At 54.7% G+C, this 108,393-nt stretch carries 98 protein-coding genes and 1 tRNA gene (1 of these 99 only partly in view); 77 read left to right on the top strand and 22 right to left on the bottom strand.

Annotation, left to right across the window (positions count from 1 at the left end):
• The coding region (locus TW80_RS18245; protein WP_204218459.1) for a hypothetical protein at positions 1-193 on the bottom strand (193 nt) is incomplete at its 3' end.
• A 148-nt stretch (positions 194-341) separates the two neighbouring features.
• Between TW80_RS18245 and TW80_RS01070 the strand changes: the two genes are divergently transcribed.
• The 4 genes from TW80_RS01070 (at position 342) to TW80_RS01055 (ending at position 7,126) form a co-directional block, all read left to right on the top strand.
• Positions 342-2,171, top strand: coding sequence for a sensor histidine kinase (locus TW80_RS01070; RefSeq protein WP_162197142.1), 1,830 nt, complete (start codon positions 342-344; stop codon positions 2,169-2,171).
• Positions 2,168-3,499, top strand: coding sequence for a sigma-54-dependent transcriptional regulator (locus TW80_RS01065; protein ID WP_045995497.1), 1,332 nt, complete (start codon positions 2,168-2,170; stop codon positions 3,497-3,499). Before TW80_RS01070 ends, TW80_RS01065 begins: the two co-directional genes overlap by 4 nt.
• 220 nt (positions 3,500-3,719) lie before the next feature.
• Entirely contained in the window at positions 3,720-4,697 is a 978-nt protein-coding gene (locus tag TW80_RS01060) for a TAXI family TRAP transporter solute-binding subunit (protein WP_045995496.1), read from the top strand.
• 107 nt (positions 4,698-4,804) lie between these two features.
• A complete protein-coding gene (locus TW80_RS01055; RefSeq protein ID WP_045995495.1) occupies positions 4,805-7,126 on the top strand; it encodes a TRAP transporter permease in 2,322 nt (773 codons plus the stop codon).
• Positions 7,127-7,456: 330 nt separating this feature from the next.
• On the opposite strand, the gene TW80_RS01050 is transcribed toward TW80_RS01055, so the two are convergent.
• From TW80_RS01050 to TW80_RS01040, 3 genes are all read right to left on the bottom strand, one after another.
• Positions 7,457-8,221, bottom strand: a complete 765-nt coding sequence (locus tag TW80_RS01050) for an ATP-binding cassette domain-containing protein (RefSeq protein ID WP_045995494.1) — start codon at positions 8,219-8,221, stop codon at positions 7,457-7,459.
• The gene (locus tag TW80_RS01045) at positions 8,221-9,288 is read right to left on the bottom strand and encodes an ABC transporter permease (protein WP_045995493.1); all 1,068 of its coding nucleotides are present in this window, start codon (positions 9,286-9,288) and stop codon (positions 8,221-8,223) included. Before TW80_RS01045 ends, TW80_RS01050 begins: the two co-directional genes overlap by 1 nt.
• Positions 9,289-9,373: 85 nt before the next feature.
• Complete coding sequence (locus tag TW80_RS01040) at positions 9,374-10,393, bottom strand: sugar ABC transporter substrate-binding protein (protein WP_045995492.1); 1,020 nt, start codon at positions 10,391-10,393, stop codon at positions 9,374-9,376.
• Positions 10,394-10,573: 180 nt separating this feature from the next.
• Between TW80_RS01040 and TW80_RS01035 the strand changes: the two genes are divergently transcribed.
• Positions 10,574-11,773 carry an ROK family transcriptional regulator gene (locus tag TW80_RS01035; protein WP_045995491.1) on the top strand — a complete coding sequence of 400 codons (1,200 nt, stop codon included), beginning with the start codon at positions 10,574-10,576 and terminating at the stop codon, positions 11,771-11,773.
• A 3-nt stretch (positions 11,774-11,776) separates the two neighbouring features.
• Here the strand turns inward: TW80_RS01035 and TW80_RS01030 are convergent, their stop codons facing one another.
• On the bottom strand, positions 11,777-12,679 hold the full coding sequence (locus TW80_RS01030; RefSeq protein WP_045995490.1) for a LysR family transcriptional regulator: 903 nt from the start codon (positions 12,677-12,679) through the stop codon (positions 11,777-11,779).
• Between the two features lie 120 nt (positions 12,680-12,799).
• Between TW80_RS01030 and TW80_RS01025 the strand changes: the two genes are divergently transcribed.
• The 11 genes from TW80_RS01025 (at position 12,800) to TW80_RS00975 (ending at position 25,407) form a co-directional block, all read left to right on the top strand.
• Complete coding sequence (locus TW80_RS01025; RefSeq protein WP_084625691.1) at positions 12,800-13,975, top strand: cytochrome P450; 1,176 nt, start codon at positions 12,800-12,802, stop codon at positions 13,973-13,975.
• Between the two features lie 28 nt (positions 13,976-14,003).
• The gene (locus tag TW80_RS01020; protein ID WP_045995489.1) at positions 14,004-14,327 is read left to right on the top strand and encodes a 2Fe-2S iron-sulfur cluster-binding protein; all 324 of its coding nucleotides are present in this window, start codon (positions 14,004-14,006) and stop codon (positions 14,325-14,327) included.
• Between the two features lies 1 nt (position 14,328).
• Positions 14,329-15,519: an NAD(P)/FAD-dependent oxidoreductase gene (locus tag TW80_RS01015; RefSeq protein ID WP_045995488.1), complete on the top strand. Its 1,191-nt coding sequence runs from the start codon at positions 14,329-14,331 to the stop codon at positions 15,517-15,519.
• Between the two features lie 55 nt (positions 15,520-15,574).
• Positions 15,575-16,618 carry a TRAP transporter substrate-binding protein gene (locus tag TW80_RS01010; protein WP_052700854.1) on the top strand — a complete coding sequence of 348 codons (1,044 nt, stop codon included), beginning with the start codon at positions 15,575-15,577 and terminating at the stop codon, positions 16,616-16,618.
• A gap of 624 nt (positions 16,619-17,242) precedes the next feature.
• On the top strand, positions 17,243-18,511 hold the full coding sequence (locus TW80_RS01005; RefSeq protein WP_045995486.1) for a capsular polysaccharide export protein, LipB/KpsS family: 1,269 nt from the start codon (positions 17,243-17,245) through the stop codon (positions 18,509-18,511).
• Complete coding sequence (locus TW80_RS01000; RefSeq protein ID WP_045995485.1) at positions 18,511-19,632, top strand: polysaccharide biosynthesis/export family protein; 1,122 nt, start codon at positions 18,511-18,513, stop codon at positions 19,630-19,632. Before TW80_RS01005 ends, TW80_RS01000 begins: the two co-directional genes overlap by 1 nt.
• Positions 19,633-20,631, top strand: a complete 999-nt coding sequence (locus tag TW80_RS00995; RefSeq protein ID WP_052700853.1) for a KpsF/GutQ family sugar-phosphate isomerase — start codon at positions 19,633-19,635, stop codon at positions 20,629-20,631.
• Between the two features lie 225 nt (positions 20,632-20,856).
• The gene (locus tag TW80_RS00990) at positions 20,857-22,782 is read left to right on the top strand and encodes a capsular polysaccharide biosynthesis protein (protein ID WP_045995531.1); all 1,926 of its coding nucleotides are present in this window, start codon (positions 20,857-20,859) and stop codon (positions 22,780-22,782) included.
• Positions 22,779-23,978, top strand: a complete 1,200-nt coding sequence (locus TW80_RS00985; protein ID WP_052700851.1) for a hypothetical protein — start codon at positions 22,779-22,781, stop codon at positions 23,976-23,978. Before TW80_RS00990 ends, TW80_RS00985 begins: the two co-directional genes overlap by 4 nt.
• 5 nt (positions 23,979-23,983) lie before the next feature.
• Entirely contained in the window at positions 23,984-24,757 is a 774-nt protein-coding gene (locus TW80_RS00980) for an ABC transporter permease (protein ID WP_045995484.1), read from the top strand.
• 2 nt (positions 24,758-24,759) lie between these two features.
• Complete coding sequence (locus TW80_RS00975) at positions 24,760-25,407, top strand: ABC transporter ATP-binding protein (protein WP_045995483.1); 648 nt, start codon at positions 24,760-24,762, stop codon at positions 25,405-25,407.
• Here the strand turns inward: TW80_RS00975 and TW80_RS00970 are convergent.
• The 4 genes from TW80_RS00970 to TW80_RS00955 are packed head-to-tail and all read right to left on the bottom strand — an operon-like array spanning position 25,404 to position 28,850.
• Complete coding sequence (locus TW80_RS00970; RefSeq protein WP_045995482.1) at positions 25,404-26,471, bottom strand: 4-oxalomesaconate tautomerase; 1,068 nt, start codon at positions 26,469-26,471, stop codon at positions 25,404-25,406. The genes TW80_RS00975 and TW80_RS00970 overlap by 4 nt on opposite strands.
• Positions 26,464-27,135 (bottom strand): 4-carboxy-4-hydroxy-2-oxoadipate aldolase/oxaloacetate decarboxylase, encoded by a 672-nt coding sequence (locus TW80_RS00965; RefSeq protein ID WP_045995481.1) that lies wholly within the window; start codon positions 27,133-27,135, stop codon positions 26,464-26,466. Before TW80_RS00965 ends, TW80_RS00970 begins: the two co-directional genes overlap by 8 nt.
• 9 nt (positions 27,136-27,144) lie before the next feature.
• Positions 27,145-28,104: a VOC family protein gene (locus TW80_RS00960; RefSeq protein WP_045995480.1), complete on the bottom strand. Its 960-nt coding sequence runs from the start codon at positions 28,102-28,104 to the stop codon at positions 27,145-27,147.
• Between the two features lie 11 nt (positions 28,105-28,115).
• Positions 28,116-28,850, bottom strand: coding sequence for a PIG-L deacetylase family protein (locus TW80_RS00955; RefSeq protein WP_045995529.1), 735 nt, complete (start codon positions 28,848-28,850; stop codon positions 28,116-28,118).
• Positions 28,851-29,008: 158 nt separating this feature from the next.
• Here TW80_RS00955 and TW80_RS00950 point away from each other — a divergent pair, with 158 nt between their 5' ends.
• The 6 genes from TW80_RS00950 to hglS all read left to right on the top strand — a co-directional run bounded on the left by TW80_RS00950 (position 29,009) and on the right by hglS (position 35,450).
• On the top strand, positions 29,009-29,896 hold the full coding sequence (locus TW80_RS00950) for an NAD(P)-dependent oxidoreductase (protein ID WP_204218458.1): 888 nt from the start codon (positions 29,009-29,011) through the stop codon (positions 29,894-29,896).
• Positions 29,893-31,077, top strand: a complete 1,185-nt coding sequence (locus TW80_RS00945) for a LysR family transcriptional regulator (RefSeq protein WP_045995479.1) — start codon at positions 29,893-29,895, stop codon at positions 31,075-31,077. Before TW80_RS00950 ends, TW80_RS00945 begins: the two co-directional genes overlap by 4 nt.
• A gap of 114 nt (positions 31,078-31,191) precedes the next feature.
• Positions 31,192-32,163: a TRAP transporter substrate-binding protein gene (locus tag TW80_RS00940; protein ID WP_045995478.1), complete on the top strand. Its 972-nt coding sequence runs from the start codon at positions 31,192-31,194 to the stop codon at positions 32,161-32,163.
• Positions 32,164-32,166: 3 nt separating this feature from the next.
• Entirely contained in the window at positions 32,167-32,676 is a 510-nt protein-coding gene (locus TW80_RS00935; protein WP_045995477.1) for a TRAP transporter small permease, read from the top strand.
• Positions 32,669-33,973 carry a TRAP transporter large permease gene (locus TW80_RS00930; RefSeq protein ID WP_045995476.1) on the top strand — a complete coding sequence of 435 codons (1,305 nt, stop codon included), beginning with the start codon at positions 32,669-32,671 and terminating at the stop codon, positions 33,971-33,973. The genes TW80_RS00935 and TW80_RS00930 overlap by 8 nt, the downstream gene beginning before the upstream one ends.
• A gap of 85 nt (positions 33,974-34,058) precedes the next feature.
• On the top strand, positions 34,059-35,450 hold the full coding sequence (hglS, locus tag TW80_RS00925) for a 2-oxoadipate dioxygenase/decarboxylase HglS (protein WP_045995527.1): 1,392 nt from the start codon (positions 34,059-34,061) through the stop codon (positions 35,448-35,450).
• 1 nt (position 35,451) lies between these two features.
• Here the strand turns inward: hglS and TW80_RS00920 are convergent, their stop codons facing one another.
• The 3 genes from TW80_RS00920 to TW80_RS00910 all read right to left on the bottom strand — a co-directional run bounded on the left by TW80_RS00920 (position 35,452) and on the right by TW80_RS00910 (position 39,552).
• Positions 35,452-37,896 (bottom strand): beta-glucosidase, encoded by a 2,445-nt coding sequence (locus TW80_RS00920; RefSeq protein WP_045995475.1) that lies wholly within the window; start codon positions 37,894-37,896, stop codon positions 35,452-35,454.
• 70 nt (positions 37,897-37,966) lie between these two features.
• Complete coding sequence (locus TW80_RS00915; RefSeq protein ID WP_045995474.1) at positions 37,967-38,863, bottom strand: sugar kinase; 897 nt, start codon at positions 38,861-38,863, stop codon at positions 37,967-37,969.
• On the bottom strand, positions 38,860-39,552 hold the full coding sequence (locus TW80_RS00910; protein WP_045995473.1) for a GntR family transcriptional regulator: 693 nt from the start codon (positions 39,550-39,552) through the stop codon (positions 38,860-38,862). The genes TW80_RS00915 and TW80_RS00910 overlap by 4 nt, the downstream gene beginning before the upstream one ends.
• An 81-nt stretch (positions 39,553-39,633) precedes the next feature.
• On the opposite strand from TW80_RS00910, the gene uxaC reads away from it, so the two are divergent.
• From uxaC to uxuA, 10 genes are all read left to right on the top strand, one after another.
• Positions 39,634-41,040 carry a glucuronate isomerase gene (gene uxaC, locus TW80_RS00905; protein WP_045995472.1) on the top strand — a complete coding sequence of 469 codons (1,407 nt, stop codon included), beginning with the start codon at positions 39,634-39,636 and terminating at the stop codon, positions 41,038-41,040.
• A gap of 28 nt (positions 41,041-41,068) precedes the next feature.
• Positions 41,069-42,049, top strand: coding sequence for a TRAP transporter substrate-binding protein (locus tag TW80_RS00900; RefSeq protein WP_084625690.1), 981 nt, complete (start codon positions 41,069-41,071; stop codon positions 42,047-42,049).
• A 68-nt stretch (positions 42,050-42,117) separates the two neighbouring features.
• Positions 42,118-42,630, top strand: a complete 513-nt coding sequence (locus tag TW80_RS00895; RefSeq protein ID WP_084625695.1) for a TRAP transporter small permease — start codon at positions 42,118-42,120, stop codon at positions 42,628-42,630.
• 1 nt (position 42,631) lies between these two features.
• Positions 42,632-43,912 carry a TRAP transporter large permease gene (locus TW80_RS00890; RefSeq protein WP_045995470.1) on the top strand — a complete coding sequence of 427 codons (1,281 nt, stop codon included), beginning with the start codon at positions 42,632-42,634 and terminating at the stop codon, positions 43,910-43,912.
• Positions 43,913-43,968: 56 nt separating this feature from the next.
• Positions 43,969-45,285, top strand: coding sequence for a pectate lyase family protein (locus TW80_RS00885; RefSeq protein WP_052700850.1), 1,317 nt, complete (start codon positions 43,969-43,971; stop codon positions 45,283-45,285).
• 24 nt (positions 45,286-45,309) lie between these two features.
• A complete protein-coding gene (locus TW80_RS00880) occupies positions 45,310-45,621 on the top strand; it encodes a cupin domain-containing protein (protein WP_045995469.1) in 312 nt (103 codons plus the stop codon).
• 12 nt (positions 45,622-45,633) lie between these two features.
• On the top strand, positions 45,634-46,458 hold the full coding sequence (gene kduI, locus TW80_RS00875; protein ID WP_045995468.1) for a 5-dehydro-4-deoxy-D-glucuronate isomerase: 825 nt from the start codon (positions 45,634-45,636) through the stop codon (positions 46,456-46,458).
• A complete protein-coding gene (gene kduD, locus TW80_RS00870) occupies positions 46,455-47,183 on the top strand; it encodes a 2-dehydro-3-deoxy-D-gluconate 5-dehydrogenase KduD (RefSeq protein WP_045995467.1) in 729 nt (242 codons plus the stop codon). Before kduI ends, kduD begins: the two co-directional genes overlap by 4 nt.
• Positions 47,161-48,612: a mannitol dehydrogenase family protein gene (locus tag TW80_RS00865; protein ID WP_045995466.1), complete on the top strand. Its 1,452-nt coding sequence runs from the start codon at positions 47,161-47,163 to the stop codon at positions 48,610-48,612. Before kduD ends, TW80_RS00865 begins: the two co-directional genes overlap by 23 nt.
• A complete protein-coding gene (gene uxuA, locus TW80_RS00860; RefSeq protein ID WP_045995465.1) occupies positions 48,612-49,787 on the top strand; it encodes a mannonate dehydratase in 1,176 nt (391 codons plus the stop codon). Before TW80_RS00865 ends, uxuA begins: the two co-directional genes overlap by 1 nt.
• Here uxuA and TW80_RS00855 read toward each other — a convergent pair.
• Entirely contained in the window at positions 49,784-50,653 is an 870-nt protein-coding gene (locus TW80_RS00855) for a helix-turn-helix domain-containing protein (RefSeq protein WP_045995464.1), read from the bottom strand. The two genes, uxuA and TW80_RS00855, sit on opposite strands and share 4 nt — an antisense overlap.
• Before the next feature lie 158 nt (positions 50,654-50,811).
• Between TW80_RS00855 and TW80_RS00850 the strand changes: the two genes are divergently transcribed.
• The 8 genes from TW80_RS00850 to TW80_RS00815 all read left to right on the top strand — a co-directional run bounded on the left by TW80_RS00850 (position 50,812) and on the right by TW80_RS00815 (position 60,417).
• A complete protein-coding gene (locus TW80_RS00850; RefSeq protein WP_045995463.1) occupies positions 50,812-52,209 on the top strand; it encodes a family 4 glycosyl hydrolase in 1,398 nt (465 codons plus the stop codon).
• A complete protein-coding gene (locus TW80_RS00845) occupies positions 52,210-53,094 on the top strand; it encodes a carbohydrate ABC transporter permease (protein WP_045995462.1) in 885 nt (294 codons plus the stop codon).
• A 4-nt stretch (positions 53,095-53,098) separates the two neighbouring features.
• Positions 53,099-53,992 (top strand): carbohydrate ABC transporter permease, encoded by an 894-nt coding sequence (locus TW80_RS00840; RefSeq protein ID WP_045995461.1) that lies wholly within the window; start codon positions 53,099-53,101, stop codon positions 53,990-53,992.
• On the top strand, positions 53,992-55,110 hold the full coding sequence (locus TW80_RS00835; protein WP_045995460.1) for an ABC transporter ATP-binding protein: 1,119 nt from the start codon (positions 53,992-53,994) through the stop codon (positions 55,108-55,110). Before TW80_RS00840 ends, TW80_RS00835 begins: the two co-directional genes overlap by 1 nt.
• A 20-nt stretch (positions 55,111-55,130) precedes the next feature.
• A complete protein-coding gene (locus tag TW80_RS00830) occupies positions 55,131-56,396 on the top strand; it encodes an ABC transporter substrate-binding protein (protein WP_045995459.1) in 1,266 nt (421 codons plus the stop codon).
• 61 nt (positions 56,397-56,457) lie between these two features.
• Positions 56,458-57,957, top strand: coding sequence for a polygalacturonase PglA (pglA, locus tag TW80_RS00825; protein ID WP_045995524.1), 1,500 nt, complete (start codon positions 56,458-56,460; stop codon positions 57,955-57,957).
• A 2-nt stretch (positions 57,958-57,959) separates the two neighbouring features.
• The gene (locus TW80_RS00820) at positions 57,960-59,048 is read left to right on the top strand and encodes a glycoside hydrolase family 88/105 protein (RefSeq protein ID WP_045995458.1); all 1,089 of its coding nucleotides are present in this window, start codon (positions 57,960-57,962) and stop codon (positions 59,046-59,048) included.
• Complete coding sequence (locus tag TW80_RS00815; RefSeq protein WP_052700849.1) at positions 59,038-60,417, top strand: pectinesterase family protein; 1,380 nt, start codon at positions 59,038-59,040, stop codon at positions 60,415-60,417. The genes TW80_RS00820 and TW80_RS00815 overlap by 11 nt, the downstream gene beginning before the upstream one ends.
• Here the strand turns inward: TW80_RS00815 and TW80_RS00810 are convergent.
• Positions 60,405-61,364 carry a LysR family transcriptional regulator gene (locus TW80_RS00810; protein ID WP_045995457.1) on the bottom strand — a complete coding sequence of 320 codons (960 nt, stop codon included), beginning with the start codon at positions 61,362-61,364 and terminating at the stop codon, positions 60,405-60,407. The genes TW80_RS00815 and TW80_RS00810 overlap by 13 nt on opposite strands.
• A gap of 191 nt (positions 61,365-61,555) precedes the next feature.
• On the opposite strand from TW80_RS00810, the gene chvE reads away from it, so the two are divergent.
• From chvE to TW80_RS00775, 7 genes are all read left to right on the top strand, one after another.
• Positions 61,556-62,617 (top strand): multiple monosaccharide ABC transporter substrate-binding protein, encoded by a 1,062-nt coding sequence (gene chvE, locus TW80_RS00805; RefSeq protein ID WP_045995456.1) that lies wholly within the window; start codon positions 61,556-61,558, stop codon positions 62,615-62,617.
• A gap of 109 nt (positions 62,618-62,726) precedes the next feature.
• Positions 62,727-64,259 (top strand): multiple monosaccharide ABC transporter ATP-binding protein, encoded by a 1,533-nt coding sequence (gene mmsA / locus TW80_RS00800; RefSeq protein ID WP_045995455.1) that lies wholly within the window; start codon positions 62,727-62,729, stop codon positions 64,257-64,259.
• Positions 64,256-65,464, top strand: coding sequence for a multiple monosaccharide ABC transporter permease (gene mmsB / locus TW80_RS00795; RefSeq protein ID WP_045995454.1), 1,209 nt, complete (start codon positions 64,256-64,258; stop codon positions 65,462-65,464). The genes mmsA and mmsB overlap by 4 nt, the downstream gene beginning before the upstream one ends.
• Positions 65,465-65,468: 4 nt before the next feature.
• The gene (araD1, locus tag TW80_RS00790) at positions 65,469-66,452 is read left to right on the top strand and encodes an AraD1 family protein (RefSeq protein ID WP_045995453.1); all 984 of its coding nucleotides are present in this window, start codon (positions 65,469-65,471) and stop codon (positions 66,450-66,452) included.
• A gap of 9 nt (positions 66,453-66,461) precedes the next feature.
• Complete coding sequence (araD, locus tag TW80_RS00785) at positions 66,462-68,204, top strand: L-arabinonate dehydratase (protein WP_045995452.1); 1,743 nt, start codon at positions 66,462-66,464, stop codon at positions 68,202-68,204.
• The gene (locus tag TW80_RS00780) at positions 68,191-69,117 is read left to right on the top strand and encodes a Gfo/Idh/MocA family protein (RefSeq protein ID WP_045995451.1); all 927 of its coding nucleotides are present in this window, start codon (positions 68,191-68,193) and stop codon (positions 69,115-69,117) included. The genes araD and TW80_RS00780 overlap by 14 nt, the downstream gene beginning before the upstream one ends.
• A gap of 15 nt (positions 69,118-69,132) precedes the next feature.
• Positions 69,133-70,647, top strand: a complete 1,515-nt coding sequence (locus TW80_RS00775) for an aldehyde dehydrogenase (NADP(+)) (RefSeq protein ID WP_045995450.1) — start codon at positions 69,133-69,135, stop codon at positions 70,645-70,647.
• Positions 70,648-70,725: 78 nt separating this feature from the next.
• Here TW80_RS00775 and TW80_RS00770 read toward each other — a convergent pair.
• Positions 70,726-70,812, bottom strand: a tRNA-Leu gene (locus TW80_RS00770).
• Between the two features lie 164 nt (positions 70,813-70,976).
• Between TW80_RS00770 and TW80_RS00765 the strand changes: the two genes are divergently transcribed.
• On the top strand, positions 70,977-71,957 hold the full coding sequence (locus TW80_RS00765) for a complex I NDUFA9 subunit family protein (protein WP_045995449.1): 981 nt from the start codon (positions 70,977-70,979) through the stop codon (positions 71,955-71,957).
• Here TW80_RS00765 and TW80_RS00760 read toward each other — a convergent pair.
• A complete protein-coding gene (locus TW80_RS00760) occupies positions 71,954-72,757 on the bottom strand; it encodes an undecaprenyl-diphosphate phosphatase (RefSeq protein WP_045995448.1) in 804 nt (267 codons plus the stop codon). The genes TW80_RS00765 and TW80_RS00760 overlap by 4 nt on opposite strands.
• A 218-nt stretch (positions 72,758-72,975) precedes the next feature.
• Between TW80_RS00760 and TW80_RS00755 the strand changes: the two genes are divergently transcribed.
• The 7 genes from TW80_RS00755 (at position 72,976) to queG (ending at position 82,980) form a co-directional block, all read left to right on the top strand.
• Complete coding sequence (locus TW80_RS00755; RefSeq protein WP_045995447.1) at positions 72,976-74,403, top strand: NAD(P)-dependent oxidoreductase; 1,428 nt, start codon at positions 72,976-72,978, stop codon at positions 74,401-74,403.
• A gap of 42 nt (positions 74,404-74,445) precedes the next feature.
• Positions 74,446-75,117 (top strand): hypothetical protein, encoded by a 672-nt coding sequence (locus tag TW80_RS00750; RefSeq protein WP_045995446.1) that lies wholly within the window; start codon positions 74,446-74,448, stop codon positions 75,115-75,117.
• Complete coding sequence (locus tag TW80_RS00745) at positions 75,114-75,824, top strand: hypothetical protein (protein WP_052700848.1); 711 nt, start codon at positions 75,114-75,116, stop codon at positions 75,822-75,824. The genes TW80_RS00750 and TW80_RS00745 overlap by 4 nt, the downstream gene beginning before the upstream one ends.
• A complete protein-coding gene (gltB, locus tag TW80_RS00740; RefSeq protein ID WP_045995444.1) occupies positions 75,811-80,343 on the top strand; it encodes a glutamate synthase large subunit in 4,533 nt (1,510 codons plus the stop codon). Before TW80_RS00745 ends, gltB begins: the two co-directional genes overlap by 14 nt.
• An 80-nt stretch (positions 80,344-80,423) precedes the next feature.
• Positions 80,424-81,176 (top strand): monofunctional biosynthetic peptidoglycan transglycosylase, encoded by a 753-nt coding sequence (gene mtgA, locus TW80_RS00735; RefSeq protein ID WP_045995522.1) that lies wholly within the window; start codon positions 80,424-80,426, stop codon positions 81,174-81,176.
• A gap of 64 nt (positions 81,177-81,240) precedes the next feature.
• Positions 81,241-81,906: an FtsZ-binding protein FzlA gene (fzlA, locus tag TW80_RS00730; protein WP_045995443.1), complete on the top strand. Its 666-nt coding sequence runs from the start codon at positions 81,241-81,243 to the stop codon at positions 81,904-81,906.
• Positions 81,907-81,933: 27 nt separating this feature from the next.
• Positions 81,934-82,980, top strand: coding sequence for a tRNA epoxyqueuosine(34) reductase QueG (gene queG / locus TW80_RS00725; protein ID WP_045995442.1), 1,047 nt, complete (start codon positions 81,934-81,936; stop codon positions 82,978-82,980).
• On the opposite strand, the gene TW80_RS00720 is transcribed toward queG, so the two are convergent.
• Positions 82,948-83,973 (bottom strand): fatty acid desaturase, encoded by a 1,026-nt coding sequence (locus TW80_RS00720; RefSeq protein WP_045995441.1) that lies wholly within the window; start codon positions 83,971-83,973, stop codon positions 82,948-82,950. The genes queG and TW80_RS00720 overlap by 33 nt on opposite strands.
• A gap of 113 nt (positions 83,974-84,086) precedes the next feature.
• Here TW80_RS00720 and TW80_RS00715 point away from each other — a divergent pair, with 113 nt between their 5' ends.
• Entirely contained in the window at positions 84,087-85,007 is a 921-nt protein-coding gene (locus TW80_RS00715; protein ID WP_045995521.1) for a DMT family transporter, read from the top strand.
• 3 nt (positions 85,008-85,010) lie between these two features.
• Here the strand turns inward: TW80_RS00715 and TW80_RS00710 are convergent, their stop codons facing one another.
• Positions 85,011-85,610, bottom strand: coding sequence for a hypothetical protein (locus TW80_RS00710; RefSeq protein ID WP_045995440.1), 600 nt, complete (start codon positions 85,608-85,610; stop codon positions 85,011-85,013).
• A gap of 184 nt (positions 85,611-85,794) precedes the next feature.
• Between TW80_RS00710 and TW80_RS17950 the strand changes: the two genes are divergently transcribed.
• The gene (locus tag TW80_RS17950; RefSeq protein WP_157033177.1) at positions 85,795-85,971 is read left to right on the top strand and encodes a hypothetical protein; all 177 of its coding nucleotides are present in this window, start codon (positions 85,795-85,797) and stop codon (positions 85,969-85,971) included.
• Positions 85,972-85,984: 13 nt separating this feature from the next.
• Here the strand turns inward: TW80_RS17950 and TW80_RS00705 are convergent, their stop codons facing one another.
• Positions 85,985-86,854, bottom strand: coding sequence for a branched-chain amino acid aminotransferase (locus TW80_RS00705; protein WP_045995520.1), 870 nt, complete (start codon positions 86,852-86,854; stop codon positions 85,985-85,987).
• Between the two features lie 147 nt (positions 86,855-87,001).
• On the opposite strand from TW80_RS00705, the gene TW80_RS00700 reads away from it, so the two are divergent.
• The 6 genes from TW80_RS00700 to dxs all read left to right on the top strand — a co-directional run bounded on the left by TW80_RS00700 (position 87,002) and on the right by dxs (position 92,226).
• Positions 87,002-87,508, top strand: a complete 507-nt coding sequence (locus TW80_RS00700; RefSeq protein ID WP_045995439.1) for a MarR family winged helix-turn-helix transcriptional regulator — start codon at positions 87,002-87,004, stop codon at positions 87,506-87,508.
• Complete coding sequence (locus TW80_RS00695) at positions 87,505-88,206, top strand: response regulator (protein ID WP_045995438.1); 702 nt, start codon at positions 87,505-87,507, stop codon at positions 88,204-88,206. The genes TW80_RS00700 and TW80_RS00695 overlap by 4 nt, the downstream gene beginning before the upstream one ends.
• An 82-nt stretch (positions 88,207-88,288) precedes the next feature.
• On the top strand, positions 88,289-89,212 hold the full coding sequence (locus TW80_RS00690; protein ID WP_045995437.1) for a histone deacetylase family protein: 924 nt from the start codon (positions 88,289-88,291) through the stop codon (positions 89,210-89,212).
• A complete protein-coding gene (locus tag TW80_RS00685; protein WP_045995436.1) occupies positions 89,209-89,445 on the top strand; it encodes an exodeoxyribonuclease VII small subunit in 237 nt (78 codons plus the stop codon). Before TW80_RS00690 ends, TW80_RS00685 begins: the two co-directional genes overlap by 4 nt.
• Complete coding sequence (locus TW80_RS00680; protein ID WP_045995435.1) at positions 89,438-90,301, top strand: polyprenyl synthetase family protein; 864 nt, start codon at positions 89,438-89,440, stop codon at positions 90,299-90,301. The genes TW80_RS00685 and TW80_RS00680 overlap by 8 nt, the downstream gene beginning before the upstream one ends.
• 11 nt (positions 90,302-90,312) lie before the next feature.
• Positions 90,313-92,226 (top strand): 1-deoxy-D-xylulose-5-phosphate synthase, encoded by a 1,914-nt coding sequence (dxs, locus tag TW80_RS00675; protein ID WP_045995434.1) that lies wholly within the window; start codon positions 90,313-90,315, stop codon positions 92,224-92,226.
• Here dxs and TW80_RS00670 read toward each other — a convergent pair.
• On the bottom strand, positions 92,223-93,008 hold the full coding sequence (locus tag TW80_RS00670; protein WP_045995519.1) for an ion transporter: 786 nt from the start codon (positions 93,006-93,008) through the stop codon (positions 92,223-92,225). The genes dxs and TW80_RS00670 overlap by 4 nt on opposite strands.
• 159 nt (positions 93,009-93,167) lie before the next feature.
• On the opposite strand from TW80_RS00670, the gene TW80_RS00665 reads away from it, so the two are divergent.
• Positions 93,168-93,854, top strand: coding sequence for a hypothetical protein (locus tag TW80_RS00665; protein ID WP_045995433.1), 687 nt, complete (start codon positions 93,168-93,170; stop codon positions 93,852-93,854).
• On the opposite strand, the gene TW80_RS00660 is transcribed toward TW80_RS00665, so the two are convergent.
• The gene (locus tag TW80_RS00660; protein WP_045995432.1) at positions 93,787-94,647 is read right to left on the bottom strand and encodes an SDR family oxidoreductase; all 861 of its coding nucleotides are present in this window, start codon (positions 94,645-94,647) and stop codon (positions 93,787-93,789) included. The genes TW80_RS00665 and TW80_RS00660 overlap by 68 nt on opposite strands.
• Before the next feature lie 325 nt (positions 94,648-94,972).
• Here TW80_RS00660 and TW80_RS00655 point away from each other — a divergent pair, with 325 nt between their 5' ends.
• Both TW80_RS00655 and preA read left to right on the top strand, forming a co-directional pair.
• Positions 94,973-96,307, top strand: coding sequence for an NAD(P)-dependent oxidoreductase (locus TW80_RS00655; protein WP_045995431.1), 1,335 nt, complete (start codon positions 94,973-94,975; stop codon positions 96,305-96,307).
• Between the two features lies 1 nt (position 96,308).
• Complete coding sequence (gene preA / locus TW80_RS00650) at positions 96,309-97,613, top strand: NAD-dependent dihydropyrimidine dehydrogenase subunit PreA (protein ID WP_045995430.1); 1,305 nt, start codon at positions 96,309-96,311, stop codon at positions 97,611-97,613.
• Positions 97,614-97,656: 43 nt separating this feature from the next.
• On the opposite strand, the gene TW80_RS00645 is transcribed toward preA, so the two are convergent.
• Entirely contained in the window at positions 97,657-98,271 is a 615-nt protein-coding gene (locus TW80_RS00645; RefSeq protein ID WP_045995429.1) for a TetR family transcriptional regulator C-terminal domain-containing protein, read from the bottom strand.
• Positions 98,272-98,442: 171 nt separating this feature from the next.
• Here TW80_RS00645 and TW80_RS00640 point away from each other — a divergent pair, with 171 nt between their 5' ends.
• From TW80_RS00640 to panC, 11 genes are all read left to right on the top strand, one after another.
• On the top strand, positions 98,443-99,693 hold the full coding sequence (locus TW80_RS00640) for a Zn-dependent hydrolase (protein WP_045995428.1): 1,251 nt from the start codon (positions 98,443-98,445) through the stop codon (positions 99,691-99,693).
• A gap of 56 nt (positions 99,694-99,749) precedes the next feature.
• A complete protein-coding gene (gene hydA / locus TW80_RS00635) occupies positions 99,750-101,204 on the top strand; it encodes a dihydropyrimidinase (protein ID WP_045995427.1) in 1,455 nt (484 codons plus the stop codon).
• Positions 101,205-101,207: 3 nt separating this feature from the next.
• Positions 101,208-101,678 carry a hypothetical protein gene (locus tag TW80_RS00630; RefSeq protein ID WP_045995426.1) on the top strand — a complete coding sequence of 157 codons (471 nt, stop codon included), beginning with the start codon at positions 101,208-101,210 and terminating at the stop codon, positions 101,676-101,678.
• Positions 101,679-101,706: 28 nt separating this feature from the next.
• Entirely contained in the window at positions 101,707-102,489 is a 783-nt protein-coding gene (locus TW80_RS00625; protein WP_045995518.1) for an ABC transporter ATP-binding protein, read from the top strand.
• Positions 102,490-102,534: 45 nt separating this feature from the next.
• The gene (locus TW80_RS00620) at positions 102,535-103,455 is read left to right on the top strand and encodes an ABC transporter permease (protein ID WP_045995425.1); all 921 of its coding nucleotides are present in this window, start codon (positions 102,535-102,537) and stop codon (positions 103,453-103,455) included.
• The gene (locus tag TW80_RS00615) at positions 103,452-104,303 is read left to right on the top strand and encodes an ABC transporter permease (RefSeq protein ID WP_045995424.1); all 852 of its coding nucleotides are present in this window, start codon (positions 103,452-103,454) and stop codon (positions 104,301-104,303) included. The genes TW80_RS00620 and TW80_RS00615 overlap by 4 nt, the downstream gene beginning before the upstream one ends.
• Positions 104,304-104,348: 45 nt before the next feature.
• Positions 104,349-105,332: an ABC transporter substrate-binding protein gene (locus TW80_RS00610; RefSeq protein WP_045995423.1), complete on the top strand. Its 984-nt coding sequence runs from the start codon at positions 104,349-104,351 to the stop codon at positions 105,330-105,332.
• A gap of 147 nt (positions 105,333-105,479) precedes the next feature.
• The gene (locus TW80_RS00605; RefSeq protein WP_045995422.1) at positions 105,480-105,935 is read left to right on the top strand and encodes a tellurite resistance TerB family protein; all 456 of its coding nucleotides are present in this window, start codon (positions 105,480-105,482) and stop codon (positions 105,933-105,935) included.
• The gene (locus TW80_RS00600; RefSeq protein ID WP_045995421.1) at positions 105,935-106,894 is read left to right on the top strand and encodes a DUF4261 domain-containing protein; all 960 of its coding nucleotides are present in this window, start codon (positions 105,935-105,937) and stop codon (positions 106,892-106,894) included. The genes TW80_RS00605 and TW80_RS00600 overlap by 1 nt, the downstream gene beginning before the upstream one ends.
• Positions 106,895-106,987: 93 nt before the next feature.
• Positions 106,988-107,815: a 3-methyl-2-oxobutanoate hydroxymethyltransferase gene (gene panB, locus TW80_RS00595; RefSeq protein WP_045995420.1), complete on the top strand. Its 828-nt coding sequence runs from the start codon at positions 106,988-106,990 to the stop codon at positions 107,813-107,815.
• A protein-coding gene (panC, locus tag TW80_RS00590; RefSeq protein WP_045995419.1) for a pantoate--beta-alanine ligase crosses the window boundary here: on the top strand, positions 107,812-108,393 show its 5' portion. It continues 264 nt past the right edge of the window; only the first 582 of its 846 coding nucleotides appear in the window; the start codon lies at positions 107,812-107,814; its stop codon lies beyond the right edge, outside the window. Before panB ends, panC begins: the two co-directional genes overlap by 4 nt.

Genomic DNA, 108,393 nt, shown 5'->3' with positions numbered 1-108,393 from the left:
GCAATGGCTTGAGATTTGCCGTGGGCAGGATGGTATGGAATTTTCCATGAATGCCAACTCTTCTTGTTTTACGCCAGTCTGCCAAAACAAATAAACCGTAACCGAGATTGAATCGGGGGTCACCTCTCCAAATTGCGGTATCTGTCTCGCGCTGGTTCGACAAATTTCCCGCATGTTTTTGGGGCGCTGACATTGTACGCTTTGCGCTGCAGGTGGTGGAGCCGGTGAAGCCAAGGTTTGGGGTGCTGGCGATTCCAATTCATTAGCTCCATTTATGTTGACGTGCTGTTGCGGTATCTCATCTGCGTACGCCTGAATGATCCCGCAATGGAGAATAAAACTTGAAAGGATTTTGGAAACCAATCCTCATTATATGTATGGTCGCGAGTCTTGCGTTTTATCAGGCTTACCAGTGGGCTGCTCACTACTACATGGGACGTGCTCAGAATGAGGCTAAGGCTACTCTTGGATTGGTTGTCGAAGCTGTGGATCAAGCGATCGGTCGTTTTCAACCGATCCCAACATTGATTGCCAGTGATCCCGCGTTTCAACAGCTACTGGGCAAGAATGGTCCCGATGGGAATACACCTTATTTGAACGAGAAACTTAGGCAGATTGCTCTATCTATCGGGGCCTCTGAAGTTTACTTGATGGGGTTAACCGGACAGACGATTGCAACCAGTAACTATCGCGACGAAGATAGCTTCTTGGGGCGTAATTTTTCTTTTCGGCCATATTTTTCTGAGGCGATCTCTGGCGAAACATCAATGTTCCACGCATTGGGGACAACATCCGGGGAGCGCGGCTTCTTCTTTTCCGCGCCAGTGCTGGATGGGGTCGAGATCGTTGGCGTGGTTACGGTGAAACTGCCGGCTGACACGATCGAGCGGGAGTGGCATGATCTAGGGCGTGACATTATCATGGCGGATGAAAACGGAATTATCTTTATGAGTAGCCGTGCCGATTTTCGACTGCGTTCACTTGCTCCTTTGTCGCCTGATGTCCGGCAGAATATCATCGCGACAAGGCAGTTCCCGGTGAATGAACTGGCGCCGCTGAATGTTGCGACGGATGCGATTGGTCAAGAGGCGGTACAGCTTAAGCTCGCTTTGAATGGCGTGCCTTATGCGTACCTCGCGAACAGTCGACCACTGTCATTGGCCGGATGGCATGGCATCGTTTTGACACCTGTGGAGACAGTGCAACAGCAGGTTATACGTACATTGTTGCTTGCAGGGTTTGCCGCTGTCGCAGCCATCTTGGCGATCCTCGTTTTTTGGCAACGCCGTACCAACGCGCTGCAACTCATGCAATTTGAACGACAGCAACGCGAAATGTTAGAGGCCAAGGTTCAAGAGCGCACTGTCGATCTCAACGCCGCGAATGCGAACCTGCAACAAGAAGTGACCGAGAGGCGCGCCACAGAGGATCTGTTGCGTAAGAGCCAAAAGGAACTCGTGCAAGCTGGCAAACTAGCGGCGTTGGGGCAAATGTCGGCTGCCATTTCGCATGAGATCAATCAGCCCCTCGGCGCAATTAAGAGCTACGCCGCGAATGCTTCGGAATTTATGGCGCGAAACCAGTTGGATGAAGCGCGGGAAAACGTCGATATCATTGGTCAAATGACAGACCGGATTACTGATATTTCTCATCATTTGCGCAATTTTGCGCGGCAGCCTGGTGACAAGTTGCGCGTGATCGACGTTGCAGAGGTGATTGACGAAACATTGGGGATTGTTGGTCCGCAGCTCCGATCTTGCCATGCTGAGGTGCGGTTTGATCGACCCAATGCGCCGATATTGGCTCTGGGTGGTAAATTGCGTTTGCAACAAGTGTTGGTGAATATGGTCACAAACGCGCTGGAAGCCATGTCACAAGACCCGAAACCGCTGATCGAGCTAGGGATCGAAGAACGAGAAGCCGAAGTGGACATTCACATGCGCGACTATGGGCATGGAGTTGCGGACGAAATTCTCGAGCTGGTATTCGATGCGTTCTATACAACAAAGTCTTCGGGGAGCGGAATGGGACTTGGCATGTCGATCTCTCAGAACATTATTAACGATTTTGGCGGCGCCCTGAAGGTTGCCAACCATCCGGTGCGTGGGGCAATTTTTACGGTGACACTCAGAAAGCCTGGCTTCGCACACCCCAATGAGGCGCTCACATGATGCAACATCACGTTCTATTTGCAGATGACGAAGAACATTTGCGCAAAGCGACAACACAGTCGCTGGCCTTTGCGGATATCGAAGTTACCAGCTTTGATCGGGCGGCCCCTTTGTTGAAACAGTTGGATGCAGATTTTGACGGTGTCGTGCTGACAGATATCAGGATGCCAGAAATGGACGGTATCGAGCTGCTTCGACGGGTGATGCTGATCGATCCAGATATCCCCGTCATAATGGCAACGGGCCATGGGGATGTCGATGTTGCCGTGAATTGCATCAAATCAGGTGCGTATGACTTTATCGAAAAACCGTGGTCGCCTGAGCGATTGGTTGCAAGCGTTAATCGCGCTGCAGAAAAGCGGCGTCTGTGTCTCGAGAACCGGAGGCTCTTGGGGCAGGTCAAACAAAGCAAAGTGGTTACAAAGACGCTTTATGGGCGCAGTGCGCCGATGCAGCGTTTGCATCAGGCCCTGACTGCCGTAACGCAAACCGATGTGGATGTGCTAATTACCGGGGATACTGGCACTGGCAAAGAAGTCGCTGCTCGGCTGCTCCATCGTGAAAGCGCCCGCAGCGCCGGGCCATTTGTTCACATCAATTGCGCGGCGCTGCCCGACGCGTTGATCGAAAGCGAATTGTTCGGTCATGAAATTGGTGCGTTTCCGGGCGCTGTCCGTGCGCGTGTTGGCAAACTGGAACATGCCCGTCGGGGTACACTCTGTCTTGATGAAATAGATCTGTTGCCGCTTCCGCTGCAGGCGAAGTTGCTTGACGTGCTCCACAACCGCACACTCACGCGGCTGGGGTCGAATGAGCAATTCAATCTAGATATCCGGGTGGTCGCGCTCGCTAAATCCGATCTGGAAACTGCGGTGGCCGAAGGCAGGTTCCGCGCTGACCTACTGTATCGGCTTAATGTGGCGACGCTCCAGATGCCGCGTCTGAACGACCGACGCGAAGATATTCCAGGCTTGTTCTTGCTGCTTGCAGCTGAGGTTGCCGATAAAAATGGACTGACACTGCCCGAGATTCCGGTTGATCACCTTAACGCGCTGGCCGCACGCGATTGGCCGGGCAACGTGCGTGAGCTCCGCAACGAGGCAGAGCGTTTTGTGTTGGGGTTGTCGTCCGCATTGGGTGCGGCAGGCGCTACGGCTGACACATTATCCCAACGTATGGCCGCCCATGAAAAGGCCCTTATCGCGGCCGCGATTTCGGCCAATGGAGGGCGCCTAAAAGAGACCTACGAATCCCTAGGGCTGTCACGGAGGTCGCTTTATGAGAAAATGCAGCGGTATGATCTCGTGCGCGAAGACTATACCGACTAATCAGGCCACCTGCTGAGATGGGCGGATATCCGCACAGCATTTTCCTGCGGAGTCACCAAAGATGCGCATCGGGTGAAGTTTTTTCGACGTGGTCCTACTTTTTCTAGGCAAGAAGCCTTTCGACTTTTGTATTCTTCTTCAAACGTCTCGCTGCCTTTGAGGAAAGGCACCTTTTCAACTTGAAACGCACAGCAAGACGCTGCGCGTGTGGGAGGACATCATGAAGACCATTTCTATTGCTGCCTTGGTCGCGGCATCCATTGCTGCACCTGTTATGGCCCAAGATCGCGACGGTTGGCCAGAGAGCTTTACCGTTGGCACCGCGTCTCAAGGCGGTACTTACTTTGCGTATGGTTCTGGCTGGGCGAACCTTGTTGCAGACGAACTGGGTATTCCAGGTGGCGGCGAAGTCACCGGCGGCCCAATGCAAAACATGGCTTTGGTGCACACTGGCGAAGTTCAGTTCGGCATGACCACAATGGGTCCGGCTGCTGAGTCTCTGCAGGGTACCAACCCAATTGCACCTGGTCTTCAGATGACCAACACATGCGCCATGTTCCCAATGTACCAAACGCCATTCGCTGTCACCACGCTGACATCGTCCGGCATTGCGTCGATCTCTGACATCCCTGCTGGTGCAAAGATCGGATTTGGCCCTGCTGGTTCAACCTCTGACACTTACTTCCCACGTATGATGGAAGAGTTGGGCGTAGAATTCGAACGCCGCAACGGTGGCTGGAATGACTTGGGCACACAGCTTCAAGATGGCCTGTTGGACGTGATCGCATTTGCTGCAGGCGTTCCAACCCCTGCCGTTAGCCAACTCGAAGTTCAGACAGAAGTGAACTTCATCACTTTCACAGAAGAAGAGCAGGCGACAATTCTGGAAGCTTTCCCAGTCGCGCCGTTCACCATCGCTGCTGACACCTACGAAACCATGACCGAGGATGCTCAGTCCGTTTCTATGTGGAACTTTGCTATCGCAAACTGCGACCTGCCTGCTAGCTTCGTTTACGAAGTTGTCGACGTGATCATGTCCGACAATGAGCGCATGCAGGGCATCCACCGTGCAGCCCGTTCTACATTGCCTGAAAACTGGGACAAGAACGGTACATTGCAGTGGCACCCAGGCGCTGCGCAGTGGTTCACTGAGAACGCTGGCGCAGAAATCGCTGCCGACATGGTGTTCGGCGGATAAACCGCTCCAACATCGTTGAACATATTGCGCGCTCCGTCTCGTTACGGAGCGCGCTTTATATACCCCTATAGCTGCCGAAGTCGGCATCCTGACATGTGAGAACCATCATGACAGACAGAGCATCTGAAGACCTAGAAATTGACGAACCAATCCTCGCTGAAGGCGTTGACGAGGAGCCGGTTGAAAGCAATCGACGCCTATTCGAAGGTCGGATGGCCTGGTTCATGGCCACCATTGCGTTGGTCTATGCTGGGTTTCACATGGTGGCGCTGAACGGGGTATCGATTTCCGAATGGACCGGCGTTGAAATTCCGCTGTTGCCAAACTTCCCGCTTGAGACGTGGAATTTCCGTATTATTCACATTGCGGGTGCCTTGGCGCTTGGGTTTGTGTTGTTCGCTCCGCGTTCGTTCAAGGACGAGGGTTCAGAACGAAATACCAAGGCCCTGACCATGGCGTCAGCCTTGTTGGCTTTGCCCGCGCTGTATGCAGGCTACACCGCTCTGTCATTTTCATCCCTTATTGGGTCTGGAACGCTACCTGAAATGGGCGGGTTGACGACTTGGGCATCATTCCCAGGCACGGATCTCTATCAGAGCGAGGTCTATCACTTTGGCCTGCCACTGCTTGTTGCGACATTCGGTGCGCTGGTCGTGGGCTGGTTCGAGGACCGGGGACGTTCAAAGGTGGCCGTGTCTGACATGGTCATGGCGGTCTGCGGTCTTATTGCGGCAATCTACCTCGTTTCGATTTACGGTACTGCTGCGCGCAACTCTGTCGGGACGTCATTCGTGCCAATCGGTATCGCCTTTGCGGCGACGGCTGGTGCCGCATTGATCCTAGAACTAACGCGCCGTGTTGCAGGTCTTGCGCTTGTGGTGATCACTGGCGTGTTCTTGCTGTACACATTTACTGCACACCTGCTGCCGGGAATTCTGGCCGTGCAGAACGCATACACGTGGCAGCGTTTCTTTGGTCATGTTTACTCGGATGCGGGTATCCTTGGGCCAACCACGGCAGTGTCGTCGACCTACATCATCCTGTTCATTATTTTTGCGGCCTTCTTGCAGGCTTCGAAAGTCGGTGACTACTTTGTCAACTTTGCGTTTGCTGCGGCCGGTCGTGCGCGCGGTGGACCTGCAAAGGTGGCAATTTTTGCCTCTGGCTTGATGGGCATGATTAACGGCACCTCAGCCGGGAACGTGGTGGCAACAGGTTCGCTTACCATCCCATTGATGAAGCGCGTAGGCTATGACCGCAAGACTTCTGGCGCGGTCGAGGCTGCTGCCTCGACAGGTGGTCAGATCATGCCGCCGATCATGGGGGCTGGTGCCTTTATTATGGCCGAGATCACGGGCATTCCGTATCAGGATATCGCAATCGCTGCGATCATTCCTGCGATCCTTTACTTCGCCTCGATCTACTTCATGGTCGACTTTGAGGCAGCGAAGCTCGGGATGCGCGGCATGCGCGAGGATGAGTTGCCGAAGCTCGCCAAGATGGCGCGACAGGTCTATCTGTTCGTACCCATTTTGATCCTGATTGCGACACTGTTTATGGGCTATTCTGTTATCCGCGCGGGTACTTTGGCGACCATCGCGGCGGCTGTTGTGTCCTGGATCCCAGTGCTGTTGTGCAGAGTTTCACCCAATTTGGTCGCGAATGAGAACGTGGCCGGTATGGGGCCGCGTGATATCCTCAAGGCGTTTGAATTGGCTGGTGTCATGTCCATTCAGATTATCGCTGTATGTGCATGTGCAGGTATTATTGTGGGTGTCATCTCGCTTACTGGTGTGGGTGCGCGGTTCTCTAGCGTATTGCTTGATCTTGCGGCGGCGTCTCAGCTCTTGGCATTGTTCTTTGCGATGTGCATCGCGATCCTGCTTGGAATGGGTATGCCGACAACAGCAGCCTATGCTGTTGCCGCATCTGTCGTCGCACCAGGTCTGGTACAATTGGGCATTCCACAACTGACAGCGCACTTCTTTGTGTTCTACTTTGCAGTGGTGTCTGCAATTACGCCTCCTGTTGCACTGGCAAGTTATGCCGCTGCGGGTATTTCGGGGGCCAACCCAATGGAGACCTCAGTCGCGTCCTTTAAGGTCGGTATTGCAGCCTTCATCGTGCCATTCATGTTCTTCTATAACTCGTCCATCCTCATGGAAGGTACAGTGTTGGAAGTGGCACGTGCTGGTATCACATCTGTCTTTGGTGTGTTCCTGCTCTCTTCTGGTGTGCAAGGTTGGTTCATCGGCTCTCGGGCTGTGTGGTATCTACGTGTGGCGCTGATCGCTGCGGCCCTGTGCATGATTTCAGGCGGGTGGGTGACCGATATCATTGGTCTGGCCATTACCGGTGTGACGGTGATGATCCAACGTGTCGTACGCCCAACTGGCAACCCAGCAGTTCCGGTGAAAGGCGCGGACTGATCTGGTTCAGTATACTACCCTTGGAGCGGCCTTGTGCCGCTCCAAGTTTTTTCACATGACTATGTTCATGTAGCCACGCCAGATGGACGCGGTTTATTTGCCAAAGCGCGTGACAATGCGGGCTTATGTCGATTTCATCGAGATTATGATTTGGAAAATTCGCTGTGCGCGCTGATTTCAACAGTGTGCCAATCGTAAATCAACAATTCGATATGTGCGAATGGCCAACGATTACAGTGGTTCGCGTAATCAGATTCGATCAGAAACAGAAAAACGAGTTTGAAAACATGACCACGGCGCGCCCAGTCAGGAGCACGCCGTGGTTTTTGCTTATTGGGTGGGCGGTTCTTTTGCGCCAGTCATGAAGGCTACAGCGTCTGACATTGTGTAGTCTTTGGGGTCGATCACACAGAGCCGTTTGCCCAGTCGGTGGACGTGAATTCGGTCTGCGACTTCAAACACGTGGGGCATGTTGTGGCTGATCAGGATGATCGGGATGCCGCGTGCACGCACGTCGAGGATTAGCTCTAGCACCCGTCGCGACTCCTTTACGCCGAGCGCGGCTGTAGGCTCATCCAGGATGATGACTTTTGAACCAAAGGCAGCCGCGCGTGCGACAGCGACCCCTTGGCGTTGGCCGCCAGATAGTGTCTCAACCGCTTGATTGATGTTTTGGATCGTCATTAGGCCAAGCTCAGAGAGCTTGTCACGCGCGATCTGTTCCATCCGGGGGCGATCAAGTTGGCGCAGCCACTTGCCGCGAAAGCCGGGTTTGCGCAATTCGCGTCCCATGAACATATTGTCGGCGATAGACAGGGCAGGGGACATCGCAAGGGTCTGATAGACGGTTTCGATCCCCTCTTTCCGGGCGTCATTTGGCGAGGAGAATTGGACTTTGCGCCCTTCTAGTTCGACTTCGCCTTCATCAGGGGTCACAGCCCCAGAAATTGCCTTGATCAGGGATGATTTACCCGCGCCGTTGTCACCAATGACCGCGAGGATCTCGCCGGGATACAGGTCAAAATCACAATGGTCGAGCGCGGTTACTTTGCCGTAACGCTTTACTAGCCCGCGCGCTTTGAGAATGGGTTCCATTACGCTGATACCTTTCTGATCCATTGGTCGACGGCAACCGCCGCGATGATGAGCACACCAATCAATAGGTAGGTCCATTGGGCGTCTGCTCCGGCTAGGCGTAGGCCGAGCGTAAAGACACCGACGATCAATGCACCAAATAGCGTCCCCAGGATTGATCCACGTCCGCCAAACAGAGAGATGCCCCCGATCACCACCGCAGTAATGGATTCGATGTTTGCCAGTTGACCAGAAGTCGGAGAAACCGAACCGATCCGGCCAATCAATGCCCATCCGGCAAACGCGCAAATCAGGCCTGACAGCATATAGACCGAAATGATGGTCCGCTTGACGTTCACACCAGATAGCTGCGCCGCATCTGGGTCATCCCCGACAGCATAAACGTGCCGCCCCCATGCTGTGTGTTTCAGCACATAGGCCAGCAACAGCATCAAGAGCACCATAAAGATGACTCCGACGGTCAGAACAGCGCCACCGACTTGGAACTTGGTTGCAAAGAACTGCAAGAGCGGGGCGTTGGTTTCGATGTCTTGGGCGCGGATGGTTTCATTCGCCGAATAGAGAAAGTTGCTCGCCAATACGATTTGCCACATTCCTAATGTGACAATGAACGGTGGCAGCTTCATCACCGCTACCAGCCAGCCATTTACGTAGCCGCAGATGACGCCGGTCAATAGGCCAATCATCACGGCGACTTCGACCGGGATCCCGTAACGGAATGTGAATTGTCCCATGACCACCGATGACAATACCATGATCGCACCAACAGACAGGTCGATCCCGGCTGTCAGAATAACAAGGCTTTGGGCTGCCGCTACGATGCCGACAATCTGAACTTGCTGAAGGATGAGCGTCAGCGCAAATGGTGAAAAGAACTTGGACCCTAGCAGCAGGCCAAAACCTATTACCGATGCAAGTAGTACGAACAGCGGTACCAGTGCTGGGTTTACGTGCAACACATGTTGAATGGTCGCAAGAAACCCTTTTCGTGTATCAGTGAATTCCGCGACGGTCTCAGCGCTTTTGGCTTTGGCCGCGGCCTCAAAATTGTCAGCATTACCCGACATGATGATGTCCCCCTTTTTTGATATTTAGCATAGATAAGCGAGGGCAAGCAGATGCTCACCCTCGCAAATTTAGCTCAGCGTTGGTTTAGCCCCAGCACAGGTCCGTACCTTCGGCGACCGAGATGCTTTCGACGCCATCAGCCGGCTGATCCGTGACCAGAGCAACCCCTGTGTCAAAGAAGTTCTTGCCCGGAGTATTTTCGGGTAGGGAACCATCGGCCGCATATGCCGCGATCGCTTCGATGCCTTTGGATGCCATCAACAGCGGGTATTGCTGCGATGTTGCGCCGATGACACCGTCAGCGACGTTCTGAACGCCTGGGCAGCCGCCATCGACCGACACGATCAATACGTCGTTTTCGCGGCCAAAGGATTTCAGCGCCTCATAGGCACCTGCGGCTGCGGGTTCGTTGATTGTGTAGACGACGTTGATCATTGGATCGACAGCAAGCAAGTTTTCCATCGCCTTGCGGCCGCCTTCTTCGTTGCCGGCGGTCACATCATTGCCAACGATCCGTGGATCTGTCTCGTCGCCCCATTTGTTCGGGTCGCCCAGATCAATACCGAAACCTTGCAAGAAACCTTGGTCGCGCAGAACGCCAACGGTTGGCTGGCTTACGGCAAGATCAAGCATCGCGATTTTGGCATTTGCGGCATCGTCACCCAGCGTAGCTGCTGCCCATTGGCCAACCAGTTCACCCGCGAGGAAGTTGTCAGTCGCAAAGGTCGCGTCAGCCGCGTCGATGGGGTCAAGCGGCGTATCCAGCGCGATAACCAGCAGGCCAGCATCGCGTGCTTGGGTCACAGCACCCACGATCGAAGACGTATCAGACGCCGTGATCAAAATACCTGACGCACCATCCGCGATGCATGTTTCAATCGCAGCAACCTGAGTTTCGTGGTCGCCATCCACTTTGCCTGCGTAGGAACGTAGCGTAATGCCAGCAGCCTCTGCGGCAGCTTCAGCACCTTCGCGCATTTTGACAAAGAATGGGTTTGTGTCGGTCTTGGTGATAAGGCAAGCAGATGTGCCGTGACCTTCGGCGAATGCGCCAGTTGCAGATGTGATCGCAGCAAGCGCCGTGCCAATAAGAAGTTTTTTCATCATTTCCTCCCAGAAACGCAATTTTTACAGGTGTACCCTCTCCTCCTCGCTTCGAGCGCGTCGAAGTGAATGCCCATAAACAACGCTATTCTGATCTGGCTGTCAATTAATTAGTTAACTTTATTTATTAAAAGAATTCATGTATTCCTTCCTGCGGGAGAGACGACTATGAAGACTGGGATGGAGCATAAAGTCATTAAATCGTTCAGTGCGGGCCTGAGTCAAAAGGGTGTACGCAACCACAATGAACGGCTTTTGCTTTCATTGCTTCAGCGTCATGGCGACCTACCCGGTAGCGATCTGGCGCGGTTGTCTTCACTTTCGCCTCCGACGGTTTCAGCCATCCTAAAGCGGCTGGAAAATGATGGCTTGCTTGTACGCGGAGAACCGACACGCGGAAAGGTCGGAAAGCCCTCTGTTCCCATGCGGTTATCACCTGACGGGGTTTTGTCCTATGGGCTCAAAATTGGACGTCGGTCTGCTGATCTATTGCTGATGGATTTTACCGGCAAAGTACGCGCGCAACGCCATATAAGCTATGCGTTCCCAACGCCAGAAGAGGTGTTCGGGTTTCTGTCGCAGAGTATGGAGCAAATCTCGGCGTCGCTCGCGCCAGAGATCGTCAAGCGTATCTGCGGCATCGGCGTTGCTGCTCCGTTTGAAATGTGGAACTGGGATGACCCGGTCGGAGAGACACCCCCATCGTTTTTGTCATGGAAAGACATCAACATTCCGCTGCAAATCTCGCGATTTAGCGATCTACCCGTATTATTGGTCAATGATGCGACTGCGGCCTGTCAGGCAGAGCATGTTTATGGACGCGGCAAGGATTTCACCGATTACGCCTATTTCTTTGTTGGCGCTTTTATCGGGGGCGGGATTGTCTTGAACCATTCTGTGGTTGCTGGCCGTCAGGGCAATGCAGGGGCTCTTGGGTCGCTGCGTAGCATTGGCCCTCATGGCGAGAGCAAACAGCTTGTTGATATGGCGTCGATCCATTTGCTTGAAACACGACTTGAAGAGGTCGAGCTGGACCCCGCTATGATTTGGCAGAACCCGCAGGACTGGTCCAAAATCATGCGCTATGTCGAACCTTGGCTGGGGCAAACCGCACAGGAACTGGCAAAGGCGAGCCTATCAACATGTGCCGTTATCGACTTTGAAGCCATTTTGATCGACGGGTCATTCCCCGAAGAAATCCGCGAAGAATTAGTTGAGCGTGTCCGCCGCTACATTGCGACACAAGATACGCGCGGGCTCATCCCACCTGCGATTGAGGCGGGATCAATTGGCGGGAATGCCCGCGCCTTGGGCGCTGCCAGCGGGCCGATTTTCTCGCAGTTTTTGCTGAATACCAACGCAGGTGTTTCGGTTCTGTAGTGGTCAGAGCATCTTGCACTGCTGCGCGATCAAATCCCGGACCCATTTGTGCATCGGTGAATTTCGAGTCCGTTTGGTCCAAACAAGCTGAATATCAATCGGTGACCCAACCGGGCAGGGCGTAACATGTAGGCGATTCCCGATTTCGCGTGACAGACGTTCGGGAACGGTTGCCACCAGATTTGTTCCGGCAATCAGGCTTTGAATACCCGCCGGGCTTGGCACTTTGATCGCGATAGACAGCCTGTGCCCTTCGTCCTCGAGAACCTGCATGTAACGCGATTTCCATTTACCGCCATAGGTGATGTAGATGTGATCCAAGGGCAGGTATTCCCATAGCGTAAGTGACTTATGTGCCATCGGATGTGCCGGATCCATCATGCAAACGTATTGATCATCATAAAGCTTACGCCCGTAGAAAGCTGCGCCCAGCTTTTGAAACGGTCCGATGAGCAAATCGGCTTCCATTCGAAGCAGTCTGTCATGGCCCAAATAGGATGAATCTACGATCTCGACCTTTAGATTGGGGGCTTGTTCGCGCAGGGCATGCACCACATGAGGGATGATCAGGACGCGCTCGTAGTAATTGCATGCGATTGTGATCGACCCGGCGCTAAGCTTGGGGTCAAAATCTTGCTCTGCGGTCAGTTCCGTAAACCGTTGCAGTAAATCAATCGCTTCTGTGACTGCTTCTTCGCAGCGCGGGGTCGCGATCAGGCTGCGCGCTTCGCGGGCGAACAGCGGATCGTTGAAAACCTGACGCAGTTTCTCGATCGTGTAGCTGACAACTGATTGATTAATATCCAGATCTTCGGCTGCACGTGTAAATGAATTGTTTCGGTAGACGCTGACTAAAATCTCAAGCGCGCGAAAATCAGTCGTGAAAGGATCAACTGGTTTGGTCATTGCATCTACTTTTTAGATTTCACTGATCTAGTCCATCGTATTGATTGATAGCGGTTCACAGGCTTGCATGTCAAAACCGCACCTAGGGAGGGGACGCGGTACGCAATAGGGGGGGACAGCGTGCTGGATTTGCCAATCAATGAGACGGTGACATTGGCCGATCTCACCAAAGATCCTTATCCAATTTATAAACAGATGCGTGCCGAAACCCCTGTGGTTCGTGTTGCCCAGACCAATCGGATTTTTGTCACAACGGCCGAGCACACAAAGTGGATCAAAGAAAACCCAGAGGTGTTCAGCTCTGATGATCCGATGACCCCGATGAAGCCCGCATTTCAGGCCCATACGCTGATGCGCAAAGACGGGGCAGAGCATCGTGCCGAACGCATGGCAATGCAGCCATCGTTTTCGCCCAAGGTCATCCGCTCCGACTGGGCCGCGCTCTATGAGGAAATCGCCGAACGATACGTATCCCAACTGCCACGGGGCGAAACTGTTGATCTGTTCTCGACGCTCTGCGGGCCGGTTGCTGCACGTATCCTTGCGCACATGCTGGGCCTAGAAGAAGCCACAGACGATGAAATGCAACGTTGGTCCCAGCGCTTGATCGATGGGGCGGGAAATTTTGGCCGGGACCCGAAACTGTTTGCAGCATCTGACGAAGCCAATGCGGAAATGAACGCATTGTTCGAAAGGATCATTCCCCGCCACAAGGCGGAGCCGAATAATTCGGCCTTTTCGGTGATGCTACGCGCCGCCAAGCCGATTCCGCTGAGCCAGATGTACGCCAATATCAAAATCGCAATTGGGGGCGGAATTAACGAACCGCGCGATGCCTTGGCCACGATTATTTACGGTTTGCTCACAAATCCTGACCAGCTTGAGCATGTTAAGAAAGAACAAGCATGGATGGATGCCTTTGAGGAAGGAATCCGTTGGGTTGCCCCTATTCAGGTTTCTGGGCGCCGGACGACCCAAGATGTGCAGATCGGGGATGTTTGGGTATCAAAGGGCGAAACGGTCATGACGATTCAGGCCTCTGCCAACCGGGACGAGGCAATATTTGACGATGGCGAACGCTTTGACGTGTTTCGCGATAAGCATCCGCATCAGTCGTTCGGCAGTGGTCCACATCATTGTGCGGGTGCCCAAATCGCACGCCGTACATTGGGCAATATCATGTTGCCGATGTTGTTTGATCGCTTTCCAAACATGCAGCTTCCTGATCCCGAGCAAGTTATCTGGAGCGGGTTCGGATTTCGCGGTCCACTTAATCTGCCGGTCTATCTCGACTAGTTGCGGCACAATAATGAAAGGGCAGAACATGGTGTCTATCACATTCATCCAACCCGACGGCGCGGCACAAACCGTGCAGGCAACCGAAGGTGACAGCGTCATGCAGACCGCGCTGAACAATAATATCGCGGGCATTTTTGCTGAATGCGGCGGGGCCATGATGTGCGCAACCTGCCACTGCTACGTCGAAGACGACTGGTCCGCGCAAACCGGCCCCAAAAGCGATGGCGAGGACGATATGCTTGAATGTGCCGAAACCGAAGTGACGGATGCGTCTCGGCTTACTTGCCAGATCAAAGTGACCCCCGATTTAGACGGGCTCGTCATCCGGTTGCCTGCGGAACTGTCCTAAGATGAAACGCGTTGTGATCGTTGGCGCTGGGCAGGGCGGCTTTCAAGCGGCAGCGAGCCTACGTCAAGAAGGGTTCTCTGGCGATATTACTCTGATCGGGGATGAGCCGGAAATCCCTTATCAGCGCCCACCGCTATCCAAAGCCTATCTCAAATCCGCAGAGACGCCGTCGCTATCCTTGCGGCCTTCACAGTTTTACCAAGACAATGCCATTGCGTTGCGGCTTGGCAGTTGGGTGCGCGCGATAGATCGTGCCAATGCCCGTGTTGAGATCAACGGAGAACATATCGCCTACGACCACCTGATCCTAGCTACGGGTTCGCGCAATCTTCGCCCGCCGATTCCTGGCGTCCAAAACACTATTGGTCTGCGCAATCTGGCCGACGCAAAGGCGCTCAAGGTACGTATGCGTCCCGGCATGCGCATTGGGATCATCGGAGGTGGCTTTATCGGCCTAGAATTCGCCGCTGTCGCCCGCGCGATGGGGTGTGAAGTGACCGTCGCCGAGGCTGCGCCACGTCTGATGGCGCGCGCTGTTTCTACACAGATGTCGGCGCTTTTTGCGCAAAAGCATCGTGATCTTGGTGTCGAAATCCTGTTGGGTGATGGCGCCGTTGAGATTGATAAAACTGGGTTCACACTCTCTTCTGGTCAGAGGGTAGAATGTGATCTTATCCTGCTTGCGGCTGGCGTGGTTCCAAATACAGAATTGGCCAGCTTGGTCGGCCTTGATGTGGATAACGGCATATGTGTCGATGAACATCTGTTAACAGCCGACCCCACGATATCAGCGCTGGGCGATTGCGCTTCTTTTCCTGATCCCCTGACGGGCCGGTTGATCCGTCTCGAAAGCGTACAGGCCGCAACAGATCATGCGCGTTTGATTGCAAAACGTATTACGCAAGGTCATGCAGACCCCTACCGCGCTGTCCCGTGGTTCTGGTCGGATCAGGCCGACTGGAAACTGCAAATTGCAGGATTGGCAGATCCGTCCGATGCCGCTGTGCAAGTGAATGATAGCTGTATCATTCGGTTGCAGGGTCACCGTGTGACCGCCGTCGAAACCATCAACAATGCCAAGGCGCATATGAAGGCGCGTAAACTTATGTCGTCGGGCGAGATGCTCTGGCTGGCAGATTTTTCCGTTGGTCACGCAGAGGTGCAGGGCCAATATGATAAGCAAAATGCATGACTAACATGCTTTAGACCGGCTGGAGGAGAGCCGGACAAAACCCAGGGAGGAACCTATGAAACACAAACTAAATCGAAGAGCCGTGCTGGCTGGCGCGGGGGCTGCGCTTGCGACGCCCGCGCTTTTGTCACGTGTACATGCAGCAGAAGTCACGTTGCGCCTGCATTCCATGCTACCTGCGCCAGCACCTATGAACGCGCAGTTCTTTGTACCGTGGGCCGATGAAATCCGCGAGGCATCTGCCGGCGCAATCGATATTCAATTGTTCCCATCGATGCAGTTGGGCGGCAAGCCCCCGCAGCTACCTGATCAGGTGCGTCAGGGCATATGTGATATCACCTGGACCTTGCCGGTTTATACTCCGGACAGGTTCCCAATTGCCGAAACCCTAGCGCTGCCATTTATGGTGACAAACGCCGAAAAGACCTCTGTCGTAATGCACACCTTGATGGAGGAGTTTGGCCAAGAGGACTACGCAGGTATCAAGACGCTGGCCTTCCATACCCATGACGGTGGCAAACTTCATACACGCGATGGTTTGATCCAGTCTGCTGATGATCTTCAGGGATTGAAGCTGCGTGCGCCCAATCAGGCCACGGGTAAGATGCTTGAGATGCTTGGCGCTGAAACTGTTTTCTTCCCAGTGACCGAAATGGTCGTTGGGCTTTCGAATGGGGTGATTGACGGTTGCTGCCTACCTTATGAGATCGTCCCAGCATTCAAGCTGCAAGAACTTACCGGGTTTACTTCAGCGCCAGCGCCTGCTGCGCGCGGGCTTTATGCGAACACATTTGCAATGCTGATGAATCAGGCTGCCTATGAGAATCTTTCCGATGATCTGCGTGGTGTGATTGACGCGCATTCGGGCGCGGCGCTGTCCCAGCGGATCGGGCGCCAGTTCGACGAATTTGAAGCCCGCGGAAAGGCGGCTGTAGAAGCCCAAGGCAACACGATCGGCGAAATCGACGCCGCCGAAATCGCGCGCTGGCGCGAAATTGCAGAGCCTGTCCACGCAGAGTGGATCGAAAAGCTCAACGGCATGGGGCACGACGGCGCGGCGGTTCTTGCGCGCGCAAACGAACTGCTAGACGCAGGCTAAGCAAGTGCTGACCGGGACCGCGTGAGGTTCCGGTCAGCATGCGAATGTGAATGGCAGAGGCCAAGATCACATTCAAATTCTCTTATGTCAGATTTCTACTAATTTAAGAATTCCCATGTTTTTATTGGGTTATTCGAAGAGTCTTCGCCGCTCGTATGATGTTCATCGACACTGGCTACGGAACACCTCGTGGCTCCTTTTGCCTCCAGTTTCTGTTGCGAAATCGTGTCGTTTCACCTTGCTGCTCAGGATTGTGCTACTTTCTGTAGCAATACGTGTATTTTTCGTGCACAAGCATGGTTGAGAAACCAAGCATTTGGTGAAAATATAACAGGATGCATTTATGTGATGCATTTTTTAAACGTATGTGGGAGTAGGTGGAGAAAATTCACCTTACCGGTAAACGGTCTGACAGGATAAATGTGAAACTACTTTGGCGTGTACATATCGCTAAGTTCAAATTTGAATATGTGTGGAATAGCTTATCCGTGAATAGAACTGCCATCAAAGCGACGTGCCCCCAGCGCAATGAAAGCGACTGTAATGGGTACCAAGCCATGCAGCGTCAAATGTGTTGCATAAGTGATGATTCAGCGGTTCCTACCGTGGTGAGGTGAGGTCTGCATGTTTCATTATGTCCAGACCCCAGAGATTTCTCGTGCCCCAAGCGCTCTTTTGCTGCAGGGGCCAGTAGGCCCGTTCTTTCACGAACTCCAGTTAGGGCTGCAAAGCCGTGGTGTCGCTGTTCGCCGTGTTTTGTTTAACGCTGGTGATCGTGCGTTTGCCGACGCCAAGAACTGTCTGCACTTCGCCGGATCTCTTGATGAATGGGGCCTTTGGCTTCATCGTGAATTAGAGCGTGACCGCCCAGATTTTATTGTGCTGTTTGGGGCGATGCGCCCAATCCACCGGATCGCTAAAGAAATTGCAGTGACGCACCATGTGCGGGTGGTTTGTCTTGAAGAGGGATATTTGCGTTCCGGCTATATCACCTGTGAGGATGGGGGAAACAATAGTGCATCTCCTCTGTGCACATGGGCGCCGGACGAAAACTGTGAACGGCCTGTTCCTGAAGCCGCCAAGATCAATGCCTCACAATTTCCGCTGAGATTGCTTTCGACAATCTACTATTTGCAGCGCGATTTCCGCTCTGAGCCTGACGAAGAACTGCTGTTCCATCGTAGACGCGAGGGTGTCGTTCAGCTTAGCTGGTCGTGGGCGAAACATTTGGTAACACGCGCCTTTGCGCGCTATGAAGCCTTTACAAAGATCAAACGGCTGAAGACCTCGCTCAGTGGAAAATACATCCTTGTGCCACTTCAAACGCCGGGCGATAGTCAGTTGAGATTTGCGGCCCGTGGTTGGTCGAACGAGAAGCTGATCAAACGAACCTTGCGGGCACTCAAAGAAAGCGGCAGCGACGAGCTTGCCGTATTCAAGATGCATCCACTTGATCGCAAAGTTGCGCGAACACGAGCCTATGTTCTGCGGACGGCAGAAAAGCTGGGGATGCTTGATCGCGTGATGATTATCAACGCAGGGGCCATTGGTGAAATCACGCATCATGCTGCCGGGGTCGTTTTGATTAACTCCACGTCCGCCTTCTCTGCGCTTCATCACCGTGTGCCAATTTTGGTTCTCGGTGACGCGATATACAGGCATGATGACCTCGTCACTATTGGCGATACGACGTCTGATATCCGTCAATTCATGGCTCAGCGTAGGGTGAAATGCAAAGATACCATTGAAATGTTTATCCGCGCTGTAAGAGTTCAGGCATTGTTGCCCGGGGACTTTTATAATGCCAAAGGGCGCAAAGTTGCTGTAGATGAGATATCGGATAAGCTTGTCAAAAGCCTATCGATTGAGAAGATAGAGACAGGAACTTTTTGATGCCGTTGCTTTTCGTCGCCTTATCTGGCGTCCGCCGAATGGCTCTTTGCGCCGTAGCAGTCATTTTGTCGGCCTGCGCTGCGCTGCCGGCTTTCGGTCCTTCGTCGGACGATATTGTTGCAGCTGCGCGCCACGAAGTCGATGCAGGTGAAACGGTAACACCCTTTCGATTGGTGAATGTGTCCACGACAACATTGCCGACTTTCCGTCATCGTGGTGGGGGATTTCCGAACCAGTTTCGCGCCCAAGGGTACCTGACTGACCATGAACGCATTTCGGTTTCAGATGTGTTGGAGCTACGGATCTGGGAGACTGCAAATGACGGGCTTTTTGCAGCCTCGGGGCAGCGCGAAACCGTTTTGTCATTCCAAGTGTCCAACGCAGGTACGATCGAGGTTCCTTACGCTGGGCGCATTCATGTGGCCGGGTTGACCACCGCTGGTGTGCGTCGTGTATTGCTCGAAAAATACCAAGGTCAGGCGATTGATCCCGAAATCAATGTGCGCATAGCAGAAACATCTGCACGTACGGTGACGATATTGGGTGATCTGCGGTCCTCTGGTCGCGCGGATATTCCTGCGAACGGGATCAAGCTCTTAGCTTTACTTGCGCAGATGGGTGGGGTGGCGCATCCAACTTGGGAGACCGAAATCACAGTTTCCCGTGGCGCCCACTCTGGGCGCATTTGGATGGATTTACTTTCGGGTCACTCTGCAAACAACATCGTCATCCTGCCTGGTGATACCGTACAAGTGACGCATCGCCCGCGGCGTTACGCGGTTTACGGCGCGGTTGCACGCACTGGGAATACCAATCTGAACATTGATCACCCGTCGTTGTCTGATTTGCTGGCAGAGGTTGGTGGACTGAATGACATGCAAGCGGAACCGCATTCGGTGTTTGTGTTCCGGCGCGCACAGATTGCTGGCGAATTACCCGTTGCCTATCGGGTTGATTTTGCGCGTGCGGACGCATTTTTGCTGGCCGATCAGTTCAAGCTGGATGACAGTGATATTGTCTATGTCGCAACGGCTGACGCAAGCGAGTTCCGCAAGTTTATTTCGACTCTGCTGTCTCCCGTTGTCAACAGCGCAAATAGTGTTCAAGGGTTGGGGCTTTAGATGGCTGATCCGGTTCAAATTGTGCGTGACCTGTCTGATGCTGATTTAGCTCTGAATACAGTGGTGCAAAAATCGCTCCGGACAGAAGCGCGCGCCCTTTTGGCGCTGGCCGATAACCCGCCCGAGAGCATGCATGCCGCTGTTGAAATGATCTATTCCGCAACCGGACCAGTTGTGGTCGCCGGCGTGGGCAAGAGCGGTCATATCGGGCGCAAAATCGCATCTACATTTCGGTCGCTGGGGCGGCAATCTGTGTTCCTGCACGCAGCAGAGGCAAGTCATGGCGATCTAGGGATCATTCATGACGACAGCGTTGTGCTTGTCCTTTCAAATTCAGGTGAGACTACTGAATTGGGCGACATGCTCACATATTGTCGTGAATATAAAATCCCGGTTATTGGGATTACGGCGACGAATGATAGCACCCTTGGTAAAGCCAGTGATATTGTGATCGCGCACGGTCGCGTCGAAGAGGCTTGTGTTAACGGCCTTGCTCCAACAACATCGACAACAATTGCGCTGGCGATTGGCGACGCGATCGCAGTTGGGGTGAGCCATCTTTCAAAGACGCAGCCGCAAGATTTTCGGCGTTACCACCCCGGCGGCAAGCTGGGTGCACGACTGTTGACCGTGGGCGACCTTATGCATCACGGCGACGCTCTGCCTATCGTTGATCCCGATCTGCCGATGCAAGAAGTGGTCATCACCATGTCTGAGAAGGGATTTGGGGCCGCGATCGTTTGCAATGCTGATGGTACGATTAAAGGCCTGATTACTGACGGTGATATGCGTCGAAATGTATCGCGGCTTTGGGCATCCTGCGCCCGAGACATTATTGCGGGCAAGCCAAAAACAATGACTGCTGATGAGCCAGCCTCTTCTGCGCTGCAATTCATGAGCAGTAAGTCGATCACGGCTGTTGTGATTGTCGATGAGGCAGACCGTCTATGTGGTCTCTTGCATATTCATGACTGCCTACGCGCAGGCGTAGAGGAATAAGGCCGCTATCGCCAGTTCGGCGTTTGGTACGAAAAGCTGGTAGATGATGAAGCATTTCTTAGTCGATACGAGGCATGGTTCGGTATGATCAAAGTACCACGCTTTGTGTTTGGGCCAGTACGGTGCATCAAAAAGGCAGGCCAGTGGGTTCGCCTGGTGACAATGCGCATTTGCGTTCGGAACAATAACGTATTGTCGGCGTCATTAGATCTATGTGACAATCCTATGGTCCGACATATCTTAGGGGAACGTCCGGGCTATTCGATTGGAATTCTCGGATCCAACGCCGACAAATTCGTCGGATGGGGTCGGAAATGGTCTGGGCGGCGCGCTGTTGAGATTGCACAGTCACATGGGGCTAAATTCCTTCTGCTCGAAGATGGATTTCTTCGATCAGTCGGACGGCAGGACCGGTCACTATCGGTTGTTATCGACGATATGGGGGTGCACTATGATGCCTCTAAACTTTCGCGGTTAGAGCAACTCATTTCATCTGACATCACCCCAGTTCAAGCGGATCGTGCACGTAAAATCATGCAGCTTTGGCGTGAAGGGCGAGTCTCAAAATACAATGCTGCCCCAGAACTTTCGCGTGAACTGCCTAAAAAATACGTGCTGGTGATTGATCAGGTTCGCGGCGATATGTCGATCAATTATGGCGCCGCAAGTGCGGAGAGCTTCGAGCGAATGCTCGCCCGTGCGCAAGAGGACAATCCGAATTCTGATATCGTGGTAAAGCTGCATCCCGACGTTTATACCAATGCCGCCAAGAGCCATTTTGATCCGGTCAAGTTGGGTAAAATGGAACGCGTGCACGTGGTCGCCGAGAATTGCCATCCCATCTCATTGATCGAAGGGGCGCAATCCATCTATGCGGTAACTTCTCAGGTTGGGTTTGAGGCGTTGATCTGGGGCAAGCCAGTTCACGTGTTTGGTATGCCATTCTACGCCGGCTGGGGGTTGACGCAGGATGATCAGATCGCGCCAGATCGACGCGGCCGGGCGAGCCTTGAACAACTGGTTCACGCAGCTTTGGTAGCATATCCAGAATATGTCGATCCATCGTCTAAAGCATCATGGGAGCCCGAGCAGGCCATTGCACATGTGGCAGAGCAAAGGCGTTTGCGTCTTGGGTTGCCGGAGGAAATCACGGCTGTTGGTTTCTCAATTTGGAAGCGCGGCTTTATTCCCAAGTTTCTGGCTGGCTCAGATGTGAGTTTCGCGAAACATGCAAAGCCTAATGCAAATGTCGCGATCTGGGGGCGAACAGATGCACCGGATTCGGCCGCATCGGTTCTGCGGATTGAGGATGGTTTTCTGCGCTCGGCTGGGCTTGGTGCGGATTTGATTCCACCTATGTCGCTCGTCGTTGATCGGTGTGGAATCTACTACGATGCGACAGGCCCATCTGATCTGGAAAACATGCTCAACCTTATTCAGTTGAACACGGATCAGCAGGCGCGGGCGGGTCGATTGCGCGAGCTGATCGTTGAATCCGGGATTAGCAAATACAATACGGGCGATCAAAATTGGCGACGTCCCGACACGACAAAGCCCGTTATCTTGGTCGTTGGACAGGTTGAATCTGACGCTTCACTGGCCTTTGGTTCGCCAAAGGTAAAGACGGACATCGCATTACTACAGCAAACGCGCGCGCAAGAGCCTGACGCTTACATCGTCTATAAACCGCATCCAGATGTTTTGGCCGGACTGCGCGATCTGGGACGTAATATTGATGAGGCGTCGGCCTATTGCGATGAAATCCTACGCGACAATGTCGCGCCCGATCATTTGCTAGGGCAGATTGACGCCCTGCACACGATGACATCGCTCATGGGGTTTGAGGCGCTGTTGCGTGAAATTCCAGTAACTTGTCACGGTATTCCATTTTACGCGGGTTGGGGCCTGACGACTGACATGCTGCTGTGCGATCGTCGCAAACGAAAGCTATCACTCCAAGAGCTGATTTACGGTGCCCTGATTGCGTACCCCCGGTATTTTGATTTTGATGCGAACTGCTTTGTCGGTCCCGAACGTGCGTTGGAAATACTGGCAAAACAGCGTGAAAATCAGTCGGATGCGAACTGGTATCGCAAGTTGCGTAGATTGCTTATAGTATCGGTGCTTAAGTTAAGAGGCGCGAAGAAATGACTGATGCAACGCCGGCGGAAACACCTCAAAAGGTTGTTTCTCTGGGCCGTACGGAAAAACAAATGTCCCAATCAGCACGTTTGCAACGGAAACGACGCAATAAGCTGTGGGCGTCTTTCGTAATGTTGGTTTTGATCCCAATCGGTTTGGTGACCTATTATTACACAGCGGTTGCGACCGACAGATATGCAGCGCGGGCCGGTTTTTCTATTCGGGGTATCGAAGTAAACGGTGGTCTGGACGGGTTGGGCGCGCTCACCGGCTTGGCCAGTTCAGGTTCCACGACAGCCGATACATATGTTGTACTTGATTACCTCGAAAGCCGTCGCTTGCTCGAAGATGTCGACGCGCGCTTGAACCTGCGCGAGGTCTTTTCTGATCCGGACATTGATTTCCTCAGTCGCCTTCCTGCGGACGCTCCGATCGAGGACTTCGTCGAATTTTGGAACCGCCGCATTCATACCCAATCTGACCCGACCTCTGGGATTATTGAGTTCGAAGTACAATCAGTAAGCCCAGAACATGCGCAACAAATCGGCGCGGCAGTATTGGAACTGACCCAAGCGCTCGTAAATGAGCTTTCGGCATCTGCGCGCCAAGACGCGCTTAGCTTTGCGCGCGAAGAAGTGGCCTTGCAAGAAACACGTCTGCGCGAGTCATTGGAGCGGATCAGGGAATTCCGCAATTCTGAAAAATCTGTTGACCCCACAGCGAGTGCGGCTCTGGAAATTCAGCTTTTGTCAGAGTTGGAGTCGCGGTTGATCGACATCAATGCGCGTATTGCTGCGCAGCGTGAATCCCTGGATGAAAATGCGCCGAGCCTTGTGGCATTGCGGCGCCAGGCCGAGGCATTGTCAGAACAGATTGACGCGCGGCGTCTCGAAATCGGTGGTGCCCTCATCGACGAGACAGGCGCATCAGGTGTGAGCGAACAGCTCGCGGCATTTGAAACGCTAGATGTCGAACGGCGGCTTGCGGAACAATCCTATGCGTCGGCGTTGAATTCACTTGAGCAGGCACGCCGCGATGCGGATCGGCAGCAACGCTATCTTGCTGTCCACGTAAGGCCACAAACACCGGAAAAATCCGAATACCCTAGACGAGAACGCAACATCTTCCTCGCGAGCTTTATGCTGTTCGCGATTTGGGGCATTGGCACGCTGCTGACCTATTCAGTGAGGGATCACCTGACGTGAGGCAGATGAACACAGCCGAACTGCTGACTCTGCAGCTTCGGGTCATTCTTAGCCTTGTTTTGCGCGAAACCCGCGCGACCTTTGGGACGTCATCATTTGGCTATGCCTGGGCGGTCATTACCCCGACTGCCAGCGTTGCAGTCTTGGTGATTTTGTTTTCACTGATTGGGCGTCACGCGCCGTTCGGGTCAAGTTTGGCGCTCTTCTTTGCGACGGGGATTCTGACGCTTCAGTTTTTTACTGAAATCTCCGGAAAATTGATGACGGTCTTTGATGCAAACAGGGCTCTACTGACCTATCCGATTATCAAAGATGTCGACACCATTCTGGCGCGCACATTGCTTATCTCGGCGACATATTTTGTGATCATGCTGATTTTTTATTCGTGTTTGATCTTGGTCGGGATGGCAGAGCTGCCCGTGCATCCCGAGCATTTAGTCATGGTGTTCTGTGCAACGGCGTATTTAGGTTTGGGATATGGCACCGTGAACGCCGTGATTGCGTCGTTATGGGATACATGGATGCAAATTGAAAAGGTTCTGACGCGGCCCTTGTTCTTTATCTCGGGCATTTTCTATGTGCCGAGCCAACTGCCCCAAACGGCCCAGACGGTCCTGCAGTGGAACCCAGTGTTACATTTGGTCGAATGGTTCCGGTATGGTTTCTATTCTAACTACAACTCAAGCATCTTGAATGTGTACTATCCTTTGATCGTTGCCACTATCTTGTTTCTGTTTGGCCTCGCTGGCGAACGGCTTTTCCGTCGGTCGAGGTTCTAATCATGCTGGCATTTGATCGGGTCTCAAAAGTTTATAAGCTCAAGGGCGTAAAAAAGGTTATCTTGGACGAGATGACTTTTCAGTTTCCAGAAAACCGGAATGTCGCGATTATGGGCAAGAATGGCGCGGGTAAATCCACGATGATGCGCCTAATGGCTGGGTCCGAGCCGCCAACCACGGGTCATGTCTATCGCAGTTTGCGCGTGTCTTGGCCGCTAGGGTTCGCGGGTGGCTTTAACGGCAGCATGACAGGTATCGAAAACATCAGGTTTGTTTCGCGGATCTATGGTCAGGATACTGAGCGGGTGATCGACTATGTGAAAGATTTCGCTGAGTTGGGGCCATCTATTCGGTTGCCGATCAAAACCTATTCAAATGGTATGAAGGCGCGCCTTGCGTTTGGCCTGAGCATGGCGATCAATTTCAACGTCTATCTCATCGACGAAATCACAGCCGTGGGCGACCAAACATTTCGCAAGAAAAGTAACGCGGTTTTTCAGGAAAAGTTGAAGAGCAGTCAGATTATTATGGTGTCGCACTCACAGAATACGATCCGCGAATACTGCGATTGCGGATTGCTTTTGGATAAGGGGCGCGTGACATTTTACGATGACGTGGGCGACCTGCTGAAGGCTTACAAATCGCTTTAGCGGGGCGCCGGGTCTGCGGCAAAAACCGTTCCTTCAAATAGCTTGCGTGCGGTGCGTAGTGTGCCAGCACTGATGATGTCACCAGCGTCGTTGGTTTGGATCAGCACTTCTGCAGCACCTGTTGGGTGTTCAATGACAAAGCTGTCCCCTTTGGGGGGTTGCGCAACCTCGGCGGCAGGTGATCCGGGTAATGTGCAGGCGGTTCCGACACTAACAGCCGCAAACACGCCGATGGTTGCGTGGCAGCGATGCGGGATAAAGCTGCGCGTCATAATGGTTCCGCCGCTTTGCGGTGCCGCGACCAAAACCATCTTGGGCACTGATTTTTGCGCGACATCACCAAGGTTCATCAGCGGGCCACATTTGAGGCGAACGCCCTCGACCCGCGCTTTGAGCTCCGCGTTCGCGTCAAGTTCTTCTCGGGTTTCGTAGCCGGTGATCCCAAAATCAGTCGCGCGCATGACAACGCTTGGCATTCCATTATCGATCAAGGTGCAGGCCACCCCGTCGATTTCATCCACAGCATTCCCAGTGGGAAGCAAATCGCCACACATTGTGCCCGCCAGACTGTCGAACATCAAAGGGACGGGTGCGTGCGTGCCTGGCACCCCGTCGATGCGTGCATCACCAGAATAGTTTACGCGCGCGTTTGGCGTTTGCACCCGTGCTGTCGCGAGCTCACCAGTGTTGAGCATGTGAATACGCACCAATGTTTCGCCGTCATTGGCTGCCACCAACCCGCGTTCAATCGCTGCGGGGCCAACGGCGGCCAGGATATTGCCGCAGGCTTGGGCGTCGGTGACAACCGCCTGATCCACAAAGACTTGCAAGAACAGATAGTCGACATCGGCATCCGCCCGTGAGGGGGGCGAAATGACCGCGACCTTTGAGGTGAGCGGGTCAGCGCCACCAATTCCGTCGATTTGTTGCGGATTGGGTGACCCCATGATCCGCAGCAATAATGCATCGCGCTCGGCTGGGTCTGCGGGCAAGTCTGAAGCGAGAATGACCGCCCCTTTTGAGGTGCCGCCCCGCATCATGAGGCATGGGATGCCATCAGACATATTTCAGCCCCTTCTTTGCTAGGCGGGGACGCATGTCATAAATATCTAAGCCTAGCTCGCCTGCGGCCAAACGCACGCGCTTGGCCTCTTCGGCGTTGAGCCGTTTTTGGGCGTTCACCAGTACCGTTTCAGCCTCTGCCTCTTTCACGACAACAACGCCGTCGTCATCAGCAACGATAACGTCGCCTGCTTCGATTGCTTGGCCAGCGCAGACAATGGGGACGTTAACAGAGCCAAGCGTTTCCTTGACCGTACCTTGGGCGCTGACGGCTTTGGACCATACGGGAAATCCCATTTGCGTCAGGTCGCGCACATCACGCACGCCCGCATCAATGATCAGCCCTTTGCAGCCACGTGCCATTGCAGAGGTCGCCAGCAAATCGCCAAAATACCCGTTGTCGCATGGCGATGTCGGCGCGAGGACAAGGATATCACCGTCCTGCAATTGCTCAATCGCGACATGAAGCATCCAGTTATCGCCGGGCGCTGCACTAATTGTTACGGCAGAGCCTGCAATCTGCGCGCCGCCGTAGATCGGGTTCATATAGGAGGCAAGGCACCCTTTGCGGCCCTGTGCCTCGTGAACGGTTGCGACGCCTGCTTCACCCAGTTTCTTGATGGTTTCAGGGTCAGCGCGTTTCACGTTTTGAACAACTACAGACATGGGGTTTCCTTATTTCTTAACCGGCGGCGTGCCGTGGGTGTGGAAGCTTTCGATGGTTTTCAGTCCCCAAGCCTGACCTTTCATGCGGTCGGCTTGCGTCCATTTGATTGGCTTCCAATCGGGTGCCATGATCAGGCGTGCGCCCGCATTCGCCAATTCCACGCGGTTCCCCGCAGGTTCCCAGACGTACAGAAAGAACGTCCCTTGAATGGCGTGTTTGTGCGGACCGGTTTCGATGTGAACACCGTTTTGCAAAAAGATGTCAGCCGCACGCAGGATGTCCTCGCGTTGGTCCGTGGCATAGGTCACGTGGTGTAGTCGCGCGTTACCGCCACCTTGTTCTTCGGTGCAAGCCAGATCGTAGGTCTTGTTGTTGACCGTAAACCAACAGCCGCCGATCCGCCCGTTATCAAGCTCAATATACTCCGTGACGCGCGAACCCAGACAGGTTTCCATGAACCGCTTGAATTCAGTCACATCACTGGAAAGCAGGTTTAGGTGGTCAATTCGGCGCGGTGCGGCGCCTTCGAATGCGGAGGCAGTGTTTTTCAGTGCAGCAACATCATCGCCTTGGGCTTCGAACCAAACTGTGTCGTAGTAAATTTCGAATACATGGCCAAAGGGGTCTTCGAAACGGAAGGCGCGCCCGTGGCTAAGATCGCCATCGTTCCAGCCGTGGACCTTGTAACCGCTTTCCTCAATCACCTTAACGCGTTGCTCTAACGCTTCGGGTGATGCAGCCCGATAGCCGATATGCCCAACGCCAGTGGTGTCCGCCTTGGTCAGTTTGAGCGTGCAGAATTCATAATCATCCCATGCCCGAAGATATGCCGATGTTTCGTCCTGCCCAGAGAGCTTGAGGCCATAAACGCGTGTGAAGAAATCAAGGCTCTCTTCGAATTTGTCGGTCAGCATTTCGACGTGACCCAAGTGGGCCAAATCGAATGATGGGTTTGTTGCGTTTGTCATGCTGACCGACCTTACAGCTCGTCTACGGTGCGTGGGAAAATCGATTGGAACCCTTCGGCGTATTGGCAATCGCGCCCGCCAGCTTGGCCGCCAGAGTTGCGTTTGAAGTGGTTGGCACGTTGCTGGGCGACACGGGTGTAATAGTCCCACAGGTGGACCTGGCCCTGATTGCATTCCATCGCCTTGCGTTTCTTGTCCCAGACCGACGTGATGTCGAGGAAGGTATCTGGCTTCCAACCCATTTGTTCGGTTTGATGAGGTTCAAACAAGTATAGCTGCGGCGCACCAAGAACCTTTTCACCGGGGTTGTGGCCCCATGCTTGCGCGATCATGCGGCACTCTAACGCGATTTGCGTCATATACATGTGGTCGGTGTTGTAGGGGTCGTATTGGCTGTGGCTCATCATGAATGACGGCTGCACCTTGCGGATAAGATCGACGAGTTTGAACTTGTCGTCCTTATCAAGCTCAAGCGGATAGTCCCCAAGATCAAAGCATTCCAAGTGGTGCACCCCAAGCGCCTCTGCCGCAGCTTCTGCTTCGCCACGACGGATGTCTTTGACCTCTTGGAGTGATTTGCCTTCTTTCCACAAGCGGGCGCTCTCGCCGCGTTCACCGAATGACAAGCAGGCAACTGTCACTTCGTACCCCAATTCAGCATGAAGCGCGATTGCCCCGCCGCAACGCCAGACAAAGTCAGCGGCATGTGCGGAAATTACGAGTGCGGTTTTTTTATCTGCGGTCATGAGGTGCTCCGAAAAATCGTGGTTGGTTGTGTGTCCCACATCCATACCCGCGCCAACAATTTTGAAGAGCGTGCAATTGCATAAGTTTGTGCTATAGCTAGTGGCGATGGATCGCTAAATTTGGCAGTGTTTTGACGTCGCAAGCGAAGGGGGTTTTTGTGTCGAAACCTAAGAAAACATCACGGCAGATCGCCTTTGTCGGATTTGGCGAGGCTGCGCAGGCTTTTGTTTCGGGTTGGGGGGATAATAAGCCAGACATGGTGTCGGCGTTTGATATCAAGTCAAATGACCACATTAACCGGGATGATCTGCTGAACAGTTACACGCGCCACGGCGTCGCTGGGCAAGACGATATCATCGCGGCGCTAAGAGGCGCTGATGCAGTGTTTAGCCTAGTCACGGCTGATCAGGCAGAGGTCGCAGCACGCGCCGCGGTTTCGGCCATTGGCAATGGGACGCTGTGGTTGGATTGCAATTCATGTTCGCCCGAAACCAAACGCCGCGCGGCGCAGCATATAACCAAGGCAGGCGGGCGATATGTCGATGTCGCGGTGATGGCGCCAGTACACCCCAAGCAACATAAGGTGCCGCTGTTGTTGTCTGGGGCTTGCGCTCAGGATGCGGCGCATTTGCTTGCAGGTCTTGAAATGAATGGCACAGTTGTCGGCGATCAGATTGGTGATGCTTCGGCGATCAAGATGCTCAGATCAATTATGATCAAAGGGATGGAAGCTCTGTCGGCGGAATGTCTTTTGGCCGCGCGTAAGGCGGGCGTTGAGGTGCAAGTGATTGCGTCATTGAACGCGTCTAATCCACAGATCAACTGGGAAGCCCAAGGCGCATATAATCTAGAGCGCATGTTATCCCACGGAACACGCCGCGCCGCTGAAATGCGCGAGGTTTGTGCAACGCTTTCGGAACTGGGATTAGACAACAGCCTTAGTGCGGCGACAGCGCAGTGGCAGGATCGCATTGCCGGATTGACGCGGGCGACATCGGATCAATCGCTCAATGAGCGGTTGGATCGGGTTTTAGATAACCTATGATTTCCCGCAACCTCAGGCATTTTCGGGTGTTCTTGGCCGTTGGGACTTCGCGTTCACCAACAATTGCAGCAGCGCGATGCAATGTTTCGCAGCCTGCGGTTACACAGTCATTGGCCAAATTAGAACGCGAAGCAGGGGGTGCTCTGTTCGATCGTACGCGACACGGCTTTTTCCTGACTGAGCGGGGCGAATTATTTGAAAAACGCCTGCGCCGCGCAATGGAACGGTTGGATGCTAGCTTGGCCGAAGTGTCTGCACGTTTGACTTTGACTGCCACGGTCGCGCAATTGCAGGCGCTGATCGCGGTTGTAGCAGCGCAGAACTTTACCTTAGCGGCACGCAATCTCGGGTTGGCGCAACCAACGGTGCATCGCGCGATCACGCAGATCGAACAAGAGGCTGGCCGTTCGCTGTTTGAGCGTAGCACATTTGGATTGGTCCCGACCCGCCCATGCCGCGAACTTGCAAAAGCCGCGCAGCTTGCGTTTTCCGAATTTGATCAGGTCGAAGCGGATCTGGGTGAATTCGACGGACGCGAGGTTGGCACGATTGTCGTTGGGTCGCTTCCGCTTTCAAGGTCAGTCGTCCTGCCTCAGGCGCTTGCCCGGTTCCGGTCGCAGCGCCCTTTGCAGCGGGTGACTGTGCTGGATGGCACGTATGATGATTTGTTGGGCGGTGTTCGTAGTGGCGAAATTGATTTCATGATTGGCGCGCTGCGTGATCCGTTACCCATCAACGACGTTGCGCAAGAGCAGCTATTTCACGACAGTATGGCAATTGTTGCTCGCCCGGGACATCCGTTGGAGAGTAGTGCGGATCTAACGCCAGAGATACTCGGGCAGCAGCAATGGGCCGTACCGCGCGAGGGTACACCAGCACGTAGGCAATTCGATGCGTTCTTTGCCGCCGCCCAAGTTCCGCCGCCCGCCAGTATTCTGGATTGTGGGTCCATCTTGTTGATGCGCGAAATTTTGCAGCGGACTGATATGCTTGGGTGTATTTCGCAAAAGCAAGCAGAAGCAGAAACTTTACGTGGTTTGCTCGTCGCGCTTGACGTGCAAACGCGCTGGGCAGAGCGCCCGATTGGCCTGACTTATCGGGCGGGTTGGGTCCCGACCAAGGCGCAGGCGTTACTGTTGGATCTCGTGCGTCAGACGGCTGCTGATCCTGATGGCCTATAGCGGCTACTTATTCTGATGTGCTGGCTTTGAATTGGCGTGTGGCACAGGGGCGCTGACATAACTTGCCCATGTGCATGGGAGGGTCCCGTGCGGTTGAGCCTTCGGGAGGAAAATATGCGCCTAACCACCAAGATCGCGAGTGCAGCCATTGCGCTATGGGCAACCAACGCCGTTGCAGAAGAACTAAGCTTTGCGAATTTCATGCCTCCGGGGCATCCCTATGTTGCAGGTGCCTTTCAGCCATTTGCGGATATGGTCGGCGAGAAAACCAACGGTGATGTGACCGTGCGCCTGTACTCTGGTGGAGAATTGGGCCCAGGCCCGGTTGAGCAATATAATCGCGCAGTCGATGGTGTCGCGGATTTTGCAATCGGGCTGCCGGGTTATACCGCATCGAATTTCCCGCTGACTCTGACGGCAGAACTGCCCGGCGTGATCAATACCGAAACAGGTACTGCTGATCTTTGGGACAATATTGATCTGTTCAAGGATGAATATCGCCGTGTGCAGCTTGTCTCGCTTTGGTCTAGCGCGCCTAATGTGCTGTACACGCGGGACGTTGCTGTACACAGCCCACAGGACGTTGCTGGAATGAACATTCGCGTACCATCGCGCAATGCCGGATTGCAGGTCGAGGCATGGGGCGCAAACCCTGTCTCGATGCCTGTGACTGAAATCTACAACGCGATGCAGACCGGGGTAATCGACGGTGCGATGATCGACACAACGGCGACCCGCGCGTTCCGGCTGGGCGAAGTTGCGAATTATCTGACGCTTGGGTTCGAGGCGACAAATTCACCGTTTTTTATCGTGATGAACCGCGATACCTTCCGCGGCTTGTCTGATGACCAACAATCCGCCGTCGTTGAGGCGGGCAAAGAGGCGTCCGTCATGGCCAACGCAACACAGTTATCGGTCGCCGAGGGCGGGATCACCGCGTTCGAAGAAATGGGTGGTCAAGTGATCCGTCTAAGCCCGGAAGAAACCCAAGCCTTTGACCTGTTGTCTGCACCAATCGTCGCGCAAGCTGTTGCCGAAACAGGCGGAAACGCGGCCGCAATCGTCGAAGCTCTCTCGGCGGAATAAGCTGTGACTGCTTGGTATAGATCAATCTGGGCGACACGGATCGCCCAGATTCCGGGGTTGCTCGCTGTTGGGGCGGGGCTGTGCCTTGTTGCGATGGTCGTGGTGGTAAACGCAGGTGTGATCCTGCGGTATGTGTTTGGCGCGCCATTGCTAGGCGTCAATGAAATCGTTCAGCTTGTAGCAGTTGCGCTTGTCATGATGGCGCTGCCTTATGCGACACAATCTGGTGCTCATGTCCGTGTGGATTTGTTTGATAAGCCGCTGGGCAAGTGGGGGCGTTTCTTTGGTGATCTCCTGTCGCGGGTTCTGGCGATTGTGACGCTCTATGTCCTTTGCGGTCAGGCATGGAAGAAAGCCGCTGAGGCCATCGAATTCGGCGATACTACAAATATGCTCGCGATACACTTGTGGCCCGTCTACGGGGCGATTTGGGCGGGCATGGCATTATGCGCGGTCGTTTTCGCAATTCAAATTGTCGCACTGATTTTTGGATGGAAGACCGGAAATGACTGACCTTATGATTGGTATTTTGGGGATAGTTGCCCTGTTCGGGTTGATGATCCTGCGCACGCCTGTCGCCTTTGCGATGTTGTTTACCGGTTTCTTCGGTGTTTGGATTTTGGACGGTCTGCGCCGTGCCACGGCCATTATGTTCACCGAGACATATTCATCCATCAGCAACTACAATCTGATCGTTGTGCCGATGTTTGTGCTGCTTGGAAATATCGCCTCTGAATCCGGCTTTAGTCGCGCGCTTTATGATGCAGCGCACGCTTGGGTGGGGCGATTTCGCGGTGGGCTTGCGTCGGCTTCGGTTATTGGCTGCGCTGCGTTCTCTGCCGTTTCTGGATCTTCGGTTGCGACTGCCGTCACCATCGGTCGTGTTGCCCTGCCTGAGATGAAACGTCTGGGCTACGGGCCTGGTCTATCCACCGGGTCGATTGCTGCTGGCGGCACGCTTGGCTTCTTGATCCCTCCGTCAACAGGGTTTGTCATCTATGCCATTTTGACTGAGGAATCTATCGGACGTCTGTTTATGGCAGGCATTCTGCCGGGGGTGCTCATGAGCGGGTTGTTCATTCTCGCCATTTGGGTTGTGACGCTGCGCAACCCTGCGGCGGGACCAGTTGGCGAAGCCAAGCCCCTGTCTGAACGTATCCGCCTGTTTGGTCGTGCGGCCCCGTTGGTTGGGGTAATCACTGTATCCATTGGCGGGATCTATCTGGGGGTCTTTACCCCGGTTGAGGCATCAGGGATCGGCGCCGGATTGGTTATCGCTATTGCATTACTTTCAGGCAGCCTATCGCGGGCTGGATTTGTGAATGCGCTGGGCGATACGGTTAAGACATCAGCAATGCTCTATATGATCGTTGTGGGCGCAAATGTGCTGAACCCATTCTTGGCGATCACGGATATTCCATTGGCCCTCAGCCATATGCTGACCTCGTTTGGGTTGGGACCATATGGCACGCTGGTACTTATCCTGCTGAGCTATGTCGTCTTGGGGATGTTCTTGGATGGGCTGGCCATGCTGGTTGTGACCATTCCGATATATTATCCGATCATCATGGGGCTGGGTTTTGACCCGATTTGGTTTGGTGTCATCGCAGTTATCGTGATTGAAATGGGTATGATCACGCCACCCGTTGGGCTGAATGTCTTTGTTGTGCGCAGCGTTGCTGAGGATATTCCGCTTCATACTATCTTTAAGGGTGTGATCCCATTTCTGTTGGCCATGCTTGCATCGCTGATCCTGATAATCCTGTTTCCGCAGATTGCATTGGCAATCCCGAACTCGATGTTTGGATAGGGCTATTCAGCATTCCTAAAGCATGATTTACCAATAACCGTAGCCAACCTTTGGCTGCGGTTTTTTCGATGCAAGGATGAATGTGATGGCCGCCAGATTTGCAAACCCCGATGCGATCCGCGCTGATTTCTCAGCGGCGATGTCTGCCATGTATCGCAGCGAAGTTCCCGCCTATGGTGATTTGCTAGAGATCGTTGAGCAGACCAACGCGGAAACGCTTGGTGGGGCGCAAGCGGCTGTTTTGAACTTGACCCCGGACGAGGATACCACCCGCATATCCCAAGAACGCCACGGTGCGATCCGGCTGGGCACAGCCCAAGAGCTGGCGATGATGGCCCGCGTGTTTGCGGTGATGGGCATGTACCCTGTTGGCTATTATGATCTGTCTGCGGCGGCGGTTCCCGTGCATTCAACCGCCTTTCGACCAGTCTCGCGTACTGCACTTGCCGCGAACCCGTTTCGGGTTTTTACGTCTCTGTTACGGCTCGAATTGATTGCAGATGAGGCCCTGCGCGCGCAGGCTGCTGCGATTTTGGATGGGCGCCAGATCTTTACCCCGAATGCAATCGCCCTGACCCAAAAAGCCGAATCCGCAGGCGGATTGTCAGAGCAAGACGCGCAGGCCTTTGTTGCCGAAGTGCTCGAGACATTTCGCTGGCATGCTGATGCTTGCGTGGACATCCAGACATTTGAGCAGTTGAACGATACGCATCGACTGATTGCGGATGTGGTGTCGTTCAAGGGGCCGCACATCAACCATCTGACGCCGCGCACGCTTGATATCGATGCTGCGCAGGCCGGGATGATTGCGCGCGGCCTACCAGCCAAAGCCGTCGTCGAAGGGCCGCCGCGCCGTGAGTGTCCGATTTTGTTGCGTCAGACATCGTTCAAGGCGTTAGAGGAAAAGGTCAACTTTCCATCCAAAGATGGCACTGAAACGATTGGCAGTCATACCGCACGTTTCGGAGAAATCGAGCAGCGCGGTGTCGCGCTCACCCCTAAGGGACGGGCGCTATATGATCAGACGCTCGCAGCAGTGCGGGCAGAAATTCTGCCAGCAAGTGACGGGACAAATGCCGATGCCTATATGGCAGCGCTCGATCAGGCGTTTCAGGTGTTTCCTGATAGCTGGCGCGCGCTTTATGATGAGGGGCTTGCACATTTTAAGTTTTCAATCGCCCAAATGCCTTCTGGCAAGGTGGACGATATGTCTGTTTCCGCACTTTTGGATGCGGGCGTACTGGGTCTAAGTCCGATCATCTACGAAGATTTTCTGCCCGTCAGTGCAGCGGGTATTTTCCAATCGAACCTTGGAGATGCAGCCGCACAGGATCGCCATGCTGCATCGAGCAAATCTGCCTTTGAAGCGGCGCTAGGTGCCGAGACCGCTGATGAATTCGCGCTATACGCCCAAATCGAACAGGAATCTTTGGCGACCTGCCTTGATCAAATACGCAAGGCGGGCCAGTCCGCTTAGCCTATTTCGCGTAGGTTGTGGCCTGCATCGTGATTTTCGTGGTGCAGGCAATATCGGTCGCCGAAAACCCGAGGTGTATCTCAAATTCACCCTCTTCGACACGCCAGACACCTGTATCGACATCAAAGAACGCAAAGTCACGTCCGCTAAGGTCAAGCGTGAAATCACGGGTTTCGCCGGGCGCCAGCGCGATTTTGGCAAATGTTTTCAGCTCTTTGATTGGCCGGGGGACGCTCGCGGATGTATCGCCAATATATAGCTGTACCACAGTCGTACCTTGGCGTTTGCCGGTATTGGTCAGGCGGGCATTGACCCTTGTCCCATCGCCATTGTGTTCCGCATGACAATCGGACAGCGCGAAGCTGGTGTAACCAAGCCCATGACCAAAGGGGAACATAGGGGTGATGCCGTGGCGATCATAATGGCGATAGCCGATGAACACGCCTTCTTCGTAGCGGGTTTTTCCATCTAGGCCGGGATAGATTTCGGGGTCTTGTGACCAAGTTGGGTTGTCCTGCCATTTGACCGGAAAGGTCTGCGGCAGACGCCCACCAGGCTCCGTATCGCCAAACAAGACGTCGCAGATCGCATTTCCCGCCTCTTGACCGGGATACCACGCCTGTAGAACGGCCTTTGCTTCATTGATCCATGGCATTTCCACGGGGCCGCCCGTTTGCAGAACGACGACAGTATTCGGGTTTGCAGCCAAAACGGCGGCGATCAGCGCATCCTGTGCACCGGGCAGCATGATATCTTGGAGGTCGGAGCCTTCTGTATCCCATTCGCCTGAGCGCCCAGCAAAGATGATCGCGGTATCGGCTGCCTTGGCGGCGTTGACGGCCTGTTCAATCGCCTCAACGCCTAATGGCACACCGATGCCTGCCCGAAATGCCGACAGGTCCAGCATGGCGCTTTTGCGTGCGGCAAATTCGACGGTTACGGCGTAGGTCTCGCCAGCGGTGAGTGCGTAATCTGCCGTGATTTCATCGCACCCTTCCTCAAAGAACGTACGGCCACGGGTCCAGTTGTCGGCGGCATTTACAACCAGCGTGCCATCGACATAAAGCTTGCTAGGTCCAGTGGCATGCAGGCCAAAACGATGCATTCCCGTGGTTGTCGCTGTATATTTCCAGCTGATGCGTGCGGAAAACCCTGTTGGGTTAACTTTGCCTTCGCCGATTGGCGGCATCCAAAAGGTCTGCGTCTGGCCCAAGGTTTCGGTCGCAACCGGGTCGCCCGCGCAGGTCGCATTGTCAAAATATGCGACGTCAACATCGCCGATGAACAGTGGTTCCCAACGATGGTTCTGGCAGCCCGGCGCGTGTACAATGTTCTCAGCACCAAAGCGGTCTTGTAGCGCTTGTAGCGGTGAAACGCGGTAGTGCGCATTGATATACGATGACCCGCCGCCCATGATCTGCGCCTCAGCGGCGTTGGGCCCGATGACGGCGATCTTGCCGCTGGGCGTGGACAAGGGCAGCAGATTTTCGTTCTTGAGCAGCACAGCCGCTTCGGCACCGGCGCGCCGGATCAAGGCGCGTGTTTCGGGCAAATCTACAGAGCGTTCATTGTAGGGTGTTTTGTCCGTCAATGCGCCAGTACGATCCATCAGGTGCAGCATATTCAGGGCGCGCGTGCGCACGGTGTCTGGTGCGACTTTTCCTTCTTGAACCGCTGCAACCAATTTGTCTCCGCGATCACGGGTCGGGCCGGGCATCTCAAGGTCGAGCCCTGCGTTAACGGTTTCGGCGGTTGAATGCGAACCAAACCAATCGGACATCACGATCCCATCGTACCCCCAATCGTCGCGTAGGACATCGGACAAGAGCCATTCATTCTCTGATGTGTATTGCGTGTTCAGCCGGTTATAGGACGACATCATCGCCCAAGTGTTCGCGTCTTTGACGGCGGCCTCGAATGGGCGCAGATAGACTTCGCGCAGGCTGCGTTCATCAATTTCCGAATTCATCGTCGTGCGCTGTATTTCGGATTCATTGCCGGCATAGTGTTTTGGGGTGGCGGCGATCCCGTTATCTTGCAGGCCGCGAATATAAGGCACGGTCAGTTTTGCGGTAAGTTCGGGGTCTTCGGCGAAGCATTCAAAGTTACGCCCATTGGTGACCGACCGATGAATGTTGATCGTTGGCGCAAGCAGGACATGTGCACATTTCGATTTCGTTTCTTGGGCTAATGCCGCGCCAACCTCGTAGGCGAGGTCAGGGTTCCACGTGGCGCCCATTGCGATCCCAACAGGAAAGGCCGCCGCCGTCACGCCGCCGAACCAATCGCCGCCTCCACGCGCACCATTTGGGCCATCTGTAACGCGTATCTTACCCACATCAAGCCGTGCAATTGCATTGACAGACCACAGATCTTCGCCCGCCAAAAGCGAAACCTGTTCCTCTAGCGTCATCTGATCAACAAGCGTTTCGAGATGGTCGGTCATTGTGTGTTTCCTCCGCGAATTTCGTCATTGGTAACGGAAGGAAAGCAGCCAAAGCAACAGTTTGACACGATTAGCTGAGATCGACCAACGCGCCCTTATGCGACACCACTTGATACGACAACGCACAACCTGCGCCGATGGCTTTGGCTAGGTCCTTATCACGCAGATACACGGCCAAGAATGCTGCATTGAATGAATCCCCAGCCGCTGTTGTGTCAACCGGGCTCGGGTTAATCTGCGGGGTCACCGTGACGGGGGTGTTCGTGCCAATTTGTGCCAAGACATCGGCGGGTCCGTCTTTGACCACGACACAACTGACACCGGCGTCTTGGTAGCGTTTCAATGTTGCGGCCTTACCTGCGTCACCAAAAATGTCGGCCTCGTCTTCAAATGATGGCAGCGCGATGTCGGATACTGCGGCAGCCTTCATGATCCAATCGCGCATTTCATGATTGTTCGCCCAAAGCCGGGGGCGCAAATTGGGATCAAAGGCGATGATCACACCCCGTTCGCGTGCTGAGGTCAGCCGATCAAGCAAAGCGCTGCGATCTTCGGGTTCGACGATGGCCATGGTGATGCCGGAAAAATATGCGACATCACCGGCGCGCAGCGTGTCAATCGGCGTGTGATGTTGCCCCAGTTTGCGCGCCGCTGATACGCTGCGCCAATAGCTGAAACTGCGCTCTCCGTCCTTAAGCGAGATCATATATAGTCCAACCGTGCGATCTGTGACGGTTAGGAACTCTGGCCTAATCCCGGCGGTAGAGATGAATTCAGTCATCTGCTGCGACATCGCATCGGTGCCAACACCTGTCAGATACGAGATTTCCCAATCCGTTGGCAGTGCTTTGCGCAGATACCACGCGGTGTTAAGCGTATCGCCAGCAAATCCCATCGCATAGCCGCCCTGTGCCTGAGGGGCCATTTCGACCATGCATTCGCCGATCGCGAGAATACGGTTCGTCATTTTTGGTGGCTTTCCATCAACTCTGGATGTGATGAGCGCACCTGTTCCAAGATGCCCAGAATACGCGCCAAATGTGTGCGAAGCTGTGCCTCTCCTGCGTCGGCGTCGCGGTCGCGGATGCATTTCATAATCGCGCGGTGATCGTCCAGTGCGCTCTGCGCGCCAAAGGCCAGTGATAGATAGCGCACCCGATCAAGGTGGACCTTTTGTTCGTGGATTAGGTTCCACGCTTTGGGATGTCCGGCAATATCGCAGATGGCTTCGTGGAATTGGTCGTCGAGCGCATGAAAGCCAAGCCGATCACCTTTTTCGATGGCCTCTTCTTGCTGGGCAAGTAGGTCATCCAATCGGGCCACGTCAGCATCATCAATTTTGGCAATCGCTGTGCGCAGGCATTCGACCTCTAGGGCGGTACGGATAAACCGTGCGTCCAAGAGCGCCTGTTCTGAGATGTATGTGATGGTGGTCGCGCGTTGCGGGCGGATCAACATAAAGCCTAGTTCAGACAGTCGATAAAACGCGTCGCGTACAGGCTGTCGCGACACCCCAAGATTACGCGCGACCTCTGCCTCGGACACCTTGCTGCCGGGGGCGAGTTCAAGGGTAATGATCGCTGAATAAAGCGCCTGAAAAACCTGATCGGTGGCTGTCGTGGTTTGCATTTGGCCAAGAGAGGCTAGCGCGGGCATGGCAATTTCCAGTTTGACGTATCTACCAGACTAACATATTAGATGACTAGAGGTATCGCAAGTCCTTTGGGGGGAAATTCGATGAAATTAACTGATCCTGACCGACTTTTTCCGGTCGAATCAGGGGTGCGAAAAATCGCCCGTGCGCTTTATGACAGCGTTGCGGATTTACCCATTATCAGCCCGCACGGGCACTGCGACCCGAGCTGGTTTGCAAAGAACGAACGCTTTCCTGACCCTGCCCAGCTTTTTGTTGTTCCGGATCACTATGTGTTTCGGATGTTGGTATCGCAGGGCGTGAGCATGGCTGACCTTGGCGTGCCACGTATTGATGGTGGCACGGTCGAAACGGATCCCCGCAAAATCTGGAAACGCTTTGCCGAGAACTATTATTTGCTGCGCGGGACGCCGTCTGCGATGTGGTTGGATCATTCGTTTGAACATGTGTTCGGGATTGATGAGCGCCTATCAGCAGACACCGCTGACGCCTATTACGATCACATCGACAGCAAATTGGCGCAGGATGACTTCCGCCCGCGTGCCCTATTCGATCGGTTCAAGATCGAAGCGCTCGCCACCACGGAAAGCGCGTTGGATGATCTGAAGTGGCATCAACAAATCGCTGACAGCGGTTGGGGTGGTCGTGTGATCACCACATACCGTCCCGACAATGTCGTCGATCCAGAGTTCGAAGGCTTTGCTGATAATGTTGCCCAGCTGGGCGCGCTGACAGGCGAAGATACCGCGACATGGGAAGGATACCTAGCCGCCCATCGTAAGCGGCGCGCGTTCTTTAAGGAAAGCGGTGCCACCGCGAGCGACCATGGTCACGCAACAGCGCGTACCGAAAATATGTCAGCCGCGGATGCAGCGGCGCTATTCGCTAAGGCGCTGGCAGGGACGTGCTCGGCCGCAGAGGCCGATGCATTCCGTGGGCAAATGCTGACCGAGATGGCCAAGATGAGCCTAGATGACGGGCTGGTTTTACAAATCCATCCGGGGTCGTTCCGTAACCATTCGGCTGGGGTATTTGCTGGTTTTGGTCGTGACAAGGGTTTCGATATCCCAAGTCAGACGGATTACGTCCGGGCGCTAAAGCCGTTGCTGGATGCAGTGGGCATGGAGCCGTCACTGACGGTGATCGTGTTTACCTTGGATGAAACCAGCTACAGCCGTGAATTGGCGCCATTGGCAGGGGCATACCCTGCGCTGCGTCTGGGGCCGCCTTGGTGGTTCTTTGACAGCTACGAAGGGATCAAACGATTCCGTGAACAAACAACAGAAACATGCGGGTTCTACAACACGGTCGGCTTTAATGACGACACCCGCGCGTTCTGTTCAATCCCAGCCCGGCACGATGTCGCTCGGCGCTCGGATTGCGCATATCTGGCCAATCTTGTCGCGACAGGGCGGCTTGGAATGGCGGATGCACATGAGGTCGCGCATGACCTCACCTATCGGCTTGCTAAGCAAGCTTATCGACTCTGAAACGGGTCATTTTCTGGGAGGAGAAACAATGACATTTACGAAAACTATTGGTGCTGCTTTGCTGGCCAGCGTTGCAATGGCCTCTGCTGCGACAGCATGCGAGGTCACCCTGCGTTCATCAGATACGCACCCTGATGGCTATCCAACGGTTGCTGCCGTGAACCACATGGGTGACCTGCTCGAGGAGCGCACAGACGGTCGCCTGTGTATCGAAGTATTCCACTCTGCGCAGTTGGGTCAGGAGAAAGACACCATCGAACAAACGCAGTTCGGCGTGATCGACATGAACCGCGTATCGCTCGGGCCATTCAATAACATCATCGAAGAAACACAGATTCCTTCGCTGCCATATATCTTCCGTTCGGTTGAACATATGCACAAAGTGATGGACGGACCTGTCGGTCAGCAAATCTTGGACGCGTTTAGCGACCATGACCTTGTTGGTCTTGCCTTTTACGACGGTGGTTCGCGCAGTTTCTACAACTCGCAAAAGCCGATCAACTCGATCGAGGATCTCGCGGGCCTCAAGTTCCGTGTCATGCAGTCTGACATGTTCGTAGATATGGTTTCTGCGCTGGGTGCGAATGCGACACCAATGCCATACGGCGAGGTCTACTCTTCGATCCAAACTGGCGTCATTGATGGTGCGGAAAACAACTGGCCATCTTACGACAGCTCTGGCCACTTTGAAGTCGCGCAGTACTACACGCTTGATCAGCACTTGATCGTCCCAGAGGTTCTGGTGATGGCGAAATCCAGCTTTGATAAGCTGTCGGCCGAAGATCAGGAAATCGTTCGCCAAGCTGCGCGCGATTCCGTTCCTGTGATGCGTGAACTGTGGGAAGCTCGCGAAGCTGAATCCGAGGCGCGCGTGCGTGCTGCGGGTGTCGAGATCGTAACCGACATCGACAAGACACCATTCATCGAAGCGATGGTTCCTGTTTACGAGAAATACGTAACCTCACCTGTTCTTCAGCAGATGGTCGCTGACATTCAGGCCACTGAATAAGACAAATACAGGCTCGCGGCATTTGTCGCGGGCTTACTACGTTTGGGGGAATGCCTGTGCAGGGCTTGATGTTGAAAATCGCTGTGATCACCGGCTTTATCGGTCGCGCAGCGCTATGGGCTGCGGGAACTGGGCTCGTTGTGATGACAGTTCTGATCGCGGCGCAGGTCTTTTGGCGCTATGTTTTGAATGACAGTATCGCGTGGACCGAACCTGCCTCTGTGATGATCATGGGGTGGTTCATTTTTCTTGGGGCGGCTGTCGGCATTCGCGAAGGCTATCACCTGTCGTTCGATGTGCTGCTTTATGTGATCCCGCATAAAGGCAAGATGTTCCTCTATTCAATTTCCGATCTTGTCGTTGCTGGTTTCGGCCTTGGCATGATCTGGTTTGGTTGGCAGCTCGCGGAAAAGACCGCAGGAAATACGCTGCCTTCGTTGGGCATTTCGGGTGCCTATGACTTTATTCCTATCGTTGCTGGTGGCGTACTTGTTGTGCTGTTCTCGGTCGAGCGCATAGCGCGCCGTGCCGCAGGTCTGCCGACCGCTCGCTTTGGCGACGATAATAGCGAGGCGACCTAGGATGGAGCTTTACGTACTATTTGGAACTTTCACGTTCCTGCTTCTGATTGGGACGCCAGTTGCCTTTTGCCTAGGTGTGTCCAGCTTTGCGACGATTGCCTATTTAGGGCTGCCGCCTGTGGTCGTGTTCCAGCGGTTGAATTCCGGGGTGTCGGTCTTTGCGCTGATGGCGATCCCGTTCTTTATCTACGCAGGCGACCTGATGGTGCGCGGTGATATCGCGCGGCGGCTGGTGGCTCTCGCGGGTGCCTTTGTGGGGCATTTGCGCGGTGGCCTTGGTCAGGTGAATATTCTCGCCTCTGTCATGTTTGGTGGCGTTTCAGGGTCGGCTGCGGCTGATGCATCTGCCGTGGGGGGCTTGATGGTTCCCCAAATGAAAGAACGCGGCTATGGCGTGGACTATGCGGTAAACATTACTGTCGTCAGCTCGATCATTGCGCTGATGTTGCCGCCTTCGCACAACATGATCATCTACTCGATCTCGGCTGGCGGGCGCATTTCGATTGCTGATCTCTTTACCGCAGGGATTATTCCCGGTTTCATGCTGGCCTTGTCGTTGATGGCCGCCGCATGGTTTGTCGCGAAAAAACGCGGATACCCGACCGAAAAATTCCCCGGCCTTGCCATGATGGGAACCTTGTTTGTTTCGGCTGCACCCGGCCTGATCTTGGTTGCGATCATCTTTGGCGGGGTCCGATCCGGTATCTTTACGGCGTCTGAATCGTCCAACATCGCCGTGGTCTATGCGCTGATAATCACATTCTTTGTGTATCGCAGCCTGAGTTGGCATGATTTCGTTGAAGCAACATTCGCGGCAGTTCGGACAACTGCGATGGTGCTATTGGTCATCGGATGTGCCGCGTCCTTTGGCTGGCTCTTGGCCTATCTCAAGGTGCCTGCGTCGATGGTCAGCTTCCTGCAAGGCGTATCTGACAACCCTATCGTCATCTTGCTGCTATTGAACGTCGTTTTGCTGATGTTGGGGACATTCATGGATATGTCGCCGCTGATCGTCATCACCACGCCGATCTTTTTGCCGGTGGCGACAGCCTTTGGCGTTGATCCGGTCCACTTTGGTGTGATCCTGATCATGAACCTTGGGATTGGTCTATGTACCCCGCCTGTCGGTGCGGTGCTCTTTGTCGGCTGTGCAGTCGGGCGCATTCCGATTTTTGATGCCGTCAAATCCATCTGGCCATTCTACGGTGCCGCCTTTGGGACGCTGATGCTCGTCACTTATGTCCCAGCGCTGTCACTTTGGCTGCCGTCCTTGTTCCACTGATCACCAGTTGCCTGTGTTTCGATCCATTCGATTGACCCTAAAAACCGGAGACGACAATGAAGACGATGAAATATCTCGCTGCCGCCTACCTTTTGGCTGGTTCTGTTGCACAGGCACAAACGGTGACTGCCGATCAGTTGGCAATTGCACAGCAGGGCCCCGCGCTGGGCTGGGCCACTGTTGAAGGCGAAACAACCGGCGGGGCAAACGCCGCGCCAGAGCAGGTATTTGTCGTTTCAACGCGGGCGGAATTGGTTGCAGCCTTAGGCGGTGACAATGCGAGCAACGCAAGCAATGACACGCCTGCAATCATCTTTGTTGCGGGCACAATTGACCTAACGGCGGATGATGCAGGTAATCCCCAAGATGCCAGCGCATTCGCCGATCCGGACTATGACTTAGACGCATACATCGCGGCCTATGATCCTCAGACCTATGGTTTCGAGGCAGAGCCTGAAGGCCCTCTCGAAGATGCGCGCGAAAGATCAGAGCAGAACCAAAAGGCCCACACAATGATCCGGGTCGGTTCAAACAAGACGATCATCGGCATGGATGGCGCGCGGATTATCAATGGGACATTGCTGGTCAAACGCGTAGAGAACGTGATTATTCGCAATATCATCTTTGAAGACTCCTACGATTTCTTCCCGCAATGGGACGGCACGGACGGTAGCCAAGGCAACTGGAACGCGGAATACGACCTGATCTCGATCGAAGAAGCGACACACATCTGGATCGACAATTGCAGTTTTTCAGATGGCGCGCGGCCCGACGATCATTTGCCGCCTGTCTTTGGTCGCGTAAAGCAGCATCATGATGGGCTGATCGATATCAAGAAACTGGCCAATTACATCACGGTCACTGACAACCGGTTCTTTGATCATGACAAGGTTCATGTCATCGGTTCGTCAGACAGCCGGACAGAAAATATCGGGCATTTGCGGGTCACCTTTGCTGGAAACTGGTACGATAACGTACGCCAACGCACACCGCGTGTCCGCTTTGGCGAGGTGCATGTTTTCAACAACCTGTTCACGCCGCGTGCCGACGGCCCCTATAGTTTCTCCTATGCATTCGGCGCCGGAAAAGAGTCGCGTATTCTGTCAGAAGCGAACGCATTTGAAATCTCTGCAGATATCGATGCGGGTCGCATTTTTAGACACTACAAAGGCGAAATCGCCCAAGATTCCGGGTCTGTCGTGAATGGTGAGGCCCTGGATTTGCTGGCGCTATACAATGCAGCGAACCCTGAGAAACCTTTGGCAGATCAGGTCGATTGGACCCCGCCTTATTCTTATGAGCTGGCAGACCCTGCAACCATCGCCGACGGCATTCGTGCACGTGCTGGCGCAGGTGCGTTGTCTGAGCTCTAACCCTTTGGCAATCGAGAAAACACAATGCTGAAATCATACCCAATTGCACATCCAGATGCGGGCGTCACACGTCAGGTTTTGTCTGAAAATGAATCCCTGATGGTGGTTTCCTTTACCTTCGAAAAGGACGCCAAGGGAGCACTGCATAATCACCCGCATGTGCAATCGACCTATGTCGAAAGCGGCCGTTTTCGGTTCAGCCTTTCGGGCAAAGAATTTGAGGTCGGACCGGGCGATAGCTTTGTCATTCCGTCAAATGCCGAACACGGCTGTGTCTGCCTCGCGCCGGGGCGTTTGATCGACACGTTTACACCGCGCCGCGATGATTTTTTATAAAAGGAACCTCCCATGCTGAAAACTGAAACTCGCTATGCGATTGATCCGGCAACGTCCAAAACGCTGGATACCGAAGGGCTTCGCAGCCATTTCCATGTTGGTGATCTGTTTGCGGATGACGAAATCCGTCTGGTCTATAGCCACTATGACCGCCTGATACTTGGGTCCGCCGTGCCAGCAAAGGGTCCGCTGACGCTGGAACACGCTGCTGAAACGGGTACTAAAACGTTCCTCGAACGTCGTGAGATGGCCGTTCTCAATATTGGTGAACCCGGTGATGTCGCTGTAGATGGTACAACCTACACCCTAGCCAAAGGCGAGGTATTGTACGTCGGCATGGGCGGTGGCGCGGTGACATTTTCCGGTGCAGGACGGTTCTACATCCTGTCCGCCCCAGCGCACCAAAGCTATCCAACTACCCACATTAAGGAATCCGACGCACGCCGCGTTGAGATGGGCACACGCGACCAGGCCAACGAGCGTGTAATTATCCAAGTGCTCCACCCCGAGGTCTGCAAGAGCTGTCAGTTGCTCATGGGGTACACGCAGTTCAAGCCGGGTTCGTTGTGGAACACGATGCCTGCACACGTGCATGATCGCCGCATGGAGGCCTATCTGTATTTCGATGTCGATGCTGACCAGCGCGTGTTCCATTTCATGGGTGAGCCATCCGAGACGCGCCATATGGTTATCGCCAACGAAGAGGCGATCATTTCGCCACCTTGGTCGATCCACTGTGGGGCAGGTACGGGGTCCTATACGTTCTGCTGGGCAATGGCCGGTGATAACGTAGATTTCACCGATATGGACTTTATCGCGATGGAGGATTTGCGGTGAACCCGTTCGATCTGACAGGAAAGCGCGCGCTGGTGACTGGTGCGAACACAGGCATTGGTCAGGCAATTGCTGTCGCACTTGGCAATGCCGGGGCGCAGGTTGTCTGCGCCGGGCGTTCTGGCATGGATGAAACGCTTGCGCTGGTGCCAAATGGCACCGCGCTCAAGCTTGATTTCGCAGATCCGATGGCTGCACGTGACGTGTTTGCAGAGCAGCAGATCGACATTCTGGTGAATAACGCGGGCATTATTCGCCGCGACGATTGTGTTGATTTTACTGAGTCCGACTGGGACGACGTGATGGACGTGAACCTCAAGGCAGTGTTCTTTACCTGCCAAGCCTTTGCCAAAGCAGCTTTGGCGCGCGGAACTGGTGGCAAGATCGTGAATATCGCTTCGCTGTTGTCGTTTCAGGGGGGCATTCGCGTTCCATCCTATACGGCATCCAAACATGGCGTTGCGGGCCTGACCAAGCTGATGGCGAATGAATGGGCGGCTAAGGGTATCAACGTGAATGCGCTGGCCCCCGGCTATATTTCGACTAACAATACCACGGCTTTGCGTGCGGACGAAGAACGGAACAAAGCGATCCTAGATCGCATTCCCGCTGGTCGGTGGGGTGATGCCTCTGATATGGGTGGCGCTGCTGTTTTCCTTGCTTCTTCGGCTGCTGACTATGTGCATGGTGCAGTATTGAATGTCGATGGAGGTTGGCTTGCCCGCTGAACCAAATTTACAACGCTCTGATGCCCCGCGCCCCAAGGTTGGGATTGTCCACCTCGGGCCGGGCGCATTTTTTCGTGCCTTTAATGCCCCCTTTACGGCCGAGGCGATTGCCAAGTCCGGTGGCGATTGGGGGATTTTGACCGTCAGTCTACGCAGCACGGACATTCGCGATAAACTAAAACCCCAAGGTTGCGCATATACAGCGGCAAAGCTGGCCCCAGAGGGCGCAGAATACACCATCGTTGAGGTTATCGATGATGTCTTGGTCGCACCCGAAAACCCCCAAGCTGTGCTTGAAGCGATGGCTGATCCAGGGGTCAAGATTGTCTCGACCACGATTACAGAGAAAGGCTACTGCCATAATCCGGCAACGGGCGATCTGTTGCTAGACCATCCCGATATTGCGCATGATTTGAAAAACTCGGATAGCCCGCGTTCGGCGATTGGGTTTGTCGTACACGCGTTGAACCGCCGTCGCCTTGCAGGGCATGCGCCCTTTACCTTTATGCCATGTGATAACCTGCCGAATAACGGCCCACTGACACGTGGCGTTGTGATGGGGTTTGCGCGCGCGCTTGATCCTGAATTGGCTGCATGGATTGAACAATTTGGGCGGTTCCCGGCAACCATGGTTGACCGGATTACACCTGCGACAACTCCGACAGATATCGCCGCTCTGGCGACTGCGCAGGGTTACATCGACAATGCTTGCGTGATGCATGAACCATTTCGGCAATGGGTGATCCAAGACGACTTTGTTGGCGATGAACGACCCGATTGGGGTGGTGTCGGTGCCCAATTGGTGCGCGACGTAGAAGCCTTTGAACTGATGAAATTGCGCTGTCTGAATGGGACGCACTCTACGCTGGCGTATCTCGGGTATTTGGCGGGGTACGAGACCATCGCAGATACGGTTGCCGACCCCGCGTTTGCAAATCTTATCAACGCGCTGTGGAAAAATGAAATCACGCCGACAGTTCCGCAGCCCGAAGGCGAAGATTTGATGGCGTATTGTGCCGCGCTGCTAGAGCGTTACCACAACCCCGCCATTCGGCACCGGACATGGCAGATTGCCATGGATGGTTCGCAAAAACTGCCTCAGCGTTTGTTGGGTACAGTTGCCGACAACCTCGCTGCCGGGCGTGATATTCCGGGGCTCGCGTTGGCCGTCGCCGGTTGGATGCGTTACATTGGTGGCATTGATGAAAAGGGTGCAGCGATTGATGTCAAAGATCCGCTCGCCGATCGTTTGCGCGCAGCCTACGACAGCAGTGATGACCCGGAACAGAAAATTGCTGCTTTGTTGGCGATTGACGATGTGTTTGCCCCTGATCTCGCTGCAAATGCGGTGTTCCGTAATGCGGTGACGCAGGCGTTTTTGCGGTTGGTCCACGATGGCGCTGCCGCAACAGTTCAGGGGTTTCGCTGATGCAGGAAAGCTGGCGCTGGTACGGACCATACGACAAGATCACCTTGCCCGAAATCGCCCAGACCGGGGCCACGGGCATTGTAAATGCGCTACACGAGGTGCCCTATGGCGAGGTGTGGCAATCTGAGGCGATCAATGCCCGCGCTGATCAAATTCGCGCAGCGGGATTTGATTGGGTGGTGGTCGAAAGCCTGCCGATTCACGAACGGATCAAACGTGGCGAGGGCGACCTGAGCCAGCTATTCGCGAATTATCGTCAGTCGATGGCCAATTTGGCTGCCGCAGGTGTAAAGGTCATCTGCTACAACTTCATGCCGCTTCTGGATTGGACGCGCACAGATCTCGCCGCGCCTGTTGCACGTGGGGGTACATGCCTCCGGTTTGAGGCATATCGCATGGCTGCCTTTGAAATTCACATGCTGGGGCGTGAAGCAGCCAAAGATGACTATCCGCAAGATGTCCAAGACCGGGCAAAGGCGTGGTTCGATCAGTCGATCACCGCTGACCGAGATGCTTTGCTTCATGCGATCATGTCTGGGCTGCCGGGTGCCTACGATCGCTATGATGTGGATGGATTGCGTGATGCGTTGAAGCTGTACGAAGGGCTAGATCGCGCGGCTTTGCGCGGTAACTACAAGCGCTTTCTTGATGAGGTAATTCCCACGGCCGAGGAATTGGGCATGCGGATGTGTGTGCATCCTGATGATCCGCCGCGTGATATCCTGGGCTTGCCTCGGATCGTATCCAGTGCCGCCGATATTGACTGGATCATGGATGCGAACGACAGCGATGCCAACGGATTGACGTTGTGTTCGGGGTCGTTGGGTGCAAATCCGGTAAATGACGTGCCTGCAATTGCAGCTGCCCACGCCGACCGGATCCACTTTGCGCATCTGCGCAATGTCCGCAAAGATCCCGATGGCGCATTCGAAGAAGCTGCGCATTTGGACGGTGATACCGATATGGTTGCTTTGACCAAGGTTCTACTGACCGAGGAAAAACGCCGTTTGGAGGCTGGTCGCGCTGATCACAATATTCCGTTCCGACCGGATCACGGGCATGAACTGCTGACCGATATCGGCGGCGGTACGTTTCCGGGGTATCCAATGATCGGGCGGCTGCGTGGTCTTGCCGAATTGCGCGGCGTGATTGCAGCGCTTTCACACACGGCCTAGGCGTTTTCGTCCAGCTCAATAGGTGCCGAGCCCGCCCAACGATAACGTGATGGGCTCGCGCCGATGTATTGTTTGAACATGCGGCTAAAGAAGTAGGGATCAGAATACCCTAACTCTGCCGCAACTTCTTTGACCGAAAGCCCGACCCCCAGCCGGTTGACCGCAAATTCCATCCGTTTGAGTTCGCGGTATTTTTGCGGGGTCAGCCCGATCCTGTCGCGAAAGGCGCGCCGAAAATAATCGGGGTTATAAGGCACAGCTTCTAACGCTTCGTTCAGGGCACCAGCACCAACTGGATCAGCGGCAAGTCGCGACGCGGTGAGCATGATTTGCAGCGAAAGCTGATCTTGGTCATGAGGCGCACGTGCGGCTGTACGCCATCCAATTAGCGCGTCATCCAGATAGGCCAGCAGTAGCACCATAAACTGGTGGTGCGCGGCCAATGTTGTTGCCGTCCCCTGTGGCGTATTGCGAAAATGCCGCACAAGCGGTTCAAGCATGTCCCAATTGCTAAGTTGAACGCAACGGCGCAGATCCATCTGTCCCACCACATCACCGCGTCCAAATAGCTCAAGTGAAAAATGCTGGGCAACACCAGTCAGCGTTTCGCCGGAACCTGCATATCGTCCTTGAAATCTCTGATAGGCGGGGATGAGCATTGCCATCCCAGGTTCGAGAACTGTTTCCTCGCCGTTAAGATCGTAATGCGCGCGCCCGGTGAGGCAAATAATAAGGTCGTGGTCCGGGTTGACCTTGTTAATTTTCCAGCTTGGAGTGTGGTGCATGCGGATGGTGGTGCGCGCCAGTTTGAGCGAAAACGCCTGCACGGGCATGGCGGATAATAGGGAATGTTCGTTTTTATCCATCTTTTTGTTGCAAACTGTTCATTCAGAGATTTCGACTGCCAGACTAACATAGCAGCAAGATGGTAATTCGTCTGCATAATTCGCTTGAATTTGCAGTAGGGGAGGAGCCTTATCCGTTGCCGCGGGCTATCGCGGACGATGGGTAAGGGATATTGCGCATGAATAATTCCGAACACGGGGTTCCCGTGTGTATTGCCTATATTGGCGGGGGGTCTTTGAATTGGGCGCCCAAGTTGATGGCAGATCTGGCACAAGACACACGCCTACGCGCCGAGGTGCGCCTTTACGATATCAACGCCGAAGCTGCCGCGCGCAACGCCAAGATGGGCGAACGATTTGCTGCCGTTTCAGAGGGAACGCCAACGAAATATGTGGTTGCCGGTTCGCTGCAAGAGGCGCTGACCGGGGCCGATATTGTAGTTGTGTCGATCTTGCCGGGGCAGTTTTCGGATATGGCGCAGGATATCGAGATTCCCGCCAGCTATGGTATCAGTCAGGCCGTTGGCGATACCGTTGGGCCGGGTGGATTTGTGCGTGCTTTGCGTGCGATTCCGATGCTTACCGAAATCGGGCGCGCGATCGAGGCATTCACGCCACATGCGTTTGTCTGCAATTTGACCAACCCGATGAGCGTTCTGACTGGCGCGCTTTATCGTGCGTTCCCAGAGATCAAATGCTGGGGCGAATGTCACGAGGTGACCAAGCTGCGCAAACAGGTTGCGTGGATTGCAAATCAACGCGAGGGCCGCACCCGTTGGAGCCACCGCGACGTTCAAGTAAACGTGTTGGGGATCAATCACTTTACATTTGTTGATCAGATTGCGCTGAACGGCGACGATATGTTGCCCGCCTATCAGGACTTTGCAAAGCGTCATATCAATTCCGGTTGGGTCGAAACCGAACCCCACCCAGACGACGAACACGAATGGTATTTTGGCGACCGCAGCCGGGTCAAATTTGATCTGATGCGCCGGTATGGCATACCCGCCGCTGCAGGTGATCGCCACCTTGCCGAATTTGTTCCACATAATGTGTATTTGGCCGATCCCGCAGGGTGGAGCTTTGGGTTGACCCCGGTGGATTATCGTGTCCGCTACCAAGAGCAAAAGCGCGAGAATGCCGCTGATCTGGTTAGTGGCAAAAAGCCTCCGCAACCCGCCCGATCTGACGAGGCATTGGTTGATCAAATCGCTGCCGTGATGGGGCTGGGCACGTATATTTCCAATGTGAACCTGCCAAACAAGGGGCAGATGATCGGTCTGCCAGAAAATGCGATTGTTGAAACCAATGCGGTCTTTTCCGGGATGGGGATTACCCCGATGGTCGCGGGTAAACTGCCAGAGGAACTGCACAAAATTGTAGCAGATCACGTTGGTCGGCAGACCGCGTTGCTCGATGCGGTGACTTCGTCAGATTTTGACGTGTTGTTTGATCTATTCCGTAGCGATCCTTTGGTCGCCCCACTGGACGACAGCCGTGCACGCGCGCTTTATCGGGACATGGTCACTGCAACCGCAGCGCACCTACCGAAAGAACTAGTTGAGGAGGCCGCGTAAATGGGTGGTGACAGTAAATATCTGGGGCTTTGGTATGTTGCGCCCTATGTCATCGGACTTCTGCTATTTACAGCATTTCCTTTTGTGGCGTCGTTTTACCTGAGTTTTACGGACTACGATTTGTTGTCCAAGCCGGAATGGACGGGCCTCGATAACTATAAAAAATTGTTCACGCGTGACCGGACTTTTGACAAGTCGCTCAAGGTCACTTTGACCTATGTGTTTATGACTGTGCCGTTAAAGCTGGCCTTTGCCTTGTTCATTGCGGTGATCCTGAACTATCGGCTACGCGCGATTGGGCTGTTTCGGACTGCGTTTTACGTGCCGTCGATTTTGGGTGGATCTATCGCGATTGCGGTTCTGTGGCGCTATATCTTTGCGGATACGGGCCTGGTGAACATGATGCTTGAGGGCTTGGGTTTTGAAGCCGTCAACTGGTTCGGTGACCCGGAAAACGCATTGTTCACTATCAGTCTGTTGCGCTGTTGGCAGTTCGGCTCTGCGATGGTGATTTTCCTCGCTGCGCTGCAGTCCGTCGATAAATCCCTGTACGAGGCCGCGTCGATTGATGGCGCGAACAAATGGCAGTTGTTCCGCTACATTACGCTGCCGCTGATCACACCTGTTATCTTTTTCAACCTGATTATGCAGACGGTGCAGGCGTTCCAAGAATTCAATGGCCCCTACATCATCACCGAAGGCGGCCCGCTGAAATCGACCTATCTGTTGCCGCTTTATATTTATGACAAGGCCTTCAAGAGCTTTGACATGGGCTACGCCAGCGCGATTGCTTGGGTGCTTTTCGTAATCATCATGGTCCTGACGTCGATCGCCTTCTGGTCATCAAAGAAATGGGTCTACTACGCCGGCGACAAGAGGAGCTAAGCGCATGACAGCTATTCCACAAATCAGCGCAGATACCCTTGCGAATATGGAAAAACAGCGCCGCCGGGCACGTGTATCATCGACCTTTCGTTATAGCCTGTTGATCATTGTCGGATTGATCATGGTTTACCCATTGGTCTGGATGTTTGGTGCATCATTCAAAACCAACGCCGAGATTTTCTCGAGCCCATCGTTTTGGCCCAAGGAACCGACCGTGCAGGGCTATATCGATGGTTGGCAAACCTCGACGCCCTATACGTTTGCGAAATTCTTTGGGAACTCGATGCTGATCATCATTCCCAAGATGATCGGCACAGCGATTTCATGCACCCTGGTGGCCTATGGTTTTGCGCGGTTCGACTTTCCGTTCAAAAAGATCATCTTTTCGACTGTGATCGCGACACTATTGCTGCCCAACGTGGTCACACGCATTCCGCAATATCTGCTTTTTCGCGACATCGGTTGGTTGGACAGCTTTCTGCCGCTTTGGGTGCCATCGGCGCTGGCGGGTGATGCGTTCTTTGTCTTTATGCTGATCCAGTTCCTGCGTGCGATCCCGCGCGACATGGAAGAAGCCGCCCGCGTTGACGGTGCAAATACACTGCAAACCTTGATTTATATCGTTGTGCCGATGCTGATGCCGGCGTTGATTTCGGTGTGTTTGTTCCAGTTCATGTGGACGATGAACGATTTTCTTGGGCCGTTGATTTACCTGTCATCGGTTGAAAACTATCCGATCAGCCTTGCGCTGAAACTGTCCATCGACACGACCGAGGCGTTTGCTTGGAACCAGATTTTGGCGATGTCCTGTCTGGCGCTCGCGCCGTCACTGTTCGTGTTCTTCATGGCACAAAAATACTTCATCGAAGGCATCTCGACCGGGGGGGTCAAAGGCTAATGGCTGAACTGCAACTAAAATCCGTCGAAAAAATGTATGGCAATGGGTTCAAGGCCGTCCACGGCATTGATCTTGATGTGAAAGACGGTGAATTTATGGTGCTGGTCGGGCCATCGGGCTGTGCCAAATCCACGACGCTACGCATGATTGCCGGGCTAGAGACCATCTCGGGCGGAGAGATCCGGATCGGCGATAAGATCATCAACGACCTGACACCCGGCAAACGCGGTATCGCGATGGTGTTCCAGAACTACGCGCTCTACCCACATATGAAGGTCCGCAAGAACCTGTCATTCGGGCTAAAGCTAAAACGCAAGCCAAAGGACGAGATCGAGGAATCGACCGGTGAGGTATCGGGTATTCTTGAGATTGACGAACTCTTGGATCGTTTGCCCAAGCAATTGTCAGGCGGACAGGCTCAACGTGTCGCCGTGGGGCGTGCCCTGATCAAAAGCCCAGAGGTGTTTTTGTTCGATGAACCGCTGTCGAACCTTGATGCAAAACTACGTGCGTCAATGCGCGTTCGCATCACGGATCTGCATAAACGGCTGCGCGAAGAGGGTCGCCCCGCGACCGTGATCTACGTGACCCACGATCAGGTTGAAGCCATGACAATGGGCGACCGGATTTGTGTGATGAAAGACGGTCATATCATGCAGGTCGCAGATCCTGTGACGCTATATGAAAAGCCAGCGAATGCCTTTGTTGCAGGGTTTATTGGCATGCCCGAAATGAACCTCGCTGATGCAGAACTATCATTGGATGGCGGGGCGAAACTGACGCTCGCGGGGCAGACGATCACGGCACCTGCTGATCTAGCAGCGCGTTTGAACGCCGCGCCCGGCCCGGTGACAATGGGTATCCGTCCGCAGCACATGACGCTGACCCCTGACGGAGAGGAAAACGCCTTTTCCGGGACAATCCACAACATCGAATTCATGGGGCACGAGGTCAATGTGCACGTCACTGTCGGCGAAGCATCCTTTATCGCGGTCGTTCCAACGTCGCAATTTGACCTGAAATTACAACGTGGTGACCGTGTGGGCCTGCGCCCGACCGGCACCCAAATGCATATTTTCGATAAGGCCAGTGGGGAGAACGTGTCGCTGGCTCAATAACGTCAAAGGGAGGAAACCAAATGACGCATATGAAGACACTTCTGGGGGTTGCGCTAACCTCGACCATCTTGGCCGGGTCCGCTGGCGCAGAGGAGCTCCGCATGAGCTGGTGGGGTGGCGATAGCCGTCACGCGGCAACGCAAGCCGCGCTAGAGGTTTGCGGCACCAAGCACGGCCACACGATTAGCCCAGAATTCACAGGTTGGTCCGGGCACTTTGAGAAGGTGGTCACCCAAGTTGCTGGCGGCACCGAAGCAGACATCATGCAAATCAACTGGCCTTGGCTGCCAATCTTGTCGGCTGACGGCACGGGCTTTGCCGATATGAACGCTTATGCTGACACCATCGACCTGAGCAGCTGGGATGCCGCGCAGATCGAAGCGGGCACAATGAACGGTGCGCTGAACGGCCTATCGGTTTCGACGACGGGGCGCCTCTTTGTCTTTAACCCTGGCACCTATGCTCAGGCGGGTCTTGAGGTTCCGACGACATGGGATGAACTGATGGCTGCAGGCCCTGTTTTCCGCGATCAACTGGGCGAAGATTTCTATCCGTTCGAGGCCGCAGGTCTGGACGCGTCGTTGATCATCACGCTTTACGGTACGCAAAAGACAGGCAAGCCACTCATCGATCCGGCCACCAACGAAATCATGTGGACCAAAGAAGAACTGGTTGATGCTATCGAGATGTATCAAGCAATGGTCGACAACCACGTGATCGAAAGCTGGCGTGACCGCGCCGCGGCGGGCAACGTTGCGCTGCACGAAAACCCGCGTTGGTCGCGCGGCGAAATCGCGGGCACTTACCAGTGGGATTCAACCTATTTCAAAATCTCTGATCCTTTGGATGAAGGCCAAGAGATCGTCTACACAGGCATCCTCTCCCAGGATGGCCAGCAGACCGAGGGCATCTATCGCAAATCGTCGATGGTGTTCTCGATCTCGGCTAATTCGGAGCATCAACAGGCGGCTGCCGAGGTGTTGAATTGCCTGCTAAACGAGCCCGAAGGCGTGGCCGCAATGGCAACGGCGCGCGGTGTTCCTAGCTCTAGCGCGGCCAAAGCCCTGCTGAGCGATGCAGGTGCGATTAAGCCGGAACAGACTGCGGCACAGCAGCTTGTTTTGGACGCCGAAGGCCCAGCGATCCACCCATTCATGGAGCACCCAGATGTGCGTTCAGCGATGACCGATAACCTAGAGCTATTTGCCTACGGTGAAATCGACGCGGAAACAGCGGCTGACGACATGCTTTACGGGATCGAAGAAGCGCTCGCTGACATCAAATAAATAACCGATTGATGGCGCCGCGACGATGCGGCGCCATCCCACAAACCAAATTGGCAAACCCATGTCTGCAATAGAAATCATTGCCGTGACCTCGCGCACGGCTACGGTACTGCTCGCGCCAAACGTGGCGCTCTATCACCTGCAAGAACCGATCGCGTGGTCCTTGGCCAAGGCTGGCAATGACCCGGTCCAAACAGGTGCGGCCAATACAGTACCGGTGGTTTTGGATGGGTTAGAGCCTGATACGAATTACGAGCTCCGAACTGGCAAAGGTGTCGCGACATTCCAAACAGCCCCCTGTAGCGGGCTGGTGGATATTACCGATCACGGAGCGGATGTTGGATTGGCCGATAATGCAGAAGCATTTGCCAATGCCATCTCGGCCGTGCCCATCGGTGGGACGCTCTATGTGCCGCCGGGGCGGTATGTCTCAAGGCCAATATTTTTGCGCAGCGATATGACGCTTTACCTCGCTCACGGAGCAGAAATCGCAGCACCCGGTGATCGTGCAGGTTGGCCAATTCTGCCCGCGTGGAATGACCAAGGTGTAAACGTCGGAACATGGGAAGGCCTCCCCGAAGATAGCTTTGCCGCGCCCGTGACCGCCATCGGTTGTCAGAATCTGACAATTACCGGACTGGGCCGGATTGATGGTGGCGGTGATCGTGGCGACTGGTGGGATTGGCCCAAAGAAACCCGCGATGGGGCCCGCCGCCCGCGCACGCTGTTCTTGGCCCATTGCCAGAACGTAACCTTAAGCGGGATTACCGTTGCAAATTCTCCGTCGTGGACGGTGCATCCGTTCCACTGTCAGAAACTGACGGCTGCAGCGATGTTTATCCAAAACCCGCCCGACAGCCCGAATACAGATGGATTCAACCCCGAAAGCTGTGTGGACACACAGGTCGTTGGTTTACGCATCACGGTTGGCGACGACTGTATCGCAGTCAAATCGGGTAAACGCCGTCAGGGCGAAAACAATCACCTCGCGCCGACGACTGGCCTCAATATCCGCAATTGCTTGATGGAGCGTGGGCACGGTGCCGTGGTGCTGGGTTCAGAGATGAGCGGAGACATCACAGATGTCGCGATCAGCCGTTGCAGCTTTATCGGGACGGACCGCGGTGTCCGGATCAAGACCCGTCGTGGTCGCGGGGGTAAGGTCGCGCGGATCGCGCTTGATATGGTGCATATGGAAGGCGTGGCAACGCCGCTTGCGGTCAATGCGTTCTATTTCTGTGATCCAGATGGGCGCAGTGAGGCCGTCCAATCGCGTGAACCAGCGCCCGTGGACGAAACGACCCCATTGATCACTGATATTTCGCTCAAGAACGTAATGGCCAAGGGCGTGCAGCATGCTGCTGCTGCTCTCTTGGGGCTGCCCGAGGCACCCATTTCTGGGATCTCTATTGATGGCTTCTGGGTGTCATACGATCCTGACGCAACGCCGGGCGTACCCCTGATGGCCAGCCACGTCAGCCCCGAACGCCATGCCGGAATTATCACCGAATTTGCCAGGTTGGACGGCGACCTGACGCTTCTTTCGCAAGAGGATATGTAGCCATGCTCACCGAATATTTCGACGCATACGCCAGAGACCACCAATATTATAAAGGTGGGTCTTGGTGCTACGAAGACGGGCTGGTCTATCGCGGCCTCGAGGCAATGCATCAGGCAACCGGCGAGGACCGCTGGCTCGCGCATCTTCAGCGATTGGTCGATGGTCAGTTGACGGATGCGTCCCTGCCCGTTGGGTATGATCCGTCTGAATACAACATTGATCATATCCTATCTGGGCGGGCGCTGTTGTATCTACATGCCCAGACAGGTGATCCTAAATATATGACAGCGGCTGACTATCTGGCGCTGCAATTGCAACATCACCCGCGCACCAAATCTGGCGTTTACTGGCACAAGTTACGCTATCCTTGGCAGATCTGGTTGGACGGTCTTTATATGGGGCCGACGTTTCAGGTCGGCTATGGCAAGGCGCGCGGCGATCAGGCTTTGGTCGCGGATTCATTGACCCAAGTCGCAACGGCCTTGCAGCATACGCGTGTTCCGGGAACTGGGCTGTTTGCCCATGCCTTTGACGAGGCACGCATGCAGCCTTGGGCGGACAAGGAAACTGGGCATTCGCCAGCGTTCTGGTCGCGCGCGATCGGCTGGGTAGCGATGGCACTGGTTGATTTAGCCGAAATGGTTACCGAGGCCGAATTTGCCCCGCTTCGCCAAGATACAATCGCATTGCTTGAGAATATCTATGCTCTGCGGCAGCCCGATGGGTTGTGGTTGCAGGTTATCGACCGCCCCGATCTTGCCGGAAACTATCAAGAATCCTCGGCATCTGCGATGTTCGTTTATGCGTTGGTCAAGGCATCGCGTCTGGGAATCGTGCCACCGATCTATGACGGGCTGATTGATACTTTGCTGGATCAAACCGTGCGCCGTCGTGCCGACGGCCAGCTCGAGATGTATGATATGTGTTGGGTTGCAGGCCTTGGCCCGTTTGAAGGGCGCTATCGTGACGGCACGGCCGAATATTACGTGAGCGAACGGGTTTGTACCGACGACCCAAAAGGTGTTTCGCCCCTGATCACAACCTTTGCTCTGTCACTCGAGGCGAATAAGGCCAAAGCCGTTGGTTCATAAATACAGACCCCAGCTTACCCCAGTGCAAGCCGCTGATTATGCGCCGGAAATTGTCTTGGGCAAGACCGGCCGCGCAGGGAACGAACGTGATGACCCGTGGCACCCATGGGATGACGCGTTTATGGCAGGGCATCAAATGGTAACGCCCAAGTATATCGCGACGCCAGATGTCGGGCTTGCCGAGGTGATCAACCGCGCCGTTACTGAATGCGCAGGGGCCGAGCGGATATATATCGGTCTTGAACCCGGCGTATACGAGGGGCCGGTTTACGTTCCATCACTGAGATGGAATGGGCAATCGGTGCCATTTACCCTGTTTGGCGTACACCCTGACCCAGCCAAAACTGTGATATGTGCAGATATCGACGCAGAAATGCCGGGGGACGAATACCATCAGCGGTTTTCAGAGCGATTTCGGGATCATCACGTATCGATCCGCGCAATCTTTGATCGGATCGCGGGTAAGGATAAAATCACGACGGCGAATGCCTCGGTTCTGCGGATCGAAAACGACGATTGCCAGCTGCGGCATTTGACTTTGAAAAATACCTACAACGCAGATCGGCTGCCTGCCGATGACGAGACAGGAAAAACGCGCGCGGCATTTCAGCAAAGCACCGGGCAGCATCAGGCCGTAGCGCTGCTGGTGGCAGGCGCAGACCGTGTGCATTGCGAAAACTTGAACCTCGAAAGCTATCAGGACACGCTTTATCTGAAATCACCTGCGCCGTTTACAACGGTGCGTTCGTATTTTCGGGGCTGCAAGATTGCAGGGGATGTGGATTTTATCTTTGGACAGACGACCGCATATTTCACGGCCTGTACAATAGTCTCGCGCGGGTCACGGGCGTTACATTCCTGGGTCGCGGCGCCCAGCACGAATATTCGGACGCCATTTGGGTTCGTTTTTGATCACTGCACTTTTGCCCATGATAACAGCGACAACGCACACGCTGGTCGCTTTAGTCTGGGGCGTCAGTGGTTCGAGGCCGTGCGCGCCACGCCCTACGGCACCCCAACGGTTCCGGGCTACCAGTGCATTATCGCAGAGCAATCGGAATACACCCCGCCAACCGGAACGATTAGCCGTGCCACGTTAGAGGCCGTTGGAAAATGTGTGATTTTGCGATCAGGTATTGGCCGGCATATCAATCCTGCTGCCCCGTGGGACGATTGGAATGGGGGACAGTTTGATCGTGACGGAAACTATGAACCGGGTCCGTGGAATGCGCGGTTTCGGCCTGTTCAATTGACATGCGCCGATTTGTTCAGGCACCTTGATGGCTGGTTGGCCGAGCAAGACGTTGACCTATCCGATATCCCGCCAGAAACTGTGTTGCTCGCAGAGTTCGAAAACTACGATATCTGATCGAGACGAATTTCGAGTTGCTGTAAAACCCGGCGCACGGCGGGACTTGGGTCAGAGCCGCGCCGTTGAACAAGTGAATAGGCCCGCACTGTCATATCGTTTGCGACGTTCAAAACCTTTAGGTTCGCGCCCAGTTGCTTGGGGTTGATAAACAGTTCAGCCACCGAGCGGGCAATGGGCGCAATCGCATTGGTGTCGCTGACCAATCCTAGCGTCAGCAAGAGCGAAGAGGTGCTGAGCACGCGGGCGGGCGGCTTGTGCCCGTGCTCTAGCAGATAGTGTTCTGTGGCGGAACGCATCAACCCATTGGGTGCCTGCATGACCCAATCATAAGCAAGGCAATCCTCGAGCGAGAGATCAGCTTTGCGTAACAGCGGGTGATCATTCCTGACAACCAGCGCGACGGGTTCTGGGCCAATTGGGCGCATGGTCACACTGCGCGGGTCCGTATTTCCCAACAGCCGCCCGATATAGAAATCGAGATCATGGCTCAGCAAGGCCTCGGATAGTTTGTCAGACGTGTCCACCAGAACATCGAATTCAATGTCGGGGTAGGTCACACGTAGTTCGCGGACGATTGGCAAAATAATCTCAAGCCCCGGCCCCGTCACAGTGCCGATCCGCACCACCCCACGTGCACCGCTATTGATCAGCGCGATTTCATCATAGGCATTGTCGAGCTCTTGCAATGTTGTGCGCGCATGCGCGGCAAGCAGAACCCCAGCTTCGGTCAGTGTGACCCCGCGCGGGTGGCGTTCATAGAGCTTGCAATCCGCTGTTTTTTCCAGCTCTGACAGCAACCGCGATGCGGCGGGTTGTGTCATGCCAAGCTGCTGTGCCGCCGTCGAAATTTGTCCCGTGTCAGCGATACCCACGATTAGCCGTAGTTGCGAAAACCGCAATCCGCGCTGGATTAGCCGCGCTGTTTTGCCTGCTGTATTCGTCATCGGGTGGGCCTATTCATACCATATTTGATATATCCAGTGGCTGATTCCTGATTTGATTGCAATGACAAAGATTGCGACTGTGCCGCCCGTGCCGTTTGCGTTGGGGATGGAGAATTGACTCTGCACACGGGCACATACGCAGATCGCATCGAGCGTGATTGACCTGCTGCGATGCGCTAGGGAGGAAAGAAATGACTGGTTTTAAGACTATTCTCGCGACCACCGCGTTGGTTGCGTTTGGATCGAGCGCGATTGCGCAGGACGCGGGATTTGTTGGAATTGCGATGCCAACGAAATCTTCGGCACGCTGGATTGCTGATGGCGAAAACATGGTGCAGCAGTTCGAGGCCGCAGGCTATGAAGTTGATCTGCAATACGCAGAAGATGACATTCCCAACCAGCTTGCGCAGATCGAAAACATGATCACCAAAGGTGTGGATGTTTTGGTAATCGCTGCGATTGATGGCACGACACTGTCGAATGCGCTGGCAAATGCCGCGGCATCAGACATCGAAGTTGTGGCCTATGACCGCTTGATCCGAGACAGTGGCGATGTCAGCTACTATGCGACATTCGATAACTTTAAGGTGGGCGTCCAGCAGGCGACGACTGTTGTTGACGGCCTGAACGCGCGGTTCCCAAATGAAAAGCCGTGGAATGTCGAGCTATTTGGTGGCAGCCCAGACGATAACAACGCCTATTTCTTTTATGATGGCGCGATGTCTGTACTGCAGCCGCTGATCGATTCAGGTGATATCGTGATCCAGTCTGGCCAGATGGGTATGGATACTGTTGGTACTTTGCGCTGGGACGGATCTGTGGCGCAGGCGCGCATGGATAACCTTTTGTCTGCAAACTACACCGATGCAAAAGTCCACGGGGTGCTATCACCTTATGACGGTCTGTCGATCGGGATTCTGTCTTCGCTCAAGGGCGTTGGATATGGTTCCGGCGATATGTTGATGCCAATTGTATCTGGCCAAGACGCCGAGGTGCCATCGGTCAAATCCATGATCGCGGGCGAGCAATACTCAACCATCTTTAAAGATACGCGCGAACTTGCCCGTGTCACCGTGGGTATGGTCGAGGCGCTGCTGAACGATGGTGAGCCGGAAATCAACGACACCACGACATACGATAACGGCGTCAAAGTTGTTCCATCGTACCTGCTAGAGCCGGTCGCTGTGACTGTCGAAAACTGGGAATCCGTACTGATCGACGGCGGTTACTACACCGCAGATCAGATCGAGTAACCGTGTCTCCCTGGTGGCGGGTACCCTGCCTGCCGCCAACTTGGTTCCCGCTTGTTCCCAAATCTTTCGGCGGGAACCACCTCTTTCAGCTCATACGAGAGCAATTTGAATGTCTACAATCTTAGAAATGCGCGCCATCACCAAGGAATTTCCCGGTGTCAAAGCGCTCGATCAGGTGAGCCTCTCTGTGGCCGAAGGCGAAATTCACGCCCTAGTTGGTGAAAACGGAGCGGGTAAATCGACCCTCATGAAGGTGCTTTCGGGTGTTTACCCGCATGGCAGCTACACAGGCGATATTGTCTATGATGGCGAAGTCAAAAGCTTTGGCAGTATCCGCGATAGCGAAAGCGACGGCATCATCATCATCCACCAAGAACTGGCGCTGGTTCCGCTCTTGTCTGTGGCCGAGAATATCTTTTTGGGAAATGAGCGCGCGCAACGTGGCGTGATTGATTGGCGCCAAACCCGCGAAGGTGCCGCCGAAGTTCTAGAGCGCGTTGGTTTACACGAACACCCCGACACAATTGTCGACAACTTGGGTCTTGGTAAGCAGCAATTGGTCGAAATTGCCAAAGCGCTGTCGAAAAACGTGCGTCTTTTGATTTTGGATGAACCGACGTCGTCGCTTAATGAAACCGACAGTGAAAAGCTGCTGGACCTGCTGCTCGAGTTCAAAGCGCGGGGCATTACCTCGATCCTGATTTCGCACAAACTGAACGAAATTTCGCGCGTCGCCGATACGATTACAGTGATCCGTGACGGCACTGCCGTGTCGCGGTTGGATTGCAGTGCGGGCATAAGCGAAGACGATATTATCCGCGATATGGTTGGGCGTTCGCTTGATGATCGCTATCCGCCACGCATCCCACATGCGCGTGATGAGATCGCGATGGAGGTCAAGAACTGGTGCGTGACCCATCCGCTTCACGCAGAGCGCGAGGTGGTCAAAGATGTCTCGTTCAACGTGAAAAAGGGCGAGGTTCTGGGCATTGCGGGCCTTATGGGGGCAGGCCGGACAGAGCTGGCGATGTCACTGTTTGGCGGCAGTTACGGCGCAAATATCCGGGGTGAGGTGCTGATGAATGGCACACCTGTGCAGATGCCCAACGTGCGCAGCGCGATCAACGCCGGGCTTGCCTACGCGACAGAAGATCGCAAGACCTACGGCCTTGTTTTAGATGATACGATCCGGCGCAACGTGCCGCTTGCTGATCTCGAAGGTGTGGCCAATGGGATCGTCGTCAACAGCGCCAAAGAAGCGGCAGTTGGCAACCAATATCGCGACCGATTAAACATTAAATCCAGTTCGATTGAACAAGAGACGGTGAACCTATCAGGCGGCAATCAGCAAAAAGTCGTCCTGTCGAAATGGCTGTTTTCGGATCCTGATGTGCTGATCCTAGATGAACCAACACGTGGTATTGATGTTGGCGCGAAATTCGAAATCTACACCGTGATCCGCGAGTTGGCCGCATCTGGCAAAGCGATCATCGTGATCTCTTCTGAGTTGCCCGAACTTCTGGGCATTACCGACCGACTTTATGTCATGAACGAAGGCCGTTTTGTGGGCGAAATGCCGACCGAGGACGCTTCGCAAGAAAAAATCATGGCCACTATCATTAAATCAGGGGACCAGGCATGACCCAGGCAACCACAAACTCTGTTCACGATCAGCCCAATATCGAGGTCAAATCCAGCTGGTCATTCTTGCGTAGTCACATGCGGGAATACGGCATTCTGTTCGCACTGGTTGCGATTATGATCTTCTTTCAGATTACGACAGACGGCATTCTGCTCAAGCCGGTAAACCTAACCAACCTGATCCTGCAAAATTCCTACATCATTATCATGGCCGTCGGGATGCTGCTGGTCATTGTTGCCGGGCATATTGATTTGTCGGTTGGCTCCGTAATGGGATTCATCGGTGCGTTGGCCGCTGTGATGATAGTGAATTGGGATATTCCCTATCCGATTGCGGCGATCCTATGCTTGATCGCTGGCGGCCTGATTGGAATGGCGCAAGGGTTCTGGATCGCCTATTTGCGGATTCCGTCTTTCATCGTGACTTTGGCTGGGATGCTGGTGTTCAAGGGGCTGACCCTGTGGTTGCTGGCAGGCCAATCCGTTGGCCCGTTCCCCAAGCAGTTTCAACTGATCGCGTCGGGCTTTATCCCCGATTTATTTGGGGGCGAAGATCTAAATCTTTTCTCACTCTTTATCGGTGTGCTTGTGGCGCTGATCATTGTTGGGCTCGCCGTGCGTAGCCGGATGGAGGCCGCCAAAACCGGAAGCATCGAAGAACCATTTCTGTTCTTTGCAGCCAAGAACGCGCTGATCTTTATTGCGCTAATCTACATGAGCTGGCTGATGGCCGATTTCCGAGGCTTGCCGAATGTTTTCATTGTGATGGCATTGCTGATTGCTGTGTATTCGTTCGTCACCTCACGCACGACGATGGGGCGCCGGATCTATGCCATCGGCGGCAATGAAAAGGCGGCGATGCTGTCGGGTATCAACAGCAAAAAGCTGACCTTTTTCACCTTTGCGAACATGGGTGTCTTGGCCGCGCTTGCGGGGCTGGTGTTTGCCGCGCGGTTGAACACGGCAACCCCCAAGGCGGGCTTGGGCTTTGAGCTAGACGTGATTGCGGCTGTGTTTATTGGCGGCGCGTCAATGGCTGGCGGCGTTGGTACGGTCGTGGGTGCTGTGATCGGTGCCTTTATCATGGGTGTTATGAACAACGGAATGTCGATCCTTGGGATCGGGATTGACTGGCAGCAAGTGATCAAGGGGCTTGTTCTGCTGGCTGCCGTTGTTTTTGACGTGATGAACAAAAAGAAAGGCTAAGCGGATGCTCATTTCACAATACCGCAAACCTGATGGTCAAATTCAGGTGGTCGCACGCGACGGAACCGAAGCCTTTGAGGTGAAATCAAACCAATCGCTCTATGAAATGGCAATGGACTGCGTGGCAAATGGCACCACCCTACATGCGCATATCGCGCAGGTCGGATTGGGCGCGGCGGTTGACCTAGACGCGCTTTACGCTGAGGGACATTTGCTGCCGCCGCTTACCCATCCTGATCCCGCGCATTTGCATCTGACGGGTACGGGGCTCACGCACCTTGGGTCCGCCTCAACCCGTGCGTCAATGCATGCGAAAGCCGACGAAGAAACGGATTCCATGAAGATGTTTCGTTTGGGCGTCGAAAGCGGCAAACCAGATGCGGGACAGGTGGGTGTGCAACCTGAATGGTTCTACAAAGGCACAGGTGCCGCCTTGGTCGCGCCGGGCGCGCCATTGGTGTCCCCCTCGTTTGCTTTGGATGGCGGCGAAGAACCTGAACTTGCTGGGCTCTATATCATTGGTGCTGACGGCACGCCGTTTCGGTTGGGCTTTGCTCTTGCCAATGAATTTTCGGACCACGTGACCGAGCGCCAAAACTATTTGTATCTCGCGCATTCGAAATTGCGACCCTGTTCCGTGGGGCCAGAACTGCTGGTGGGGGATCTGCCCAATAGTGTCGAAGGCGTCAGCAAAATCATCCGGGGTGATCAGGTGATATTCGAAAAGCCCTTCCTGTCCGGAGAAGAGAACATGTCGCACACGATTGCCAATCTGGAACACCATCATTTCAAATACGATGTGTTTTGCCAGCCGGGTGATGTCCATGTGCATATGTTCGGCACAGCGACCCTCTCTTTCGCTGATGGCGTAGTGCCACAAGACGGTGATGTATTTGAAATCGGCGCACCCGCTTTTGGCCTGCCATTGCGTAACCCTATGTCCACCGCCCCTGCCGTCGCTGGTGCTGTGGCAGTTCGCAAACTCTAGGAGCCGCAAATGACCTTTACCCCGGCAAAATGGCCCCGCAAGCTTCGGTCCCAAGAATGGTATGGCGGCACGTCACGCGATAACATTTATCATCGGGGCTGGCTGAAAAATCAGGGCTATCCGCATGATCTGTTCGACGGTCGCCCGGTGATCGGCATTCTGAACACGTGGTCAGAGCTGACCCCATGCAACGGCCATTTGCGTGAACTGGCCGAAAAGGTCAAAGCGGGCGTCTGGGAGGCAGGCGGTTTCCCGGTCGAAGTCCCCGTTTTTAGCGCCTCAGAAAACACGTTTCGCCCCACTGCGATGATGTACCGCAACCTTGCCGCGATGGCGGTCGAGGAAGTCATGCGCGCCCAGCCCATTGATGGTGCCGTGCTTTTGGTTGGGTGCGACAAGACAACGCCAAGCCTGATGATGGGTGCGGCGAGCACTGATATTCCGTCAATCGTTGTCACTGGCGGGCCTATGCTGAATGGTTGGTTCAGGGGTGAACGCGTTGGGTCAGGCACCGCGCTCTGGCAGATGTCAGAGGACATCAAAGCTGGCAAAATGACCAAGGAAGATTTCCTCGAAGCTGAACAAGCCATGAGCCGGTCTTCGGGGACTTGCAATACGATGGGCACGGCCTCGACCATGGCATCAATGGCCGAGGCGCTGGGCATGGCGCTGTCAGGTAATGCCGCGATTCCCGGCGTGGATAGTCGGCGCAAGGTGATGGCGCAGATGACAGGTCGCCGGATCGTACAGATGGTCAAAGATGACCTAAAACCGTCCGATATCATGACCAAACAAGCATTTGAAAACGCCATCCGCACCAACGGTGCGATTGGGGGCTCAACCAACGCTGTGATTCATTTGCTTGCAATGGCCGGACGCGTGGGCGTTGACCTGACACTCGATGATTGGGATCGCTGCGGACGTGATGTGCCGACGATTGTGAACCTGATGCCATCCGGCAAATACTTGATGGAAGAATTCTTTTACGCAGGGGGCCTGCCTGTTGTGCTTAAGCGACTGGGTGAGGCTGGATTGCTGCATAAAGATGCGCTGACGGTTTCGGGTGGTGGTATCTGGGACGAGGTCAAAGACGCGACCAATTGGAACGAAGACGTGATCTTGCCGGTCGAAAAGGCGCTTGCCGCCTCGGGCGGGATCGCGGTGTTGCGTGGTAATCTTGCGCCCAAAGGTGCTGTGCTCAAGCCATCAGCCGCCAGCCCACATCTGATGAAACACCGTGGTCGCGCGGTCGTGTTTGAGGACATCGACGACTACAAGGCCAAGATCAACGATGACGCGCTCGACATTGATGAGAGCTGCGTCATGGTTCTAAAGAACTGCGGCCCCAAAGGCTATCCGGGCATGTCAGAGGTCGGCAACATGGGGCTTCCGCCCAAGGTGCTCAAGAAGGGCATCACCGACATGGTCCGTATTTCCGATGCGCGTATGTCGGGCACCGCCTATGGCACCGTTGTTCTCCACACTGCGCCCGAGGCCGCGGCGGGTGGTCCTTTGGCCGTCGTGCAAAACGGCGATATGATTGAACTAGATGTCGCCGCCCGACGCATTCACCTTGATATCAGCGAAGACGAGCTTGCCACCCGGCTGGCTGCTTGGTCCGCGCCGAAAAACGCGGTGGTCGGCGGGTATTCACGGTTGTATCTGGATCACGTCGAAGGCGCGGACACAGGTGCGGACTTTGACGTTCTCAAAGGACAACGTGGAAACGAGGTACCCCGTGACAGCCACTAAGATTGCAATTCTCGGCGTTGGCAAAATTGCCCGCGATCAACATATTCCAGCGATTGCTGGCAACGACACGATGGAGCTTGCGGCGACCGTCAGCCGCTCTGGCGGTGTCGATGGCGTTGAGAATTTCACCGATATTGCGGGGCTGCTGGCCGCGCGTGCCGATATTTCCGCACTGTCGCTATGTATGCCGCCTCAGCCGCGTTATGAAATTGCGGTCAAGTCGATCATCGCGGGCAAGCATACGATGCTGGAAAAGCCCCCCGGCGCCACCGTCAGCGAAGTCCGCAAGCTAGAGCACTTGGCAAAGGCCAAAGGCGTCACCTTGTTTGCGACTTGGCATTCGCGCTACGCGGCGGCGGTCCCTGCAGCGCGTGGTTGGCTGTCTGATCGGCAAATTACCCATGTTCAAATCGACTGGAAAGAAGACGTGCGCCGCTGGCATCCGGGTCAAGAATGGATATGGCAAGCCGGTGGTCTGGGTGTGTTCGATCCCGGCATTAATGCCCTGTCGATTATGACCGAAATCTTGCCGAACCCCGTCCACCTGACAGATGCTGTTTTGAAGTTCCCCGAAAATCGCGAGACGCCGATTGCCGCTGATCTGCACTTTGCAGGGCCAGCAGGCATGACGGTTGCCGCCGATTTCGACTGGCTACAAGAGGGTCCACAGACGTGGAACATCACGGTCGAGACAACGGATGGCCAGCTAAAACTGACTGACGGCGGCGCAAAGATGACGATCAACGGCCAGCCCCAACAGGTCCCCGAAGCAGGCGAATACCCCGGTCTCTATCACCGTTTTGCCGAGCTGATTGAGACGGGCCAATCCGATGTTGATGTCAGCCCGCTATTACATGTGGCGGACGCATTTATGCTGGGGCGGCGCGAAACTGTGGCGCCTTTTCACGAATAACCCAAAGGAAATGAGATGACCGAAGCTCTAACCGGACAACATTTGATCAATGGCCAATGGGTAGATGGCGGTGCGCCGTTTCAATCTGACCCGGCAAGCGGCGACCCGATGACCGTACAATGCGGTGGCGCGGCCGAGGTGGATGCCGCCGTGCAGTCCGCCGAAATCGCATTTGCGACCTATGGTTGGACCAGCCGCGAAGACCGCGCCGTCTTTCTTGAGGCAATCGCCGAAGAAATAGACGCGCGCGGGGCGCAGCTCACGGCGGTTGGGCATGCTGAAACGGGCTTGCCCGAGGCCCGGCTTGATGGTGAGCGTGGTCGTACATGTGGACAGTTGCGGCTGTTCGCAGCCCATATTCGCGAGGGGACGTATTTGGATCGCCGGCACGATGGGGCATTGCCAGATCGTGCCCCTTTGCCGCGCCCCGATTTGAAATTGGTGCAGCGCCCTGTGGGTCCGGTCGGCATATTTGGCGCGTCTAACTTTCCGCTCGCTTTTTCAACGGCGGGCGGGGATACGGCCGCAGCATTGGCTGCGGGTTGCCCAGTCGTGTTCAAGGGGCATCCGGGGCACCCTGGTACGGGCGAACTCGTTGCGCGGGCGATTGATGCAGCAATCAAACGAACGGGTATGCCAGCAGGCACCTTTGGGTTTGTACATTCAAACACCAACGCGGCAGGCGAAGCTTTGGTGCGCCACCCGCTGATCTGTGCCGTTGGGTTCACCGGGTCGTATGGCGGTGGCAAAGCCTTGTTCGATATCGCAATGTCACGCCCCGAACCGATCCCGTTTTTCGGAGAACTCGGGGCGATCAATCCGGTGTTCGTGCTGGACAATGCGCTGGTGGCACGTGGCGATGACACCGCCAAAGGGTGGGCTGCATCGCTCACCATGGGCGTTGGGCAGTTTTGTACCAATCCCGGTATCGTTGTTCTCACTGACGGAGACGCAGCAGAGAGTTTTGCCAAAACAGCTGTGACCGCATTGGATCAGGTCGCGCCGCAAGTCATGCTAACCCAAGGGACAGCTGCCGCGTATGATCGCGGCACAGAGGCGCTTGCTAACAGCGTTGCGACGACGATCAAGCCAGCTGAGGTCGCAGACAACCGATGTGGTGCGCCCGCCGTATACCGTGTGTCTGGTGACGATTGGCTCGCGCACCCCGAGTTGGCGCACGAGGTTTTCGGACCCTCTGGGATTTTGATCTTCGCAAAAGATGCAGAGCAACGACTGGCAATTGCACGTGGTCTGGCAGGCCAGCTAACTGCGACTCTTCAGATGGATGATGCTGATCTAGACGCGGCGCAGCAGTTGGTTCCGATTCTCGAGCGTAAAGCAGGGCGAATTCTGGCAAACGCCTTTCCAACGGGTGTCGAAGTTGCCGATGCGATGGTCCACGGCGGCCCATTCCCTGCATCAACGAATTTCGGTGCAACCAGCGTCGGCACAATGGCGATCCGCCGCTTTGTTCGACCAGTTTGCTATCAGGACATTCCGTCAGCGCTGCTACCTGACGATCTGCAATAGGGCACTTACGAGTAAAACAGCGCTGCGATGGGAAACTATCGCGGCGTTTTTGCGTTCGTCATTTTGGCGAATTCGACTTGGTGCCCAGGAGAGGACTCGAACCTCCACGTCCATACAGACACCAGCACCTGAAGCTGGCGCGTCTACCAATTCCGCCACCTGGGCAGGTGTCGTGAGGGGCGATTTAAGGTGGACGCGCGGGACTGTCAACGCGATTCGAACGGAAAAATGAGATAGTTCAAAATATGCGCTGCGAATTGCTTTAAATGCAGCTTGTCTGACCATGGGTGGCCGGGTAAACCGTGACAAACGAGCAAAGAGGCCTTGCCATGTCTAAGCTAGTCACAATTTTCGGTGGATCGGGTTTTGTTGGGCGCTACATCGCCCGGCGCATGGCCCAAGAGGGATGGCGGGTCCGCGTGGCTGTGCGTTCGGTCAACGAGGCGATGTTTGTACGCCCTTACGGTGTTGTCGGGCAGGTCGAACCAGTTTTTTGCAATATTCGCGATGATGCGAGCGTCGCTTCGGTCACTGAAGGGGCGGACGCGGTTGTGAACTGTGTTGGTTTGCTGGACGAAGTTGGTAAGAACACATTTGATGCGGTGCATGCCGAGGGCGCGGGTCGGATTGCGCGTATTGCGCGCGAACTTAATGTCGCGCGGATGGTGCATATCTCGGCTATCGGTGCAGATGAAAACGCGCCTAGCGAATACGGTCGCACCAAGGCCGAAGGCGAAGCCGCGGTCATTGCGCATTTCCCAGATGCTGTGATCTTGCGCCCGTCGATCATCTTTGGGCCAGAGGATACTTTCTTTAACCGCTTTGCGGGTATGTCGCGGTTTGGCCCGGTCTTGCCTATTGTCGGTGCAAAGACATTGTTCCAGCCTGTCTATGTTGACGATGTTGCTGCTGCGGCGGCAAAGGCTGTCGTCGGCGGTGTGGATGCTGGCGTTTACGAGCTCGGTGGCCCTGATGTACTGAGCTTCCGCGCGTTGATGCAAAAGATGCTGGGCGTGGTGCGTCGCCGTCGTCTGGTTGTGAACTTGCCGTTTTGGATTGCGCGGATCATGGCGTGGGGGTTCGGAATTGGCCGCACGCTGAGCTTTGGTCTGGTAAAAGGTCCAGTGACTAAGGACCAAGTGGCCAGCTTGACGGTCGATAATGTCGTTGCGGAAGGCGCTCTTGGTTTGGATGCCTTTGGTATTCGCCCGATCTCGCTCGATGCGGTGCTACCGGATTATCTGTGGCGGTTCCGCCCATCTGGCCAGTATGACGCGATCAAAGAATCTGCAAAAAACCTAAAAGCCTAAGTGTACGCGATCCAGAGCAGGATCGCGCCAAGCCCGAGGCGGTACAGCACATAGGGTGTGTAGCTGACCGCCTTGAGTAGTTTCATCATTAGTGACAACGCGCCAAGTGCGGCGACAAAGGACATGGCGATCACGATTGCCACGTCACGCATCGCCCCATCCGGCGCTGTTCCGATAAGGTCGAGACTGAGTAGGCTGGCCGATGCAATGATGGTCGGGATCGACATCAGCATCGAAAGCCGCGCGGCGTCACTGCGGGTATAGCCCAACATGCGACCGGCGGTGATCGTAATACCAGAGCGCGAAGTCCCCGGAATGAGAGCGACAGCTTGCCATGCGCCCATTTTAAATGCGTCTGCGATTGTCCAGTCTGCGGCAGTTTTCGCTGTCGGGCCTTTTTGGTCGGCCCAGTACAGCACGATCCCGAAAATGATCATGGCCCAGCCGATGACTGCGATCCCGCGCATTTGATCAGACAGGCCAGTCAGTTTTAGAATGAGCCCGACAAGAACCACGGGTATCGTTGCGACCACTAATCCAAAGGCCAGTTTCGCGCCTGTGGTGTCGATTTTACCCTTGGCCAACCGTCCCACACCGCCAATCGCGAGGCGAACATCTGACCAGAAAAACAGAACGACAGCGGCAAGGGTGCCAACATGCGCTGCAACGTCGATCAGTTGCCCTTGGTCATCCAGCCCGGACAATGACGGCAGCAAAATGAGGTGCCCGGACGAAGAAACAGGCAAAAATTCTGTGATGCCTTGAATAAGTGCCACAAGAAGGAGGTTAAATGTTGTCATCTAAACGTGCCTGCGATTCGCTTTTGTTCAACCTACCCAGATGTGATTTGGGTGGTAGTGCTTTAATGGGTCCGTTTCGGTCCTAAATTTTATCCCGCGAGCGGCGTGAGAGCCTTGCTTGGCGAAAAATAAATCAATATAGGTCAGTCGTGCTGACTTTTCATTTCGGAGCGTCCGATTTAAAAGGCAGTTCGCTCTGTAAAACGGGAGGACGGCGTATGGCTGGCCAAAAGATGCTAAAATTCACTGCGCTAGAACGCGAGATGCCGGAAAAGCGTCCGCCGAATCTGCGTAAGCAGGATTTTGGAGAAATCTACGCCGAGTTCGCAACTGCAAAAGCAGCCGAGCAAGCAAGCCGCTGTTCGCAATGTGGTGTGCCTTATTGTCAGGCCCACTGCCCGCTTCACAACAATATTCCCGACTGGCTGCGTCTGACTGCAGAGGGTCGTCTGGAAGAAGCCTACGAAATCTCGCAGGCGACAAATACATTCCCAGAAATTTGCGGTCGTATCTGTCCGCAGGATCGTCTGTGCGAAGGTAACTGTGTAATCGAGCAATCCGGTCACGGCACAGTGACAATTGGTTCTGTTGAGAAATACGTAACCGACACCGCGTTTGACGAAGGCTGGGTTAAACCGATCCGCCCAACAGTCGAGCGTTCAGAGAGCGTTGGCATCATCGGTGCAGGTCCTGGTGGTCTGGCTGCTGCAGATATGCTGCGTCGTCAGGGCGTTCAGGTGACCGTTTATGATCGTTACGATCGTGGTGGTGGTCTTCTGACATACGGCATTCCGGGCTTTAAGCTGGAAAAAGACGTCGTAATGAAGCGTATGGACCAGCTCGAAGATGGCGGTGTTGAGTTCGTATTGAACTGTAAAGTTGGCGAAGATCTGTCCTTTGACGCGATCCGCGGTAAGCATGATGCTGTATTGATTGCCACTGGCGTTTACAAAACACGTGAACTGCCAGAATCGGGTGCAGATGGCATCGTTCAGGCGCTGGATTTCTTGACTGTTAGCAACCGCAAGAGCTTTGGCGATGATGTGCCAGAATTCGAAAGCGGTGAGTTGAACGCCGCAGGCAAGCGCGTCGTCGTCATCGGTGGTGGTGATACTGCAATGGACTGCGTCCGTACCTCGATCCGTCAAGGTGCCGAGAGCGTGAAGTGCCTATATCGCCGTGACCGTGCAAATATGCCGGGTTCTCAGCGCGAAGTGCAAAACGCCGAGGAAGAAGGCGTTGAATTTGTCTGGCTTGCCGCGCCAAACGGTTTTGAGGGCGATCCTGTCACAGGTGTGAAGGTGCAAAAAATGCGCCTCGGGGCGCCTGACGCAACGGGCCGTCAGTCCCCCGAAGTGATCGAAGGTGCGGACTATGTTGAGCCAGCTGATCTTGTGATCAAGGCGCTTGGTTTCTCGCCAGAGGACCTGCCAAAGCTCTGGGGCGTTGATGGCCTCGAAGTGACCCGTTGGGGCACGATCAAAGCTGAGTTTGGTACAGGTGCAACGAATCTGGATGGCGTGTTTGCAGCAGGTGACATCGTGCGCGGTGCTTCGCTTGTTGTGTGGGCGATCCGCGATGGTCGTGACACAGCCGCTGCAATTCTGGACTATCTGAACGAGGCCGCAGCCGTCGCAGCCGAATAAACCATACCGCCACATCACCGCACTGACCTGAAAGGTTACGAAATGATGAAGCCACTATTGACCATTGCCGCAGTTGCGCTGGCGAGCCCAGTCGCCGCCCAGCAAAGCTTTGCCGCACCAGAAGGTTGCGAAGCAAAACTGACAGTGCAGCAAAAAGGCTGCGTGATGGTCAATGTGTGGACCTGCGAGGCTGATGCTGATGGCGATCAATGGATCGCACTGATCGGGCAAACAGGCGTCTTTAGCATTCAGCGTGTGGATGATGAATTTCAATGGATGGAAACTTATTCCGTACTAGGAAACGAGGCGCTGTCAGTACCCGCCGATGACCCGGCATCTTTGACCGAACTCTTTGCCAATCAGGTCGATACTTGGGATTTCGTGATCGAAACCGAAGAAGGCATAGAGCGTAATGTTGGTTTCGACATGCTAACCGGTGAAACGGTCGTGATTGACGGCGAAACCCTGTTCGAGACCGAATTCGAAGGACAGACGCTGGACGGTGATGGCAACGTTCTGGATAACAGCAACGGCCGCCAGTACGTGAGCCAAGATCACCGGTTGTTCTTTTTCGGGAAATCTTGGTCAGAGGATGCACCGGATCAAATCACGGATATGTCTCCGGTCGAATTCATTTATCCGGGCGAGCCGGGCTTTTTCGCCGCGCAACCTGTTTATGAATGCAACCAGATCGAAACGAGCTACCAGCCATGAGACTGGTTCTTGCCCTTTTGATTTCTGCCAGCCCTCTTGCTGCGCAGGAAAGCCGGCCAGTGTTCGGGTTGCCAGCGGGATGTACGGCCTATGTGACCGTGCAAAGCACGAGCTGTGAGGTTAGCCATTATTTTACCTGCCAAGGTGATCCCGAAGGTCATCAGCGTCGCGTATCACTGGACGAGCAGGGCGTGGTCTATGCGGGTGAAATCGACTTTGAAACGCAGTGGATCGCCAGCTTTCACGCGCTAACCGGGCATAGTGAAACGCTCGTGCCGAACCCGACCGAGCCAGCATCACTGTCTGATCTCATCGCGCATGGCGTCGACGATTATGATTTTAGCACCATGTCTGATCAGTTCGGCGAAACCCGTTTTAGCGGACAGGACACACTGACCGGGCGCGAAGTCACTATTGACGGCGTCACACTGCTTGAGACGACCTACGACATCACCGCCAGCACGCCTGATGGGACCGTCATTTGGTCCGCAAAAGGCAACGAATTTATCAACCCAGATTGGCGCGTCTTTTTGGCGGGAACTGGTGTTGTAACTTCATCCGAAGGGCAAGAGTCGCGCGACGACCGCCCTGTCGAATTCATCTTTCCGGGGGAACCGGGATTCCTAAGCGCCCAGCCGAAACATGGCTGTGGGCTTGCGATCTCATCCGCACCACTATCTGAGGAGAATACCTATGACCAAATATGATCAAGCCTGGGTGGCGGCTGAGGAAGCTAAGCGCAAATGGATGGCCGAAAACGCGCTGTATGCCGAAGAGGACGAACATTCGTCCTGTGGTGTTGGTCTTGTTGTTGCAATCGACGGGACACCTTCGCGTGGTGTCGTTGAAAACGGGATTGATGCGCTCAAGGCGATTTGGCACCGCGGTGCAGTTGATGCCGACGGCAAAACAGGTGACGGTGCAGGTATTCACGTGCAAATCCCTGTCCCATTCTTCCAAGATCAGATCCGCCGTACAGGTCACGAGCCAGAAGACGGTGAATTGATCGCGGTTGGTCAGGTGTTCCTGCCACGCACAGATTTCGGCGCCCAAGAGCGTTGCCGCACGATTGTTGAATCCGAGGTTCTGCGCCTTGGTCACTATATCTATGGATGGCGCCACGTTCCGGTGAACACCGAATGTCTGGGTGATAAGGCAAACGCGACACGTCCTGAGATCGAACAAATTCTGATCCGCTGCGAAAAAGATATCGATGACGAGCAGTTCGAGCGTGAACTCTACATCATTCGTCGCCGTATCGAAAAAGCAGCCGCTGCCGCGCAGATCAACGGCGTTTACATCTGTTCGCTGTCATGCCGTTCGATCATCTACAAGGGTATGATGCTGGCCGAGCAGGTTGCAGAATTTTACCCAGACCTGCTGGACGAGCGTTTTGAATCGGCCTTCGCGATCTACCACCAGCGTTATTCCACAAACACTTTCCCGCAGTGGTCGCTGGCACAGCCATTCCGCATGTTGGCCCACAATGGCGAGATCAACACCCTCAAGGGTAACGTCAACTGGATGAAGTCCCACGAAATCCGGATGGCATCGAGCGCATTTGGCGAAAAAGCCGAAGACATTAAGCCGATCATCCCATCGGGTTCGTCGGATTCGGCTGCGTTAGACTCTGTTTTCGAGGTGCTCGTGCGTGCGGGCCGCAACGCACCGATGGCAAAAACAATGCTGGTCCCCGAAGCATGGGCACAGCAAGCATCCGACATGCCGCAGGCGTGGCAGGACATGTATAGCTATTGCAACGCCGTGATGGAGCCATGGGATGGCCCAGCAGCACTGGCAATGACAGATGGCCGCTGGGTCTGCGGTGGTCTCGACCGGAATGGTCTGCGCCCCCTACGCTATGTTGTGACTGGCGAAGGCCTGCTGATCGCAGGTTCCGAGGTCGGTATGGTTCCCGTCGATGAAGCGACCGTAGTAGAAAAAGGCGCGCTTGGTCCGGGGCAAATCATTGCAGTGGACATGCAAGAAGGCAAACTGTTCCACGATACCGAAATCAAGAACGTACTTGCTGGTGCGCAGCCATTTGGCGAGTGGATCGAAAAGGTTGTCGATCTGACGGAATTGATGGGCGACGTGCCTGAAAAACCACTCTACGAAGGTGCGGACCTGCGTCAGCGTCAGGTGGCTGCTGGGTATTCAATCGAAGACCTAGAGCAAGTGCTTGCGCCAATGGCCGAGGACGGTAAAGAAATGATCGCGTCCATGGGCGACGACACGCCCTCTGCGGTCTTGTCGACGAACTATCGTCCGCTATCGCACTTCTTCCGTCAGAACTTTAGCCAGGTGACCAACCCACCAATCGACAGTTTGCGCGAAACACGTGTGATGTCTCTTAAGACGCGCTTTGGTAACCTAAAGAACGTGCTGGACGAGAACTCATCGCAGACGGAGATTCTGGTTCTGGACAGCCCATTTGTCGCGAACGCAGAGTTCGACGAAATGGTCCGTCACTTTGGCGACAACGTCGCGTTTATCGACTGTACGTTCGAGGCGGGCCGTGGTTCGTTGTCCAAAGGGCTACAGCGTATCCGTGATGAGGCCGAAGATGCTGTGCGTTCCGGCGCGGGCCATCTGGTGCTGACAGATCAGCATCAGTCGGCAGACCGTATTCCGATGCCAATGATCTTGGCGACGTCAGCAGTGCATTCTGGCCTGACTTCCAAAGGGTTGCGGACCTTCTGTTCGATCAATGTGCGTTCTGCTGAATGTATCGATCCGCATTACTTTGCCGTGTTGATTGGCTGTGGCGCAACCACTGTGAACGCCTATCTGGCGCAAGATTCCATTGCGAACCGTGTCGAGCGGGGGCTGTTGGAAACTTCTTTGACCGAAGCAGTGCAGCGATACCGCAAAGCTGTCGACGCTGGTCTGCTCAAGATCATGGCAAAGATGGGGATTTCGGTTCTGGCGTCTTATCGCGGTGGTCTCAATTTTGAGGCCGTCGGACTGTCCCGTGCGATGGTTGCCGAGTTCTTCCCAGGTATGCAAAGCCGGATTTCCGGTATCGGGATCAGCGGTATTCAGACCAAGCTAGAGGAAGTGCACGCACGTGGCTGGAAAAAGCCCGAAGACGTGCTGCCGATTGGTGGTTTCTACAAGGCGCGTCGTTCCGGCGAGAAACACGCTTGGGAAGCGCAGACAATGCACATGATGCAGGCTGCCTGTAACAACGCATCCTATCCGATGTGGCAGCAGTACAGCAAATCTATGCAGGCAAACCCACCAATTCACCTGCGTGACCTGCTGGCGATGAAGCCATTGGGCAAGCCGGTACCGATTGAAGAGGTCGAAAGCATCACGGCCATCCGCAAGCGTTTCGTCACGCCGGGGATGTCATTGGGTGCGCTTAGCCCGGAATCGCACCGGACGCTTTCGATTGCGATGAACCGTATTGGCGCGAAATCCGACTCTGGTGAAGGTGGCGAGAGCCCGGATGATTTCACACCAGAACCAAATGGCGACAACGCATCTGCGAAAATTAAACAGGTCGCATCAGGTCGTTTCGGTGTAACCGCAGAATATCTGCTGCACTGTGAAGAGCTGGAAATCAAAGTTGCCCAAGGTGCAAAGCCTGGCGAAGGCGGCCAGTTGCCCGGCATGAAGGTTACTGACCTGATTGCAAAGCTACGCCACTCGACCAAGGGTGTGACTCTGATTTCACCGCCACCGCACCACGATATCTACTCGATCGAGGACCTCGCGCAGCTGATCTACGATCTTAAGCAGATCAACCCGATCTGTAAGGTCACGGTGAAACTCGTTGCGGCCTCTGGTGTTGGTACGATTGCCGCTGGTGTTGCCAAAGCGAAAGCAGACATCATTCTGATCTCTGGTCATAACGGTGGTACGGGTGCTTCTCCGGGAACGTCGATCAAATACGCTGGTCTGCCATGGGAAATGGGCCTGACCGAGGCGCATCAGGTTCTCGCGATGAACAACCTGCGTGATCGCGTCACGCTGCGGACCGATGGTGGTTTGCGCACAGGCCGCGATATCGTGATGGCCGCGATGATGGGTGCCGAGGAATACGGCATCGGCACCGCTGCGCTGATCGCGATGGGCTGTATCATGGTACGTCAGTGTCAGTCGAACACCTGCCCCGTTGGTGTCTGTACACAGGACGAAGCGCTGCGCGCCAAGTTCACCGGCAACGCAGACAAGGTCGTTAATCTGATCACATTCTACGCCACCGAAGTGCGCGAAATTCTGGCCAGCATCGGCGCCCGTTCTTTGGACGAGGTGATCGGTCGTGCCGACCTGCTGACACAGGTAAGCCGTGGTTCTGCGCATTTGGATGATCTGGATCTGAACCCGCTTCTGATCTCGGTCGATGGTGCGGATAAGATCAGCTATGATCGTGATCGCCCACGCAACGTTGTCGATGACACATTGGACGCGCAAATCGTTCAAGATGCCGCGCGCTTCTTGAAGGATGGTGAGAAAATGCAGTTGGACTATGCCGTGCAGAACACGCTACGGACCATCGGCACACGCACCAGCAGCCATATCGTCCAAAACTTTGGCATGCGAAACGACCTGCAAGACGATCACCTGACGGTCAAACTGCGTGGTTCTGCAGGGCAGTCTCTGGGTGCCTTTGCTGCGCCGGGCCTTAAGCTTGAGGTGTCAGGCGACGCCAACGACTATGTTGGTAAGGGCCTGTCAGGCGGCACGATTGTGGTGCGTCCACCAATGGTAAGCCCGCTGGTTGCCGCGGATAACACGATTATCGGGAACACTGTTCTATACGGTGCGACTGACGGTTACCTGTTTGCGGCTGGCCGCGCAGGAGAGCGTTTCGCGGTGCGTAACTCTGGCGCAACTGTCGTGATCGAAGGCTGTGGAACAAACGGCTGTGAATATATGACCGGTGGTGTTGCTGTGATCCTAGGGTCAATCGGTGCCAACTTTGGTGCGGGTATGACGGGTGGTATGGCCTATCTCTATGATCCAAAAGGCGAAGCTGCTGATCTGATGAACATGGAGACGCTCGTGACGAACCCTGTAACGGTTGATCACTGGCTTGATCAGCTCAAAGGCCTGATTGAGCGGCACGCCAAAGAAACAGGTAGTCGCAAAGCTGCTGAAATTTTGCAGCACTGGGAACTGGAAAAAGGCAACTTTGTCCAAGTGTGCCCGAAAGAGATGCTGGTGCATCTCAAGCACCCGCTTAGCATCGAAGATGCGGCGATCCCTGCTGAATAAAAACAACGCCCCCGCAGTGAAACATCTGCGGGGGCGAACTGCTTCTTGACCGCACAACCCTTGCATGGCTTATGGATGCGATGGCAGAGCGTAAAAAGAACCCCAAGAAAAAACCCGCGCCCAAGAAACGGGGCAAGGGCCGGAAAGCCCCCAGCTTGGTTGAGCGGGCGGTGACAGGCCTGCGCCGTCTGATTTGGGGGGTGTGCTTTGGTTTGCTGGGTATCGTGTTACTGGCGACTCTGATCTACGCGGTTGTTCCGCCGCCTACGACGCCTTATATGTTTTCGGAGCGTAGTCGTTTGGGGGCGGTGTCATACGACTGGACCCCGATAGAGGAAATCGCACCTGTTATGGCGCGCGCTGCAGTCGCCGCCGAAGACGCGAATTTCTGTTTGCATTGGGGATTGGACGTAAATGCCATTCGTTCGGCTATGGATCGGGGGCGCGGCGGTGCGTCGACGATTTCTCAGCAGGTGATCAAGAACGCCTATTTGTGGCACGGGCGCAGCTGGTTGCGCAAAGCGATTGAGGCACTATGGACGCCGCTCTCAGAGGCGGTTTGGAGCAAGCGGCGCATCTTGGAGCTATACCTGAATATTGCAGAATTCGATGAAGGTGTATTTGGCGTGCAAGCCGCTGCACGTCACTATTTCGGTGTAGATGCTGCCGATCTGAACGCTACACAGGCGGCGCGTTTGGCTGCGATCCTACCGTCGCCCAAGAATCGCTCTGCGTCGCGGCCTAGCCCGTACACGCGTGATCGTGCAGCGGCGATTATCAGCGGTGCCCAGACAATTAAGGCGGACGGTCGCGCGGATTGTTTCGAAAACTGATCCAACCATTGATCCGGACGGCCCCTTGCTGCATTGAAGGGTAAAACCGATTTGTGAGTCCGTCATGAACACCCTGTATCATTATCCGTTGTCACCATTTTCACGCAAAGTACGCCTGTGCCTTGCCGAAAAGAAAATCGAAGTCGGACTGGTCGAAGAGCGCTACTGGGAGCAAGACGCAGAGTTTCTGCGCCGGAACCCAGCCGGAAAGATTCCTATTCTGAAAATGAATGGCCGCATGATGGCTGATAGTAACGCCATCGCAGAATATCTCGAAGAGATGTATCCAACCCCAGCGCTCCTGCCGCGCGAACCAGAGACCCGCTACGAGGCCCGCCGCTTGGTCGGTTGGTTTGACGATAAATTCTATCACGAAGTTACAACCAAACTGATCGGTGAGCGCGTCTATCGCAAGGTCATGGGAACGGGCTACCCCGATAGCGCCAATGTTAAATCGGGGGCGCGGGCGATCAAATACCACCTGGATTACATGGCCTATCTGCTAGAGGATCGTCGCTGGCTTGCTGGGAACGAAATGACGCTCGCTGATTTTTCGGCTGCTGCGCATTTGTCCTGTCTGGATTACACGAGCGACGTTGATTGGAACCGTCATGAGGTGGTCAAGGATTGGTACGCCAAGATCAAGTCTCGGCCGGCGTTTCGGTCTCTTTTGGCGGATGAGGTTCCCGGTTTTCAGCCGGCAGCGCATTATGCAGACTTGGATTTCTAAGCCCCGCTCTGGTTTGGCGGAAGCCCGGTGAAGGATCGTCTGATATCATATGCCCAAGAGGCGGGGTTCGCCAAAGTTGGTATCTGCCGCCCCGACGCAGTGCCAGAGATTGCAGAGCGGCTCGCGGCCTTTGTCGAGGCGGGGATGCATGGGCAGATGGCGTGGATGGCGGATCGGATGCACTGGCGGGGCAATCCTGCCGCGCTATGGCCAGAGGCCAAGTCAGTTATCATGCTGGCGGAACCCTATACGCCGGAACACGATCCTCTCGAGGTCCTGCAATACCCGGATAAGGCAGCGATTAGTGTCTACGCACAAGGCCGCGATTATCACGACGTGGTAAAGAAACGGCTCAAGCGGGTTGGACGCTGGTTAATTGAACAATCGCCGGGAACTGAGATCAAAGTTTTCGTTGATACTGCACCCGTGATGGAAAAACCGCTAGCTCAGGCGGCCGGGCTCGGCTGGCAGGGAAAGCACACCAATGTTCTTGGGCGTGATCTTGGGTCTTGGTTCTTTCTCGGGGCGATTTTCACGACACTTGAGCTAGAGCCCGACACGCCTGAGGTCAGTCATTGCGGGAGCTGTACAGCCTGTTTGGATGTTTGCCCGACGTCGGCTTTTCCTGCGCCTTACCAACTCGATGCGCGTCGTTGCATTTCCTACCTCACAATCGAGCATAAGGGGCCTGTTGATCCCGTGCTGCGCGGGATGCTGGGTAACCGGATATACGGTTGCGACGATTGCTTGGGGGTTTGTCCGTGGAACAAATTCGCCAAAGAAGGGCGGGATGCAAAATACGCCGCGCGTGCCGATTTGGTGGCGCCCCCGCTCGGTGAACTTGCTGCGTTAGACGATACCAGTTTTCGCGCACGTTTCTCGGGGTCGCCGATTAAACGCATCGGACGCGACAGATTTGTTCGCAATGTGGCCTATGCCATTGGGAATTCGGGCGACCAGAACCTGATTGGTGCAGTCGCCCGATTGGTTGATGATGATGATCCCACCGTTGCTGATGCGGCACGGTGGGCACTGAACCAACTAAGCAGCGAGGCGCCGCGCCGCAGCGAATGAAACCAAGCGGCGGCTTTTCTCATCCCATAGATCCAGACTGGCGCATTTGATGCTCTGAACCAGCGTCAGGCGGCTGCATTCAACCAGCTCTTTGTGATCGCGCAGTACCTCGGACAGGCGATAGAACGGAATGCGGCTGTACAGGTGATGCACGTGGTGAATACCGATGTTCGCCGTGAACCAACGTAGAATTGGTGGCAGGTCATAGTGCGAACTGCCGTGCAGGGCCGCCTCGTGAAGCTGCCAGTTCGGGGCTTGCTCCCAATGTGTGGTTTCAAATTGGTGCTGCACATAGAACAGCCAAACGCCGATGGATGCCGCGATCAAAGTGCTGGGCAGGAACACCAAGAAAAGCGCTTGGAAGCCGCCAAAATACACAATCGTACCAAGGATCGCTACAATGGCTGCATTGGTGCCCATCGCGCTGATCCAATATTTTTTGCCTTGGTTCATAAGGCCTAGTGGCAATCGGTTTTGCAGAATGAACAGATAAGTCGGCCCAAGACCAAACATCACCAGCGGATGACGGTACGCGCGGTAGAGGAAACGGCCGAAAGGCGTGCGCTGGTGGTATTCTTCGACGGTCAGGGTCATGACGTCGCCAATGCCGCGATGATCAAGGTCGCCAGCATGGCTGTGGTGAATCGAATGGGTGCGCCGCCAAACGTCATATGGCGTGAGCGTCACAACACCAAGCACGCGGCCAACCCAGTCGCTGACGGTGCGGTTGCCGTAGAATGATCCGTGGCCGCAATCATGCTGAATGCAGAACAGACGCAGCAGGAAACCACCGTTCAGTGCCGAGATCAAAAACGCACCGAAATAGCTGTAATTTGCAACCCAGCAAGCCAAGACCCACAGTGCAACGAAGGGAACGAAACTGATCCCAAGTTCAAAGCTGCTGCGTAGATTGCTTGGTTCACGGTAACTAGCTAGGATTCTTACCCAATCTCTTGGGCTTGTTGTTGTCGGGGGGGTATTGTCTTTGGGCATGCGGTGCTTCTTATTGTGAGTGGGTAACGGATACCTTAACGCTGACCGGTAGCAAGCAATAAAGGCTTCATTGTGTTGTCCGTGAGACCATGCATGCCCAAAAGGAGACAATCATGCAGCCACTACGCGGAATCCTTCTCAAGGTGATGTCCGTTTGCATGTTCATCGCGATGTCGAGCCTGATCAAAGCCGCATCTGATGACGTGCCGCCCGGCGAAGCGGTGTTCTTTCGGTCGTTCTTTGCATTGCCGATTATCTTTGGTTGGCTCGCCATCCGAGGAGAACTTCGCAATGGCTGGAAAACCATAAACCCGATGGGGCATTTCTGGCGGGGGTTGGTTGGCACTGCGGCGATGGGTCTAGGATTCACCGGGCTAGGATTGCTGCCATTGCCCGAAGTTACGGCCATCGGCTACGCCGCGCCACTTCTTGTGGTCATTTTCGCGGCGATGTTCCTGAACGAGCAGGTCGGTGTCTTTCGGTTATCTGCTGTCGCGCTTGGGATGATCGGTGTTTTGATTGTTTTGTCGCCGCGTCTGTCCATCGGAGCAACGCTAGGTACGGCCGAAACCTTGGGGGCTGTCGTCGTTTTGATGGGGGCGGTGATGGCTGCGCTTGCACAGGTCTTTGTGCGCAAGCTGGTGAGTACCGAAGGCACAGCGGCTATCGTGTTTTGGTTCACCATCACATCGTCCTTTATGGCGCTATTAACGATCCCTTGGGGCTGGGTGATCCCCGCCCCGTCTGTCGCGGCGATGCTCATCTGTTCCGGCTTGTTTGGCGGGATGGGGCAGATTTTCTTAACATCAAGCTATCGCTTTGCCGATGCATCGCTTGTCGCGCCCTTTGACTATAGTTCGATGCTCTTGGCGCTTGGCATCGGGTATTTTGTCTTTGACGAAGTGCCAACTGCGACAATGCTTTTGGGCGCCGCAGTTGTGATTGCTGCAGGCGTCTTGATCATTTGGCGTGAACGTCAGCTTGGGCTTAAGCGGGCGCAGCAGCGCAAGGCCACCGGTAATCTGGGATCATGATCGCTATGCGCGTTTGAGCCCTCTTTGAATGGCACGGCGGAGAGCAGCAAATTTGCGGGGAAAGCCGGGTGCGTTTGCGGGCACATTCAGCCCTGCTGCCATGTATTTTTCCCAAATGCTACGAGCGTGATCGGGTGACAGATGGGCAGGAATTTTGAGAGGGCTGCCGCCAATAGGTTCCAGAAATCGTTGCGGAATTTGAAATGGAATTGAACCGCGTGGACGCGCGAGCACCTTTTGATTCAATCGCGATATTTGCCTTAGCGGAGCGTCCTGCTCTTCGACCTTGAGCCGATGGTTGCGATACGACCCGGTATCCCAGTTGACCAAGACACGAGCAAAAATCTCGTCCTCTGTTGGATGCAGCGGCAGAGGTTTCGGATCATCAAGGTGATGGGCAGGATTGCTGCGATACAAGGCGTGTACTGCAATTGCGAAGTCACACTCTGGTTGATCAAGCATCCACGATATCAGGGTGTTATGCGACGCATATTTTGCACGCCGGACGGTATCAAGCCACAGGTCTTGCGGTGATCTCTTCAAGATTTCGCGAATGGCGATTTCTGCCTCGGGGGCAGAGCTGTGGCGTTGTGACGGCGGCATTCTTACTCGTATCTCGGCGACTCAGTGAACATGTACACGGTGTTTATAATGCGAAAATTGGCATAAATTTGTTCCAAAACGACATTTAATTATAATTATTGCATAAATTACACGAGGCTATCACACGCATTACGTGTGTTGTAATTTGTGCTATAATGATTTTCCAATTGGGGAGGAAAAGAAAATGAAACACATTTTGGATCGGTCTCACACTCAGGGACAGGCGGCGCTGGGGCGGCTTATGACCGTGGTGCGGACTTCGCTGCCCAAGCGGCAGAGCGTGACGCTGCAAAGGCGTCAGCGCAAACGCATCGACGACCGTCGGCTAAATGCCTATCGGATGATGATGCGTTCGCACTAGGGAGTTTGATATCTTACGCGCGGACGAGTTTCTCGTAATCTTCAGCGATTTCACGTGTCAACGCGCCGACTTCAAAGGTGTAGTCGCCGATCTGACCCACGGGGGTAACTTCGGCGGCTGTACCGGTCAGCCAGCACTGTTCAAACCCTTCGAGTTCTTCGGGCAGAATGCGGCGGACGTTGACCTTGATCCCCTTGGCTTCGAGCATTTCGATAACGGTCTGGCGCGTAATCCCGTTCAGGATCGCGTCTGGATCGGGGGTATGCACTTCGCCATCTTTAACGAAGAAGATATTCGCGCCAGTCGCTTCGGCAACATAGCCGCGATAATCCATGAACAGCGCGTCCGAGCATCCTTTGGCCTCGGCTGCGTGTTTGGACATTGTGCAGATCATATATAGACCAGCGGCCTTGGCGGCGGTTGGGATGGTCTCGGGGGACGGGCGTTTCCACTGGGCAATGTCCAGTTTTGCGCCTTTCATTTTTGCGTCACCGTAGTAGGCACCCCATTCCCAAGCCGCGACTGCCATGCGGACGGGGTTCTTGTTTGATGCAACACCCATATCTTCGCCGGCACCACGGTAGGCAATCACACGTACATAGGCATCGTCCCAGCCGTTCGCGCGCAGGACGTCGTATTTGGCTTTTTCGATTTCTTCGACGGTGTAGGGGATTGGCATATCGAGCAGTTCACCGGATTTCAGTAGCCGCTCTGAGTGCTCAACAGATTTAAAGATTTTGCCGTTGTAGCAACGTTCACCTTCGAACACAGAGGATGCATAGTGCATAGCGTGGGTCAGGATGTGAACATTCGCGTCGCGCCACTCGACCAACTGGCCGTCCATCCAGATTTTACCATCGCGGTCATCATATGCACCAGCCATCATCGCCTCCGTGGGAATTTGCATTTGTTACGACATTAGGTCCGTTTTGGACATAATATTTCGTATTTTGTGAGGTTCGCTAGCAGTTGATTCTTGGAATGTCAACAAAGCTGACGTATTGTCAAAGCAGCGATAAGGAGGACGTGCATGAGTGACGGACCGCAGCCACAAACGGGGCAAAGCTTACTTTTCCTGACGGATGAACAGTTGCGCAAAGGGATCGAAGCGATGTTCTTTGCTTATCGTGGCTTTACGGCGGATCCGGACCGCATTCTCGAAGAAAAGTCTTATGGGCGTGCACATCACCGCGCGATTCATTTTATCCATCGCAATCCGGGAACGACCGTAAATAACTTGTTGTCAATTCTTGGTGTTACAAAACAATCTCTGAATCGTGTGTTGCGCACATTGATCGAAGACGGTTTGGTAGCGAGCACTGTCGGCAAAAGGGACAAGCGTGAGCGGCATTTGCATCTGACAACCGAAGGAGCGGTATTGGAAAGAGCATTGTCAGACGCGCAACGTGACCGGATGCGGGCGGCTTATCGTGCTGCTGGGCCCGCTGCCGTTGCGGGATTTCGGCAAGTGTTGGAGGCCATGATGGATGACCAAGCGCGGCACCATTATGAGGCGATGAAGGATGTAACGGAATGAAGGCTGACGACGCCCATTTGCTAATTGTGGACGATGACGAACGTATTCGCAGCCTGTTAAGGAAGTTTCTGGTTCGGAGCGGTTTTCTTGTGACGACAGCCCGCGATGCGGCGCATGCGCGGCGTATTCTGTCGGGGCTAGAGTTTGATCTGATCGTTCTAGACGTCATGATGCCGGGTGAAGATGGCATAACCTTGTGCCGTGACCTGCGTCAAAAATTGACGACGCCGATCATGTTGCTGACGGCCAAAGCTGAAACCGATGATCGTATTTCAGGTCTTGAGGCGGGCGCGGACGACTATCTGCCCAAACCGTTTGAACCCAAAGAATTGTTGCTGCGGATCAATGCCATCTTGCGGCGGATGCCAGAGGCTGAACCCGCCGTGGTCTTGCCCAAAGTGATGAACATGGGCCCAGTGCGCTATGATATCGAACGCGGCGAAATGTGGCAGGGTGAAGAGCTGGTCCGTTTGACTGCCACCGAAAGTCAATTGATGCGTATCTTCTCGGCCAGCCCCGGCGAGGCGATCACACGTGCGCAATTGGTCGAAGAGTTGAGTAGATCAGGCGGGCAGACCCAAGAGCGGGCCGTGGATGTTCAGATCACCCGGCTGCGCCGCAAGATCGAAGTAGACCCAAAGCAACCCAGATACCTTCAGACCGTCCGCGGCGCTGGGTATATGCTTGCTCCGGAGTGACCTCATTGTGCGCCCTGTGGGCGCGCGACATTTATTCGGTTAGTCTGGTTGCGAGTTTGTACTTCGGACGAAAGGCTGCGCAATGGTCACCGCTTTGATTACCCACGATGATTGTTATGATCATGTGACCCCGCCGGGTCACCCTGAACAGGTCGCGCGATTGGATGCGGTTCTGGGTGCGCTGACGGAAATGGACCTGAGGCGAGTGAAGGCCCCGATGGTGGCAGAGGATGACCTGTTGCGCGTGCATCCGAAATCACATGTGGATGCGATCAAGGATGCCGCACCTGAAAGCGGATGGCGATCGCTTGACGCTGATACCCATATGTCGGTCGGCAGTTTGCAGGCCGCATATCGTGCTGCGGGCGCTGCGGTTCGTGGTGTTGATATGGTCATGTCGGGTGATGTTAGCAATGCGTTTGGTGCAACCCGCCCGCCCGGTCATCATGCCGAACGCGAAACCGCCATGGGGTTTTGTTTTTTCGGAAATGTTGCGATTGCCGCGAAATACGCATTGGATCACCACGGACTTGAGCGGGTCGCAATTGTTGATTTCGATGTTCACCACGGGAATGGTACGCAGGATTTGGTCGAGGAAGACCCGCGCATTCTGTTTTGTTCGACGCATCAGTCGCCACTTTATCCTGGGACGGGTGCCGCGCATGAGACGGGCGTTGGGAATGTTTTAAACGTTCCTTTGCCTGGCGGGACTGGCTCGGCTGGTTTTCGGGATGCGATGGAAAATACTGTGCTGCCACGTGTCGCGGGGTTTTCTCCGCAACTTCTGCTGATTTCTGCCGGATTTGATGCACATGAGGCTGATCCATTAGCGGGTATGATGCTAAAAACCGAAGACTTTGCATGGGTGACACATCGACTGTGCGATTTGGCAGATGAACATTGTCATGGCCGCGTTGTGTCCATGCTCGAAGGTGGGTATGACCTGCAAGCACTGGGCGATGCCGCCCGCGCCCATGTCAGCGTATTGGAGGAAAGAGGCCGATGACGACACCTGTTGAAGAAATGAGCTTTGAAGACGCGATGAAAGAGCTGGAGGCCGTTGTGGGTCAGCTAGAGCGCGGTGATGTGGCGTTGGATCAATCTATTGCGCTCTACGAACGGGGTGCGGCCCTAAAGGCGCGTTGTGAGGCGAAGCTGAAAGAAGCCGAAGAAAAGGTCGCGCGGATCACATTCGGCGAGAACGGTGAACCTAAAGGGACTGCACCGCTGGATGGCTAACGGATTTCAAGCCGCGCTTCAGGCCGCTGCGGCACAGACTGAACGTTATATCGCGGGCGAGCTTGATAACCTCCCCGGTGAAATCGCTAAGGGCATGGTATACGCGACCCAAGGCGGCAAAGCGTTGCGTGCGTTTTTGGTGCTCGAAACGGCCAAGCTGCACGGGATCACGTCAGCCTTGCCTGTGGCCGCAGCAATCGAGTGTATGCATGCATATTCGCTAGTGCATGATGATTTGCCCTGCATGGATGATGATGCGCTGCGTCGCGGTCAGCCGACAGTACATGTGAAATGGGACGAGGCAACCGCCGTTTTGGTGGGTGATGCGTTGCAGTCGTTGGCGTTTGAATGCGTCCTGCGACCCGATATTGATGCCAGCGCACGGATTACTTTGGCGCAAAGCCTCGCCCGTGCGGCAGGCGTGCGCGGCATGGTTGGCGGACAGGCGGCAGATATCGCGGCAGAAACCGCAAAAAAGCCATTGAGCCTGAGCCAAGTGATTGCCTTACAGGCTGGCAAGACCGGTGCATTGATCTCATGGTCCGCGATGGCTGGCGCACGTTTGGCGCTTGCTGATACCGCTGCGCTCAAGGCATATGGTGATGCGCTGGGTCTCGCGTTCCAGATCTGGGATGATGTGTTAGATATCGAAGGTGACGCAGATAAGGTCGGCAAGGCCGTTGGCAAAGACGCCGCAGCGGGCAAGGCTACTTTTGTTTCGCATTTGGGTCTAGACGGGGCGAAACGTCGCGCAGCAGAACTGGTGCAAAATGCCTGTGATGCGCTATCTGTTTACGGACAAGACGCGGAAACGTTAAAAGAAGCCGCCCGCTTTGTAATTGCGCGGACGCATTAAAGGGTAGCAAGATGACCAGCCAGCCACATACCCCCGTTTTGGATCGTGTGAACACGCCAGACGATATGAAGCAGTTAAGCGATGCTGAACTGCGCCAACTGGCCGACGATTTGCGGGCCGAAACTATTGCGGCTGTTTCTGTGACGGGCGGGCACTTGGGTGCCGGACTGGGCGTGGTTGAAATGACCGTGGCGCTGCACGCGGTCTTTGATGCGCCCAAGGACAAGATCATCTGGGACGTGTCCCACCAATGCTATCCACATAAAATCCTGACTGGGCGTCGCGATCGCATTCGCACGCTGCGCACAGAAGGTGGGCTAAGCGGTTTCACGAAGCGATCGGAAAGCCCCTATGATCCGTTTGGTGCTGCGCATTCAAGCACCTCGATCTCAGCTGCGCTGGGCTTTGCTGTTGCACGTGATCTGGGTGGCGAAGGCGGTGATGCGATTGCTGTCATTGGTGATGGTGCGATGTCGGCTGGTATGGCCTATGAGGCGATGAATAACGCTGGCCATCTGGGCAAGCGCTTGATCGTCATCCTCAACGATAACGAAATGTCGATTGCCCCGCCGACCGGCGCAATGTCGTCCTATCTGTCGCGTCTCTACGCTGGTGAACCGTTCCAGGAATTCAAGGCCGCCGCCAAAGGTGCCGTGTCTCTCTTGCCTGAACCATTCCGCGAAGGTGCAAAGCGGGCCAAGGATATGCTCAAGCATATGACCGTTGGTGGCACCATGTTCGAAGAGCTGGGTTTTTCATACCTTGGGCCCATTGACGGCCACGATATGGAGCAATTGCTATCCGTCCTGCGCACCGTCAAGGAACGCGCTGATGGTCCGATCCTGATCCACGCGATTACGAAAAAGGGCAAAGGCTATGCCCCTGCAGAGGGTGCCAGTGATCGCGGACATGCGCGCGCGAAATTCGACGTTGTGACTGGTGAACAAAAGAAAGCGCCAAGCAATGCGCCATCTTATACATCGGTCTTTGCCGAGACATTGATTGATTTGGCGGCCAACGATCCCAAGATTTGCGCAATTACCGCTGCGATGCCAGACGGTACTGGCCTTGATCGATTTATGAAACGCTATGCGAGCCGTTGTTTTGATGTAGGCATTGCTGAACAACATGCGGTGACGTTTAGTGCGGGCCTTGCTGCGGGCGGAATGCGTCCGTTCTGTGCGCTTTATTCTACGTTCCTTCAGCGCGGCTATGATCAGGTCGTGCATGATGTTGCGATCCAGCGTCTGCCTGTACGCTTTGCGATTGATCGGGCGGGCCTTGTCGGGGCCGATGGGGCAACGCACGCAGGATCATTCGATGTTGCGTTCCTTGCCAACCTGCCGGGTATCGTCGTGATGGCAGCCGCGGACGAGGCTGAATTGGTCCGCATGGTTGCCACAGCCGCGGCCTATGACGATGGTCCCATCGCATTCCGTTTCCCACGTGGCGAAGGTGTTGGCGTTGAAATGCCGCAAAATCCGGAACTGCTGGAAATTGGCAAAGGACGCATGATCCAAGAAGGTTCCCGCGTCGCGATCCTATCGTTTGGGACGCGCCTGCAAGAGGTGACCGCTGCATGCGAGGCGCTGTCGGCCAAGGGTATCACGCCAACCGTCGCAGACGCACGATTTGCCAAGCCGCTCGACAAAGAAATGATCCTGAAACTCGCGGCTGATCACGAGGCATTGATCTGCATCGAAGAAGGCAGCGTTGGTGGTTTTGGGTCGCATGTCGCGCAACTGCTATCTGACGAAGGCGTGTTCGATAACGGGCTAAAGTTCCGCTCGATGGTGTTGCCGGATACCTTTATTGATCAGGCCAGCCCACGTGCAATGTACGATACCGCCGGGCTGAATGCTGACGATATCGAAGCCAAAGTGCTAGAGGTGCTTGGGGTCGAGGTTATCGCGCAGCGCGCTTAATCCTTCTGCTTGTCCTTGATCTCGAGGTGCTTTTCGATGGCGCTTAGCCGTTGGAGCACCGCGTCGCGATAGGCGTCCGTGCTGGCGTTTGCCTCTTCTGCGTGGGCGTCTTGCATCGAGTTAACGATCAAACCCACTAGCAGGTTCACCACCGCGAATGTCGTGACCATGATAAAGGGAATGAAAAACGCCCAAGCATAGGGGTAGGTTTCCATGACTGGCCGAACGATCCCCATCGACCAGCTTTCCAATGTCATGATTTGGAACAGCGAATAAGCGGATTGCCCTAAACTCCCGAACCACTGCGGAAAGCTGTCACCAAACAATTTGGTCGCCACCACTGCGCCAATATAGAAAATAATCGCCATCAAAAGGAACACACTGCCCATACCCGGCAGTGCGGTGATGAAACCTTCGACAACGCGGCGCAGGCGCGGTGCAGCCGACATGATCCGCAATACACGCAAAATTCGGAGTGCCCGCAGTACGGCAAACCCTTGGGTCGCAGGCGCGAGCGCAATACCTACGATCACAAAGTCAAAGAGATTCCAGCCACTACGGAAAAACTGACGCCCATGCGCGATCAGTTTGGCGATAATTTCCAGAACAAAGATGAACAGACAAATCGCATCCAGCGTTTCGATCAGCCACCCGGCCTTGGCCATAACGGTTTCAGAGGTTTCAAGCCCAAGGATCACGGCGTTAAACAGGATAACGCCGATGATAAAGTTCCGTGTGAACTGAAGGCTGAGGTAGTGCGCTAGCGTTTCTCGATAAGTCATATGTCTGCCAGTTTTGTTGCTTTCATATGGCGCGCCCCGGTTTGATACGCAAGGGACCCGGGCAAGAATGCGCCCAACATCGGTGACCGATTGGACGCCACGTTTTTGTAGACCCGGCCATCCAAGGTCGCGCAGCATGACATCCGGGAGGAAATCAAAATGGCGCGCTTTGTTCACATCTATCGTTGGATCGTTTTTCTATTGGCTGCGGGCTATGTTTTGCGCACGCTCATCTTTGGGAGTTACGACGGCTTTGGTGGGCCGCTGCGGTATTTGACAATCTGGGCGCTGATTGCGTCGTTCTTTTCAGCAAGCCGTATGATGGCGATTCAAGAAGGGCGGAGTGCACGTCGCTGGGATGGCTTTGTTTGCATGACGGCTGTGATCAATACGATGGTCGTCTTCTTGTTCTGGCGGCTGTATTTCGCGGACCCCACATCGGTCACGGATACCGGGGCGCTGATGGCATGGCATCTTGAGCTGTATTTACATCTATTTGGTCCATTGCTGCAGTTGGTTGATTCGATCTTTATCCATCGTAGCTATCGCAGGTTGGCTGCGCCGCTTGCTTGGCTGGTGGGTGTGATTGGCGCCTATGTGCTTTGGACAGAGTTAGTGATCAGCCCCACGAATGCGACCCCGGTAGGGTCAGTCACAAGCGGTCTACCCTATCGGTTTTTGAATAATCTGGAACTGCCAGAGCGCATGATCTTTTACGCATCGAACCTAGGCATTGCTTTGGTATTGCTGCTGGTCTTTGCCGGGATTGCTTGGCTGGTTAGGCGCTATCTTCCTGCGCCAACAATGACCGAAGCCCCGTCCGGTAGTCTGGGTAGATCAATTTAACACCCAATTCATCTTTGATCCGGTCGTTCCGCACCTTTTTGCTCTCAGCGTAAAAGCTGCGGGCCATTGGCGTCATCTCGGCGGTCTCGAAATTTTCAGCTGGTGGAATTGGCAGACCTAGCAATTCTGCGGCGTAGCCAATCACGTCTTCTGGTGGGGCTGGATCGTTATCGCAAAGGTTATAGGCCGCGCCGGGATTTGGCTGGGCGATTGATGCCGCCAGAACCTGCGCGATGTCTTCCACGTGAATGCGGCTAAAGACCTGCCCCTGTTTGATGATCCGCCGGGCTGTGCCATTACGGACCTTGGCGAAGGGGCCGCGCCCTGGCCCATAGATCCCCGCAAGCCGAAAGATGTGGAGCGGCAGATCAGGGATCGCCGCCCATTCGGCCTCGGCCTTAACGCGGGCGATGCCACGTTTTGTTGCGGGTGTCAGCGGCGTGTTCTCGTCTACCCAATCGCCATTGTGATCGCCGTAGACACCTGTTGTTGAAAGGTACCCAACCCATTTGAACTGCCCCGCGCGCGCGGTGATCTGTTCCCTGAGTTGATCAAGGACTGGGTCGCCTTCGTCATTTGGAGCGGCTGAAATCAAAAGATGCGTCGCCTGATCTAGCGCGGCCGTCATATCCGTACCGGGCCACAAAACGGCTTCCGCCCCCGAGCGTTCTACATCGGCGAGGCCATCGTTGTTGCGGGTTGTGCCGATAATTTTGTGCCCTTGTGGCAGCAAAAGACGGCCAAGCGCCTGCGCGCTATAGCCATGTCCAAATGAAAGAAGCGTAATAGTCATAGCTCTGTCGTGCCGCAGCAGATCGCGGATCACAAGCCCTGCAAATGCGAAAAAGACTGCGGTATTTTGTCTGAATTCGTGCCCAAGATGATCAATCTGACGCCATTCTTGCTTAGTTTATTGGCAAAGCCCAAGTTGCTTGACGGGAATATTGGGGCTCGTTTTCTGGTCGCATATCTGCATTAAGTTATTGATAATAAATAAAAAAACGTCACAATTTGTAGGTTTGGTGTGGCTTGCAATCATACGTAGATAAAAATTTACCATTTGATAAAAAATAAACCTGTGGCAGGCTCTTTCCAAGAAGCCAAGACAGGAAGAAACCATGTCCAGCCCAATGACACCCGGAATCGCTGCGGCGCGATTACCGTCTGAAACAGTCGAGACAAATTTCGCGGACCTTCACGAACCGCTGGCCCCACACGAGGCGGCGGTCGCGGCAGATCGTTGTTATTTCTGCCACGATGCGCCATGCATGACGGCCTGCCCAACATCGATCGATATTCCGCTTTTCATTCGTCAGATCAGCACAGGCACACCAGAGGCCGCTGCGAAAACGATTTTTGATCAGAACATTCTCGGGGGCATGTGCGCGCGGGTCTGCCCGACAGAAGAGCTGTGCGAACAGGCTTGCGTACGCGAGACAGCAGAGGGCAAACCCGTCGAAATTGGTCGGTTGCAACGCTACGCGACCGATACGCTTATGGCTAAGCAAAGCCACCCCTACGAGCGTGCAGCAACCACTGGCAAACGTGTTGCTGTTGTTGGTGCAGGACCTGCTGGGCTGGCCTGTGCGCATCGGCTTGCCATGTTGGGGCATGATGTCGTGATCTATGACGCTATGCCCAAGGCCGGCGGCCTGAACGAATATGGGATCGCGGCTTATAAATCGACCGACGCTTTCGCAGCGCGCGAGGTGTCTTGGCTCTTAGGCGTCGGTGGTATCAACATCGAAAATGGGATGCGATTGGGGCAAAACCTGTCGCTTGATACGCTCAAAGATGAAAACGATGCGGTGTTCCTCGCTGTTGGGCTGGGCGGCGTGAACGCGTTGCGCGTCAGTGGCGAAGATTTAGATGGGGTCTCTAACGCTGTCGATTTCATCAAGGAACTACGCCAATCCTCTGACCTCAGTAGTCTGCCCGTCGGCCGTGATGTTGTTGTCATCGGTGGTGGGATGACGGCGGTGGATGCTGCCGTGCAATCCAAACTGCTTGGGGCGCAAAATGTAACTATCGCATATCGGCGTGGTCAAGATGGCATGAGCGCGAGCCAATACGAGCAAGACCTCGCATCATCAAAAGGTGTGCGCCTGATGTTCAATTTGCAACCTGTTGCAGTCCATGGGGACGGTGCTGTGCGTGAAATGGAATTCGAATACACGACGGACGACGGCACTGGCCTTAAGGGTACTGGTGAGAAAATTCGCATTGCTGCCGATCAAGTATTCAAGGCGATTGGACAAACGCTTGATACTGATGGCGGACTTGAGATTTCGGGCCGCAAAATCGCAGTGTCAGGCGCCGGACGCACGAGCGCCCAAGGCATCTGGGCTGGCGGCGACTGTGCAAGCGGAGGCGATGATCTGACAGTGACCGCAGTGGCCGAAGGGCGCGATGCTGCGATGGATATTCATGCAACCTTGATGGGGGGCAACTAAAATGGCCGACTTAACAACGAACTTTCTGGGAATTACTTCTCCAAATCCGTTCTGGTTGGCCTCTGCGCCACCGACAGACAAAGAATACAACGTCCGCCGCGCCTTTGAGGCCGGATGGGGCGGCGTCGTGTGGAAAACGCTTGGTGCAGAGGGGCCGCCTGTGGTCAACGTGAACGGCCCGCGATACGGCGCGATCTATGGCGCGGATCGTCGATTGCTGGGGTTGAACAACATCGAATTGATTACCGACCGTGATCTTCAAACTAACCTTGATGAGATTACACGCGTAAAGGCAGATTATCCTGATCGCGCAGTCATCGTATCCATCATGGTGCCCTGCGAGGAAGATGCTTGGAAAGCGATCCTTCCCAAGGTTGCTGCGACTGGTGCAGATGGGATCGAGCTAAACTTTGGCTGCCCGCATGGTATGGCAGAGCGCGGCATGGGTTCCGCCGTTGGTCAGGTGCCCGAATATATTCAGATGGTCACCGAGTGGTGTAAGAAATATTACGATAAGCCCGTGATCGTAAAGCTGACGCCGAATATCACCGATATTCGCAACCCTGCCCAAGCTGCCAAAGCGGGTGGTGCTGACGCGGTAAGCCTGATTAACACCATCAATTCGATCACCAGCGTTGATCTGGATGCGATGGCGCCGCAACCCACCATTGACGGCAAAGGAACCCACGGCGGTTACTGCGGCCCAGCGGTAAAGCCGATTGCGATGAACATGGTTGCCGAGATCGCTCGCGATCCGCGCACCCATGGCCTGCCGATTTCTGGCATCGGCGGGGTGACGACTTGGCGTGATGCTGCTGAATTTATGGCTCTTGGTTGCGGAAACGTTCAGGTCTGCACCGCCGCGATGACCTATGGGTTCAAGGTCGTTCAGGAAATGATCAGCGGCCTGTCCCAGTGGATGGACGAGAAAGGCTATAAATCTACGTCAGAGTTCATCGGCATGGCAGTGCCGAACGTGACTGATTGGCAGTACCTGAACCTCAACTATGTGGCCAAGGCCAAGATCAGTCAGGACGATTGCATCAAATGTGGCCGTTGTTACGCCGCATGCGAAGATACCAGCCACCAAGCTATCGCAATGTCCGAAGATCGCACCTTTACCGTCAAGGACGAAGAGTGTGTGGCTTGCAATCTATGTGTTGATGTCTGCCCAATCGAGAATTGCATCACTATGGAACCCATGTCCCCCGGTGAGGTCGATCCGCGGACTGGCAAAGTCGTCGAAGACGCATATGCCAACTGGACGACACATCCGAATAATCCAGCCTCAGTTGCGGCAGAATAGAGACTGATTTTGCCTTGGCGGCATGGTTCGCCAAGGCAACAAATTAGACGTCCGCCTTGGGTGTAAGCATCCGGCGAAATAAGGTGTCCAGATAAGTCATGGCGCCATCAAACGGGTCTGTTTCCCCCAAAACAGCGCGTACCTGAACATCAAAATCCGCGTAGTGCTGTGTCATCGCCCAGATCGAAAACACGAGGTGATACGGATCGACGGGTGCGATTTTTCCCGCTGCTTCCCATTCTTTGATCACTACCGCCTTTTCGTCGACAAGTTGGCGCAAATCTTGGCTTAGGTGGTCTGCGATATGTGGTGCACCTTGCAGGATTTCATTGGCAAACAGACGACTTTCGCGTGGGTAATCTTTGCTCATGGCAAGCTTGCGATGGACGTAGGCCAGAATTTCCTGAATCGGGTCTCCGTTGGGATCCATTTTTTCCAACGGATCCAGCCAAGTATCCAAAAGCCGTTCAAGTAAAGCCGTGTAAATAGCGTCTTTCGAGCGAAAATAATAAAGCAAATTAGGCTTTGAAAGCCCCGCGGATTCGGCAATCTGATCGAGCGTGGAACCGCGAAGACCGTATTGCGAAAAAATTTCGAGCCCAGCAGACAAAATCGCGGCGCGGTTGCGCTGTTGGATACGTGTTTCAGGTTTACTCATAGTATGTACTTGCTCAATTTTAGGGCGTCGGTATTCATTGCCTAGCGCATTTGCATTCTTTTCGGGCACCTGCATGTTCTCTGCGCAGAAAACTTGACTGAACCTATGTCTCTGTTAGCGTCAGTTTGACCATATGGTCAAATCATGACTTACCTACGGCGGAGATACCTCATGGCAGCCCCAGGCGAAAATTTAAAGATCAATGGCGCACGTTTGTGGGATAGTCTGATGGAAATGGCGAAAATCGGCCCGGGTGTTGCCGGTGGGAACAACCGTCAGACCCTTACCGATGAAGACAGCAAAGGGCGGCATCTGTTTCAGAAATGGTGCCTAGATGCCGGATGCACGATGGGCGTGGATCAGATGGGCAATATGTTTGCGCGTCGCGAAGGCACAGACCCAGATGCGCTTCCTGTCTATGTGGGGTCGCACCTCGATACTCAACCCACGGGCGGCAAATATGACGGTGTCCTTGGGGTGCTGGGCGGTCTGGAACTGCTGCGCACGATGAATGATTTGGATATCAAAACCAAACATCCCATCGTCGTCACCAACTGGACGAACGAGGAGGGCACACGCTTTGCCCCGGCGATGCTGGCCTCTGGCGTATTTGCGGGGATGCATACCCAAGATTGGGCCTATGACCGCACCGATGCCGAAGGCAAAAAGTTCGGTGATGAATTGGAGCGTATCGGTTGGAAAGGCGACGAAAAGGTCGGTGATCGCAAGATGCACGCGTTCTTTGAACTGCACATCGAACAGGGGCCGATCCTCGAAGCGGAAAACAAACAGATCGGCGTAGTCACCCATGGTCAGGGGCTATGGTGGTTACAGGTCACGCTGACGGGCAAAGATGCGCACACCGGATCAACCCCAATGAATATGCGCGTCAATGCTGGGCTTGGCATGGCGCGGATCACTGAACTGGTGCACACAATTGCGATGGATAACCAGCCCGGTGCGGTTGGTGCGATCGGGCACTGCGATGTTTACCCCAATTCGCGTAATGTGATCCCCGGGAAAACTGTCTACACCATCGATTTCCGCTCGCCCGATCAGGAAAAGCTAGACGGCATGAAAGCGCGGCTAGAGGCCGAAGCTGTGCCGATTATCGAAGAATTGGGACTGACAATGGAAATCGAAGCGGTCGGGCATTTTGATCCCGTCACATTTGACGAAGGCTGCGTTACAGCCGTCCGTAACGCGGCAGAGCGTCTAGGCTATTCCCACATGAATATCATCTCTGGCGCGGGCCACGACGCCTGCTGGATCAACCGCCTCGCCCCGACCGCTATGGTCATGTGCCCTTGTGTCGATGGGCTGTCGCACAACGAGGCCGAAGAAATTAGCCCAGAATGGGCAGCGGCAGGCGCCAATGTGTTGTTTCATGCGGTTGTCGAAACAGCGGAGATTGTTGGGTGAAATTAGCCGCACTAAATACCGCAGTTCGGGACTGCGATGCAGTAGGGAGCAAATAAATGACCAAAGTCATCAAAAACGGAACCGTCGTCACCGCTGATCTAACCTACAAGGCGGACGTGCTGATTGATGCGGGCAAGATCATCGAGATTGGGCCGGACCTGTCGGGTGACGAGGTGTTGGATGCAACCGGATGCTATGTCATGCCCGGCGGTATTGATCCGCATACGCACCTTGAGATGCCATTTATGGGGACATATTCGGCGGATGATTTTGCCTCAGGTACCCGCGCAGCATTAGCTGGTGGCACAACGATGGTTGTCGATTTCTGCCTGCCCAGCCCCGGTGATAGCCTGCTAGATGCGTTGAAGGTTTGGGACAATAAATCGGGCCGTGCGGCCTGCGATTATTCGTACCACATGGCAATCACGTGGTGGGGCGAACAGGTTTTCGATGAAATGAAAACCATCACCGAAGAACATGGCATCAACACATTCAAACACTTCATGGCCTATAAAGGCGCGTTGATGGTGAATGATGACGAACTCTATGCGTCGTTTAAGCGCTGTGCAGAATTGGGTGCGACCCCACTTGTTCACGCCGAAAACGGTGACGTGGTTGCCGAACTAACCGCCAAACTGCTGGCCGATGGCAACAACGGCCCCGAGGCGCACGCCTATTCCCGCCCGCCGCAGGTCGAGGGCGAGGCTACCAACCGCGCCATTATGATTGCTGACATGGCGGGTGCCCCATTGTACGTGGTGCATACGTCCTGCGAGGAAGCACATGAAGCGATCCGTCGCGCAAAGATGCAGGGCAAGCGCGTTTGGGGGGAACCGTTGATCCAGCACCTCGTTTTGGACGAATCTGAATATTTTAATGAGGATTGGGACCATGCCGCGCGGCGTGTCATGTCGCCACCATTCCGCAACAAACAGCATCAGGATAGCCTCTGGGCTGGTCTGGCGTCTGGCACATTGTCATGCGTGGCGACCGATCACTGCGCCTTTACCACTGAGCAGAAACGCTATGGTGTTGGCGATTTTTCAAAAATCCCCAACGGGACCGGCGGCCTAGAAGATCGTTTGCCCGTGCTATGGACCTATGGTGTCGAAACGGGTCGTATCACGATGAATGAATTCGTTGCGGTGACATCGACTAACATTGCGAAAATCCTGAACTGCTATCCAAAGAAGGGCGCGATCCTTGTGGGCGCAGATGCGGATATTGTTGTGATGGACCCGAATGCGAAAAAGACGATCAGCGCTGATGCCCAAGCCTCAGCCATTGATTACAACGTGTTCGAAGGCGTTGAGGTGTCTGCAACCCCGCGCTATGTGCTGTCGCGCGGTTTCGTGGCTGTCGATAATGGTGAGCTCAAGGCCAAGGAGGGTCACGGCGAATTCGTTGCCCGCGATCCAAACGGCACAGTCAATACCGCGTTGTCGAAGTGGAAAGATTTAACCGCGCCTCGTCCGGTTGAACGAACAGGTATTCCAGTGACGGGTGTGTGATGAATGGTTGACGTTGCTAAAGTCAGATCGTTTTGGAGGTTTGTGTTGTTTGTTGCATTGGTAGGTGTCGTGGGGCTGCTCCTGTTTTGGGCCCGGCTAGTGCTATTCTATGGCGCAACACTCCCCGACATTGGCCTAGAACAAGGACGATCTCATTTGGTCAATAATACAGGCTTCATTTTTAAGTTACTTTTCATACCGATGATGATTTCTTTGTTGATCATCGGTTATCCTATGTGGCGCATCGTTGTAACCAAATTGGCGCGACAGGGTATCGTCGGGTGGGGCTGTTTTAGTGCTGGTGCAGCGGTGCTCGCTATGGTCGCATTAGTCCCATTTGTAATGCTTTCCGCAATAGCAGGGTCAGCTGGCGATCTTCGGCAAATGACGCCGTTATTCATTTTTATGGCTGGCGTCATCGTCTCTTCGGCGATGCTGGTGAGCCACTTTTTATATCGTGCAAAACGATATTAATTGTCCTGAGAATAAGAAGGTGCCAGCAGTGAGCCAGCCGACTACAATTCATGCGCAGAGATTGAACCTGACGTTTGAGACCAACGACGGCCCTGTGCATGCGTTGCAGGATGTCAATCTTGAGATCAAGAAGGGTGATTTTGTCAGTTTCATCGGGCCCTCGGGCTGTGGCAAGACAACGTTCTTGCGGTGCATGGCCGGGCTTGAGACGCCGACGTCGGGGGAGATTACCGTCAATGGCATGACCCCAGAAGAAGCCCGCCGCGCGCGCGCCTATGGATATGTTTTTCAAGCGGCTGGCCTGTATCCGTGGCGCACAATTGGTGGGAATATCCGGCTACCGCTTGAGATTATGGGTTTCGATAAGGCGGATCAGGCAGAACGCGTCAAACGCGTTTTAGAACTGGTCGATTTGGCCGGATTTGAAAAGAAATTCCCATGGCAATTGTCTGGCGGCATGCAACAGCGCGCATCGATCGCGCGAGCGCTTGCGTTTGATGCTGATATTTTGCTGATGGATGAACCCTTTGGCGCGCTGGATGAAATTGTCCGGGATCACTTGAACGAACAGCTTTTGCAGCTGTGGGCGCGGACGGAAAAGACGATTGGTTTCGTTACGCATTCGATACCAGAGGCCGTGTATCTATCGACCAAGATCGTGGTGATGTCCCCCCGGCCGGGGCGCATCACTGATGTGATCGAAAGCCCCCTGCCAAAAGATCGCCCGCTGGATATTCGCGACACACCTGAATTTATTGAGATTGCACATCGTGTGCGTGATGGTTTGAGGGCAGGTCATGCTGATGTGTAGCTGCCTCCGGCGGGAGTATTTTGAACAAAGCGAGAGGGGGGCGTTATGAAATCTGTTCTCCCGGTTTTGACCGTTGTTGGCGTGATTATGCTGGTGTGGGTGGTATCAGTCGTTCCGATGAATATGCATCTGACGGCTGATCAGGCGCAGCGTGACGGTTTGGCTGTTACGCCCGATACCCCTGCCGCCCGCCAAAACGTGTCGAGCGTGGCTTTGGCACTCAAGAACACGCATTTGATTGGGGCGACCTATGGGCTTGAGCGCCCGCGTTTACCTTCGCCGCATCAGGTTGGCGCTGAATTGTGGGATACCGTTTTTGATAAAAAGATCACGTCGCGAAGATCGCTGGTTTATCACGGGTGGGTGACCCTGTCAGCGACCCTGTTGGGGTTCGCGATTGGTACGGGGCTGGGCATATTGCTGGCGGTTGGTATCGTCTACAATAAGGCGATGGACATGTCGGTGATGCCTTGGGCGATTGCCAGTCAGACCATCCCGATTCTTGCACTAGCGCCGATGATCATTGTGATGTTGGGTGCCATTGGTGTGCAGGGCATTCTGCCCAAAGCGATCATCAGCGCCTATCTAAGCTTTTTCCCTGTTGTCGTTGGCATGGTGAAGGGATTGCGTAGCCCTGACGGAATGCAATTGGATTTATTGCGTACCTATAACGCCAGTGGCGCGCAGGGGTTTTGGAAGCTGCGTTTGCCTGCCTCGGTGCCTTATCTGTTTGCTTCGTTGAAAATTGGGATATCGGCGTCGTTGGTTGGTGCGATTGTGGCTGAATTGCCCACGGGTGCGCGCGCGGGTTTTGGCGCGCGTATGTTGGTTGGCGATCAGTACGGGCAACCTATTGTGACGTGGGCCGCGTTGTTTGCCGCAGCTATTACTGCGGCGGCACTCGTCGGTCTATTTAGTCTGCTTGAACGTCTGACATTGCGTCGGATGGGGATGGTGCAGGCATGATCTGGCTTGCGATCATCGGTGCGTTGCTGATCTGGGCCGTGGGGTGGTTTATAAACGCGCAGCTTGCCAATAGTGCGCTGTCAGCGCGCCGTTGGGTGCAGGTTCTGGTGCCCGTGCTATTCGGCGTGACCATATTGTTGATGTGGGAATGGCTGGTGCGCATGCTTGAGGTGAATGCCGTCATTCTGCCGCCACCCTCTGCGATTGCTGTGCGTCTTGCCAATGAGTTCCCACGCCTGTGGGTGGATTTTGAGCAGACGATCATCAAAGGCGCGATGACCGGATATGTGATCGGGGCCTGCGCTGCCTTTGCGGTGGCAATCCTCGCGGATCGGTCGCCTTTTTTGACAAGGGGTATCTTGCCCGTCGGAGGTTTCATGGCAGCGTTGCCCATTGTTGGCACTGCGCCGATTTTCGTCAAATGGCTGGGAAGCGATTGGCAATCTAAGGCCGCTGTTGTCGGTGTCATGGTGTTCTTTCCAATTCTGGTGAACACGGTTGCGGGTTTGCGCGATACGACGTCCATGCAACGTGATCTGATGCGGACATATGGCGCGGGTTATTGGGTCAGCCTGTTCAAGCTGCGCCTGCCCGCTGCGATGCCGTTCATTTTTAATGGACTGAAGGTCGCGACAACGCTGGCGCTCATTGGGGCGATTGTTGCTGAATTTTTTGGCTCTCCCACGGTTGGGATGGGCTTTCGGATATCCACCAGCGTGGGGCAGCTTGCGTTGGATATGGTCTGGGCCGAAATTGTGATTGCGGCGATTGCAGGCAGCACATTTTACGGTCTGATGGCCTGGATAGAGGCGCGGGTGACATTTTGGCACCCATCACAACGCAAATAACTTTAAGCCCCAAAAAGAGGGCGTAAATCTGACTTGGAGGTCAAAATGAAGAAACTGATGATGGCGGCTGCTATGGCCGCTGGTCTAGGCGCACCTGCCTTGGCCAATGATGACGTTACCTTGCAATTGCAGTGGGTCACTCAATCTCAATTCGCTGGCTATTATGTCGCGCTCGAACAGGGATTCTACGAAGAAGAGAGTCTTGATGTAACAATTCTGCCGGGTGGCCCAGATATTGCGCCACCTCAGGTGCTCGCTGGTGGCGGGGCGGATGTGATGCTGAACTGGATGCCGTCGGCCCTGTCTGCTCGGGAAAAAGGTCTGCCCGTGGTGAACATCGCGCAGCCGTTCAAGACATCTGGCCTAATGCTGACCTGTTGGAAGGACACCGGCATTGAAAGCGTCGAAGATTTCCGCGGCAAGACGATTGGTGTTTGGTTCTTTGGCAACGAATATCCGTTCCTATCGTGGATGTCGCAGGCGGGAATCCCGACAGATGGCGGCGAAGAGGGTGTTACCGTTCTCAAGCAGGGCTTTAACGTTGATCCACTCTTGCAGCGTCAGGCTGATTGTATTTCGACCATGACCTATAATGAATACGGTCAGGTCTTGGATGCGGGCGTGTCCGAGGATGAACTGGTGACTTTCCTCTACGAAGAACAGGGCGTCGCGACGCTTGAGGATGGCATGTATGTGCTCGAGGAAAATCTCGATGATCCGGCTTTTGTTGACAAGATGGTGCGCTTTGTGCGGGCGTCGATGAAGGGCTGGAAATGGGCCGAAGAAAACCCAGAAGAAGCCGCTGGCATCGTGCTGGATTACGATGAAACCGGGGCGCAATCAGAGGCGGCGCAAATCCGCATGATGGGTGAAATCGCTAAGCTGACGGCGGGTTCAAACGGTGCGCTTGATCCTACGGATTATGACCGGACGGTTGCAACATTGCTGGCTGGCGGGTCTGATCCCGTGATCACCGCTGCCCCCGAAGGGGCGTGGACAAGCGCGATCACGGATGCTGCGCTAGAGTAAGCCTCACGGCTCAACAAATGCAAAGGCCCCGGTGTTTGCCGGGGCTTTCATTTTCTGAGCGAGCGACAGAAAATCGCCACATTTAATCGTGATCTAAGCGTCATAGGTTGTTCATTGTGAGCAAATTCAAACGTTAGAGGTGTATTTATGGGGCTTTTTTCTAAACTTCGCAAAGGTGGGTCAGCTAGCAGCGATTCATTGACCAAAGCGGTGCTCATGCCGTCAGTGATGACCATGATTTCCGACGGCAGCGTTGATGACAGTGAATTGATGCAACTCGCCAATCTATGCACATTCAGCCCTATTTTTGCTGGTCAAACTCCAGATACAACAATGCGCCAGATCAAAGAGCTGATCGGCGAACTGACAACAGGTGATGTTCAGGCATTGGTGGATCGTACCAAGAACGAACTGACCATGGGTATGCGCGAAACGGCTGTCCTGTTTGCAATGCGTATTGCAATGGCGGACGGCCGCATTGACGAGGGTGAGCGTAAGGCGCTCTTGATCATGGGAAGTCAGTTCGAGATCCCAGAGAACAAATTCATGGTTATGTTCGACGTGACCGCGATGTTGCAGCGTGCGCCCGAGCGAGTCAGTTGATGTCGGGCACCAAGACAGACGGAAAAGTGGGCTTTTCCGTCGATCTGCTGTTTAGCGAGCCGTTGCAGTTCGACATTGCTGAGATCATCGAAGCGGTCAACGAAGACTACCCATCCTGTCAGATCGCGGATCCGGGTTTTAACCCGCATCCTCGCGTGAATACAGGTGCGGTCGCGCTAGCGATTTTTAAGCCGCGGGAACCACATGATGGTGTCGACATCAAAATGATTGGCGCTGGTTTCCCGGACGAAAATTTCCGGCACGCAGATCACACCGAAACGTTCTGGCGGTCGCGCGGCTTCGGTCAGGAAGAGCTCGCACGGCATCAAAGCTACATTTCGGTTTCCGTGGATGCCGTCGATGACAGTTTGGCATCAAGGTTTCGTGCGGCGCGGTTGCTGAACGTGGTAACTGCTGTCTTTGCAAAGCTTCCGATCACTTTGGCGATCTACTGCAAATGGACGGGGCATTTCGTGTCACCTAGCGAATGGATCGCGGCGGCTGATCAGGCGATAAAGGGGGATTGGCCCTTGACGGCTTGGGTGTCATACCGGGCTGCGTGGGCGATGCCCCCAGGGCCGGATCAGAAAATTGCGACGGGCTATACAACTGGCGTCTCCCAATTCATGCCGTTTGAACTGCAAATGGAGGCAGCGCCACTCGATCCCTCAGAAGTTTTGCCGATGCTCGCGTCCTCTGTTTGGATGGCGCTACAAGGCGGGAGCAAGCTCAACGACGGCGATACGATCGGCGCAGAAGGGGGAATTCGCTACCGAATTCGCAAGCGGGAAAACACTGCAGGGGACGGCCCCGATTTGGTTGTGTTGTTGCACCCTGATAGTCCAATCGATGAGCTAAAGGAATTTGGCCCACGACCAGGCATTCCAACTCCGGCGGCAGGCCCATTTCTGAAACCCCCTAAGAAAGGTTTTATGCGACGGTTGTTGGGGCGCAATTAGTGCGCTCCAACGCAAGGTTAGCCCTAGCACATCTGGTCAGTCCCGTGTTTCGCTGCTATGCGAAACAAAGTTACCCGTTGGCCGGAGGACCAGATGAGCGCGACCGCAAAGAAACGAGCCCCAATGCCGGATGATATTCGTGCGGCCAAGGGCGGGACCCCACTAGTAAGTCTGACCGCCTATACCACCCCAATGGCGCAGATGATGGACGATCATTGCGATTTTGTTCTCGTGGGCGATAGCGTGGGTATGGTCTTGCACGGGTTGCCATCAACGCTGGGCGTTACGATGGAAATGATGATCATGCATGGGCAAGCCGTCGCGCGCGGCCTGAGCAAAGCGATGATGGTTATCGATATGCCTTTCGGATCGTACGAAGAAAGCCCTCAGCAAGCGTTCTGCAATGCCGCACGCCTAATGTCTGAAACAGGCGCTGGCGCGGTCAAGCTCGAAGGCGGCGTCGCGATGGCCGAAACGATTGCCTTTTTGGTCGGTCGCGGCATTCCAGTGATGGCGCATATCGGGCTTACGCCGCAGTCGATCAACACGCTTGGCGGTTACAAGGTGCAAGGGCGCGGTGATGCGCGCGATGCGTTGATTGCAGACGCAAAAGCAGTCTCTGACGCCGGCGCGTTTTCGGTTGTCCTAGAAAAAGTCCCTGCCACGCTCGCTGACGAGGTGACAGCCCTGATCCCGATCCCAACGATTGGCATTGGCGCAAGCGCGGGCTGTGACGGTCAAATTCTGGTTGTCGATGACATGCTGGGCCTTTTCACCGCGTTCAAAGCGAAATTCGTGAAACGCTACGCCCATTTGGGTGACGATGGTACCGCCGCCATTGCCGCCTATGCCGAGGAAGTCCGCGCACGGACATTCCCAGCAGCAGAACATATCTTTGCGGATGAGGCTCCACAGAAATGATTGCTCCGATTGAACGGACCTTGACTGGTTTGCGCGCGCAGACTGCTGTTTGGCGCAAGGCGGGTGAAACCATTGGTGTGGTCCCAACAATGGGCGCATTGCATCAGGGGCATTTGTCACTGGCCCGTGCTGCGCGTGCCGCCTGCGACCGAGTGATTGTTACGATCTTTGTGAACCCCAAACAGTTCAACAACCCTGACGATCTGGAAAACTATCCCCGTACCGAGGAAGAAGACGCGCGCAAGCTGGAATCCATCGGCGTGGACCTGATCTATGTCCCCTCTGGCGATGAGATGTACCCCTCGGGCTTTGCCACCACGGTACACGTGGATGGTCTGACCGATATGCTCTGCGGTGCGACCCGGCCGGGGCATTTCGATGGCGTCGCAACAATTGTGCCCAAACTGTTTTTGCAAACCAGCGCGGATCAAGCGTTCTTTGGCGAAAAGGATTATCAGCAGCTACAGGTCGTGCGGCGGTTGGCGCGTGATCTGGATATTCCGATTGATGTCATCGGCTGCCCCACAATCCGCGAAGAAGACGGGCTAGCAATGTCATCGCGCAACCTACTGCTGTCA

This window comes from Loktanella sp. S4079 (assembly GCF_000967725.1).
Classification (GTDB): domain Bacteria; phylum Pseudomonadota; class Alphaproteobacteria; order Rhodobacterales; family Rhodobacteraceae; genus Yoonia.
The sequence above is the reverse complement of the archived record's forward strand: the minus strand, read 5'-3'. Positions and strand labels throughout refer to the sequence as shown.

Bases quoted from the DNA above. Each gene is read 5' to 3' on its own strand.
- TW80_RS01065 (WP_045995497.1), top strand. From the start codon at position 2,168: ATGATGCAACATCACGTTCTATTTGCAGATGACGAAGAACATTTGCGC.
- TW80_RS01060 (WP_045995496.1), top strand. From the start codon at position 3,720: ATGAAGACCATTTCTATTGCTGCCTTGGTCGCGGCATCCATTGCTGCA.
- TW80_RS01055 (WP_045995495.1), top strand. From the start codon at position 4,805: ATGACAGACAGAGCATCTGAAGACCTAGAAATTGACGAACCAATCCTC.
- TW80_RS01050 (WP_045995494.1), bottom strand. From the start codon at position 8,221: ATGGAACCCATTCTCAAAGCGCGCGGGCTAGTAAAGCGTTACGGCAAA.
- TW80_RS01045 (WP_045995493.1), bottom strand. From the start codon at position 9,288: ATGTCGGGTAATGCTGACAATTTTGAGGCCGCGGCCAAAGCCAAAAGC.
- TW80_RS01040 (WP_045995492.1), bottom strand. From the start codon at position 10,393: ATGAAAAAACTTCTTATTGGCACGGCGCTTGCTGCGATCACATCTGCA.
- TW80_RS01035 (WP_045995491.1), top strand. From the start codon at position 10,574: ATGGAGCATAAAGTCATTAAATCGTTCAGTGCGGGCCTGAGTCAAAAG.
- TW80_RS01030 (WP_045995490.1), bottom strand. From the start codon at position 12,679: ATGACCAAACCAGTTGATCCTTTCACGACTGATTTTCGCGCGCTTGAG.
- TW80_RS01020 (WP_045995489.1), top strand. From the start codon at position 14,004: ATGGTGTCTATCACATTCATCCAACCCGACGGCGCGGCACAAACCGTG.
- TW80_RS01015 (WP_045995488.1), top strand. From the start codon at position 14,329: ATGAAACGCGTTGTGATCGTTGGCGCTGGGCAGGGCGGCTTTCAAGCG.
- TW80_RS01010 (WP_052700854.1), top strand. From the start codon at position 15,575: ATGAAACACAAACTAAATCGAAGAGCCGTGCTGGCTGGCGCGGGGGCT.
- TW80_RS01005 (WP_045995486.1), top strand. From the start codon at position 17,243: ATGTTTCATTATGTCCAGACCCCAGAGATTTCTCGTGCCCCAAGCGCT.
- TW80_RS01000 (WP_045995485.1), top strand. From the start codon at position 18,511: ATGCCGTTGCTTTTCGTCGCCTTATCTGGCGTCCGCCGAATGGCTCTT.
- TW80_RS00995 (WP_052700853.1), top strand. From the start codon at position 19,633: ATGGCTGATCCGGTTCAAATTGTGCGTGACCTGTCTGATGCTGATTTA.
- TW80_RS00990 (WP_045995531.1), top strand. From the start codon at position 20,857: ATGGTCCGACATATCTTAGGGGAACGTCCGGGCTATTCGATTGGAATT.
- TW80_RS00985 (WP_052700851.1), top strand. From the start codon at position 22,779: ATGACTGATGCAACGCCGGCGGAAACACCTCAAAAGGTTGTTTCTCTG.
- TW80_RS00980 (WP_045995484.1), top strand. From the start codon at position 23,984: ATGAACACAGCCGAACTGCTGACTCTGCAGCTTCGGGTCATTCTTAGC.
- TW80_RS00975 (WP_045995483.1), top strand. From the start codon at position 24,760: ATGCTGGCATTTGATCGGGTCTCAAAAGTTTATAAGCTCAAGGGCGTA.
- TW80_RS00970 (WP_045995482.1), bottom strand. From the start codon at position 26,471: ATGTCTGATGGCATCCCATGCCTCATGATGCGGGGCGGCACCTCAAAA.
- TW80_RS00965 (WP_045995481.1), bottom strand. From the start codon at position 27,135: ATGTCTGTAGTTGTTCAAAACGTGAAACGCGCTGACCCTGAAACCATC.
- TW80_RS00960 (WP_045995480.1), bottom strand. From the start codon at position 28,104: ATGACAAACGCAACAAACCCATCATTCGATTTGGCCCACTTGGGTCAC.
- TW80_RS00955 (WP_045995529.1), bottom strand. From the start codon at position 28,850: ATGACCGCAGATAAAAAAACCGCACTCGTAATTTCCGCACATGCCGCT.
- TW80_RS00945 (WP_045995479.1), top strand. From the start codon at position 29,893: ATGATTTCCCGCAACCTCAGGCATTTTCGGGTGTTCTTGGCCGTTGGG.
- TW80_RS00940 (WP_045995478.1), top strand. From the start codon at position 31,192: ATGCGCCTAACCACCAAGATCGCGAGTGCAGCCATTGCGCTATGGGCA.
- TW80_RS00930 (WP_045995476.1), top strand. From the start codon at position 32,669: ATGACTGACCTTATGATTGGTATTTTGGGGATAGTTGCCCTGTTCGGG.
- hglS (WP_045995527.1), top strand. From the start codon at position 34,059: ATGGCCGCCAGATTTGCAAACCCCGATGCGATCCGCGCTGATTTCTCA.
- TW80_RS00920 (WP_045995475.1), bottom strand. From the start codon at position 37,896: ATGACCGACCATCTCGAAACGCTTGTTGATCAGATGACGCTAGAGGAA.
- TW80_RS00915 (WP_045995474.1), bottom strand. From the start codon at position 38,863: ATGACGAACCGTATTCTCGCGATCGGCGAATGCATGGTCGAAATGGCC.
- TW80_RS00910 (WP_045995473.1), bottom strand. From the start codon at position 39,552: ATGCCCGCGCTAGCCTCTCTTGGCCAAATGCAAACCACGACAGCCACC.
- uxaC (WP_045995472.1), top strand. From the start codon at position 39,634: ATGAAATTAACTGATCCTGACCGACTTTTTCCGGTCGAATCAGGGGTG.
- TW80_RS00900 (WP_084625690.1), top strand. From the start codon at position 41,069: ATGACATTTACGAAAACTATTGGTGCTGCTTTGCTGGCCAGCGTTGCA.
- TW80_RS00895 (WP_084625695.1), top strand. From the start codon at position 42,118: ATGTTGAAAATCGCTGTGATCACCGGCTTTATCGGTCGCGCAGCGCTA.
- TW80_RS00890 (WP_045995470.1), top strand. From the start codon at position 42,632: ATGGAGCTTTACGTACTATTTGGAACTTTCACGTTCCTGCTTCTGATT.
- TW80_RS00885 (WP_052700850.1), top strand. From the start codon at position 43,969: ATGAAGACGATGAAATATCTCGCTGCCGCCTACCTTTTGGCTGGTTCT.
- TW80_RS00880 (WP_045995469.1), top strand. From the start codon at position 45,310: ATGCTGAAATCATACCCAATTGCACATCCAGATGCGGGCGTCACACGT.
- kduI (WP_045995468.1), top strand. From the start codon at position 45,634: ATGCTGAAAACTGAAACTCGCTATGCGATTGATCCGGCAACGTCCAAA.
- TW80_RS00865 (WP_045995466.1), top strand. From the start codon at position 47,161: ATGGAGGTTGGCTTGCCCGCTGAACCAAATTTACAACGCTCTGATGCC.
- uxuA (WP_045995465.1), top strand. From the start codon at position 48,612: ATGCAGGAAAGCTGGCGCTGGTACGGACCATACGACAAGATCACCTTG.
- TW80_RS00855 (WP_045995464.1), bottom strand. From the start codon at position 50,653: ATGGATAAAAACGAACATTCCCTATTATCCGCCATGCCCGTGCAGGCG.
- TW80_RS00850 (WP_045995463.1), top strand. From the start codon at position 50,812: ATGAATAATTCCGAACACGGGGTTCCCGTGTGTATTGCCTATATTGGC.
- TW80_RS00845 (WP_045995462.1), top strand. From the start codon at position 52,210: ATGGGTGGTGACAGTAAATATCTGGGGCTTTGGTATGTTGCGCCCTAT.
- TW80_RS00840 (WP_045995461.1), top strand. From the start codon at position 53,099: ATGACAGCTATTCCACAAATCAGCGCAGATACCCTTGCGAATATGGAA.
- TW80_RS00835 (WP_045995460.1), top strand. From the start codon at position 53,992: ATGGCTGAACTGCAACTAAAATCCGTCGAAAAAATGTATGGCAATGGG.
- TW80_RS00830 (WP_045995459.1), top strand. From the start codon at position 55,131: ATGACGCATATGAAGACACTTCTGGGGGTTGCGCTAACCTCGACCATC.
- pglA (WP_045995524.1), top strand. From the start codon at position 56,458: ATGTCTGCAATAGAAATCATTGCCGTGACCTCGCGCACGGCTACGGTA.
- TW80_RS00820 (WP_045995458.1), top strand. From the start codon at position 57,960: ATGCTCACCGAATATTTCGACGCATACGCCAGAGACCACCAATATTAT.
- TW80_RS00810 (WP_045995457.1), bottom strand. From the start codon at position 61,364: ATGACGAATACAGCAGGCAAAACAGCGCGGCTAATCCAGCGCGGATTG.
- chvE (WP_045995456.1), top strand. From the start codon at position 61,556: ATGACTGGTTTTAAGACTATTCTCGCGACCACCGCGTTGGTTGCGTTT.
- mmsA (WP_045995455.1), top strand. From the start codon at position 62,727: ATGTCTACAATCTTAGAAATGCGCGCCATCACCAAGGAATTTCCCGGT.
- mmsB (WP_045995454.1), top strand. From the start codon at position 64,256: ATGACCCAGGCAACCACAAACTCTGTTCACGATCAGCCCAATATCGAG.
- araD1 (WP_045995453.1), top strand. From the start codon at position 65,469: ATGCTCATTTCACAATACCGCAAACCTGATGGTCAAATTCAGGTGGTC.
- araD (WP_045995452.1), top strand. From the start codon at position 66,462: ATGACCTTTACCCCGGCAAAATGGCCCCGCAAGCTTCGGTCCCAAGAA.
- TW80_RS00775 (WP_045995450.1), top strand. From the start codon at position 69,133: ATGACCGAAGCTCTAACCGGACAACATTTGATCAATGGCCAATGGGTA.
- TW80_RS00765 (WP_045995449.1), top strand. From the start codon at position 70,977: ATGTCTAAGCTAGTCACAATTTTCGGTGGATCGGGTTTTGTTGGGCGC.
- TW80_RS00760 (WP_045995448.1), bottom strand. From the start codon at position 72,757: ATGACAACATTTAACCTCCTTCTTGTGGCACTTATTCAAGGCATCACA.
- TW80_RS00755 (WP_045995447.1), top strand. From the start codon at position 72,976: ATGGCTGGCCAAAAGATGCTAAAATTCACTGCGCTAGAACGCGAGATG.
- TW80_RS00750 (WP_045995446.1), top strand. From the start codon at position 74,446: ATGATGAAGCCACTATTGACCATTGCCGCAGTTGCGCTGGCGAGCCCA.
- TW80_RS00745 (WP_052700848.1), top strand. From the start codon at position 75,114: ATGAGACTGGTTCTTGCCCTTTTGATTTCTGCCAGCCCTCTTGCTGCG.
- gltB (WP_045995444.1), top strand. From the start codon at position 75,811: ATGACCAAATATGATCAAGCCTGGGTGGCGGCTGAGGAAGCTAAGCGC.
- mtgA (WP_045995522.1), top strand. From the start codon at position 80,424: ATGGCAGAGCGTAAAAAGAACCCCAAGAAAAAACCCGCGCCCAAGAAA.
- fzlA (WP_045995443.1), top strand. From the start codon at position 81,241: ATGAACACCCTGTATCATTATCCGTTGTCACCATTTTCACGCAAAGTA.
- TW80_RS00720 (WP_045995441.1), bottom strand. From the start codon at position 83,973: ATGCCCAAAGACAATACCCCCCCGACAACAACAAGCCCAAGAGATTGG.
- TW80_RS00715 (WP_045995521.1), top strand. From the start codon at position 84,087: ATGCAGCCACTACGCGGAATCCTTCTCAAGGTGATGTCCGTTTGCATG.
- TW80_RS00710 (WP_045995440.1), bottom strand. From the start codon at position 85,610: ATGCCGCCGTCACAACGCCACAGCTCTGCCCCCGAGGCAGAAATCGCC.
- TW80_RS17950 (WP_157033177.1), top strand. From the start codon at position 85,795: ATGAAACACATTTTGGATCGGTCTCACACTCAGGGACAGGCGGCGCTG.
- TW80_RS00705 (WP_045995520.1), bottom strand. From the start codon at position 86,854: ATGGCTGGTGCATATGATGACCGCGATGGTAAAATCTGGATGGACGGC.
- TW80_RS00700 (WP_045995439.1), top strand. From the start codon at position 87,002: ATGAGTGACGGACCGCAGCCACAAACGGGGCAAAGCTTACTTTTCCTG.
- TW80_RS00695 (WP_045995438.1), top strand. From the start codon at position 87,505: ATGAAGGCTGACGACGCCCATTTGCTAATTGTGGACGATGACGAACGT.
- TW80_RS00690 (WP_045995437.1), top strand. From the start codon at position 88,289: ATGGTCACCGCTTTGATTACCCACGATGATTGTTATGATCATGTGACC.
- TW80_RS00685 (WP_045995436.1), top strand. From the start codon at position 89,209: ATGACGACACCTGTTGAAGAAATGAGCTTTGAAGACGCGATGAAAGAG.
- TW80_RS00680 (WP_045995435.1), top strand. From the start codon at position 89,438: ATGGCTAACGGATTTCAAGCCGCGCTTCAGGCCGCTGCGGCACAGACT.
- dxs (WP_045995434.1), top strand. From the start codon at position 90,313: ATGACCAGCCAGCCACATACCCCCGTTTTGGATCGTGTGAACACGCCA.
- TW80_RS00670 (WP_045995519.1), bottom strand. From the start codon at position 93,008: ATGACTTATCGAGAAACGCTAGCGCACTACCTCAGCCTTCAGTTCACA.
- TW80_RS00665 (WP_045995433.1), top strand. From the start codon at position 93,168: ATGGCGCGCTTTGTTCACATCTATCGTTGGATCGTTTTTCTATTGGCT.
- TW80_RS00660 (WP_045995432.1), bottom strand. From the start codon at position 94,647: ATGACTATTACGCTTCTTTCATTTGGACATGGCTATAGCGCGCAGGCG.
- TW80_RS00655 (WP_045995431.1), top strand. From the start codon at position 94,973: ATGTCCAGCCCAATGACACCCGGAATCGCTGCGGCGCGATTACCGTCT.
- preA (WP_045995430.1), top strand. From the start codon at position 96,309: ATGGCCGACTTAACAACGAACTTTCTGGGAATTACTTCTCCAAATCCG.
- TW80_RS00645 (WP_045995429.1), bottom strand. From the start codon at position 98,271: ATGAGTAAACCTGAAACACGTATCCAACAGCGCAACCGCGCCGCGATT.
- TW80_RS00640 (WP_045995428.1), top strand. From the start codon at position 98,443: ATGGCAGCCCCAGGCGAAAATTTAAAGATCAATGGCGCACGTTTGTGG.
- hydA (WP_045995427.1), top strand. From the start codon at position 99,750: ATGACCAAAGTCATCAAAAACGGAACCGTCGTCACCGCTGATCTAACC.
- TW80_RS00630 (WP_045995426.1), top strand. From the start codon at position 101,208: ATGGTTGACGTTGCTAAAGTCAGATCGTTTTGGAGGTTTGTGTTGTTT.
- TW80_RS00620 (WP_045995425.1), top strand. From the start codon at position 102,535: ATGAAATCTGTTCTCCCGGTTTTGACCGTTGTTGGCGTGATTATGCTG.
- TW80_RS00615 (WP_045995424.1), top strand. From the start codon at position 103,452: ATGATCTGGCTTGCGATCATCGGTGCGTTGCTGATCTGGGCCGTGGGG.
- TW80_RS00610 (WP_045995423.1), top strand. From the start codon at position 104,349: ATGAAGAAACTGATGATGGCGGCTGCTATGGCCGCTGGTCTAGGCGCA.
- TW80_RS00605 (WP_045995422.1), top strand. From the start codon at position 105,480: ATGGGGCTTTTTTCTAAACTTCGCAAAGGTGGGTCAGCTAGCAGCGAT.
- TW80_RS00600 (WP_045995421.1), top strand. From the start codon at position 105,935: ATGTCGGGCACCAAGACAGACGGAAAAGTGGGCTTTTCCGTCGATCTG.
- panB (WP_045995420.1), top strand. From the start codon at position 106,988: ATGAGCGCGACCGCAAAGAAACGAGCCCCAATGCCGGATGATATTCGT.